Origin of the sequence: Faecalibacterium sp. I3-3-89 (genome assembly GCF_023347275.1) — a bacterium.
Taxonomy (GTDB): Bacteria; Bacillota; Clostridia; order Oscillospirales; family Ruminococcaceae; genus Faecalibacterium; species Faecalibacterium butyricigenerans.
In genome coordinates this window covers 1-115,343 of sequence record NZ_CP094468.1, presented here as the reverse complement: position 1 = coordinate 115,343, position 115,343 = coordinate 1, and the positions used below count along the sequence as shown (strand labels likewise).

The window sequence follows — 115,343 nt, the reverse complement described above, 5'->3', positions numbered from 1 at the left end:
AAAGACCGCATAACAGCAGACACCTGTAAGCCATCAACGAGCCCCCAGCCGCAAGTGCAGGGCGGAAAGCATCCGCGCCCTTGCGCCTGATAAAAATTGGAACTTTGATTTTCTCGCCCGAATTTGCCACGGTGGGACGATCAAAGGAGCGTGCGTTTGAACAAAAAGAAAAAGTCCACAAACACTTTCCCTTACCCCGATGAAGCCATCGAACGTCTGGCACGGGCGTTCTACCCGGCCATCCTTGCCTGCTGGAACAGCGAGGAAGGCCAGCGCGAGTTTGCCGCGTGGCAAGCAGAGCAGGCTCACATCTCCGGCAAAGAAAAACAGGAAGTTCCCGCTAGCAGAGTTCCCATAAAACAGTATTTGCAAAAATTCCCACAATGGGGGAAGATTTGGCGTGACTTCGGTCACGCCTTTTCTTTTGCTTCCAGTTCATCCAGAGGGATATACCCCAGCCCATCGTACTTGATATGGATGTGCTGCACCCGCTTTCCGCTGGACTTATCCGGGGCATCTACATAGATGGCCGACACCAGTTCACGGAGAGCATAAGGGGTGAGTTCTTCAATATGAACGTATTTGTGCGCTTTCTGGACGAACTTCTCAATATTCTCGATCTGCTGTTCCTGTACTTCGATTTCCTGCTGGATAGAAAGGGCTTCCTCTTCCAGATGCTTCTGTTCGGCATCGTAGCTCTGGCTCATCATGTCAAAGCGTTCATCGCTCAGCTTTCCGCTGGCGTTATCCTCGTAGATTTTCATGAACAGCCGTTTGAGGTCTGCAATCCGCTTCTCATTCCGGGCAAGCTGCTTCTTCAGGACGGTCAGCTTTTCGGTGCTTTCCACCCGAAGCTGCTCCTCCATGACCTTGCGGAAGTAGTCTTCATGACGGAGAATGTAGTCCGTCACCCGCTGAACATGACTCAGTACACGTCCTTCCAGAACCTTTACTCGGATGAAGTGTCCCTTGCACTTGCTCCCGTTCTTCTTGTGCAGAGAGCAATCAAAGAAGTCTTGACTGAAGTCCCTGTTGTTGGACGAACCATATTGCATCTTGGAACCGCAGTCAGCGCAGTAGACCATACCGGAGAAAATGCTGCTCTTGCCTGTCCGGGTCATGCGGTGACGCTGGTTACGAATCTCCTGAACCTTTTCAAACACATCATCGTCAATAATGCGCTCATGTGTATCCGGGAAGATAGCCTGATTTTCCACAGGATTCAAATGTCTCTTTTTATCCCAGATAGAGTTAGTATAGGTCTTGAAGTTGACTGTGCAGCCAGTGTACTCCCGGCGTTCCAGAATCAAACTTACTGCTCTTTTATCCCAGCGGTAAGGGTCTTCCGGGGCAGGTGCGTTTGTACTCCGGCCATGGCTCAGCTTGTAGGCGGTGGGAGTCAGAACATTGTCCACCCACAGTTGGTTTGCAATTTGGGTCGGGCCACGTCCCTCCATGCACATGGAGAAGATGCGCTTCACAATCGCAGCCGCTTCCGGGTCAACAAGCCAATGCTTCGGGTTCTCCGGGTCTTTTACATAGCCGTACGGAACATTGACCGTCAGCGGCACTCCACGCTCTCCCTTGGCCTTCTGGACAGCCCGAATCTTGCGGCTGGTATCGCGGGCGTAAAACTCGTTGAACCAGTTCTTAATACCCGCAAAATCGTTGTTTACGCTGTTCGGGTCAATGGTGTCGTAATTGTCGTTAATGGCAATGTAGCGAACGCTATACTGGGGAAAGGTAAAGTTTGTGTACAGACCCGTCAAGGCAGAGTTGCGCCCCAGTCGGGACAGGTCTTTCGTGATAACGATTCCTACACGCCCTGCTTCGATCTCGACCAGCATACTCTGAAAGCCGGGGCGGTCATAGTTCGTGCCGGAGTAGCCATCATCCACAAAGAACACTGGGTTCGGGAAGTGGTTCTTTTTGGCGTATTCCAGAAGGATAGCCTTCTGGTTCTCAATGGACAGGCTTTCGCCGAGCCGTGCGTCCTCTTGCGACAGTCGGCAGTAAAGTGCGGTGATCTTATTCGTTGCTCCAGACATTGTTGTGTCCTCCTTACTCTGTGGAGCAACTGTCAGTACAGGATTGGTTAACGGGTCAAGTATAGCAGAATTAGGCGCAGTTGTCATTCGTCTGCACCCTCATCTTCAAATTTTTGCTGGGCGTTCTTGGCAACAATGCGCTCCAGCTTCTTCAAAAAGGATTCCTTGCCCTCATAGCTGCCGGTCACGGTGTAGGTGGTGTGACCGACTTTCTCCGTGGTGGTCAGTTCTGGAATCCAGAAAGCGGACAGATTCTTGACATGGAGGTTGCCGTTCTCATCTACATAGGAGCCGTGCTTCTTCTGCTCTTCGGTCAAGGGCTGCCGCTTGAAATAGATTTCATTTTCGGAGATGCTCACGGTTTCGCTGGCCTGCTCCTTCGGGGTATCGTCATACAGCTGGGCGAAAAATGCCAGTGCATCTTCGGGTGAGTCTTCCTCCATGAGCTGCTCGAAAATCTGCTGTTCCTCTGCCGAGAGGTTATTCCATGCGGCTTCCAACTCCTGCTCGTTGGCTGCGTTGACAAAGGCTTCGATCTCTTTTTTCATGGTGCATCCTCCTTTGGCTGCGAAAAGCGTTTTTTCAAAAAGTATGGGTTTTCGTGAGAGCAAGAATCGTCCCGTGGCCACAAATTTTCAATTCTTGAAAATTTCCTGCCCCTTTGGGACAGCTTCTTGTTGGGGCGTGCCTGCCCCAAACCCTGCCAGATAAAAGCAAAGGGGCATTATCTGCCCCGATGCTTTTCCTTTCGCTTCTGCTGTTTCAGTTCAAATTGACGCTGCTTTTCTGCTTCGCGTTGTTTACGGCTAAGTGCTTTTCGCACCAGCTTGTTTTCTTCTCGCTGCATTTGCAACGCCTGCTGTGATTTTGTGCCGATTCCTGTGGCAGCTGTTTCCTTTCGGATTTGCCGTTGCAATCGCTTTGGATTCACAGACTCTTTCTTTACAACTGTCTCAACAGATGGACTGAAGCGCAGCCGACTGTAATTCTTGAGCAGATACTCCAAGACTTCATAGTCCTTTGGTTCTGCGCCAAACACGACTTTACACACTGAAAGCTTTCTTCTCTCAATACGCTCAAACACTCCAATCCAGAATGGAGCCTCAAAAAACACAGTCAGCTTTGTAGAATCAATGTCCATAACGAAACCCTCCTGAAATAAATCCTTACAGGAATGGACAACCCGGAGGGGAAGGTTACTTACCTACACCGTGCGGTGCAGACGGCTGGGCTACCTACCAGCTCTAGCATCTCTCAGGAAGAAATGCGTTGCGTTTTTATCCTGCTTTTATTATATAAAGCACATCCCTGTGCATTATATCTACCTTAATTGGTTTTCCAAGTGAAGTATACCACACTCGTGGTCAAATGACCACCCATATATACGAGAATTTGACCGTTTTACTGCGTACGTGCGTACCAACCTTCCGTACGCATGTACGCAGCGATTCGCCCGAAACGAACCCCATACCACCGTTCCCCCTCGGAGAGCCCACTACACTTTGCAGACAGCAGGGCTGAAAGTGTCATAGTGGGTTATTACACTTCCGCAGAAGTGCCTTTTCCTCGCCGCAAACAGCCGGGGTGCGCCTTTGTGAGAGCCTTTTGTGTGGCGAATCCACATCGCCCACAGGCGATGTGAGCAGGGATTCCAAGGGGGCGCAGCACCCCTTGGCACACGGACTTTGGTACAAAGTCTAGTGTGTTACACCTTGATAGAGGTGTACAGAATCCTGATATGCAAAAAGCCCCATGCCAACACCTTGATGGTGCGGACATGGGACTTGATGCTTCCTCGGCCTAGCCGGATACTCGTAACCAATCCTGACTGGCAGTTGCCGTGTCATTTCTCGAAAACTGTTTTACGGATACCCCGCACTGGGGAACTCCCTGCCTTACTTATCGTGTGTGGATTTTTGCAGGGTGCGTCCGGGTGGGCGCACCCTGTTTTTGTTTGTGCTTATTTCTTCAGAATCCGCATTGCGTTCAGAACAGCGATGATCGTGACACCCACATCACCGAACACGGCTTCCCACATACCGGCCATGCCGAGTGCGCCCAGAACAAGGAACACGCTCTTGATGCCAAGAGCAATCACGATGTTCTGCATCACAATCCGTTTCGTAGCCTTTGCAACATCAATGGCTTCTACAAGTTTCGATGGTTCATCTGTCATCAGAACAACATCCGCAGCTTCAATCGCGGCATCCGAGCCAAGACCTCCCATGGCAATGCCGACATCTGCACGGGCAAGAACAGGGGCATCGTTGATGCCATCGCCCACGAAGGCGAGTTTGCTGCCCTGCCGTTTCTGCTTATCTAGCATTTCCAGCTTTTCGACCTTCTGGTCGGGCAAGAGCTGTGCATAATACGCATCCAGACCAAGTTCGTCTGCCACCGACTTGCCGATTCGCTCATCATCGCCGGTAAGCATAACAGTTTTTTCCACGCCGATCTTTTTCAGCTCTGCGATTGCGCACTTGCTGTCCGGCTTCACTTCATCTGCGATCAGGATACAGCCTACATAGCTACCATCCGCTGCTACATAGAACTTTGTTCCGGCTGCATCGCAAGCGGCATAGGCAATCTTTTCAGATTCCATCAGCTTACTGTTGCCAGCCAGTACCTTCTTTCCCTGCACCATAACGCTGATGCCGTGTCCTGAGATTTCCTCAAAGCCAGAGAACTGCTTCTGGTCGATTGGCTTTCCATAAGTCGCAAGAATCGACTTTGCGATCGGGTGGTTGGAATAACTCTCTGCCTGTGCAGCATACTCCAATACCTGCTCTTTCTGGTATCCGGCTGCCGGAATGATATTTGCGACCTCAAAAACACCCTTTGTTAAGGTGCCGGTCTTATCAAAGACCACCACGCTCACTTTGTTCAGTGCTTCCAGATAGTTGCTGCCCTTTACCAGCACACCGCGCTTGGATGCGGCACCAATACCGCCGAAGAAGGTCAGGGGAATAGAAATGACCAATGCACACGGGCAGGAAACGATCAGGAACACAAAACCTCTGCGCAACCACTCAGACCAGCCGCCGCCAAGGACGAGCGGCGGAATGATCGCCAACACAGCCGCCATTCCAACAACGACCGGCGTATAGTATCGTGCAAAGGTCGTGATGAAGTTCTCGGTGGGAGCTTTTCTTGCAGAAGCATTCTCCACAAGGTCAGTGATCTTCGATACCGTGGATTCCCCGAAGCTCTTTGTGACTTTCAGCGTCAGCAAACCGCTCTGGTTGATGCAGCCGGACAGGGCTTCATCGCCTTTGCGGATGCTTCTCGGCACAGATTCGCCGGTCAGTGCCTTGGTGTCCAGCATGGATTCGCCATCCACAACGATGCCATCCAGCGGGATTTTTTCACCGGGTTTTACCACGATGATCTCGCCCACCGCAACGCTTTCCGGAGAAACGACCTGCAATACGCCATTCCGCTTAACGGTCGCCGAATCCGGACGGATGTCCATAAGGTCAGAGATGGACTTTCTGGAACGCTTTACCGCCAGCGACTGGAAGAACTCTCCGACCTGATAGAACAGCATAACTGCAACAGCTTCCGGGTATTCCCCGATGGCAAATGCGCCGATCGTGGAAACACTCATCAGGAAATGCTCGTCAAACACCTGTCCTCTGGTGATATTTTTCACTGCCTGCCATACGACATCCCAGCCAAGAATCACATACGCCACAATCAGAAACGCCAGTTCCGCCAGAGTCGGCAGCTTTGCGAATACGGTCAATGCCATACCGATTGCATAGACCACAGCACCCACGGCAAGCCGTATCGTGCGCTTCTTATCCTCATCGTTATAGACCGCCGCTTTTTCATCCTTTTTGACAGGTGCAGTCGCTTCCAGCTGCTTTTCCGACACTTCAACATCCGGCTCATGGCTGTGTACGATCGTGGTAACGGTATCCAGCAAGGAAGCAGCTACCGATGTTCCAGCCTGAACAGTCAGCGTCTGGTTCATCAGATTCACGGTCGAAGAAGTCACGCCATCCAGCTCACCGACTTCTCTCTCGATCTTTGCTGAGCAGTTCGGGCAGTCCAGACCTTTCAGGAGATAGACTTTCGTCACCGCAGGTTCGGTCTTTTCCGACACTTCAACATCTGGCTCGTGGCTGTGGACGATCGTGGTAACGGTGTCCAGCAGGGAGGTAGCCACCGATGTTCCTGCCTGAACAGTCAATGTCTGGTTCATCAGATTCACGGTCGAAGAAGCCACGCCACCCAGCTCACCGACTTCTTTCTCGATTTTTGCTGAGCAGTTCGGGCAATCCAGACCTTTCAGGATGAATACTCTTTTCATTTTGAACTCCACTACGTTTTCTTAATTGTTCAATCGCTCAACTTAAAAGACAAAAAGATAATCGCTTGCGCGATCATCCTCTTAAATGCTCAAATCCCTTGTCGATGATCTCCTTTACATGATCATCCGCCAGCGAATAATACACGATCTGGGCCTCTCTGCGGAATTTGACCAGTCCGGCAAGCCGGAGTGCTTTCAGCTGGTGAGAGATCGCCGATTTGGTGACGCCCAGCAGAACCGCAAGGTCGCATACACACATCTCGCTCTGTTCCAGAGCATGAAGGATCTGCACTCTTGTGCCATCTCCGAACAGCTTGAAAAGCGATGCAAGCTGGATGTAGTCGTCTTTCGGCTGCATTTTGCCTTTTACATCGTTCACGATGTCCTCATGGATCACATCGCAATTACAGGTGTATAAAGAATTTGACATCAGACGTTCTCCTTGTTTTGTAGTTGAACAACCGTTCAATCATATTATATCTGCTTTTCCTCCGTTGTCAAGAGGAAAAGTTAGCATCTGCTTCCTGCGATTTGTCGTCTAACAGACCTTGACAGCCTCCTTATTTCGCATACAATATAGTTGAGCGTTTACTCAACTGCCGTATTTTGCGCAGAAGATTTTTCATTTGAACAACCATGCAATAAATAAAAGAGGTCTGCCTGTGAAAGAAAAATTCATCACTCTGGTTCTGACATTGGGATTTCTTGCCGCGTTTGGCGTATTTATGCACTCGCCGCCCTCTATTCTGGATGGGCTGACCGGTGCGACCCCGAAAGCGAAACGTGCCGCACAGATGGCCGCACCGCTGGAGGGCAACTATCTGTTCTGCATCAACCCTGCGCTGGAACCGTTTTCCGATGCGGATTTCCGGAATGATCTGAAAGCATTTGTTTCCGGTGAGACAGAAGTCCTTTCCGATGCCGGACTGCCGCACATGACGCTTTCGGTCTGCGAAACAGACTATCCCTTGCTTTGCTATGCAACGGCTCTTTGTGAACGCCTGACTGCTGCCGGAGCAGATGTCACGTTGAAGCAGTACAGCGAAACCATGCTGCGTTCCCGTGCAATCAATGGGCGGTATCAACTGCTGCTGGTTTCGGAAAATACGCTTGATGCAACAGCATTGCCGGATGCAGACATCCTTCTGCTCTCCGCAGAAGAAATGGAGGACCCCTCATGCGAAAACTGAACACCATTCTCTCCGTTCTGCTACTTTTCATCTGTCTGCTTCATGGGCTGATGGGCAGTTTTATGTTGCTGGGCATCAGTTCCGGGGCAGGAAAGTTTCTGGCATGGATCGGCGTTGGCATTCTGGCGGCGCACACCGTCCTTGGGCTTTTGCTGACCGCACAGACATTCCGGGCTTCCCGGTCCGGCGGAAAACTCTACGGAAAGCAGAATGCTCTGTTCTGGGCAAGGCGCACCAGTGGGCTTGCTATTTTACTCATGCTCTTTTTCCATATTGGCGTGTTCGGCAGAGTGCAGGATGGCGTATACATTCTGTTTCCGTTCACAACGGTCCGGCTGCTGACGCAGCTTTTACTGGTTGCTTCGGTATTTGTGCATCTTCTGCTCAATCTCCGACCCCTTCTGGTATCGCTGGGCATCGTCCGGGATAAGGAGCAGCGCGGCGACCTCTATCTGATTCTTTCTATACTGGTGCTGTTTGCTGCCGGTTCGATCATTCTATATTATATCGGGTGGAACAATGTATGAAACACACTTTGGTGATCGTGGGTGCAGGGCTGGCAGGGCTTTCCGCTGCTTTGACTGCTGTGAAAAACGGCTGGACGGTAAAGCTGGTGTCCTCCCTTGCCTCCGAGCGGGCGCAGTCTGTTATGGCAGAGGGCGGAATCAATGCAGCCTTGAATACCAAGGGAGAGGAGGATAGCCCGGAGCAGCATTATACAGATACCCTGACCGCTGCCTGCGGACTTGCTGACCCGAATGCAGTCTGGGGGATGACGCAGGCTGCGTCCGAACTGGTGCGCAGCCTGCACCATCTGGGAGTACAATTCAACGTGACAGATGACGATGAACTCGACCTGCGGAATTTTGGCGGACAGAAGAAAAAGCGGACGGCCTTTGCACAAAGCGATACGGGAAAGCAGCTAATGACCGCTCTGATTGATGCTGTGCGCCGGGAAGAAAGCGCAGGAACGGTCGAACGCTTTCCACACCATAAGTTCCGCACCCTGCTGCTTTCCGGGAACATCTGCGGTGGCTGCACAGTGCAGGACACCTATACTGGCGAACTGCTGCGGTTTGTATGCGATGCCGTCCTGATTGCCACAGGCGGGCTGCATGGCTTATTCGGTGATACGACCGGCTCTCTTGCCAATACCGGAGAAGTCACCGCAGAACTGTTCCGTCTGGGCGTTCCGATGGCAAATCTTGAAATGATCCAGTACCACCCTACCACGGTCGAACTGGGCGAAAAACGGATGCTTCTGAGTGAGGCCGCCCGTGGTGAGGGCGGGCGGCTGTTTGCATTACGGAACGGGAAGCCGTGGTATTTCATGGAAGAAAAATATCCGGAACTCGGCAACCTGATGCCGCGTGACATCACCGCGCGGGAAGTCTGGACGGTCAGCCGTGACTATGAGGTGTTCCTTGATATGACAGAGCTTCCTAAAGAAGTCATGGAGCATGCTGACTTTTTTAGTGCTGAACGTGGCCGACACCAAGCAAAAGCTGGGCAACGATGTGTTCCAAGCGGCGGGTGTGGCGCAGAAGTACAACTGCTCCCTTGTCCGGCTGGACTACCAGCAGGAGCAGGGCCTTGTGTCCAGCCTGCCGCTGGGCATCAACCAGATAAAGATTCAGCGCAGCCTTACCACCTCCAACGTGGCGGTGTTCGTGCCCTTTGTAACGCAGGAGCTTTTCCAGAGCGGAGCCGCTATGTACTACGGCATCAACGCAAAATCCCACAACATGATCATGCTGGACCGCAAGCAGGCCCGGTGTCCCAACGGCCTAAAGCTGGGTACGCCCGGCAGCGGCAAATCCATGAGCTGCAAGTCCGAAATCGTCAGTGTGTTTTTAACGACTGCTGACGATATTTTTATTTCAGACCCAGAGGCCGAGTATTATCCGCTGGTCAAGCGGCTGCATGGGCAGGTCATTAAACTTTCGCCTACCAGCAAGGACTATGTAAATCCGCTGGACATCAACCTCAACTACTCCGAGGATGATAGCCCGCTGGCCTTGAAATCGGATTTTGTGCTGTCGTTCTGTGAACTGGTTATGGGCGGCAAAACAGGTCTGGAAGCGATTGAGCGCACCGTGATAGACCGTGCCGTGAAAGCCATCTACCGCCCCTATCTGGCGAATCCCAGCCCGGAGAATATGCCGATTTTGTCTGACCTCCACCAAGCCCTGCTCGACCAGCACTTGCCGGAAGCGGACCGGGTGGCACAGGCACTCGACCTGTATGTATCCGGCTCGCTGAATGTTTTTAACCACAAAACGAATGTGGATATCCATAATCGGCTTGTGGCCTTTGACATCAAAGAGTTAGGCAAGCAGTTAAAAAAATTGGGGATGCTCATTATCCAAGACCAGATATGGGGCCGCGTCACCCAGAACCGCAGCCAAGGCAGGGCTACATGGTATTTTGCAGACGAGTTCCATTTGCTCTTGAAAGAAGAACAGACCGCTGCTTATTCCGCAGAAATCTGGAAACGCTTCCGCAAATGGGGCGGTGTGCCCACGGGCGCCACACAGAATGTGAAGGACCTTCTTTCTTCCCCGGAGATTGAAAACATTCTGGAAAACAGCGACTTCATCACGCTGCTGAATCAGGCATCCGGCGACCGTAAAATCCTTTCGGAACGACTGAATCTCTCCGCAGACCAGCAGAAGTACATCGACAATTCCGAACCGGGCGAAGGACTGCTGATTTTTGAAAATGTGGTGCTGCCATTTTCCAATCCCATCCCCAAAAACACCCAGCTCTATAAGATCATGACCACCCGGCTCAGTGAGGTGGTGGAGCTATGAGCCTAACACATTTCAGCTTGTTTTCCGGCATCGGCGGCATCGACCTTGCCGCAGAAGCAGCGGGTTTCACCTCTGTCTGTCAATGCGAGTGGGCGGCCTTTCCCGCCGCTGTTCTGGCAAGCCACTGGCCGGAGGTGTCCCGTTTTCAGGACATCACCACCGTAACAAAGGAGGCTTTCTTTGAAAAAACAGGACTTCGCACCGTCACCCTCATTTCAGGCGGCTTCCCGTGCCAGCCGTTCTCCACCGCAGGGCGGCAGCGCGGCTTCCACGATGAACGCTACCTCTGGCCCGAAATGCTGCGCGTTATCCGGGAATTGCAGCCCCGTTGGGTGCTTGGAGAAAATGTTGCTGGCTTCCTCCGTATGGGGCTCGACAAAACGCTCATTGACTTGGAGCAGGCAGGTTACGATGTTCGGGTTTTCGTATTACCTGCTGCTGCCGTTGGCGCGTGGCACGAACGGAAACGGGTATTCATCATCGGCTCCGCTGCTTCCCACACCCCTTGCCAGCGACACCGGGGATGTGGGCAAGGGGCTGGACATCCAAATCTCTGCGAACGGCAGTTACCGCAAGATGAACAAGGATGGCAAGGCGTGGACGGCGCGGCTTTCCCATGTGGTCTACCGCATGACCCCCACCACGCTGGAAAAGCCCTACCTCAACCCGGACTGGGTAGAGTGGCTGATGGGTTTCCCGCGCAAATGGACGGACATTCCCTTTGGGCCGAAGAACCCGCCGACATCTCGCGCCTGACCGAAGATGTGCCGAACCGCAGCAAGCGGATGAAAACACTGGGCAATGCAGTTTCGCCGCCGCAGGTGTTCCCGATTCTCAAATATATTGCGGACATTGAAACGGGCCGCTGTCCGATGGGAGGTGAAGAACTTTGAAAGAATTGCAGGCAAAAGCCAAAGTCACCCAGACCATGACCCGTGATGGTCTGGTGATGGAAAATCAGGCCACTGGCACTGTGGAGAATGTTTCTACTCGTGAAGCAGAACGGGATTACTCCACGGATGCCGAGGGCAAGGCCGAAAAAATTCTGGAACGGGCCGAGGACATCAAGGACGGGCATAAAAATAAAAAGAAAGCGAAAAAGGCAGCAGAAACAGCGGCCACCGCCGAAAGCGAAGATGGCCTGCACCGTTCCGCTGCCCGTTTGGAATTGACCGAGGAAGAACGGGCAGACCCGGCGTTGCAGCCGTACATCCAAAAGGCGGAAGCGAAAGCCGACAAACTGGATGCAGCCCGCGCCTCTCTGCCGAAAAAGCGTGTTCCGGTCAAGGGAAAAGTCTACGATGCAGCCAGCGGCAAGGCAAAATTCACCCTGCGTTTTGAGCAGCAGGACAAAGGCCCACCCAGCCTGAAACCAAACCCGGCCAGCCGCCCGCTATCGGAAGCATTGCTGTTCGCTCACGGAAAAATCCATGAAGTCGAACACGAAAATGTGGGTGTGGAGGGTGGCCACAAAGGTGAAGAACTGGTGGAGCGTCAGACCGCCAAAGCCATCCGCAGCGGCATCCGGCACCACAAGATGAAGCCCTACAAGGCCGTGGAAAAGGCAGAGCGTCAGCTCATGTCTGCCAATGCAGAATACTTTTACCAGAAATCTTTGCGGGACAATCCGCAGATCGCGCAGTCCGCCAGCAATCCCATTTCCCGGATGTGGCAGAAACAGCGTATCAAGCAACAGTACGCCAAAGCTGCACGGCAGGCCGGACAAGCCGCCGCACAGGGTGCAGCCACTACCGCAGAAAATGGTTTCCGGGTAACAAAGCTGGCAGCCGAAGGCGGCGAACGGGTGGCCGAATTTGCGGCCCAGAACTGGAAAACCATTCTGATCGTGGCGGTGTTCGGTCTGCTGGCTCTGCTCTTGATAACGGGCTTGCAGTCCTGCACGGTGATGGCGGGCACCGCTGGGACCGGCGTGACGGCATCTTCTTATTTTTCCAAGGACAAGGATATGCTGGGTGCAGAGAAGGCTTATGCCAAGCTGGAACAAAAGCTGCAACGGTATCTCGACACCTACGAGGCCACCCACAACTATGACGAGTATCATTTTTATCTGGATGAAATCGAGCATGACCCCTATGTGCTGATCTCGATTTTGTCCGCGCTGCATGACGGCGTGTTCACACTGGCCGAGGTGCAGGGCGAACTTGAAATGCTCTTTGAAAAGCAGTACATCCTGACCGAGACTGTGACCATGCAGATACGTTACCGTACAAAAATGATGGTCATTATTGGCCCGTATGGTGTGCCGCAAGTTATCACCTACCAAGAACCGTATGAATACTACATCTGCACGGTCAAGCTGAAGAACAAGGATTTATCTCATCTGCCTGTGGAAGTACTGACCGAGGAACAGCTTAGTGCCTATTCGCTCTATATGCGCACGCTGGGCAACCGGCCGGATTTGTTCGGGCAGGCACAGTACCCCAATGCGTCCACCATCAAGCAGCCCACCTACTACGATGTTCCCCCGGAAGCTCTCAAAGATGATAAGTTCGCTGCCATGATGGAGGAAGCAACCAAGTACATTGGCTACCCGTATGTGTGGGGCGGCAGTTCGCCCAGCACCAGCTTTGATTGCAGCGGCTACATTTCGTGGGTGCTGAATCACTCCGGCTGGAACGTGGGCCGTCAGACCGCACAGGGCCTTTACAACTTCTGTACTCCTGTTTCGGCCGCACAGGTCAAACCGGGCGACCTTGTGTTTTTCAAGGGAACCTACGATACCCCCGGCGTGAGCCATTGCGGTATCTATGTGGGCAATTCCATCATGCTGCACTGCGGCGACCCGATCTCTTACACAAACCTCAACTCGAAATATTGGCAAGAACATTTTTACAGCTATGGGCGTTTACCGTGACGCCAGAAAGGATTTTGTATGGCAAAAAGACTTTCCCGCATTGAGCGCGACATTGAACGGCTCAAAGAAAAAATCAGCGAATACCAGCAGCAGTTGAAAGAACTGGAAGCTGCAAAGACCGAACAGGAAAATCTTCAAATCATTCAGCTGGTGCGCAGTATGAACATGACACCGGACGAGTTTGCAGCCTTCCTGCGCAGCGGTGCGCTGAATGCCACGCCCACCGTCACCCCGTACCATAAACAGGAGGATGCCGCCGATGAAACCTGATTGGAACCGCCGTTTTGCAGCTGGGCTGCTGGCTATCCTGCTCTGCCTCTGCTCGTTCTCCATGCCCGCCTTTGCAAGCGGCTCTGACCCGGCCCCGGAACCTCTGCCGGAGATTATCGAAGAAGAACCCACCACGGGCGGCATGGAGCCGGAGGGTGTACCTATCACGCCCAAAGGCAACGCAACACTGGTGGATGATTTCTACGGGGACAAACAGCTTATCACAGTGACCACCAAGGCCGGGAATTATTTTTACATTCTCATTGACCGTGCCAACGAGGACAAGGAAACGTCCGTTCACTTCCTGAACCAAGTGGACGATGCCGACTTGCTGGCCCTGCTGGATGAAGAACCGCAGACTGCCGAAGTCTGCACCTGCACGGTGAAATGTGAGGCCGGAAACGTCAACGAAAACTGCCCCTTGTGTGAAAAGAGCCTGCGCAACTGCACGGCCCCGGAAGCGGTGAAAACCGACACCGAAACGCCGCAGGAAAAGTCCAAGTCCAACATGGGCAGTCTGATAATCCTGCTGGTGCTGGCTCTGGCGGGCGGCGGCGCGGCCCTCTATTATTTCAAGTTCCGCAAACCCAAGGCCGACACCACCGGGCACGATGATCTGGACGAATACGATTTTGGCGAGGACGAAGATGCAGACGAGGAACCGGCTGAAATCGAGATTCATTCGGAGAACGGACAGGAGGACGAAACATGAGCGTTCAGCTGGTGATTGCCGAAAAGCCCAGTGTTGCCCGCAGCATTGCCACCGTGATCGGGGCCGATGAAAAGCAAAACGGCTACTGGCAGGGCGGCGGGTATCTTGTCAGCTGGTGCATCGGGCATCTGGTGTCCTTTGCCGAGGCGGACCAGTACGATGAAAAATACTGTAAGTGGCGGTATGATGATTTGCCCATCCTGCCCCAGCCGTGGCAGTTCATCGTCCCGGACGAGAAGAAACAGCAGTTTGAAATCGTCCGCGCCCTGCTCAACCGCCCGGATGTGGACAGTGTGACCGCCGCGACCGATGCAGGCCGGGAGGGAGAACTGATTTTCCGTTTCGTCTACCAAATGGCCGGTTGCACAAAACCTGTGAAGCGGCTCTGGATTTCCAGCATGGAGGATGCCGCTATCCGGGAGGGCTTCGCAAACCTGCGCCCGGATTCGGATTATGATGCTCTGTATCAATCGGCCCTCTGCCGTGCAAAGGCGGATTGGCTGGTGGGCATCAACGCAACGCGGCTGTTTTCGGTGCTGTACCACAAGACCCTGACGGTGGGCCGGGTGCAGACCCCGACACTGAAAATGCTGGTGGACCGGGATGCAAAAATTCTGCGCTTCCAAAAAGAAAAGTATTACACGGTCGGCATCCAGTCCGGCAGCTTGAAAGCGGACAGTGGGCGCATTGCCAGCATGGACGAGGCCAACACTTTGAAAGCTACTTGTGCCGGAACATCTGCCATCTGTACTTCTATCAAGCGTGAGAGAAAGGCAGAACAGCCGCCTAAGCTCTATGACCTGACCACCTTGCAGCGGGAAGCAAACCGTCTGTTCGGTTTTACCGCAAAACAGACCCTTGATTACGCCCAGCAGCTTTACGAAAAGAAACTGCTGACCTATCCCCGCACGGACAGCCAATATCTGACCGAGGATATGGGCCAGACAGCACAACATCTTGTGTCTGACCTGCTGGGGCTGCTGCCCTTTGCCCAAGGGCTTGACTTGACCCCGGAAGTGGGCCGGATTCTGAACAGCAAAAAGGTATCGGACCACCACGCCATCATCCCCACGTCCGAATTTGTAAAGCAGGGTTTCACTGGTCTTGCCGAGAGTGAATGCAAGCTGATGAACCTTGTCTGCTCCAAACTGCTCTGCACGATAGCCGCGCCCCATGAGTACGAAACTGTGACGGCTGTGTTCTCCTGTGCAGGGAACGAGTTCGCCGCCAAAGGAAAGACTGTACTTGTCCCCGGTTGGAAAGGAATCGACCAGCGGTTCCGTTCCACCCTGAAAGCCGACACCGAGGAAGAAGTTTTGAACGCCCTGCCGAAACTGGCCGAGGGGCAGAGTTTTTTCGTGACAGCGGACGTTTCGGAACACTTCACGTCCCCGCCGAAAGCCTACACCGAAGATACGCTCCTGTCAGCAATGGAGCGGGCCGGGGCCGAGGATATGCCGGAGGACAAGGTGAATTGCTCTGCAGGAGCAAGAGAGGGTGGCCTGGGCCAAGCGGAACGCAAGGGGCTGGGTACGCCCGCCACCCGTGCCGCGATTCTGGAAAAGCTGGTGCAAATGGGCTTTGTGCAGCGCAAAGGCAAACAGCTTGTCCCCACCAAGGACGGCATCAATCTGGCGGTGGTTCTGCCGGAAAGCCTGACCTCTCCCGCTCTGACTGCTGAATGGGAAAACCGCCTGACCGAGATTGCCAAAGGCAAGGCAGACCCGGACGAGTTCATGGCCGAAATCGAGGCACAGGTGTGCCAGTTGGTCAAGACTTATTCCTGCATCAGCGCGGACAAGCAGAACTTATTTCAGTCGGAACGGGTCATCATCGGCAAGTGTCCCCGGTGCGGTGAAAACGTCTATGAGGGTAAAAAGAATTTTTACTGCGGGAACCGTGGCTGTCAGTTCGTGATGTGGAAGAATGACCGCTTCTTTGAGCAGCGCAAAAAGGCGTTCACACCGAAGATCGCCGCTGCTCTGCTCAAAAACGGTAAGGCAAAGGTCAAGGGCCTCTATTCCGAAAAGACAGGCAAAACCTATGATGCAACGGTGCTTCTGGCAGATACGGGAGGCAAGTACGTCAATTACCGGGTAGAGCGCAAAGAGTAAGGCAAAAATACGAGGGCCGGTTATGGTAAAGTGAAGCATTCATTTTGCCATAACCGGCTCTCTCTATCCGTAGGATAGCAAAAAAGGAGTGTGACCAAATGAGCGAATTATTTTCCATCCAGCTGCAAAATCGGCAGCAGCAAGGCAGGGATGGCGTCTGGCTGGACCTGCCCACTACAACCGAACAGGTACAAGCGGCCCTGCGGCAAATCGGCATTTCGTCCGATAATCCGCAGGGCCTTTTCATTTCCGGCTATTTTGCCGAGGAAGAAAAGCGTTTTGCCATCCCCTACAACATGGTGCTGGCATCCAATGTGGACGAGCTGAACTTTCTTGCCGCACGGCTGGAAGCGCTTTCTGCCGGGGAACGCGCAGAGCTGAACGCCGCTTTGCAAGCCCCGCAGAGTGAGCTTTTCAGCATCGGGAGAATCACCGACTTTCCCGAAAACGTGGACTACTATGTGCATCTGCCGGATGTGCACGGGCCTGCCCAGCTAGGAGATTACTACCTGAATCGCTCCGGCATGGTGGATATGCCGGAAGAATGGAAAGGCGGCATCGACACGGCACAGTTTGGCCGGTATGTGGCTCAGCAGGAACAGGGTGCGTTCACCCAGTACGGCTACCTTGTCAAAAGCGGGGACGAGTGGCAGAAAGTCCACGAGGGCCAGCCTGTGCCGGAGGAATACCGGGTACTGTCCTTTCCTGCGCCGGAAGTTTTGCGAGATTCGGCCAACATCCCGCCACCTGTTCAGCCTGAAACGGAACCGCAGAAAGTTATTCCCATTATCCTAAACGGCAAGGACAGCGCGGAACGCATGAAAGAAATCACGGACCGGCTGGAAACAGGCATTCAAGAATTATTCGACAGTGACCGCTACAAGGCCTACCTCACCACGATGGCGAAATTCCACAATTACAGCTTCAACAACACCTTGCTGATCGCCATGCAGGGCGGGCAGCTGGTGGCGGGCTTCAACAAGTGGAAAGACACGTTCCACCGCACCGTAAAGAAAGGCGAAAAAGGCATCAAGATTCTGGCTCCTGCGCCGTACAAGGTCAAGCAGAAGATGGAAAAGCTGGACGAACAGGGCAAGCCGATTCTGGACAAGGACGGCAAGCCGCTGACCGAGGAAAAAACGGTACAGATTCCGGCGTTCAAGGTGGTGTCCGTGTTCGATGTCAGCCAGACCGAGGGCGCACCTCTGCCCTCTATCGCGGTGAATGAACTGTCCGGCAGCGTGCAGGACTACCAAGATTTTTTCAAGGCATTGGAGCAGGCATCCCCGGTACCCATCGGGTTTGAGGACATCGAGGGCGGGGCGCATGGTTACTTTCATCTTCTCGACAACCGCATTGCCATCCAAGAGGGCATGAGCCAGTTACAGACCATCAAGACGGCCATCCACGAGATTGCCCATGCCAAGCTCCACGCCATCGACCCCAACGACCCGGAACAGACCAACCGCCCGGACAGCCGCACCCGCGAGGTGCAGGCCGAAAGCGTGGCCTATACTGTCTGCCAGCACTATGGGCTGGACACGTCTGAGTATTCGTTTGGCTATGTGGCTGGGTGGAGTTCGGGCCGGGAACTGGCGGAACTGAAAGCCTCTCTGGAAGTTATCCGCAGCGCAGCCCATGAACTGATCTCTGCGCTGGACGAACATCTGGCAGAGCTGCGCCAGCAGCGGGAAGCAGACCTTTCCGCTGCACAGGAGGCCGCATTTGCATTGGATAACGGCAGTATCCTGTTCATCCAGACCTGCGATTCCGGCTATGACTACACCCTGTACGGCCCGGACAATAAAGCTCTGGACGGCGGGCAGTTGGACGCGCCCGGTCTGACCCTGCCAGATGCCGGGCAGGAAGCACTTAATCTGCTGGGGCAGACAGCCGCAGTGTCGGAAGTCCTGTTGGGCGACAAGCTGGCGGCGTTCCAAGAGGCGGCGGAAAAGGCAAACGAAATTCCCACGCCCATTAAAATTCCAGACCCCGCCGCAGAGCCTACGGTCACGGTTCTGTGGAGTGAAAGCGACAAGCTGCAGGACGGCGAAATCATGCCGCTGTCCGTGGCAAACCGAGTTTTTGAAAAACTGGACACCGCCCAGCACACGGACCGGGAAAAGGACGGCTACACGGGCGGCTGGTACGACAAGACCGCATTCCGTATTGATTTTACCCTGAACGGCCAGCCCGACAACTACGAGGGACGGCAAGATTTTGGTGACGGAGAGGGTTCTTTGGTTCAGCATATCCAGAACTACCACGAATACTACGCCAAGGACGAGAACTGGAAAAATTTTGTTCTGCACAACAAAGGCCCGGAAGCGTGGGAACAAGACAAGGCAGAGCGGGAAATGGTGCTGACCGAGTTTATCCCGTACCTCAAACAACATTGCAATCTTTCCGCTATGGAGCAGACCGCCGCCACCGCTTTGCAGGAGGGGCAGAACATTTCGCCGGAACAGGCGGCCTATTACAACGCTGTTGTGGCCTATGTGCAGGACTGCCGCCCGCTGCTCAACCAAGGCCAGTATGACTTGCCGGAACCGCCCAAGCTGGCCGACTTTGACCAGACCTTGCAGGACTATAAGGCACAGGTACAGGCCGAGATCGCGCAGGAAGCTGCCGATGCTGGAATGACCGTAGAGGAATACGCAGCGGCAGGCTTTGAAGCACCGCAGCAGGACAGCTTTTCCATCTACCAGCTGCGCAATGAAGATTCCACCCGCGATTACCGTTTTGAGCCCTACGACCGCCTGCAGGCCGCTGGTTTGTCCGTGGACAAGGCCAACTATACGGAGGTTTACGCCGCGCCGCTGGCTGCTGGCACCACGTTGGAGGACCTCTACCGCACGTTCAACGTGGACCATCCGGCAGATTTCAAGGGACACTCACTGTCTGTTTCGGATGTGGTGGTACTGCACCAGAATGGGCAGGACACCGCCCACTACTGCGACAGTGTGGGCTTCCAGCAGGTGCCGGAGTTCTTGCGGGAAAATCCGCTGCGTACCGCAGAACTTTCCACCGAACAAAACGAAAATATGATTGATGGCGTGCTGAACAATACGCCCTCTCTGGGCGAATTGGAGGCCAAAGCAAAAGCCGGAGAACAAATCTCTCTGACGGACCTTGCCGCCGCAGTCAAGGCCGAAGAAAAGGCACCAAAAGCCAAGAAGTCCCACACGGCCAAGCCGAAAAAGCCATCCATCCGGGCACAGCTGGATGCCGCAAAAAAGGAGCAGAGCAAGCAAACACCGCCACGGGAAAAGACAAAGGAATTGGAGGTATAAGCCGTGCAAAAATTTGAAAATATGGATGTGATCGCTGCGCTGGAAGCCATTATGCACCAGAACACCGCATACTATCAGAGCGATTTTGCCTATGACATCAAGATGCTGCGGGAGGCCGCCCGCAGCGACCAGCCGGAAGATAAGCTGCTGTTGTGGCTGTCCCGGCCTTCTGGAACATTCTGCTTCCGGGAACGGGACGTGCTGCTCAAAGACACGCAAGCCTACAACACATGGAAATTCTGCGGCGAACAGACCCATGACAGGATTCTTGCCTATGCGGTGGAGCTGACCGGCGCGGCCAACGGAACCGTGCAAGGCAATCTGTATGAACTGGACTATCAGCAGCACTTCCAGCACATCCGGGAAGTCGCCCTGCCCGTGGGTGCCAATCGTCTGATCTACGAAAGCGGGATGCGGGAGATTGGCCCGAAAAAGCATTTCGACAGCCGCCCGGACAAATATTTCGGGGAGTTCGTGCGGTATGAAATGCAGCCCCGTGACCCGGAACTTCTGCAAGCGGCCATCCGGCAGGAGCAGCGCAGCCGGGAACCGGCACGGCCCGGTGATTTCAAAGAACATCTTGCGGAACTGCACACCGGGCTGATTGAGGCCGAGGCCCAGCGCATTGCGGCAGACATGAAACGGCTGGCTGCTCCCAACAGCCCGGACAAGAATCATTTTATGGTGGAGGTATCGCCCTATTTTACCAAACTGGCATCCAGCCGGGACACGGACCAGCTGCTTGCCATGCTGCCGTACAAATCCATGCACCTTTCCAGCGTGAAAGACCGTTTCGGCATCTATGCGCTGGTTGACAAAAAGGAGAACCGGGACAGGGGCATCCGCAAGCCCCGTGCTTCCGTCCGCAAGCAGCTTTCCGAAACAAAACAGGCCGCCAGCCCGAAAAAGGCAGCGGCCCGCAGCAAACAACATGAAATGGAGGTCTGACCATGAATTTCAGCGTGGAAGAAGAAAATTTGATCTGTATGTACCACACCTCTGACCGCCGCCGAACGATGGCGCGGATGCTGACCGCCCTGCCGGACATGGACACGGAAATGCGGCGGCTGGCAAACGGCACCATTGCAAAGTTGGAGCACATGACCGATGCTGACTTTGACGGACAGAGGTTTGATTTTACAGGTGAATAATACCGCCAGCTTAACAATGGCACATTATTTTCAGTGAAAGTAATGTGCCATTGTCAACACAGAAATAGCCGGACACGGTGGCCTTGTGGCTGCTGTGTCCGGCTATTTTCATGTATCAGTCTTTATCTTTTTTCTCGGTGGGATTTTCTGGCAGTTCGGCGGCATCTTCTACAATGTCGGTCACAAGCTGCTGGAAGTCAAACGCATTCTTTTCTGTGATAACGGGCTTGCCGGTTTCCGCTTCAAGAGCCTGCCGCGCAATGCCGGCCACTTTGCCGCCGCGTTTAGCAACCTGCTTGTTTTCTTCAAAGGTCTGCGGCTTTGCAGTCTTGGAAATATCCGTGGTAGATGCTTCCGCCAGCATGGTCAGCACAAGTTCCAAATCGGTCATGTTGTCCCGGAGATTTTCTTTTGTCAGACCTTTCAGCCGCTTGTACTGCCCCGTGGTCATGCCGGACCATGCGCGGGAGATTTCATCGGTCAGGATGGCGTACTCCTTGCCCTTTTGTACTCCGCGCTTCTTCCATTCATCCGTCAGTTCGTTTCGGATACGGATTGCCAAAAGCCGCTGGTGAATCCATTCTTCGGAGTAGCCTTTTTTCAAATAGGTATCAAGCGCACGGTCAATGGCCTGCTCCGGGTCAATGGTTTCCTCAATGCGTTCCTTACCCACCATTGCCAGCCATGCTTTGAACGGTTCAGCTTTCGGGGACGGGATGGACTGGATGATACGCAAAAGCTGTTCGGTGTTGGCGACATCTGTCTTGTACCGTTTTCCATCAGAGGACAACATTTTCAGTTGTACGATTTTTTCGTACAACTCATTTGCCCCCTCAGCTTTCAGCTTACGCTTAAGGTCGCTCCAATATCGCCGTGGATTTGCTGTTCCAGTTAAAACAGAAATAACATCAATAATTGAAAAATACCATTCTTCCTTTTCTGCATCCCATGCAGTACGGATTTTCTGATCTTCAAAAAGCTGGATAGAGCTATTGTCTTTCACTTCTGCCATAGAGGGTTCCTCGCTTTCGTTGTCTGGTTCTATTTTACATGATTTCGGGTGGAAACGCCACCCAGTCTAAGCGTTTGTAGTTCAAAAATCCAACCAATATTTTGTGCAAATTTACCGTTCCTGCATCTGCTCCTTTCCCGGTGTTGTCCGCAGGATGCCATCCACATTCTGCTTGATGATACCATACTCCTGCATCTGGCGTTTGGCTTCGACGTACTGCCGCTGCAACTGGTCTTTCTGCTTGGCCAGCTGCTTATACTCGGCTTTCAGGGCGTAGAGATCGGGCAGCTTTTGGAGGCCCTGATTTTTCAGTGCCTTGGCCGCCGCTTCGTAGAGAATCAGAGCACCTTCGTGCTTGCGCCGGAACTGCTTTTTATCAGCGGCCCGCTGATATTCCTGCACCAGTGGGCGCAGTTCCTTACAGGTGGTGACATCCTTTATCAGTACGGCCATTTCTGCAAGCCGGCGTTCGGCTGCTTTCAGCGCAGCGGCAGCCTCGGTGTTGGCGGCGGTGATCTTGGCCACCCGGCTTTCCAAATCCGGGTAACTATCAATTTTATGCTCCGTCAGGAAGTTCAGCGTCCGGGCAGCCTGTTTCAGATTGTGGAGTTTTGCCCACTTCTCATACCTTGCGGACTGCTGGGCCTTGATGCTGTTCTCCAAATCAATCCGCAGCGAAATTTTGCGGTTTTCTTTGGGCTTCCGCTCCGCAAACCGCCCTTTGATGCGCTCGGTGATAGCTTCCTCGGCGTAGGTTTCACCCAGCGTTTTGCAGCGGGTGAACCGTTCCTGTCCGGGCGCGCGGAACGAAACATACTTGCCACGCTTGACCTCGTAGCCCTGCTCCTGCAGGAGCCGCAGAAAATCGTCAAAATCCTTGGCCTGCGGGATGGCTGCATCTATGGCGATTTTCAGCTTCGCCTTCCAGCTCGTGCCCTTGCGGTGTGCATCCCACTCGGCATAGCTTTTGCCCCGGTCTTGACCGGGCATCACCACAGACAGACCATGTTCCTTGCACAGCCGGTCGCTTGTGCGCCGGATGTAGGCATAACTCTGTCGGTTGGAAACATACTTTCGTTGGTTCACCATGTCCACGGCACAAAAGATGACGTGGTTATGGATGTGCCCCTTGTCAATATGCGTGGTCAGCACATACGGGTATTTGCCTTGCAGGACTTCATCTGCAAGCTGCCGGCCAATCTCGTGGGCCTGCTCCGGCGTGGTTTCGCCCGGCGCAAAAGACTGTATCAGGTGGTGGGCCAGATTGTTGCCTTTCTGCATGGCTTGTGATAGCAGCAGTTCAAATTCGATGTCGGCGGTTTCATAGGAGCAGGCAAAGGAGGACACCAGCATTTTTTCATCCGTCTTGGCTGGATTCTCGATGTAGTCCAGTGCCTTTTTCAGCGTTGACTTGATAGGATGTATCTTTGTAACTGCCATATCTGTGCCAGCGCTCCTTTGATGTCCGCAACATCTTGTGTGTACAGCGGCCCCATGCTGTTCAGCCGCCGTGCGATCTGATTGACGTTGACACCAATCTTCTGCAATTCGGCGGTCTGCGCCCGGATGTCGGTGGTGTCGATGTGGACAACATAACCATCTATCAGCATCTTCCGGGCGTAGGCAGAAAAATTCCGTGTGTGTAGCAGAGCCATCTTCTGCCGAATAAGTTCCTGTTCCTCCGGCGTCACGGGAACCCGCAGGACAATTTTTCGGGTTCGGTTCGTCATAGTTTCACCTCGTTTCTTGGGGGTCTGGGGTACTCCCCAGCAAGCATTTTTGCCGGGAGTGGCTACACTCCCTATGCTTGCTACGTTACCTTTCCCCACTACTATGACACCACAACACCCCCGTTTTGCCCGCAAAATGCAAAAAAATAAGAGGACGCTTTTGCATCCTCTCAATGACCGTGCATGACAATCAGACACACACGGGCTCTTTTTCCTGTTCATGGATTCGTAAGGCACCGTCAATGGCACCTTCTACGATGGGTAAGTATTCTTCCGGGCAAAGCTGCAGCTTGTGGCTGACTCGCTGACGTTCCGCACTTTCTTCCCGCATGAGTTCCGGGTTGAAGTACCGCTCCACGGGCAGACCACATATTTTTATCAGCTGAATCACCACCGGCAGGCTGGGCAGCGTGCCTTCGTTTTCGATGTTCGCAAGATACCGGCTGTCACAATGTATCATGTCAGCCAGCGCACTGCGGGAAAGTTGTTTTGCCTTTCGAGCTGCCTTGACATCCGCTCCGAACGTTTCAAAGCCGGGACAGTCCTCAATTTTCGCCATTCTGCATCACCCATATACATTTTATAGTTCATGAGCGATTGGCGAAATGTTGCTATATCCGTTCTGTCTACATTTTATAATTCATATTTTGATACTACTATCATTCACTTGATTATACATAATCCTTTGCAGTAGTTGTCAAAGCGAACACAAGAATATAAACACGAACGCTTCCTTTCCTGCCAAGATCAAAATAACATACAGCATCCAGAAGTTCATTCCAACGATATGTAGAGAGTTAAAATGCCACTTGTTTGAGTAACAGTAAAGCTTAAATTCTAGGTAAACTGCTCTATTTTTTTTTCGTCTTTATTCTAAAGGATTTATTTGATTCTCTTTTAATAAAGCAATCCATGCTTGGATTGCTTCCACCAGTACATACTGCTGACGCAAAACAGCCATACCTGTTGCGGGAATACTGGGTTCATTTTCTTTTTTCTGTATATTATATTCCAGATAGGATTTTAAGGTACTAATATTTTCCTCAATTTCTGCTATACACGATTTTTGTTTTTCAGGTGGCAAGGAATCCAAATTCACAATAACTGCGTTGAAGTCTAGAAAAATGTTAATAGGTTTTTCAGAAATCTCAAACATGAGCCGTTCAAATTCTGCTTCTCCGGCATCCGTCAGGGAATAAATCACTTTTTCTGGCATCTTCCCTTCTTTTACGATTTCGCCTCGGATTAGCCCCTTTTCTTCTAACTGAATGGCTTTTTTATAAATGGATGGAGTGCTGATTTTTACCCATTTGGATATGTTTCTATATTCTACCAACTTTTGAATATCGTAGGCACTCATTGGCTCCTTTTTCAATATTCCCAATACAATTAAATCTATGGTTGCCATGTGGAATCACGTCCTTTCGCTATGTTTTCTGAATAAAAGAACACCGTCAAATTCACTATAAAATATAGTATTGTATTTTATACTTTTTGTCAAGATAAATTGCCTCACCTCTTGACATATACTATAAATTATAGTACTATTATTTATACTGTGCGGCACTATGGCCTACACTACTGTAAATTATACCTGAAGAGACGAAAGGAGTTTTAACAATGAATGAACGCAACAACAAACTTGAGCTTTTGGGCAGTGCGCCTATCCCCAAAGCTCTGATGGCTCTCGGCATACCGATTATGATTGGGATGTTGATCAATGCACTCTATAATCTGGTGGATGCCTATTTTGTGGCTGGTTTGGGAAAAAGTCAAATGGGTGCTATTTCTATCGTATTTCCGTTGGGACAAGTTGTGGTTGGTTTAGGTCTTATGTTCGGTAACGGAGCCGCATCCTATCTGTCAAGACTATTAGGACGCGGAGATAAAGATACCGCCGATAAAGTGGCAAGCACCGCACTGTATAGCAGTATTCTGATTGGTGCTATTATCATTCTACTTTCTACGATTTTCCTTAAACCAATTTTGGTGATGGTGGGAGCGACGGAAACAATTATGCCGTATGCCTCGACATACGCAAGAATTTATGTGCTGTCCTGTATTTTCAATGTGTTTAATGTAACAATGAACAATATTGTAAGTAGCGAGGGTGCAGCAAAAACGACCATGTGTGCCTTGCTATTGGGAGCCGTATTGAACATCGGATTAGACCCTCTTTTCATTTATATTTTGGACATGGGAGTAGAAGGTGCAGCAATCGCCACAGCAATTTCGCAAATGGTATCCACGCTTGTTTATCTCACCTATGTTCTTCGCAAAAAAAGCGTATTTACGTTCAGCATAAAAGAGTTTTCTCCTACGAGGCAAATGATGGCGGAAATTTTAAAAATTGGAGTTCCCACTTTGGTGTTCCAACTGCTGACAAGTCTTTCGATTGCGCTAATTAACCGCGCGTCCAGCAATTATGGCGATTCGGTCATTGCAGGTATGGGGGCGGTTACGCGAATTACTTCTATGGGAACTCTTGTTGTTTTTGGATTTCTGAAAGGGTTCCAGCCTATTGCTGGATTCAGCTATGGGGCAAAGAAGTTTGATCGCTTGCGCGAAGCAATCAAAACCTCAATCATTTGGTCTACAAGTTTCTGCTTAGTCGTAGGTTTGGTGATGGCTGTTTTTTCTATGCAGATTATCTCTCAATTTACTAAGGGAGATACTCAAATGATTTTAGTGGGTCAAAAATCACTGTTTGCAAATGGGATCACATTCATTCTTTTTGGTTTCTACACGGTTTACTCCTCTTTGTTCCTTGCCTTGGGTAAAGGTGCGGCAGGTTTCTTTTTGGGAGCATGTAGACAAGGTGTCTGCTTTGTTCCTGTCATTTTGCTGCTGCCTATGGTATGGGGAATGAACGGAATCCTATATGCTCAACCCATCGCAGATGTGATTTCCGTAGTAATCACTGTATTTATGGCGTTACACCTTCATCGGGAATTGTCTATGGCTGAAAAACAGGTTATGTCCAATTCGGAAATGTAAAGAGGCGAAGAAAAAACGTCAGCTTGCTATACGGTAGTAAAAGAAGAAAACTAAGCACAGAGGAAGATAAGATGAAGATAGAATGGATTTTATGTCCCTTTTGTGGAAGCAAAACGCGGTTGAAAATTCGCAATGATACAATACTGGATAATTTTCCGTTATATTGTCCTAAATGCAAACATGAAACCCTGATTGCGGTAAGAAAACTAAATTTATCTATCATCCAAGAGCCAGACGCACAGACGCAGAGCCGGTAATGCACAAGGTGAATTCACTTGTGATTATCGGTTCTTTTTTTCAGTATATGATGAGAACCTGCCCCGACTAAGGGGAAATAAAAAAGCCGTTGGTTTGAGCAGGTAATTTTATGCGCTCATTTTGAACCAGCGGCTTTTGAGAAAATCAAGGCCGCCGGTTCTTTTTGCTTATCAAAGCGTTTCATCGTCCGTATGGCGGCCACTAGGAGGATGCCGCTATGCGCCTGATATTCTATCGAACGCCTAGCTTTGAACTGTCAAAAAAAGCCTTGCTCCCGCACAGGGTCAGCAGGGCTTTTACTATGTACTATACGATGTAGCTGCTGCGCGTTTCGTGCTGCCATTATGCCCGGTTGGCCGTTTTCGGTCTGCTGGGCTTTTCTATTGCCATCTGAAAATCTACCTGTTTCAAAAAATATTTTTGGAAATTTTCAAAAAAGCGGGTAGAATCGGGTGTTTCGGGTGTCATATTAGCGGAAAGGGAAAAATCCACCCGACATCCCCACGGAAAGGGGGTGAGAAGATGGAAGCTATCCCTCGCAACGATGGCGAACAGTACCGATTCGATGCGTTCTGCAAAGCGGTGCTGCGAAATGAGGCCCGGAACTATCACCGAAATAAGAAACGTCTGCTTGACCGTGAAAAGTCATTCAGCGTTCTTTCGTTGGAAGAACTGGGGCAGCTCACGAGTGTAGACCATTATCCAAGTGAAGAATTTGTATTTTCATCCTACGGCTGTGATCTGCACATCGACAATGAACTTGTTGCCAATGCGTTTGCCGCTCTGCCAAAGCAAGAGCAAAGCATTCTGATTCTGTTTTGTGTTCTGGAACTGGGCGATGGCGAGATTGGCGACCTCATGGGAATGTCCCGGAGTGCTGTTCAACGGCACCGGGCAAAAACGCTGAACGAGCTGCGAAAAAAGCTAAAGGCGCACTTGCCGGAGGGAGGTTAGGCGTAAATGAACTCCTATGAACACACGAGCAGAGATTTTTTGCCGCTCTCGGTGATTCGTTCTGCCTGCGCCGGGGACACCGATGCAGTTGAACAGGTTTTGCGACATTACAGAGGTTATATCAACAAGCTCTGTACAGGCATTCTCTATGACAAGCACGGTCAGCCTCATGTGTGCATGGACGGCAGTGCATTCCACTCTACCTGAATCGTATCTCCGCTCTTTGTGTGGTCAAGGGCATTCTTTACAAGATTGTCCACAGCTTCCTGCATCCAGTCACGGTCGCACCAAAGTGTAACCGCCTCTGAGCCAGACAGAACGAGCTTTTTCTGTTCCTGCTCTGCACGATAGTTATACTGCCGCGCGATGTCCTGCACCATTTCAGCAACATTTTCGTTTTTCTTCTCCAAGACGACCGAACCGGCATCCAGCCGGGTGATTTTGAGCAGATTCTGCACCAGCGTTTCGATGCGGTCCAACTCCTGTTCGGACAGGTCTGCAAACTCTTTGACCTCCGACGGCGAAACAACTTCGTCCTGAAGCAGACCGTTGTAGATATTCAACGCCGCCAGCGGTGTTTTGAGCTGGTGCGAAATATCTGCAATGGTATTTTTCAAAAAACGCTTCTCCCGCTGCTCGTTGTCTGCGTGTGCGCTCAGAACTGCCGCCAATGCATTAACGGAGTGAAACAGACGGTAAAGTTCTCCCTCCCGGTCGCAGTCCAGTCGTGCATCCGGGTTACCATCCAGACAGCTTTGGATTTGCTGGACTGCCTGTTCCAGAAGCGCGCTCTGCCTTTGGAAATAGCGAAAAAGCACGCCCCAGAGACAGCCGCCCAGCAGCAGAAAAACCAACAGTAACCCGAAAGAAAATACATGCGTTGTATGCCATACGATGCCCTGCGTGAGAGCCAATGCCACCGCCCAGACCGCCAGCACTGTCCGGAACAAAATCCGGATTTCCCGGTTTGCGAATACTTTCATACGGCACCTTTACCCATTCCATTTATAGCCCATGCCGCGGACAGTCAGCAGCATCTGCGGTTTGCCGGGGTCGTCCTCAATCTTCATCCGCAGCCGCCGGATGTACACTGTTAAGGCACTGCTGTCAATGTAATCCCCATCGCAGTCCCACAGTGCATCCAGAATTTGTTCCTTGGATAGCACGGCATTCGGATGCTGCATAAAGAAGCAGAGCAGCTTGTACTCTGCGCCGGTCAGTTCCAGCAATACTCCGTTTTTGTATGCCTGCCCCTGCAACAGCCGGACGGTGATGCTGCCCGATTCCAGTACGGGTTCTCCTGCGCTGGACGCATTTGCACGGCGAAGCAGTGCATTGACCCGCGACAACAGGACACCCAGCTTGAACGGCTTGGTCAGGTAATCATCCCCACCCAGTTCCAGTCCCATGATGATATTCATTTCCTCATCCGAAGCAGTCAGGAACAGAATCGGCACGTTGGATGTGCGCCGCACCTTCTGGCAGAAATCGAAGCCAGAGCCATCCGGCAGGGAAACATCCAGCACCAGCAGGTCATATTTTCTGTCTGACCACAGCACCTCGGCTTCTGCCAGCGTCCGGGCTGTATCCAGTGCAAAGCCCTGTTTCTTGAATGCAAAAGTCAGCCCACTGATCAGGCTCAGATCATCTTCCAAAAGGAACAGTTTTCTCATGATTCCCTCTCTTTTCTGCGTTTTGTGTGTCCTACAGGTTCAAAAGCATTATAAGTTTTTTCTGCGAACATTACAATGTGCGAAACGGAAATTGTTTCTTGCTGTGTGTTAAATATAAGTCCTACTATCACCGCTTTACCACAATAAATTTTGCAAAACCATCTTGACGCGCTCCGCAATTCATGATACCCTTTATCGCAAATCCCACCAATTTTGTAGAAAAGTACAGAGCGGCGAGGATTTATTCCCCATGAAGATTTTTACCGCCCCGCAACACACCCGATCTATTTTGCCGCCGTTTCACCCGACAAAATCATCGCTGCGCTGCGTGGGCGGTATTTTTCTTTTTCACAAATAAAATCTTATGTAGTTGTTCAATCTTCCAAAATTTGTTTTTGGTTGTTGACTGCACAACCACAAAGTGTTATTCTTGTGCTTGAAAGAAGCAGGTTGTAGTGTCCGCACTGCGCCCGGCTTTCTTCATACTGTACCTTGAATCTTACATAAGCCGTCTGAACGAGATACTGCGCCATGACCTCACGCTTTCTGTGGGCGAGCCGGACAACGCCGCTGCAAAACAGGGGCAGGAACTGCGTTCGGTGTGAACGGTGACCATGAGCAGGGGCTTTGCCTTTTCACACGTTTTGCTCTGCAAAATTTTCAACGTGCATTGCGGTTCGAATTCTGAAATTTTCAGTGTTGCACGGAAAGGGCGAAAGCAAGTATCGACCTGTGGCCACAAATTTTCAATGCTTGAAAATGTTCTGTCACATGGTCTGCCACTTGTTGGGGAGTGCCTTCCCCAAACCCTGCTCTAGCTTCGCACCGTTGGTGCGAAAGCGGCGTGTCGCATTACATAGCCCTCTCCATCCCGGAGCGGGCATTTATCATTTTCACAGGAGGTCGAATATGGCTGAAATGAAAAGTCCGAACGTACACGCAAAGAAGAACCGCAATGACACGCCGCGAAAACGAAAGACACACATCATCAAAGTCAGGGTGACCGCAGAAGAAAAACTGCGGATTGCATACGCCTGCAAAGAACTCCACCTCACCCAGTCCGAACTCGTCCGCCGTGTCCTGTACGGCGTAAACGTCAAGCACACCGTTGTGGTGGCGCAGGGCGGCGAGGATGCACTGGCGGCGCTTGCCGCCTTGTCTGCCCAGTGCAGCAAGGTGGGCAGCAACCTCAACCAGCTTGCACGGCACTTCAACTCCGGCGGCAAAGACACCGAGCAGCTCCGGGCGCAAATTCTGGAGGAACTGTCCGCACTCACGAACTTTCGGCTGAAAGCCGAAGAAACGGTTGGTGAACTGTATGGCAACCATCAAGCATTTAAGCTCGAAGAACTCTAACTACGCCGCCGCCGAAAGCTATCTCACCTTTCAGCACAACGAGTACACCGGTCTGCCCATTCTGGACGAGAAGGGCAGACCCAAGCTGCGGGATTCGTACCTGCTCGACACCCTTGAGTGCGGCGAATCCTCGTTCGCTATGGCCTGCCTGATTGCCAATCGCAAGTACGGCAAGAACGGCGGGCGGGAGGACGTGAAGACCCACCATTATATCATCAGCTTCGACCCGAAGGACGCAGTAGAGAACGACCTGACCATGGAGCGGGCGCAAGCCCTTGGCTTGCAGTTCTGCAAGGACAACTTCCCCGGTCATCCCGCCATCGTCTGCACCCACCCGGATGGGCACAACAGTGCCGGGAACATCCACGTCCACATCGTCATCGGCAGCTTGCGCGTCCGCACCGTGGAACGGCAGCCCTTCATGGACAAGCCGTGCGACTGGGAAGCGGGCAAGAAGCACCGCTGCACTTCAGCCATGCTCCGGCACCTCCGTGTCGCTGTCATGGAAATGTGCGAGCAAGCCGATCTGAACCAGATCAATTTGCTGGAAGCTCAAGGCGACCATGTTTCGGAGCGCGAGTATTGGGCGCAGCGGCGCGGACAACGCCGCCTCGACCATGCCAACGCCAAACTTGCCGCCGAAGGGCAGCAGCCCACCCAGACCGTCTATCAGACCGAACTGGACAAGCTGCGAAAGCAGATCTACGCTGTGCTGAACAAGACCACCACCTTCGAGGAATTTTCTGCATTGCTCATGCAGGAACACGGCATCGCCGTGAAGGAGAGCCGAGGTCGGTTGAGCTACTGCCCGCCCGGCCGGACAAAGTTCATCACCGCCAAGAAACTGAGCAAGAAGCTGGAAAAGGAGCAGGTGCTGACCGTCCTCTCCCAGAACATCCAGCTTGCCGTCACCATCCAGCCCAGCAGCGAAAAGAAGCCGGATAAGATCAGGAAACTGGTTGACATTCAGGCGAATGTTGCCGCAGGTAAGGGCATCGGCTATGAGCGTTGGGCGAAAAAGTTCAACCTCAAACGCTGGTCGCAAACCTTGTGTCTCCTGCAGGAGAAAAAGCTGCTCAGCGAAGATGCCCTGAACCAGCGCATTGCCGAACTGAAAACCCAGCACGACGATGCACTGGCGGTGGTCAAAGACCTGGATGCCCGCATGGTCTCCCTCAAGGAGCTGCGCGGGCATCTTGTGGTCTATCGGCAGTACAAGCCCCTTGCACAGAAGCTCCAGACTGTGCGGAATCCCGCCAAGTTCAAGGAGCAGCACCGTGCAGAGTTTGCTGTGTACGAGGCCGCTTGCGCCTATTTCAAGGCCAATGGGCTCAGGACGCTGCCGGACCTCAAAAAGCTGGATGCCGAATACCAGACCCTTTCCTCGGAGAAAAACGGGTTCTACACCCGCTACAAGAAAGCGCAGATCGAACTGCGTGAACTCCGCACCGCACAACAGAACGTGGAAGCCTTCTTCCGCAAGGAAGAGCGCAGCCACACCGTACCGCAGCAGGAGGTCAAATGAACAACACTCTGACGGATCGATGTGTGAATAAACCCAACCTCACCCACGCCCCTCACCGGGCTTCGTCCTTTCGCCTGTACCCCACCCATTGGGACGGAGGGTAGCACCTCTGTCTTTTCGGACGTAAAGAACGCCATCTCGACCCGGCAGGCAGCGGAGCTGTACGGCTTAGCCGTAAATCGGAACGGTATGATGTGCTGCCCCTTCCACGGGGATAAACACCCCAGCATGAAGGTGGACAGCCGTTTCCACTGTTTCGCCTGTCAGGCAGATGGAGATGTGATCGATTTTGTCGGCAGACTTTTTCAACTTTCTCCCTATAAGGCTGTGGAAAAGTTGAAGAACGATTTCGGCATGGCACTTGCCGACGGCAAGGTGCGGCTTGCTCCCCGCAGACCGCCCACCGTCCGGCAGCTGCTGCTGGACTATTACCGCTGTCTGCAGCGTTGGCGGGTCCGATACGAACCGCAGTCACCCACAGAAGAACTTCACCCCTGCTTCCTTGAAGCGATAAAGAACCTTGACATCGTTGAATATTATCTGGACTGTTCGGTGCTCCCGGACCCGCAGACCGAAAACGAGCTACGGAAGTATTGGGAGGGATTACATGAGCGACTGGAAAAAGAGGAACGACGATTGGCGTGATGAGGACGAACTGGAAGAAGAGGAAGAATGCGAATGCCCTTGGGTAGACAGTAAGGGCAAAGTGCGTGAAACCGCTTACTGCCAGTACTTTTTAGAGAAACACCCCATGATGTGCCTGAAACAGAAGCTGTTCGACCAGAACGGCGAGGTAGACGAGGACGCACTGCTCTACGAAGTCCACAGCGACCTCCGTGACTTTGTGCTCGACAACCTTGCCAAGAAGGAGAAGCAGGTTCTGGACGCACTCCGTATCGAAACCTATACCCCTGAATGGAAACCCCAGCTTGACCGCATCCATCTCCAGAACGGAACCTACTTTCTGGACGAACGGGGATTTGTGCCGGAAAAGGAACTCTGCCTGAACCGGCTCCCCGTGGAATACCAGCCCGATGCCCCCGCACCGACCAAGTGGCTGGAATTTCTGGACGGTCTGCTGATCCCGGAGGACATTCTGACCTTGCAGGAATATCTTGGCTATCTCCTGATCCCGTCTACCAAGGCGCAGAAGATGCTGGTCATGACCGGCAAGGGCGGCGAGGGGAAGTCCCGCATCGGCTTGCTGCTGAAGAAGCTGTTCGGGGAAGCCTCTCACTCCGAATCCATCCTCCGCATCGAAACGAACCGCTTTGCCAGTGCAAATCTGGAGTACAAGCTGGTCATGGTCGATGACGATTTGAACATGGTGGCTTTGCCTGAAACGCGGAACATCAAGTCCATCGTCACCGCCGAGGATCGTTTGTGCATCGAGCGGAAGAACAAGCAGGCTGTCCAAGGTCTGCTGTACGTTCGTTTCATCTGCTTCGGCAATGGCAACCTTGTGGCCGCTCATGATGACAGCGACGGCTTCTGGCGCAGACAGATCCTCATCACGGTGAAAGACCGTGACCCTGCCCGGGTGGATAATCCCTTCCTCATCGAAGAGTTGTCCGAGGAGCGTCCCGGCATCCTGCTGTGGATGCTGGAGGGGTTACACCGTCTGCTGGCGAACCGCTATCAGTTTACCATCAGCGAGCGCTCCATCCAGAACCTCGAAGCAGCCATGGCGGACAGCGACAACCTGACCCAGTTCATGCAGGCAACGGCGTATGTCCGCTTCAAGCCCGACACCGAGGAACGCTCCACCTATCTCTACCGCGCCTACACCAAGTGGTGCGAGGATAATCTGGAATCACCCGTTCCGCAAAAGAAGTTCAGCCAGTTCCTGCTGAAAAATGCAGGGAAGTATGGCCTGACCTTTTCCAAGCACATCGAGGGAAAGTATCGCGGCTTCCGGGGCGTATGCGTCCACCCCGCCTTTGCTGCGGCATAAAACACACGAAAAGTGAAAATCTCCCGCCCTACGCGCCCCAAAACATTTGTTTTTACCTGTTATCGTTGTTTTCTTCGAGCGCGCATCCGCCCCTTCGGGGCGGGAGAGAAACCAAGATGCGCCCCAAGAGGGCGCGTGCATCCCAGCCATGCGCCCTATAAAATCAACACAGGAAGGTACTTTTGTGTGGTTTGGGGCGCGTGGGGCGCGTAAATTCAAGTTCTCGCACTTTTTTGGGCTGCTGCTTCGGGTCAGGAGCGGCAGGCCCTTACATATTTACCGGCCCACAAGGGTGCAGTTCAACCGGAGCTGCGCCGGGTCTGGAGAAGTGCAAAGGAGACATGCCTATGACGAATGTCCGCAAAAATTCCGCTAAACTGACCCGTGAGGACTTGAAAATCGCGCCCGAATCCCCTACAATGAAATTGTCCGAAACCCCTGCCGTAGAACCTTCTGACCAGACCAGCAAAACCGTCCGACACGCCCCGCTCGTTTACCGGGTGGAAGAGATTGCCCAACTGTTGGCGATCTCCAACCGTGCTGCGTACAATCTGTGCAACACCACGAAAGATTTCAAGGTGATCCGCCTTGGTACCAGCATCCGGGTAAGCAAGCAGAGCTTCGATGATTGGTTTGCTGCGGTCTGAGGGAGGGAACATCTATGGCATCTATTATGAAACGTGGCAACACGTATTCCGTCCGATACAACTACAAAGATCATGCTGGCAAGCCCTGCAAGGGCTGGGAAACCTTCAAGACCAAGGCCGAAGCGCAGGAGCGCAAGATCACGGTGGAGAAGGAACTGCTGGACGGCACCTTCCTCGTGCCCGACACCATGACGGTCGAGGAGATGCTGTACAAGTGGATTCCCATTCAGTCCAGCAAACACAAGTGGTCTCCCAAGACCTACACCCAATCTGTGGCGATGGTGCAGAACCTCATCGTGCCGTATATCGGAAAGCGGAAGGTGCAAGACCTCCGCACCTATGACATTGAGCAGTTCTACGCCACCCTGAGCCAGACCCCCTGCGGCCAGTACGTTCACGGCGAGAAGCAGGAGCTGACGGAAAATCAGAAGAAACGGCTGTTATCCAGCACGTCCATTCACGAAGTCCACACGCTCCTGAAGACTGCCTTTTCGTATGCCGTTGACTGGGATCTGATCCACAAGTCGCCTACTCCCCGTGAAGCCCCCAAGATCAACACCGAAGAACGCACCATCTGGGATGAGCGCACCATGTTGGCGGCGCTGCAGACCATCGAGAACCCCGCCCTGCATCTGGCGGTGCACATGAGCATGATCCTCTCGCTCCGTGAGGGCGAGATCCTCGGCTTACAGCCGGGAGACCTCAACTTCGATGCCGCCGATGGGCGCGGAACTATCACGGTGAACAAGGCCCTGCAGCGTGCCGACAAGGTCGCCTTGTCCAAGATCGACCCCACCCAGATCTACCACACCTTCCCGGACAGACGGGAGGGGAGTAAGTCCTCGCTGATCCTCAAGCGGACCAAGACCAAAAAGTCCAACCGCATCCTGTACATGACCAAGCCCTTGAAAGAGGAGCTTCTGGCATGGTTGGAAAAGATGAAGCAGGACGAACAGAATGCCCCGGAAAAATACAGCAACTGCGGTCAGCTGTTCCGCTTACCAGACGGCTTACCCATTGCCCCGGACGTTCTGACCAAGTGGTACCGTATGTGGAGGGCAGAGCACCCGGAGTTTGAGAAGATCGTGTTCCACGGTCTGCGCCACTCCAGTGCCACCTACCAGCTGCTGCAATCTGGCGGTGACTTCAAATCGGTGCAGGGCAACACTGGCCATGCAACCGCCACCGTCCTGATGGACACCTACGCTCACACGCAGGACAAGCCCCGGTTGGAGTTGACCGAGAAGATCGAAGCCGACTTCTACACGCAGGACGTAGCAGGTGCAAAGCCGCAGGAACCCCCGGAAAACAAAACGCCGGTGGCAACAAAAATCACGGGTAAAATGATCCTTGAAGCCATCCGGCAGATGGACGCAGAGGAGCGCCGCGAGCTGACGCGGGTACTCTTCGCGTAAAAATTTGCGTTTGCGAAGCAATGAAAGCCCCAGTGGGGCTTTTAAGCAACAAAGCGGTCTTGCGTAAGCAAGATGGAGGGGCCTCGCCCCGACAAGCTTAATTTTTGTGCAGCGAAATACACGCTGTGCAAGCGATGCAAAGAGTTCATGGCTTTTTTGTAAAGTGTGCAGGAGATGTGCAAAAGTGTGCAGACTCTGCCAGAAAAACAAAAAAGCCATGAAATCTTTCGATTTCACGGCATTTTTTGGTGCGATGGAAGGGACTCGAACCCCCGGCCTACTGATTCGTAGCGCAAGTCAGGGGTAATTCCTCCATTATGCCGCCTGCCGTAAAACATAAAATTTTATCGATAATAAGTAATTTATCCGAATTCATGTTTCACGTCCACTGGTAAATTTTGCACCTGTTGTCAACCATTGTACAGGGTGAAACCGTGCAGATTCCGTGCAGAAACCGTGCAGGACAATTTTAGAAACTCGGAAGCAATTCACACACAAATGACTTGACGGCATTGTTTTGGGTGGCCATCCTCTTATTTTAGTACTTGCTGCATCACAAGCCGATTGGAAAGCATCTGATCTTATTCTCAGGAAAACCCATCGTTTTATGTTAGAAAAAAGCAACACGACACGATATGGTCTGTACTGCCTTGTAGTGGTATCCTTTTGCCAACACCAAAACAACATAAAACGAAAGGAAAATAAATTATGAAACGTCTTTTTACTCTGATTACTTCTATTGTTCTGGCCACCAGTCTGCTGGCTGTCCCCTGCTTTGCCGCTGAACCTGAAGACTTGCCCACGCCTCAGACTGGCGTGACCGAAACAGAACAGCCCGAAGACCCGGACGAATCGGGTATGCAGTTATATGACGCGTTTCCGGGGGGCGGTGAAGCTCTTTAAGTTTCAAATTCCATGCCCAGATATTCTTTTGCTTCCTTTTTGGTAATTTCCAATCCTTCCTGGTATTCGATGACCTGGCACAGATAATAGCATTTACGATAGAGATCCGCGCTTTTTTTGTCATCTCCCATGAAATGAGCGCATTCAGCTTGGATTTCAAGACAATGTGGTAAATATTGATAGTGCCCATATTTGAGGCAAGCCTTCCTGCCTTCTTCTGCACATTCTGCGCTATCCTCGTAGCGACCGCACAAATCCAGAACACGGGCATAATTAAAATAAACCATCGGTAAGATACCAACCGAAGTGATTGTTTCTTCAAAATGCTTTCGGACATATTTCAGCAGCTGGTAATAGATATCAGCTGCTTTTTTATTTTGTCCATCATCGGAGTATGCAATTCCAATTTGATTGATGATCTTGATTTCGTCTGTCGAATAAAAAAACCTCTCAATCTCATCCAAATTAAAGCGGGGAACCGTCAGCCGAATTGCTTGCATCAACAGGTCAATCTGTTCTTGTGGTGTATATCGTTGATCCAAACGCCCCAACAACACCTTAGAGCGTAAGATAAACTGCTGCGCGATTTGATCGTCATGGTCTGCAATCTGCTCAAATTTTTTTAAGGTTTCAAAGCCTTCCTCCACGCGATGATTAGCATTGCATGCAACAATCTCCTTTTGAAGGGCTTCCATTTCCAGCTCATTTTTACTCAACAGTGCAAAATAGCGGTCATCCGGCAGGCCCAGCCGCTGCAAAAGGGCATTGATCCGATTGCGGCTGGGAGTCTGTTTGCCATTTTCCAGTCGGGAAAGGGTCATCGGTTCACAGATTCCATCGCAAAGCTGCTCCTGGGTCAGGCCCAGATCCAGCCGCCGCTGTTTGATATATTCTCCAAGAAAAACATTTTTCATTGAAACCACCCCAGATTGAATAAAGAGTTCTTATAATTATAAAGGATATCAAGCTAATTTTCCAGTCGTTGATAGCTGGAAATCAAAAAGGAATAAGTTCATTGGAATCCAACTTATCGTTTTGTGTTATTTGAAAGTAACTTGGTACGATATGTTCAGAAGTGCGTCGTGCTGCTACAATATAGTCACAGCGATGAACCAAACATCCAGAGCTGAAAAAAGAAAGGAGAAACAGAAAATGTATACCGTAACTTTTTCCAATGAAGAGCTGGAAGAGATGAAGGCAAACGACGCGGTTGTTATCGTTAGCTGCGATGATGACAACGGGCACCGCCTCTACTGATCAGTGACGGTTTCCCAAGGAGCAAATGTTTGCTTCTTGGGATTTTTCTGTATAATGGAACCATGTTTTATGAATTGAAAAACGGAACGCTTGTGGAAACCAAAGACGCACAGGGGAATTTTGATCTGACACAGGTCCTTGGAAATAAATATTTAGAAGATGTTGATTCCGAAAAATGTGTTATTGTTGATACGTACAGCAATAGATGTTTCCTCATCTCAAAAGATCTCCTCCACCATGGTGTGAGCGAAGAAGTATACCACAAAATGCTGGATAGCGATGAAACCGACTCAAACAAGTCAAGCGAAGAAGTCACTTTCATCTTAACAATTACGTATAAATGCAACATGCACTGTACTTACTGCTATCAGCAAAACGATAAAACCTTGGAAAAGAAACTTATCAGTGATGAAACTCTGGATAAAATTTTAAGTATCATTGCACAGTATATGGAAGCAAATCCGAACAAGACCGTTCGACTGGGTTTATTTGGTGGCGAACCCTTGCTGATCGAGAATGAGAAAGTAATTGATAAAATTCTCCAATTTTGCAAAGAGCACAAAACCACTGTTCATATCACCACAAACGGAAGTTTCCTTTCGTATTATTTGAAGAAATTTATCATCAATCGTCGCTTCATCAGCGGTATTTATCCCACAATCGACAGTATGGCGTTAAATTATATGACGCGATACGATCTTGATCCGAGCCGGAACAATACAAATGAAACTTTCAAACTCCTGTGCTGTATTAAGACACTTCTGCATTACGGCATCCATGTGGACTTAGGAACCAATATCGATAGGCACAATCATAAAGAAATCTGGAATACACTGGATGACTTGAAGAAGTTACAGCTTTTGCAGGATAAAAACTTTGCGTGGACTATTGGTCGAGTAGATGATCGTTTGTATGAAACAAATTTCCCTGACATCATGATGGAAAGTGAGATTCTCGCTGAGCTTCAAAGCAAGCCTCTCCCGGACAATGTTCACGCGGCATTTTTAAAGACCTGCTATAACTTTGCCGACAAAATGGGCCTAAAGTTGAATTTGCGGGAGCATAAACAAACACATAGTTATTGTTGGAGCACTTCGTCATCCAGTAATGTTTTTTATGTTGATATGAATCTGAAAACATATCGTTGTACTTGCACAGTTGGTAGATCTAGGTACAGCCTTTTTGATTTTTCCTATGAAAATTTAACAAATTATCGGCCCGTCGCTGTAACCTGCAATTCTTATGCGGAGTGTAAGGATTGTAAAATCGGTGGCTTCTGCGGTGGCGGATGTCAGCTGTCCCACCAAATCGATTTCAAAAAGTGCTGTACATATGAAGAAGAAGTTTTTTCTCACTTCATGAAAACACTGTTTATTCCTTATATTAAATCCAAATATAACGAGGTGAATCAAAATGAACGCAAAGCTGAAAACAGATGCACTTGACCTTACCTCTCTGCTCAATGGGCTGGTGTTTTTCTCCCCAGTCTCTCTACTGGTACGAACCACTGCAGGAATCTCTCTCAGCCAATTCTTCATTTTGCAAGCAATTATGGCTACTATGGTCCTCCTCACAGAGATTCCTCTCGGAAAGCTGACCGATCGCATTGGCTATAAATCCACGTTGGTACTATACCAGATCGCGCTGCTCATTTCGAGAACCTGCCTCTTGCTGGCTCATGTAAGCTGCAATTATAGTCTGTTTATTTTACAGGCTATCCTCGAAGGCACAGCGGCTTCCTTTTCTTCTGGGACGCAGAGCGGCTATATTTATATTATGTTTTCAAAGGAACATTACGCTGAAAAATCTGCACATGTCGCCAATTATGGAACTGTCGGATTTTTTGCCAGTACCCTAGCTTATGCGGTCCTGTACACGCTGATTGGCATCAAGGGTCTGCTTCTGGCAACGATTGCCGCAAACCTTGTTGCTGTCTTTACCTCTTTAAAAATCCCCAAGGAAACAGTGCAGCCCAGAAGTGAAACGCGCCAAAAGAAAAACATTCCCTATCCGCAGTTGTTTCAGCAGAAAAAGATATGGATGCTTCTAATGATTTTGGCAGCTTTGAACATTGGCCGCATTCTGATCAATTTCTTCTATGCGGAGAAGCTGCAGTTGTGCGGGATCAATGAAACCTGGCTCGCCGCAATTATTATGGGTTATTCTGCAATTCAGTTGCTGTCCGAACGGATTCTCGCCCGTACCAAGCCTGAACACTATAATCAAATGATGGCACTGTTTTTCATTCTGAGTGGAATAGCCCTTGGTGTGTTGGGCTTGGTCAATGTGCCGGTTTGGACTATCCTATTTATGCTGATCCTTCCGCTTTTTTTGGATATTCCATCCTATCTGCTGGGAGAAGTCCAAAACAGCATTGTAGATGCTGCCGGCAGGGAAGACAATCGCGCCGAGCTGCTTTCCGTCTTCAACATGGGCGTCAATGTTACTGAAATTTTTTATCTGTTTGGCTCATCACTACTGGTGAGCGCCGGGTCAACGGCTTGTTTTGTCATCCTCGGTGCTTTTATGACCGTAGTTGGAATTGGCATCTGTCTTTCTGTGAAGAGCGCATGGTTGCTTTCACTTCAAGAAAAAAAGAACGGCAACTAATTTTAGTCTACAATATCAAGAGGGCTTATATATGATGTCTGGATACATCTCCGATTGCCTAGGAGAAAATTTCAGTTGTATTCAACCCAAGCCAATATTACCTCAAAAATTCAATTGGGATGTCTTCATGGCCACACTGATTCCTACTGAAGGGTGTAATTTTCAGTGTTCATACTGCCACAAAAACCACCCGGCAGCCAGTATGACCCGTGACACACTGGATCAGATCGAAGAGTATATCACTGCGCAGGCCCCACGGCATAAGCAGGTTGTGCTTGCATGGCTTGGAGGCGAACCGATCCTTTGCAAAGACACTGTATTGGAAGTCTCTGAAATGATTCAGAACTTGCAGAAACAGCATGGCTTTCAGTATACTGCCAAGATGACCACCAATGGTTATCTGCTGGACGAAAAGCTGTTCCGTCAGTTTTGTCAGGCAGGAATTACCAGCTACCAAATTACACTTGATGGTTGGAACCATGACAAGACTCGGCCCCATGTATCTGGCAAAGGAACCCTGCGGACCATCATTGACAATCTGGTCGCTCTTTCCAAGTTGCCCCCGGAAGAGTACTCCTTCCATATCACGCTACGCCGTAATCTTCTGGCCGGCGATGAGGACTACAGTTGGTACGATTACCTTTACCGTTTGTTTGGACAGGATAAACGCTTCGATGTACTTGTTTGTGCAGTTGGTGACTGGGGCGGCAAAGGCTCCCACGATCTGTCACCCCTTCACCAGGATACTCAAGAGGTGTTGGTTGCGAAGCATATTGCATATCTGGATAAAATCGGGATGCTGCGTTATAATCAAATGTACTGTGTCTCCCGTCCAAATCGTCTTGTATTCTGGCCCGACGGGAAAATTGGAAAATGTACTGCGGCTCTTAACCGTCCTCAACCCCAGTTAGAATGAAGCCGTTCAAAAAAGACGGTATGATCGATCCAGAAGTTCAGCATCTTTAGATGTCTTCTGCCCTGAAACCTGATTGCTGTGGCAACCAGAATGTTTTGGTGATAAGCGCAAAGCTCAGTTCGATCATGTGTACGAGTTGACGCCCGCATCTGCTATTGCCTGAAGCCGGGAGGCAACGCGATAGCCGGAAGAATCCAAAGAAACCGCGCCGGGGTTTCGTGGCACACGACTTTGGTTACAAAGTCTAGTGTGTTATACCTTTGTGCAGCAGACGGCAGCTGGGGGGAGCTATCCCGCCTCGCTCCTCTGTACGAAAGGTGCCCCTGCGGGGCAGCAACAGCGACAAAGAAAGGCTGGCAGTTTGTGCCCAAAAGCATAGGCTGCCAGCCTTTTGCTGTCTGCGGAACAAAGGTATATAAAGCCCCGCCGCAGCGGATTCATTCGTTTTCTGCCCGGTCACCTTTGGCTTTTTCCCGGCTCTTGTGGACGTTGTACTGGTTCTTGCACTGGGGACTGCAAAAGGTGGTGTTGACATGACTGCCCAGAAATGCTTTCTGGCAGTTCTTACACAGTCGCAGTGGATGTTCCTCGTCCACCAGCATGAAGCTGAACATCATCTGGATACCCAGCAGCAGGGAGTGAAAATCCCAGTAAATGGTGGGCTTGTCCAGCAGCTCGATATGGTAGCTGGGGGCAATCCCACCGAACGCAGCCATGGCTTTTTGGTACAATTCCCGGGTGTCTTGATCTATTAGACGGTAGTCCTGGTAGTACAAGATAGAGGTGGTCAGCGTGAAAGCCCAGTCCTTGAACTGCTGGGCGACCCAGTCATAAGGCTCCGCATACTGCCGCTGGAAGCTCATAGTTTTTGCCATGGGTTCATCCATAAAGGTCATGGTCAGGGCAACCATCGTCCGGTCCCCGGAAACCTTCCAGGCGGATTCAATTCCCCGTTTCACCAAGTCCAGCTGGTCAAAGGGATAAAACAGAGCCAGATACCGGTCGGTGTCCATGGATTCCTCTTTCAGGAAATGATTCTTCGGCAGGTAAACCGCCTCATAGTCCATAAAGGCCGGCGTGGTGGGCAGAGCGGTCATCAGACCCAATAAACCATACCGGGTGACAAACTTCAACACTGCCCGCTCCACTTCCACCGCCGGGCTGCGGCTCATCATCAACATTCCAACATTCAGGGCGTCCAGCACGATGCCTGGAACCTCTTTAAGCGGGTTGTAAACCTCCGGCTTTGTGTCTTTGCCGGGGGTGATGTACCGTTTGCCGTCTTTTGCCGTTTTCAGCTCGTAGTGATCGTACCGCACCCAATGAGAACGGGATTGCTCAAACAAGTTCTTCATTCTGCATTTATTCCCCCTCAGCCGTCCCTGTCGCCAGGGGCGGTTTTCCTTTTCTGCGGTTCGTCTTATTTTCCCGCCGAATCACAACATCTTTGCCTTGTTCCTCTGCGAGGGCTGAATATTCCTCTATAAATTGGCGTTCCCGCAGGGTCAGACTTCTACCTCGCTCCCGTTTACTATGCAGGTAGTCAAACATCTGTCGCTGTAAATTTCTATGAATGGTTTTCCTTAGTTTTCGGATATTGCGGTCGGACTGCTCACGAGCTAAGGCAAGCTGGGTAGCACTCCATAGCCGCAGGGAGAGAAAGTACAGAACTTCCTTGTGATCCTCGCTCAGCTCCTCAATCATACGCGAGATAAATGGATCAGCGGTCAGCTGGTGCATCTGATAAGGGCAGTTAAATAGGATATCCAGAAAGTTTCCGGCCATCATCTGCCGGTACGCCGTGTCATTCATCCACCTGGGAATCAGTTTGGGTTCTGAAACAGCCTGATAATCCAGTGGCAAGTCTCCCCGAAGGTGTTCGTAATTCCGTTCCCGGCGCTCCCGGTTCTGGTCCAGCTTGTCCCACTCCTTTATCACCACAGAAAAGTCCGCCTCAGTCCGGGCGGCTTCCTCCAGACGCCGAACGGCTTCCGCCCGGATTTCCCGTTTCAGCCGCTTTTCACTGGTTAGCGAGGCTTCTTCCTCCTCGGTTTCTAGCTCTTCTTCGTCATGGAGGGGGTGCTCGTCATGCTCCAGGGCGATTTCCAACTCAATCTTACGTTCTGCCGCAGCGGCTCGTTCCAGCGCCTCATTCGTCAAACTGATGCTGGATTCATCATCCCATCTGTCATCCTGAAATCCTCTCGCATACCGATTTACCACGCCTCCACCTCACTCCAAAAAATTTTTTGAAAATTTTAAAAAATGGTTCCGTTTTGCACCCCGGATTTCTCCTATTAGTGAAAGGGTAGTTCCGAATCCGGTTACAACCCATAACCGGGTTACAGTTTATGGAACTTTTTTGATTATACATTGAAGGCCCTCTCAGGCTCAAGAAGAAAAAAGTCGAAAGGAGAAGTCAGGCTTTATTTTTTCGCGGAAGGAGGTATGGAACGAAACGTTACGCACCCAATTCACTCGTCATGGACTCAGATGTACCCCGAAACGAGGTACACCTCTATCCACGGCAAAGTACTGTATCCCTGCCCATAAGATGCCAGATTAGCGAGGTATAAATGAATCTTTTTAAAATCGTAAAGGAATCCGTCACTGTCAAGCAGACCGCAGCCTTGTACGGCCTGCCTGTCACTACTACTTGGATGACTCGCTGCCCTTTCCACGAGGATCATACCCCCAGCATGAAGCTGAATGACACCTATTATTACTGCTTCGGCTGCGGTGCCACCGGCGATGTCATTGACCTTACCGCCCAGTTGTTTGGTCTCAGCAGCTTCCAGGCAGCCCGGAAGCTGACCCAGGACTTCGGACTCAGCCCGGACAAGCCTCCATCGGGTGCAGTCGCTCTGCCCAAGCCAGCCGCTGCCTCTTCAGACACCCAGCAAGAGGAAATCTTCTACTGTCTCCGGGTCCTCCACGACTACCGCGACCTGCTGACCCGGTGGCAAACAGAGTTTGCTCCCCTCTCCCCGGAGGAACCGCTGGACGAGCATTTTGTAGAGGCTCTGCACATGATGGCCGTTGTGGACGACCTTATTGATTGCCTGGCCTTCGGGCCCACCTCCAAGAAGGCAGCCGCTGCCAAGCGCCTGCTGGACGGTCAGCTTCTGCCGATGGTCGAATCCCGCCTCAATACCCTGGACAGAGAGGAGGCTGCATGAAAAACAAGAAATATTGGCCCAGCTCCAATGACCCGGTCTGGCTGGAAGAAGGCTACCGGATCAACGAATCTGTTTTCTGTGAGACCTTCATTTCGACCCACAAAATTGTTTTCTGCAATGGTTTCTTTTTCACCGAAGATGGCCGGGTAACAGATGAGATGCCTCTGCGGAGTACCATCTATGCGGAACTGAAGGACTACGCCAGCAACAACGTGGCCCGCAAGGTAGGCAGCATTCTGGACCTGCTGAAACTCTCCGCCCAGGTGGATGATTTCCCGCCAGTCACCAACTGTATCCACCTGGCCAATGGTACCTTGAACTTGAACGGCAGCTTTCGGGAAGGCAAGCCGGAAGTGATCCGCAACCGGCTGCCGGTCCGATACAACCCCAAAGCGGCCCAGCCTACCCACTGGCTGCGGTTCCTGTTTGATCTGCTCCACCCGGAAGATATTCCGACTGTCCAGGAGTTTATAGGTTACTGCCTCATTCCCAGCAACAAGGGCCAGCGGATGATGGTTATCAAGGGCCGGGGCGGCGAGGGCAAAAGTCAGATCGGCGTGGTGTTGTCCAAGCTGTTCGGCACTAATATGAAGGACGGCAGCATCGGCAAAATCTCTGAGAACCGTTTTGCCCGGGCCGACCTGGAACACATCCTGCTCTGCGTGGACGACGATATGCGGATGGAAGCCCTGCGGCAGACCAACTACGTCAAATCCATTGTCACGGCCCAGGGGCAGATGGACCTGGAGCGTAAAGGCAAGCAGAGCTACCAGGGCTGGATGTATGCCCGGCTGCTGGCTTTCAGCAATGGAGACTTACAAGCCCTGTACGACCGAAGCGACGGCTTCTATCGGCGGCAACTGGTCCTGACCACCAGGGACAAGCCCGCCGACCGGGTAGATGACCCTGACATCGCCGAGAAGATGGCCGCCGAGGCCGAGGGAATTTTCCTGTGGGCTTTCGAGGGGTTGCAGCGTCTGGTCAGGAACGGCTTCAAGTTTACTGAGAGTGACCGCGCCCGGCAGAACCGGGAGCTGGTCAAGCGGGACAACAACAACTTCTTCGATTTCATGGAGGCCGAGGACTATATTCGGCTCAAGGCGGATGCCTGCATTAGCTCCAAAGACCTCTATACCATTTATAAGATGTGGTGTGAGGAGAACAACCTGGTAGCTCTGAAAGCCCGGAGCTTCAGCGATGCCGTGATTGCCAACCTGAAAAAGTACAACCTGGAGCACACCAACAACATCGCCAACTCAGCAGGCCGCCGCGTATGGGGCTATCTGGGAATTGAGGCACTTGTACGGCCTGAGATGCCCACTTCCCTCTGGGGATAAAACTGTATATGGGAGAACTTGGCCTTTTCGCTATGTACGTATGTACGAGACCCGTACAGACGCATCCGGCGAAAGGCTTCAGAGGGCGTAACCGTTTGTTACTCCCTTGAAGTGGCTGTGACCAAATTGGTCACAACCAAGTTAAAACGCTCCAAGTCAGATGGATGTCGTGCTTCACAACGCCCTTACCCTGCCAGCAAGGGGTCGGCGAGTCACCGACCCATATTTTTATGATTGAAGTGGCTGTTCCCATTTTGGGAACGGCCAAAAACCTGTATAAGAGGAAACTTGGCCTTTTTACTATGTACGTATGTACAAGTTCTGTACGCACGTACATAGCGAAAACCCTAAAACGCACCATATACACGAATCCTTTACGACACTAAAGTGGTTGTGGACATTTTGTCCACAACCACACAGGTTTGTCCGAGTTGTCACGGCGACAACTCGGTTTTGATGGCACTGGACAAAATGTCCAGTGCCACCGCTTCTCGCAAGGAATCTTTAACGGTCTGAAGTAGGTGTGGACAAAATGTCCACATTCTTTTTATTGTATAACCTTTTTGGAAGTGCATCTGCTTTGGTCCAATCCCTGTAATCAAGTGGTCATTTTGACCACTTGATCTTGCACAACAGAACTTCGCGGTAGATGTGAGAAAATCAACGGACAGATTTTGTCCGTTGATTTTCTGGAATACCGAGGTGTTCACCTTCCACTGCTATGTACGCATCACCCCCGTACGCACGTACATAGCGAAAAGCCCAAAACGCGCTATATACGCAATCCTTTATGGCGCTGAAGTGGTCTGGGTCATTTTGACCCAGACCAACCGGTTCCGATCAAGTTCCCATTTTGAGAACTTGATTTCAGTTATCTCCTTTTTCCTCTATAAAAAGGTCAGTATCTTGTAACCAATAAATATCAGTTGGTCATTTTGACCAACTGAAAAGCAGATCGTTTTATCTCAAAAGCAAAATCAGTAAGTTAAAGTTTGGACGTTAAATCTACCATGCTGTGCCCGTTGGATCAAGTTATCATTTTGATAACTTAATTTGGGGAGCACAGTTGTCTCGGTTATTAGACTTATAATCAAGTGTTCAAAATGAACACTTGATTTTTTGGCGGTGTTCAAATGGAACACCACCACCTCGATCATCAAAGCCTATCCATCCACATGAATGAAAGGAGCTTTACAATGTCCGTCATCAATACGATTGAATTGCCAAAAAGGAGGGCCGCCATTGAGCCAACCACAATACGCCATCATGCGCTTTGCCAAGTACAAGGGGCCAGAGATCACCAACATCGAAGCCCATAACGAACGCAGAAAAGAAAGATACGCCAGTAATCCCGATATTGACCTCTCCCGCAGCAAGCATAACTTCCACCTGATCGAACCACCCCAACGTTACCGGGCTGAGGCTGAGCGCCAGATCAGCGCCGCTGGATGCCGCACCCGAAAGGACAGTGTCCGGGTGGTAGAGGTGCTGTTCACCGCTACACCGGAGTTCTTCAAGGGCAAGAAGCTGCCCGAAATCCGGCAGTATTTTGAGGAAACACTCCGCTTCTTTGTGCAATACCAATCCAGAGAAACTATCATCTCCGCCGTGGTGCATATGGATGAGAAAACAGCCCATATGCACCTTTCTTTTGTCCCCTTGACGCCAGATGGCAGACTCAGCGCCAAAGAGATCGTTGGTAACAAAAAGAAGTTGACCTGGTGGCAGGACAAGTTCTGGGAGCACATGGTTGCTAAATACCCCGACCTGGAGCGCGGCGAGAGTGCAAGCCAGACGGGCCGCGACCATATCCCGCCTCGTATCTTCAAGGAGATGACCCATCTCACCCAGCAGCGCCAAAAGCTGGACCAACTGCTCACCGGCATCGGCCCCTTGAACGGCAAGAAGCGGGCCGCTGAGATTTCCGAACTGCTGGACGGTTATATCCCAGCCGTGGAGAAAATGCGGACCCAGCTGAAAAAGTACAGTACAGCCTTCAGCAGTACCAAGGCTGAGAATGAGAAACTCAAGCGGAAAAACAAAAAGCTCTCGGAGTCCCTGGAGGAGGCGACCCACGAGAGCGTTCTGAAAAAGTTGGAGGATGCCAAGCTCCAGCGGGAGTATGAGGAGGCCCTCGCCGTATTGGAGCGAATTCCGCCGGAAGTTTTAGAAGAATACGCGAAGCCCAAAGCCTCCCACCGCACCGCAGAACTTTGAATCAAAAAGGAGAAATGCCATGAAGAATGTTTGTAAGAACGATCATTTTAACACTGAAACCTTGCAAAGCGCCGCAAATCCCGGTACAATGGAATTGGTCACCCAAAACAATGCCGTCAAGTCTCCAATCTCTGACCTGAAACAGCCCGAGTCGAAAGCTTGCGTGTACACGGTGGAGGAAGTGGCGCAGATGCTGGCCATCAGCCTGCGCTCCGCTTATAACTTCTGCAACACCACCGGTGAGTTTCGTGTCCTCCGGGTAGGCGGAAGCATCCGCATTCCCAAGGACAGTTTCGACGCTTGGCTGTTCCGGGCCGCTTGATCAAGGAGGCACAGCATGGCATATATCACCAAACGCGGCAGCTCCTACAGCGTCCGCTACACCTATTTCGATGAGCACGGCAAAAGCTGCGACAAATGGGAGAGCTTTCCCACCAAAGAGGAGGCGATGAACCGCAAAAAGCAGGTGGAACACGAGCTTGCAAGCGGAACTTTCCTGATTCCGTCCACTATAACGGTCGGTGAATTCCTGATGAACTGGCTGCCCAAACAATGCACCAAGCATAAGTGGGCTCCCAAAACCTACCAGTCCAACCTGTCCACCATCCAGAATCTCATCCTCCCCTATATCGGCAACTTTGAGATGCAGAAGCTGAAGCCCTATCACCTGGAGAACCTGTACAGTACCCTGAGCAAAACGCCCTGTGGGCAGTATGTTGAGGGCAAAAAGCAGAAGCTCACCCCCAAGCAGAAACAGCGTCTGCTGTCCGGCACCACCATCCATGAGGTTCATCGTCTGCTTCACACCGCGTTCCTCTATGCGGTGGAATGGGGAATCCTTCTGAAAAGCCCCGTCCCTCTGGAAGGCCCCAAAAAGACCACCCAGGAACGAAGCATCTGGACAGTGGAAGAAATGCGGGCGGCCCTGGCCAGCATGGAGGACCCCATCCTCCACCTAGCTGTCCACCTGACCTTGGTGGGCGCGCTGCGAGAAGGGGAGGTTGCTGGACTGACCCCGGAGGACATCGATTTTGACGCCGCCGGTGGGGTCGGCACTTTCTCGGTCAACAAGTCCATGCAGCGCATTCAGAAAAACGCCCTGCTTCAGGTGGATGGCAACTGTATCATCAAGGAGTTTCCCGATAAACTGGAAGGCAGCAAAACTTCTCTCATACTGAAAAGCACCAAAACCGAGTCCTCCTGCCGGAATATCTTTCTGACCGCCGCTCTCCGGGAGGAACTGAAACACTGGCTGGAACGGCTGAAAGAAGACGAGGCCCGCTCCCCAGACCGCTACCACGACAGCGGAATGCTTCTCCGCCTGCCCAATGGTCAGGCCGTGGAGCCCGTTCTGATCCGCAAAAAGTTCCTCAAATGGCAGGACGCTCACCCGGAGTTCCCCCGCATCGTCTTCCACGGGCTGCGACATTCCAGCGCCACCTACCAGCTGATGATCTCGGGCGGCGATATCAAATCTGTGCAGGGAACAACCGGCCACGCCAGTGCGGATCTTCTGGTTAACACTTACGCCCATATCCAGCAGTCTTCCCGCATGGAGCTGGGCAAAAAGTTTGAAAATTCTTTCTACGCCAAACCAGAAGCCAGCGCCCAAACTCCGCCTGTCCAGGGGAACACAGCGCTCTCCATGGCCGCGCTTTTGGAGCTCCTGAAAGATGCAGACCCTGAAACGAAGGCACAGCTTCGCCTTGCACTGTTGACCTGAATGCAAAAAAGGGCACGGATTGCAATGCAATCCCGCGCCCTACATAATTCAACACAGAAAACACGAACCGTGCACCGACCGTGCAAAAACCGTGCAGCTGTGTTGCAAAAAACAAAAAAGCCATGAAATCTTTCGATCTCACGGCATTTTTTGGTGCGATGGAAGGGACTCGAACCCCCGGCCTACTGATTCGTAGAAACCAAACGGCATCTTTCATCCATATCCACAATTCACGAAGAATCGTCATTTTCATCGATGCACCGTGATTTTAGAGTTGTGAATCTATTGTATTCCTTTGCATTGTTTGCACTCCTTTGCACCTGTTATCCATCCTTGCAATGTGCAGAAAATGTGCAAAAGTGTGCAGAGCCAAAATCAGCCCTGCAAGACGACCTCAAACTCAACGGCTTTCCTGCTGGATTTTTGGGGCATCGGCAGAGCAAAAATTCCCAATTTCATCCAGACAACAATCTTACATCATACACCGGTTTTATGGCAGGGTTTAGGACATCCGAACAGACACCGTTTGATATAGAAAGTGAGGTTCACCATGAATAAACTGCTTTCCTGCCGCTTCAATATGGACACCAACCGGGTGGAAGCCCGGTTCGAAGATGGCACCATCGTTGCCATCGACTGCATCGCCGTGGAGGACGAGTACGGCAACGCCCCAGCGCAGCGGGCTGAACTGGACTGGCTGCTGTACAACAAGCCCTTGGAGTATGTGCAGATGGTGCTGGAAGGGGAGATGGAGCGCTATCTCTCCCTCAGCTGCAACCACGGTAGGCTGGAAGATTAAGCCCCTATAAAGAACACGATGCCCACCGACCTATGGTTTTCGCCATAAGCTGGTGGGCGTCGTTCGTTATTCGGGATTCTTTGGCAGGCGGTCGTACAGCACCACCGTGTCAGCGATTTCAATCTGTACCCTCTCTTTCTTGAGCAGGGTAACCGTCCAACGGATATGCCGATGGTTGTTTCATTTTTCTGTAACGGCATCTTGTGTGCCAATAAAGGGTGAAACCCTCCCTTTGCAGGGCTTCGCTTAAATAGTTGAGCCTTATCTGAAATCTTTTGTCGAATTCAGTATTTTATCAGTTATAACTTTTGGTTTTGCAATTTCTCCATTGAGTTTCAATCGTAAGTGTGATATACTGTGGTCGGCCACGGAAGGAGAGTGAAGTTTTATGATCAAACGCGAACTGTATATGAGCCGCATCCGTCCGTTTATCGGGACGGAGCTAGTCAAGGTCATGACCGGTATCCGCCGCTGCGGAAAGTCGGTCATGTTGGAGCTGATCCAGCAGGAACTCACGGAGTCCGGCGTCAGCCCAACACAGTTTATCGCCATCAACTTTGAGGATATGAGCTACTCCCATCTGCAAACCGCGCAGGCGCTGCATGATGAGATCACCAAACGCGCCAAGGAGATCGACGGCAAGGTCTATCTGTTTTTTGATGAGATTCAGGAGGTCAAGGACTGGGAAAAGTGCATCAATTCTTTCCGCGTTTCGCTGGATTGCGACATCTATATCACCGGCTCCAATGCAAAGCTGCTGTCTGGTGAGCTTGCAACCTATTTGGGCGGACGGTATGTGGAGTTTGTGATCTATCCGTTCTCATTCGGAGAGTTCATGGAGCTGTACCGCTCGATCAGTCCTGATGCGTCCATTCAGCAGTGTTTCCAAAAGTACCTGCTTGCCGGAGGGATGCCCTATCTCGCAAACCTCCGCTATGCGGATGCGCCGTCCAAGCAATATCTTCACGATCTGTTCAACTCTGTCCAGCTCAAGGACATCGTGAAGCGAAATAAAATCCGTGACGTTGACCTGCTGGAACGGATCATTGCCTATGTGATCGCCAATGTGGGAACGACCTTCTCGGCGACCTCTCTTGCAAAGTTCCTGAAAAACGAGCAGCGCACCGTTGCCCCGGAAACAATTCTGAACTATATCAAATACTGCTGCGAGGCGTACCTGTTCTATCAGGTGAAGCGGGAGGACTTGCAGGGCAAACAGATCCTTGCCTCCAACGAGAAGTATTATATTGCCGATCACGGAATCCGCGAGGCGGTCTTCGGCGGCAATATGCGGGACATCAACCTCATTTTGGAAAACATCGTCTATCTGGAGCTGCTGCGCCGGGGCTATGAGGTGACTGTCGGCAGGACGGGCGATAAGGAAATTGATTTTGTATGTGACAAGCGCGGCGAAAAGCTGTATGTTCAGGTCACTTATCTTCTGGCATCGGAAGAAACAGTCAACCGCGAGTTCGGCGCGTATGATAGCATCCGCGACAACTTCCCGAAGTACGTTGTTTCCCTCGATGAGTTCGACATGAGCCGAAACGGGATCAAACACCGGAATATCCGCGATTTCCTCTTGGCGGAGGAATGGAACTGAACAGGAAGCCCGGCATCACGTCAAATGGCGCGATGCCGGGCTTCTTAAAACTCAAAATGGAAAATCTAAATGATAGGCATCTTTGACTTTTTGTAATTCCTCCATAATCTTATGGGGACAATTAAAAAGGAGCTCCTGTAGAGAAGGGAATAAAGTATACTCTCGCGGATTTCCATAGCTTGTCCAACTGCTTGCATATACAAGCTCATTTTGAACAAAAAATTCAAGGCAGCTTCCATAGTTATTTGAAAGTGTGGAATCAAGTGTGTTTTTGCTCTCCCACTGCCTTATATTTTCGATTTCTCCTTCTGCCATCCAACGGTCACCAAACGTGCGCATTCTCTCTTCCACGATATAAGCAACAAACAGCCGTATATTAATATCAAGCGTGTCATCTGACCAGATTTTTTTGAATATGTTGACGGCTAATTCAATATGCTGATCCACGCATTTTTTAAGTGGTGGAAGCACCCGTGCTACGTTTGCAGAGTATTTGCGGAAAGTGTCGATGCCAAACTCCAGAGTATCGTTATTCAAAGCCCCGTTATCAAAAGATGACAGCAGATCAAACGCGTTATCGACATTTACGCCACGGATTTCGCATTTGTTTAACCAACTTGAAATAGTAGATTTAGAGACTTTTCGAACATTTTCATGAAGTATGTAGTATAGCACGATTCGTTCATCGTCCGTGGTTATTTCTGCAATAGTATCTGCGATAGAAATATCAGAACCACCCGGGGGCAATTCTCTCACTTTCAAATATTCTGCATACCTTGTTCTAAGTTTATTATTCTCGTATGTGATAAGACTGGCTTTTGTGTGCGGAGCCGATACCGCTTCGCTCACAGTATCATAAATGTACGAAATATCTGTATCGGAATCCAACCGCCTTAACTTATATTCGTTATTTAGGAATCCGTACATGTTGCCCGAATTAATTTCCGGCAAGGCAACTGGAATTACAGGAACGTCCTCATACCAAAGCACTCCCGCTTCATTCAGGCAATAGGCACTCTGATAATAATCATGCGAAAGAATCGCAATGTTAACTGCGCTGCTTTTCAGCGCAGATCTGACTTCATCAGAAATGCGTTCATTTATGTCGTTGCCCGGCAGAGAAGAGCAGAAAACTGCTTCCTTAGAAATTCCGGTTCCTGCAAAAAAGTCAACAAGCATATCCGCAATACCTTTATCAGTTGATCGGTGGCTTATGAAAATTGTATTTTTCTCCTTTTTCCCTTGTGTTGCATTGGTGGGGTTATGCGTGTTATACTCAGCCAATCGTTCACTATATGTTCTTGCAGAATTATTTAGAATGACAAAGTATGGCTCATTATCAGCCCATTTAACATCAATATAGCCGAGTTCTTTTAGTTCTCTTATGATACCGTCAAGTTCTTGCTCTTGTTGCGTAGAAAGCCCGTTGTATTGTTTCCGCAATACCTGCGTAGGGTTTTCTGAACAGACCAGCTTTAACAGTAACCCTTCAGAATTAGATGGAAGTTTTCTAAAATCCATAGATTCTCCTTATAATTGCGGCTTGTCTAACACATACATCAGCTGGCTTGCCAGCATTATTTGCTCCATAGCCTCACGTTTTTCATATTGAAGATTAGCATGAGCCGCAGGATTGCGATAGGCTGCCATGATTCCTTCAAACAGAGATTGGATTCCACGTCGGTAGTCCCTGCCACTGGTAGTAGTTGTGTCACAGAATTTGAAAGCGCCGTTCTCGCTCATAAGTGCGCCAATCACATCGCCGATCTTTGAGGGAACTGCTGCGCCAGGTTTTAACTCTGAAAACTTTTCGCGCAGACGTGATTCCACTTCTTTAATTGCCTTTTCTGCCGCAGCTGAACAATGACCATCTACAAATAACTCACGGGAAACATTCACAATCCGCGGGTGTATCTCTGACCAGAACTGGACAACAACGGGTTCTGCTTTGATATGGCGAACAATTACCACCAACTCGCCAAATGCCGCAGGATTCAGGAAAATAGCACCCACTTCGTTTTGCTGAAAAAGTATATTTGCAACACAGGGGAGCGTAGTCGCATAAAAAGGATAGTCTGCTTGGATTCCTCTCGTAATTGCATTGATCCATTGGTAAACGCGCTGAATTTCCTGAGGCGTGTGGAGAAACTGCATATGCAAGTTTGCATTTGTAAAGTCTATCCACTTTCGCAGCTCATACAGTTCGTTCTCATACGGCAGTTTCAAAGCACGCACCTCCCTTACAGCGCCTTTACCGTGTCGATAAACTGGCTCATGCTCATTGCACCCGGCAAGAGGTTTTCCTCATTCTCAAATACCATGTAATAGCGGAAATCCTTGCCTGCTGCTGTACGCCACGCCTGACCGAGTGCGATTTTCTCCCGGCTGTCATCGTTTTTCAGGTGGTCGCCCTTGGTTTCCGCGCAGATGAGCTTGCCGCTTTGGGTCATAATCAGAATATCCGGGTAATGCTTGATAAAGCCGTTGATTGAAAAGCCCTGTCTGGCAATATTCCGATGCCACCAACGGACATTTGGCAGGGCGGTCAGCTCTACGACCAGCTTTTGTTCCAGTTTGTTCATGTCGCCGTCCTCCGCCGTGTACAGCGAACGGGCGTATATGTCAGTATGGGTGGTGGGATGGATTGCGAGGGGCAGGCGGAACGAGGGCTTGCAGACAATGCGCTCCGTTTCCAGCCACTTTTCAAAAATTTCCCGATAGTGGGCTTCCAGCAGCGTTTCAATCTTGTCACGGATCTTCGCCGCATAGCCCAACGGCGCTTTCTCCATGGCGGCGAGCTGCGCCTTGTCCATATCGTCCACAATGCGGTCTATGTAGGCTTTCAGCTCGGCAGCGTCCACCATGTTCAGTTTGTTAAGCTGCTTGAACATCATGTCCTTGCATTGGCGCACCCGGCTTTCCTGCGGCAGATTGTTGAACCACTCCTTGAAATACCGCTGCTCGGCGCTCTCCATCTTGAACACCTTCGGCAAACCGCCGTCCTGCTCCCGCACGTCGATTTCGCGGATTTCATCGTCTGCGGCGGCAAAATCAATGTCGTATGCTTTGCCCTTGAGGGTAAAGCCCTCTGCCAGCATTTCCTTGTCCAGCAGTTCAAAAGAGCCGTCCGTAAACAGAGATTGCTCGATTTTCAGGAAAAACTGCGGGATTTGCAGCGTTTCAATATCCTCCCGGAACTGCGGGTTTACCCCAAATGATTTCACTTTATCCCGCACCTCCCACGGAAGATTGTCCATCACCGGGTCATTGCCGGTCTGCTGAATTGCATCTGTATATGCCTTTTCGACCTCTGCGGCAGCGTCCAGCATGGTGTCGGCCTTCGGGGCAGTTTCAGGCGTTTGCGCCTGTTCTCTGCGCCGCTCCAACTCTGCCCCGATCAATTTCCCATCCAGCCCCGAAAAATCGTCCTCTGCGGTTTCCAGTTCGGAAACTCCTTGCGGGTCAGGCAGCGTAATTTGTTCTGCTGGCTGTTCGGGAATCTGCGGTTTTGCGGACTCCCCGATCCGATAGTCCTTATCGCTGAAACCTGCGCTGTTCAAGCCCTTGACGATATGCGCCACGGTGTTGTTGAAGTCGTTGGAGGAAGTCAGCACATAGGACATATTGAGTGCGCTTTGCGTATGCTGGCTCGTATGGGGCAGACGGAGAATCCGTCCCAAAATCTGCTCCACGTCAACCTGACTTGTCTTATTGGCAAGGGACGCAAGAATATAGGCAAAGGGGCAGTCCCAGCCCTCTTTCAGCGCATTGACCGTGATAATATATCGGATCGGGCAGTTTGGGGACATCAACTCCACATTTTTCAGCTCGTTCACATCGGCGGTACGAATGGCAATTTGATCGGCAGGAATCCCGGCGTCCACCAGCTTGTCCCGCAGTTTTTCAAAGGTGGTCGCGTCCTCCTTGCCCTTCGGCTGTGCCTGAAACAGCGCGATAGGACGGATATATTTACCCGTCTTGGCGTACTCCGCGTTTGCGATTTCTTCCAGCTTGTTCCGCAGGTCGATTGCATCAGTCAGTACCTCGGCTTGGCTGTCCCGGTTATAGACGATCACCGGCAGCTTGACCATGTGTTCGTTTTTCAGCTGCACCGCGTCCACATAGGAGATGATATTGCTCTCCTTTTTCGGTGTGGCGGTCAAATCCAGCACAAAGCAGGGATTGAAGTTTTCCAGCATTTCAAGGCTCAATTCCGACCGGGCATGGTGGCTCTCGTCCACGATGACAAGCGGGTTAAGCTGGTTGATGATCTGGAACAGAGCGGTTTCGTCCGCTTTTTCAATGGGGCTGTCGGGCTTGCCCAGCACCTTTGCAAACGCGGCAAGATTGCTGTTTTCCTGATAGGCTTTCAAGCCCTCCTTACCGCGACCGCGGAAGGAATCATAGGACAGCACCATAACCGACAACTGCTCCGTTACGGCCGTGGGGTTGAAGTTCTGACCGTTCAAAAGCTCCTGCTTGGTGTAGACCTCCACACGCCCGCCGAAATCCACGTCGATTTTTTGGCGGTAGGGATGGGAGGTGTCTTTCAGGGCTTTCGCCGTCTGTGTCAGAATCGCGTCCGATGGAACAAGCCACACGACCGCCTTTGTCTTGGTAGCGGGGAGCGCGTCAAAGATAGGGCGAACGGCGTTGCAGGCAATGAAGGTTTTGCCGCCGCCTGTCGGTACCTTGAAGCAGAGATTTGGAACACCGGGTATCACGTTTTGGTATCGCCCTAAAGCCGGTGCGCTCTTTTCCCGCCAGAACTGCTCAAACGCTGTCATATAGTTCTGCGTTTCGTTCAACAGTTCCAGATAGCGGGTCAGGTCCGCTATCACTTTTTTCTGATAAGATTTCAGTTCCATACAGCGAACACCCCTTACAGTCTGCTAATATCTCTCGGTATTTTCTTGAATGTAACGCCCATTTTTGCCAGCTTGTCCTCACTGATGGAGCAGCGGTCGGCGTAGATCACCGTTCCGTCGGCTTTTTCCGTAATGGTGGAGAGGAACGCATAGTCCAGCACCGTCACGCGCTGCGGCTCGTAGTAGAAGTAATAGCCTGTGCTGTTGTGCTTGCCGAGGTAATAGGGATTTCCGCCGCTGGGCGGGGCGTAGGGCTGCTTTGTTTCCATGAACCAGATGTATTCGCGGATTTTCTCCGGGGCAACCGCTTCGTTCAGGCAATCGCCCATAAGCAGCGGTTCGCCAAGATCATAGAAGCTGAAATTGCCGCCTGTGCCCTCCACGGCGTTTTTACCCTCACCGTAGCCCTTGATAACGCGCTTCACGCGCTCGGCGGTGATGCTGTCGGCGTAGTCCATCATCTCGACAAGAATAAACTTGCGGTGTCCGCCGTCCGCTTTGTTCATGTTCAGCACCGCATGGGCGGTGGTGCCGGAACCGGCGAAGGAATCAAGGATAATATCGGCATCTTTTGTGATTGCTTGAACCACGCTTTCAATCAGTGCAACCGATTTCGGATAGTCGAACGTTTTGGGCGATTCAGGAAAAATGTTTTTAAGCGTTTGCGTTCCGTTAACAGTGAAAAATGCTTTTTCAGCCCATATCGTAGGAACCTGTCCGCCTACGGTCTGATTTTCTCCAAATAACAACGTCGGAACACCATCTTCATGCCCTAAAACTTCCAACTCGCCGTCTTTGATTTTCTTGATAACTCCGCTTGGCAAATACTGGACACTGTATTGGTTCTGATTGCTCCCGCTTTTGTTTTTTGAGATTTTTATATAGCCTTTTTCCCAATCCGCTTGTAATCGTCCTGAAATCTGCCGCCAGACACACTGCTTGCCTTTTGCTGTTACGGGCCAAACGGCAACTTTCCCTTGTGGAGCGATAGAGTAGTCATATGGAAAATCAGCTTTCTCTCCGGTGTATGAGCCGTCATCAATTTGCTCTTGTAATGATTTTCCTACACCAGCAAATACACCATTTTCGTCTATAAAAATTGGATATGTCTGATTTGGACGTTGTGTCTTGTCGAACGTACTCAGTGTAAGCCCCTCGAATGGCGTTCTGTTATTCCCGCCACAAAAATCAAGTGCGTTTGCGTGAAAGTCCGCAGGCACAACAAAAACCAGATACTCTTGCACATAGTTAAAACCGCCTGATGGTTTCCCACCAGAAGTTTGTACTGTGACAGTCACAATCTGCTTTGTCCCAAAAATCTCTCGCAAGAGATTTACAAGATTATGTAGTTCATGGTAGCTGATGCTTATAATTAAGCATCCATCATCCGCCAGCAGCTTTTGCAGCAGCTTCAAGCGCGGATACATCATGCACAGCCACTTGTCGTGGCGGGTCAAGTCCTCGCCCTCTTTGCCGACGACCTCGCCCAGCCATTTCTTGATCTTGGGGTCGTTGACGTTATCGTTATAGACCCAGCCCTCGTTGCCGGTGTTGTAGGGCGGGTCGATGTAAATGCACTTGACGCGCCCCTCATACCGGGGCAGCAGCGCTTTCAGGGCTTCCAGATTATCGCCCCGGATGATCATGTTTTCGCTGCCGTTATCTTCGCTGTGCTGTCCGTTTTCATCAAAGCTGTACTTGCGCTCCAACACCCGAAACGGCACTTTCTGATGGTGATTGATCACCTTGCTTTTTCCAATCCATTCAAGTGTTGGCATGGCTGATTTCCTCCTGAAAATAAAGCATATTTCGTAATTCACAATGCAGAATTTTCGACAGATTACAATTATGCATTACGCATTATGAATTATGAATTTTCTTCTTGATATACTTGCCGTTCTTGATTCTTGCGTCCGCCGGTTTCTCTGCGTCCTCTGGAATCCCCCAGACCGAGCCAATGCGGATCGCACCGGGGACACGCCCCTCGCCGCACAAAATCTGAATACGGCGGGTGGAGATACCCCAGCGTTCAGCGGTTTGCGCGATTGATAAATACTTCATGGGCAGCACTCCTGTTGCAGTTCCGTTCTGCGTCTGCTTATAAAATCACAGTATAATTATAATCGTCAAAGCGAATAAAAGCAAGGACTTTCCGGAAAAGCTCAGGAAGTATCTTCAACCTAAAAAACAAGGGTTTGGGGCTTTCCCAAAAATCAAAATGGGCGTATCGGCTGCAAGGCTGAAACGCTCATTTTCCCGGTGTGTACGGACACCGGATGTGCTTGCTATTCTCTCAAATCTCATATCCGCAGATACAACGCGCTCCCGCTTTCGCAAAAGCAGGGGCGCATATTTTTTGAAAATTTCTCATTTTGATCCCTGCGTTTTGACTTAAAAATGTCCGTTGTAAAGTGAAAGGAGTTCTTTGATATGCCAGACCGCACGCGACCCATCCGCAAGGAAATCTGCCTGAACGAGCAGGGGTTGAATCTCATCCAGCACAAGATGCGGCAGTTGGGAACGCACAACTTCGGTGCGTATGCCCATAAGATGCTGATCGACGGCTACGGTACTTTACACTTCACTTTTCATAAGTCCTACTATCACCGCTTTATCACAATAAATTTTACAAAACCATCTTGACGCACCTTGCAAACCGTGATACCCTTTATCGCAAATCCCGCCGAGCTTGTCGGGGCAATGCCCCTCCATCTTGCTGCGCAAGACCGCTCTGCCGCTTAAAAGCCCCACTGGGGCTTTCATTGCTACGCAAACGCGGTCTCGTCGAAAAGTACAGAGTGGCGAGGATTTGTTCCCTATGAAGATTTTTACCGCCCCGCAACACACCCGATCTATTTTGCCGCCGTTTCACCCGACAAAATCATCGCTGCGCTGCGTGGGCGGTATTTTTCTTTTTTACAAATAAAATCTTATGTAGTTGTTCAATCTTCCAAAATTTGTTTTTAGTTGTTGACTACACAACCTCAAAGTGTTATTCTGATGCTTGAAAGAAGCAGGCTGTAGTGTCTGCACTGCGCCCAGCTTTCTTCATACTGTACCTTGAATCTTACATAAGCCGTCTGAACGAGATACTGCGCCATGACCTCACACTTTCTGTGGGCGAGCCGGACAACGCCGCTGCAAAACAGGGGCAGGAACTGCGTTCAGTGTGAACGGTGACCATGAGCAGGGGCTTTGCCTTTTCACACGTTTTGCTCTGCAAAATTTTCAACGTGCATTGCGGTTCGAATTCTGAAATTTTCAGTGTTGCACGGAAAGGGCGAAAGCAAGTATCGACCTGTGGCCACAAATTTTCAATGCTTGAAAAATTGCTGTCCACTCAGTCATCCTTGTTGGGGAGTGCCTTCCCCAAACCCTGCTCTAGCTTCGCACCGTTGGTGCGAAAGCGGCGTGTCGCATTATATAGCCTTCTCCATCCCGGAGTGGGCATTTATCATTTTCACAGGAGGTCGAATATGGCTGAAATGAAAAGTCCGAACGTACACGCAAAGAAGAACCGCAATGACATGCCGCGAAAACGAAAGACACACATCATCAAAGTCCGAGTGACCGCAGAAGAAAAGCTGCGGATCGCATACGCCTGCAAAGAACTCCACCTCACCCAGTCCGAACTCGTCCGCCGTGTCCTGTACGGCGTGAACGTCAAGCACACCGTCGTGGTGGCGCAGGGCGGCGAGGACGCACTGGCGGCGCTTGCCGCCTTGTCTGCCCAGTGCAGCAAGGTGGGAAGCAACCTCAACCAGCTTGCACGGCACTTCAACTCCGGCGGCAAAGACACCGAGCAGCTCCGGGCGCAGATTCTGGAGGAACTGTCCGCACTCACGAACTTTCGGCTGAAAGCCGAAGAAACGGTTGGTGAACTGTATGGCAACCATCAAGCATTTAAGCTCGAAGAACTCTAACTATGCCGCCACCGAAAGCTATCTCACCTTTCAGCACAACGAATACACCGGTCTGCCCATTCTGGACGAGAAGGGCAGACCCAAGCTGCGGGATTCGTACCTGCTCGACACCCTTGAGTGCGGCGAATCTTCGTTCGCTATGGCCTGCCTGATTGCCAACCGCAAGTACGGCAAGAACGGCGGGCGGGAGGACGTGAAGACCCATCACTACATTGTGAGCTTCGACCCGAAGGACGCAGTAGAGAACGGTCTGACCATGGAGCGGGCGCAAGCCCTTGGCTTGCAGTTCTGCAAGGACAACTTCCCCGGTCATCCCGCCATCGTCTGCACCCACCCGGACGGTCACAACAGTGCCGGGAACATCCACGTCCACATCGTCATCGGCAGCTTGCGTGTCCGCACCGTGGAACGGCAGCCCTTCATGGACAAGCCGTGCGACTGGGAAGTGGGCAAGAAGCACCGCTGCACCTCTGCCATGCTCCGGCACCTCCGTGTCGCTGTCATGGAAATGTGCGAACAAGCCGACCTGAACCAGATCAATCTGCTGGAAGCCCAAGGCGACCATGTTTCGGAGCGCGAGTATTGGGCACAGCGGCGCGGACAACGCCGCCTCGACCATGCCAACGCCAAACTTGCCGCCGAAGGGCAGCAGCCCACCCAGACCGTCTATCAGACCGAACTGGACAAGCTGCGAAAGCAGATCTACGCTGTGCTGAACAAGACCACCACCTTCGAGGAATTTTCTGCATTGCTCATGCAGGAACACGGCATCGCCGTGAAGGAGAGCCGAGGCCGGTTGAGCTACTGCCCACCCGGCCGGACAAAGTTCATCACCGCCAAGAAACTGAGCAAGAAGCTGGAAAAAGAGCAGGTGCTGACCGCCCTCTCCCAGAACATCCAGCTTGCCGCCATCATCCAGCCCGCCAGCGAACAGAAGCCGGATAAGATCAGGAAACTGGTTGACATTCAGGCGAACGTTGCTGCGGGCAAGGGCATCGGCTATGAGCGTTGGGCGAAAAAGTTCAACCTCAAACGCTGGTCGCAGACCCTGTGTCTCCTGCAGGAGAAGAAGCTGCTCAGCGAAGATGCCTTGCACCAGCGCATTGCCGAACTGCAAACCCAGCACGACGATGCACTGGCGGTGGTCAAAGACCTGGATGCCCGCATGGTCTCCCTCAAGGAGCTGCGCGGGCATCTTGTGGTCTATCGGCAGTACAAGCCCCTTGCACAGAAGCTCCAGACTGTGCGGAATCCCGCCAAGTTCAAGGAGCAGCACCGTGCAGAGTTTGCTGTGTACGAGGCCGCTTGCGCCTATTTCAAGGCCAATGGGCTCAGGACGCTGCCGGACCTCAAAAAGCTGGATGCCGAATACCAGACCCTTTCCTCGGAGAAAAACGGGTTCTACACCCGCTACAAGAAAGCGCAGATCGAACTGCGTGAACTCCGCACCGCACAACAGAACGTGGAAGCCTTCTTCCGCAAGGAGGAGCGCAGCCACGCCGTACCGCAGCAGGAGGTCAAATGAACAACACTCTGACGGATCGATGTGTGAATAAACCCAACCTCACCCACGCCCCTCACCGGGCTTCGTCCTTTCGCCTGTACCCCACCCATTGGGACGGAGGGTAGCACCTCTGTCTTTTCGGACGTAAAGAACGCCATCTCGACCCGGCAGGCAGCGGAGCTATACGGCTTCGCCGTAAACCGGAACGGTATGATGTGCTGTCCCTTCCACGGGGATAAACACCCCAGCATGAAGGTGGACAGCCGTTTCCACTGTTTCGCCTGTCAGGCAGATGGCGATGTGATCGATTTTGTCGGCAGACTTTTTCAACTTTCTCCCTATAAGGCTGTGGAAAAGTTGAAGGAGGACTTCGGCATGGCACTTGCCGACGGCAAGGTGCGGCTTGCTCCCCGCAGACCGCCCACCGTCCGGCAGCTGCTGCTGGACTATTACCGCTGTCTGCAGCGTTGGCGGGTCCGATACGCACCGCAGTCACCCACAGAAGAACTTCACCCCTGCTTCCTTGAAGCGATAAAGAACCTTGACATCGTTGAATATTATCTGGACTGTTCGGTGCTCCCGGACCCGCAGACCGAAAACGAACTACGGAAGTATTGGGAGGAATTGCATGAGCGACTGGAAAAAGAGGAACGAAGATTGGCGTGATGAGGACGAACTGGAAGAAGAGGAAGAATGCGAATGCCCTTGGGTAGACAGCAAGGGCAAAGTGCGTGAAACCGCTTACTGCCAGTACCTTTTAGAGAAGCACCCCATGATGTGCCTGAAACAGAAGCTGTTTGACCAGAACGGCGAGGTAGACGAGGACGCATTGCTCTACGAAGTCCACAGCGACCTCCGTGACTTTGTGCTCGACAACCTTGCCAAGAAGGAGAAGCAGGTTCTGGACGCACTCCGTATCGAAACCTATACCCCTGAATGGAAACCCCAGCTTGACCGCATCCATCTCCAGAACGGAACCTACTTTCTGGACGAGCGGGGATTTGTGCCGGAAAAGGAACTCTGCCTGAACCGGCTCCCCGTGGAATACCAGCCCGATGCCCCCGCACCGACCAAGTGGCTGGAATTTCTGGACGGTCTGCTCATCCCGGAGGACATTCTGACCTTGCAGGAATATCTCGGCTATCTTCTGATCCCGTCTACCAAGGCGCAGAAGATGCTGATCATGACCGGCAAGGGCGGCGAGGGAAAATCCCGCATCGGCTTGCTGCTGAAGAAGCTGTTCGGGGAAGCCTCTCACTCCGAATCCATCCTCCGCATCGAAACGAACCGCTTTGCCAGTGCAAATCTGGAGTACAAGCTGGTCATGGTCGATGACGACCTGAACATGGTGGCTTTGCCCGAAACCCGGAACATCAAGTCCATTGTCACCGCCGAAGACCGTTTGTGCATCGAGCGGAAAAACAAGCAGGCTGTCCAAGGCTTGCTGTACGTTCGTTTCATCTGCTTCGGCAATGGCAACCTTGTGGCTGCTCACGATGACAGCGACGGCTTCTGGCGCAGGCAGATCCTCATCACGGTGAAAGACCGTGACCCTGCCCGGGTGGATAACCCCTTCCTCATCGAAGAGTTGTCCGAGGAGCGTCCCGGCATCCTGCTGTGGATGCTGGAGGGGCTGCACCGTCTGCTGGCGAACCGCTATCAGTTTACCATCAGCGAGCGCTCCATCCAGAACCTCGAAGCAGCCATGGCGGACAGCGACAACCTGACCCAGTTCATGCAGGCAACGGCGTATGTCCGTTTCAAGCCCGACACCGAGGAACGCTCCACCTATCTCTACCGCGCCTACACCAAGTGGTGCGAGGATAATCTGGAATCGCCTGTTCCGCAAAAGAAGTTCAGCCAGTTCCTGCTGAAAAATGCGGGGAAGTATGGCCTGACCTTTTCCAAGCACATCGAGGGGAAGTACCGCGGCTTCCGGGGCGTATGCGTCCACCCCGCCTTTGCTGCGGCATAAAACACACGAAAAGTGAAAATCTCCCGCCCCACGCGCCCCGAATCAGCGGTTTTTACCTGTTATCGCTGTTTTCTCCGGGTTTGTATCCGCCCTTTCCGGGCGGATGCAGGGCGGCAAAATGCCCTTTGGGGCGGGAGAGAAACCCGGACGCGCCCTCTTGGGGCGCATCCATCCAGCCATGCGCCCTGTAAAATCAACACAGAAAGGTACTTTTGTGTGGTTTGGGGCGCATGGGGCGCGTAAATTCAAGTTCTCGCACGTTTTGGGCTGCTGCTTCGGGTCAGGAGCGGCAGGCCCTTACATATTTACCGGCCCACAGGGTGCAGCTCAACCGGAACTGCGCCGGGTCTGGAGAAGTGCAAAGGAGACATGCCTATGACGAATGTCCGCAAAAATTCCGCTAAACTGACCCGTGAGGACTTGAAAATCGCGCCCGAATCCCCTACAATGAAATTGTCCGAAACCCCTGCCGTAGAACCTTCTGACCAGACCAGCAAAACTGTCCGACACGCCCCGCTCGTTTACCGGGTGGAGGAGATCGCCCAACTGTTGGCGATCTCCAACCGTGCTGCGTACAATCTGTGCAACACCACGAAAGATTTCAAGGTGATTCGCCTCGGTACCAGCATCCGGGTAAGCAAGCAGAGCTTTGACGATTGGTTTGCTGCGGTCTGAGGGAGGGAATATCTATGGCATCTATTATGAAACGTGGCAACACGTATTCTGTCCGATACAACTACAAAGACCACAATGGCAAGCCCTGCAAGGGCTGGGAGACCTTCAAGACCAAGGCCGAAGCGCAGGAGCGCAAGATCACGGTCGAAAAGGAACTGCTGGATGGTACATTCCTCGTGCCGGATGCAATGACGGTGGAGGAGATGCTCTACAAGTGGATTCCCATTCAGTCCAGCAAACACAAGTGGTCTCCCAAGACCTACACCCAATCTGTGGCGATGGTGCAGAACCTCATCGTGCCGTATATCGGAAAGCGGAAGGTGCAAGACCTCCGCACCTACGACATTGAGCAGTTCTACGCCACCCTGAGCCAGACCCCCTGCGGCCAGTACGTTCACGGCGAGAAGCAGGAGCTGACGGAAAATCAGAAGAAGCGGCTGTTATCCAGCACGTCCATTCACGAAGTCCACACGCTCTTGAAAACCGCCTTTTCGTATGCCGTTGACTGGGATCTGATTCACAAATCGCCTACTCCCCGTGAAGCCCCCAAGATCAATACCGAAGAACGCACCATCTGGGATGAGCGCACCATGCTGGCGGCGTTGCAGACCATTGAGAACCCCGCCCTCCATCTGGCGGTGCATCTGAGCATGATTCTCTCCCTGCGAGAGGGTGAGATCCTCGGCTTACAGCCGGGAGACCTCGCCTTCGATGCCGCCGATGGTCGTGGAGCTATCACGGTGAACAAGGCAATGCAGCGTGCCAACAAAGAAGCCTTGTCCAAGATCGACCCCAGCCAGATCTACCACACCTTCCCGGACAGACGGGAGGGGAGCAAGTCCTCGCTGATTCTGAAAAAGACCAAAACCAAGAAGTCCAACCGTGTCCTGTATATGACGAAACCGCTGAAAGAGGAACTTCTGGCATGGCTCGACAAGATGAAGCAGGACGAACAGAACGCCCCGGAGAAGTACAGCAACTGCGGTCAGCTGTTCCGCTTACCAGACGGCTTACCCATTGCCCCGGACGTTCTGACCAAGTGGTATCGGCAGTGGCGAGCAGAGCACCCGGAGTTTGAGAAGATCGTGTTTCATGGTCTGCGACACTCCAGTGCCACCTATCAGCTGTTGCAGTCTGGCGGTGACTTCAAATCGGTGCAGGGCAACACAGGTCATGCAACTGCTACCGTCCTGATGGACACCTACGCTCACACGCAGGACAGGCCCCGGTTGGAGCTGGCAAAGAAGATCGAAGCCGACTTCTACCGGCAGGACACAGCAGGAGCAGGGCCGCAGGCGTCCCCGGAAAGCAAAATGCCGGCGGCAACAAAAATCACAGGCAAAATGATCCTTGAAGCCATCCGGCAGATGGACGCAGAAGAACGCCGCGAGCTGACGCGGGTGCTCTTCGCATAAAAATTTCTTTTTTGTGCAGCGAAATGCACGCTGTGCGAGCAATGCAAAGATAACATGGCTTTTTTGTAAAGTGTGCAGAAAGTGTGCAAGTGTGTGCGACCTCTGCCAGAAAAACAAAAAAGCCATGAAATCTTTCGATTTCACGGCATTTTCTGGTGCGATGGAAGGGACTCGAACCCCCGGCCTACTGATTCGTAGTCAGTCACTCTATCCAGCTGAGCTACCAACGCATACGTTCCGTTCGGAACATGATGTATTTTATCACCGAACCGGGGTTTTGTCAACACTTTTTCGGAAATATTTTTGGATTTCTCGAAAAAGAGCGTCTTTTCATCTACTTTTCTTTTATCTTTCCTGCATCAGCCCTGCTCTGCGAGGGTCTGGGCGATTCGGACACCGGTAGGCGTGGCGGCAAGACCGCCCTGACCCGTCTCCCGGAGGTCGGGGGAGAGCAGGCTGCCCACGCGGCCCATCGCGTCGATGACCTCGTCGCAGGGGATGGCGTAGTCCACCCCGGCGAGAGCCATATTGGCACAAGAAACCGCATTCACTGCACCGACCACATTCCGCTTGATGCAGGGCACTTCCACGAGGCCGGCCACGGGGTCGCAGACGAGGCCCAGCAGGTTGCCCAGTGCCATTGCGGCAGCGGCGGCGCACTGCTCGGGCGCACCGCCTTTGAGGTGGCAGAGCGCGGCAGCGGCCATCGCGCTGGCAGCGCCCACCTCGGCCTGACAGCCGCCCTCCGCGCCCGCCAGCGTGGCGCGGGCCGCGATGACCTGCCCAAAGCCGGCGGCTACATAGAGGGCGTCGCAGATGGCTTCCTCGTCCGCCTCGCCGCTGCGGGCCAGCGGCAGCAGGACGGCGGGCAGAACGCCGCAGCTGCCCGCCGTGGGGGCCGCGACGATCCGCTTCATGCAGGCGTTGCACTCGGCGGTCTTGAGGGCCTCCGCCGTCACAGCGGCGAGGTAATCGCCGCCGAAGCTCCTGCCCTCTTGGTGCGCCTGCTCCACCTTGGCCGCGTCGCCGCCCGAAAGGCCGCTGCGGCTGCGCTGGGCGGGGTCGTAGTCCCGGCTGGTGGCCTGCATCACCTGCCACAGATGATGCATCATCTCCCGGCTGTGGGCCTCGGTGAGGCGGCTTTCGGCCAGGTCGCTGCGCAGGATGGCCTCCGACAGGGAGATCTTCTGGCTGCTGGCTGCAGCCAGCATCTCTTCACAGGATAAAAACGACACGTCTCAGCCCTCCTCAGATTCTTCCGGCTCGTCGATGTTCAGGCAGGTGACCTTGCGGATGCCCGGCATCACGGCCATCTGCTGTTCCAGCACATGGGGGATATGGGAGTCACACTCCAGCACCATGACGGCGTAGCCGCCCGTCGCGGCGCGGAACACCTGCATGGACGCGATGTTGATGCGCCGCTGGGCCAGCGACATGGTGACTTCGGCGATGCATCCGGGGGTGTCCTCGTTGTGGATGATGAGGGTGTTGCTGTCACCGCCGAAGTCGGCGGGCACGCCGTCGATCTCGGTGACGCGGATACGCCCGCCGCCCACGGAGGCCGCTTTCAGGGTGAGGGTGCGGCCCGTCCTGCTCTTTAAGGTAAGGACAGCTGTATTGGGGTGGGCGGCGCGCAGCTCCACCGGATGGATGGTGAACTTCATCCCGGCCTCCTCGGCCAGTGCAAAGCTGTCCGGCAGGCGGGGGTCGTCCGGGCGGAGGCCCAACAGGCCCGCCACCAGTGCGCGGTCGGTGCCGTGGCCCCGGCCCGTGGTGGCAAAACTGCCATAAAGTCCGATGTCCGCCTCTGCGGGGATGTCGCCCAGCAGCTTCTGGGCCGTGTAGCCGATGCGGGCCGCGCCCGCCGTATGGCTGGAGGAGGGGCCGATCATCACCGGCCCGAGAACGTCGAAAAGACGCATGAGATTGTACACTTCCTTCCGTTTTGCAGCGTTCCGGGCCTTGTTTTCTGCCCCGCAGACCCGCCCCGGGCTGCCTCAGCTGACAAAAGAACAGATTTTCTTTCTTTTTATTATACCGCTTTTGAGCTTGTTGTGCTATAATAACTTCATAATGCTTTGAATTTGCCCTTTCAGGGGGCAGCACGGAGGGTAGAACCTATGAAACTGGTAAGCGTGGAAACTCCCGAAAAGAGTGTCTGCAAAATGACTTTCAGCGCTTCGGCTGAGGAGCTGGAAGCTGCGTCCAACGCCGTGTACGAGCGCACCCGCGCAACGTACACCATCAAAGGCTTTGCCAAGGGTGAGGCTGACCGCGCCCAGATCGAGGCCGACCGCGGCGAGCACACCTTCTGGTATGACGCCATCAACGACCTGATGGACAAGGACGTCCCGGCGCTGTACGACGCAGCGATGGCAGAACACGGCTTCCACGCAGTGGACGAGCCGGTGTACGATCTGGTCAGCGTGAAGAAGGATGAGGGCTTCGTGGCCACCGCTACCACCGCCCTGCAGCCCGAGCTGAAGCTGACCCAGACCACCGGCTTCAAGGCCGAGTGCGTCACTCCGGAAGTCACCGACAAGGAGATCGACGCCGTGCTGGAGCGCCGCCGTGCCGTCTCTGCCGAGCTGGTGCCCCACAAGGGTCCTGCCGTCAAGGGCAACATCGTCCACATCGACTACGAGGGCCTGCTGGAGGGCAAGCCGTTCAACGGCGGCACCGCCCAGAACCAGACTCTGCAGCTGGGCAGCGGCCGGATGATCCCCGGCTTCGAGGAGGGCATCCTCGGCCACAAGGGCGGCGAGGAGTTCGACATCTTCGTCACCTTCCCGGCACGCTACCACGTCAGCGACCTCGCCGGCAAGCCCGTGGTCTTTAAGATCAAGCTGCACGACGTCTGCGTCCGTCAGCTGCCCGCCCTGAACAGCGATTTTGCCAAGAAGGCCGGCAATGTGGACACGATGGACGAGTTCCGCGCCCAGATCCGTCAGCAGCTCCACGACGGCAAGCACGCCAGCGCCCTCAACCGCGCCAAGGACGCCATCCTCACCCAGCTGGCCTCCGCCGCTGAGGGCGAGCTGCCCAGCGTCCTCGTGGAGACGGCCTACCAGCAGGAGATGGAGCGGTTCCAGCAGCAGCTGCAGATGCAGCGCCTGAGCCTCGACCGCTATCTCAGTCAGGTCCACCAGACCCGCGAGAGCTTTACCGCCGCCGTCCGCGCCGTTGCCGAGAAGAACACCCGCGCCCGGATGGCCCTGCTGCAGGTGGCCCAGAGCGAGGGCCTCCTGCCCACCGAGGAGGAGATCGACAAGACCCTCTCCGAGCGTGCCGAGCGCACCAAAAAGACCCTCGAGGAGATCAAGGCCGCTACCAACGTGGAGGCCATGCGCCGCAACGAGGGCATCCGCCGCGCTGCCGATTACGTCATCGAGCACTCCACCATTGAGGAAAAATAATTTTTCTGTCCTTTGCGCCTGCACCGCCGTGCAGGCGTTTTTTGTTGTTCATTTTTTGACTCTTGACTTTTTCCCAAAGCTGCGGTATTTTTAAGGTGAAAAAGTTTGTCCGGGCACAGCCGGGTCCCGGGCGGATAATATAAAAATTTTGCGGGGCGATCCCCCTCATCCGGTCTTCTCTTTGCGACAGGAGGTTTTCCTTATGAAAAAGTTTCTTCTCGCTCTTTTGACAGCCGCCACAGCGGCGGCGCTGCTCTGCGGCGCTGCAGCTGTGTCCACCTACAGCGTCGGCTATGACGCACCGGCCGGCATCAGCACCATCGTGGTGCAGGACAGCAGCGCCGCCGTCGTGCTGCAGGCCGCAGACACCGACCACATCCACGCCGACTACACCTACACCTCGAGCTATGCGTTCGAAAGCTCCAAGCTCTACGACTTCTCGGTGGCGGGCAGCACCCTCACCGTGACCAAGACCCGGGAGCCGAACGCCTCCCTTACCATCAAGAGCACCGACACCCGCGCCTGCACCCTGACGCTTCAGGTGCCCCGCCAGACGCTGGCCAGCCTCACCGTCAGCACGACGAACGACAACATCACGCTGGACGGCGTTTCGGCCCAGACGGCCGCTCTGACCACCGATAATGGCCGCATCGAGGTGACGAACTTCAACGGCATCTCCCTGAGCGGCACCACCCGCAACGGCAAGATCACCCTGAGCGGCGTCACCTCCCAGAACGTGGCCGCTACCATCCAGAACAGCGGCACCCTCAAGCTGGAGAACATCTCCGCCAATGTCTGCAATGCCAAGGTCCAGAACGGCAGCATCACCGGCTCAGTGGTGGGCGACAGCAGCGCTTACGGCTTTGACCTCACCGCCGGAGGCGGCAGGATCCGGGTCTCCGACTCCAACGACCGCAATTTCCTTCTCAGCGGCAAGGACGCTCTGCAGCAGAATGCCGGCGCGCCCCAGAAGCTGAGCCTCGCCACCCAGAACGGCGACGTGGATGTGGAGTTTGTCCGCTAAATCAATCAAAAAATGCCTGTGCAGCAGATGCCGCACAGGCATTTCTTTTTTACCCGGCAAGGGCGTTGAAGCCCATGACCACCACGCCGAGGATAAAACACTCATGTATCTCTCTCCAAAATTGCATCCAGATTTTTGTTCATAATGTCCATCGTCTCGCAGAAGGCTTTCCGCTGGGCCTCGGTGGTATTCTCGAGCAGCTTCTGGCCGAACTCCTCCTGCAAAGCGCGGCCCCGCACAATGATGGGCTGTGCCTTTTCGGTGCAGCGCAGCAGGGTGCGGCGGCGGTCAGCAGGGTCGGCCTCGCGGACAAGATAGCCCTCCTGCACCAGACGGTCTACGTTCACTGAGACGAGGTTAGCCTTCAGCTTCCGCATCTCCACCACGTCGCTGGCGGTCTGGTAGCCGGGGTTATTGGCGAGGAACATCAGAATGTCAAAGGCCGTCTGGGTCAGGTGCAGCTTCTGGCACAGGGGTTTGCAGAGGGCAGCGTAGGCCGCTGCGGTCTTTCGCCCGAATTCGATGCCCGGGGTGTTCATGGGGTGCCTCCTTGTGATTCAAAATTGTATCATTCAAATTTGAAGTAATGATAGCACAGCACCGCCGGAATGTCAAGAAAAAAGGAGCGGCCCGCGCAAGGCCGCTCCCTGTTTCCGTTTTCTTTACAGCATCATGATGAGCCGCGTGCCGAAGGCCGCCAGCCATGCTACGATGCACTGATTTGCCACCATGATAAACGCCCACTTGCCGCCCAGCTCCCGCTTGACCGAGGCCACCGCCGCGATGCAGGGCGTATAGAGCAGGCAGAACACCAGCAGGGGCGCAGCCGCCGCCGGGGACAGCGCGGCGGCAAAGGCCGCAGAGGAGCCATAGAGGATGGTGAGGGTCGAAACGACGCTCTCCTTGGCCATGAAGCCGGTGATAAGAGCCGTGGATACCCGCCAGTCGGCAAAGCCCAGCGGCGCAAACAGCGGTGCGATGCCGCTGGCCAGCCACGCAAGGATGCTCTGCTGCGGGTCAGTGGTGAGGCTGAGCCGCAGGTCGAAGCTCTGCAGGAACCAGATGATGATGGTCGCCGCAAAGATGACCGTAAAGGCGCGCTGGAGGAAATCACGGGCCTTTTCCCAGAGCAGCTGGACCACATTCTTGAGGCCGGGCAGGCGGTAGTTGGGCAGCTCCATCACAAAGGGGACGGCCTCGCCCTTAAAGACGGTGCCCTTCAGTAGGATGGCCATCAGGATGCCCACCGCAATGCCGAGGAAATAGAGGCTTACCATCACCAGAGCCGCGTGCTCCGGGAAGAAGGCCGCCGCGAACAGGCTGTAGATGGGCAGCTTAGCCGAGCAGCTCATAAAGGGGGTGAGCAGGATGGTCATTTTGCGGTCGCGCTCCGAGGGCAGGGTGCGACTGGCCATGACGCCGGGGACGGTGCAGCCGAAGCCGATGAGCATCGGCACGATGCTGCGCCCCGAGAGGCCGATGCGCCGGAGAAGCTTATCCATCACGAATGCCACGCGGGCCATGTATCCGGTATCCTCCAGCAGAGAGAGGAAGAAGAACAGGGTCACGATGATGGGCAGGAAGCTCAACACACTGCCCACACCGGTGAAGATGCCGTCGATGACCAGCGAGTGGACGGCTGCGTTGACGTTCCACGCCGTGAGGGTGGAGTCCATCGCGGCGGTCAAGGCATCAATGCCCGCTTCCAGCAGGTTCTGGAGCGCCAGACCAATGACGCCGAAGGTGAGGTAGAACACCAGCGCCATGATGCCCACAAAGGCCGGGATAGCGGTATAGCGGCCCGTGAGGAACTGGTCGATCCGGGCCGAGCGGAGCTGCTCCTTGCTCTGGCGGGGCTTCACGACGGTCTGCTCCACCAGCTGGTGGATGAAGTGGAACCGCATATCCGCGATGGCGGCGGCGCGGTCCAGACCCCGCTCCTGCTCCATCTGGACGATGATGTGCTCGATCATCTCTTTTTCGTTCTGGTCGAGCTTCAGGGCCGCTTCGATGCGCTGGTCGCCCTCCACGAGCTTTGTGGCCGCAAAGCGCACCGGGATGCCTGCGGCCTTGGCGTGATCCTCGATCAGGTGGATGATGCCGTGGATGCAGCGGTGGACTGCGCCGCCGTGATCCTCCTCGCCGCAGAAATCCATCCGGCCCGGCCGCTCCTGATACTTTGCGACGTGGAGCGCGTGATCCACCAGCTCGTCCACGCCCTCGTTCTTTGCCGCAGAGATGGGCACGACCGGGATGCCCAGCATGGCCTCCATCTTATTGATGCGGACGGTGCCACCGTTGCCGCGCATCTCGTCCATCATGTTCAGCGCCAGCACCATCGGCGTATCCAGCTCCATGAGCTGCATGGTGAGATACAGATTCCGCTCGATATTGGTGGCGTCCACGATATTGATGATGCCCGTGGGCTTCTCACCGATGATGAACTGCCGGGTCACGATCTCCTCGCTGGTATAGGGCGACATGGAGTAGATGCCGGGCAGGTCTGTGACCTCCGTATTCGGGTTGTTCCGGATCGCACCGCTCTTGCGGTCCACCGTCACGCCCGGGAAATTGCCAACGTGCTGGTTGGAGCCGGTGAGCTGGTTGAAGAGGGTCGTCTTGCCGCAGTTCTGGTTGCCCGCCAGTGCAAAGGTAAGGGTCGTGCCGTCGGGCAGAGGGTTCTCGCCCTTTTTGGTGTGGTAGCGTCCGCCTTCGCCGAGGCCCGGGTGCTCCACCGGCTTTTCACTTTCTGCCTCCGCCTTTTTCGCCGCCGGGGCTTTGGCCAGAGTGACCCCGATGCGGGCGGCATCGTCCAGCCGGAGGGTCAGCTCATAGCCGTGGATGCTCAGCTCCATCGGGTCGCCCATCGGGGCAAATTTGACCAGCGTGACTTTCTCACCGGGGATCAGCCCCATATCCAGAAAATGCTGCCGCAGAGCGCCTTCGCCGCCCACGGTCCCGACCACGGCGGTCTCGCCGATGTTCAAATCTTTCAACGTCATATGGAATGCTCCTCTCGAGCGCGTTTGTTTGTTAGTTTGCATTAACAATAGTAATATAGGCTAACTTTCCGGCATTGTCAAGAGAAACGGGGCTGTTCTGAACTGCTCTCTGAAAAAATAATGTCTCCTTCCTCGAATATCAGAAAAAGTGCAAAAAATAAGAGCCTGTACCCGGGAAGCTCCCGCCGTACAGGCTCTTATCGTTTTTTATTCAGTTTGCGGTGTGGTAGCCGTCAGGGTTCTTCTTCTGCCAGTTCCAGCTGTCGGCGCACATCTCCTCGATGCCGTACTCGGCCACCCAGCCCAGCTCGTTCTTGGCCTTGGTGGGGTCGGCGTAGCACTCTGCGATGTCGCCGGGGCGGCGGGCCTCGATGACGTAGGGGATGGTCTTGCCGCAGGCCTTCTCGAATGCGTGGATGACGTCCAGCACGCTGTAGCCCTTGCCAGTGCCGAGGTTGCAGATGAAGAGGCCGCAGTTCGTCTCCAGCTTCTTGATGGCGCAGACATGGCCGCGGGCGAGGTCAACGACATGGATGTAGTCGCGGACGCCGGTGCCGTCGGGGGTGGGGTAGTCGTTGCCGAAGACATGGACCTTCTCCAGCTTGCCGACGGCCACCTTGGCGATGTAGGGCATGAGGTTGTTGGGGATGCCGTTGGGGTCCTCGCCGATGAGGCCGGACTTGTGGGCACCGATGGGGTTGAAGTAGCGCAGCAGAGCCACGTTCAGGGTGGGGTCGGCCTTGCAGACATCGGTGAGGATGCGCTCCGTCATCGCCTTGGTGGTGCCGTAGGGGTTGGTGGTGGCGCCGACCGGGAAGTCCTCGGTGATGGGCACGCTGGCGGGGTCGCCGTAGACGGTGGCAGAAGAGCTGAACACGAAATTGTGGCAGTTGTGCCGACGCATCACGTCCAGAATGACCAGCGTGCAGTTGAGGTTGTTGTAGTAGTATTCGATGGGCTTGGAGACGCTCTCGCCCACAGCCTTATAGGCTGCGAACTGGATGACGGCCGTGATGTCGGGGCACTCGGCGAAGATTTTCTCCACATCCTCGTGCTTGGTCATGTCGGCCTGATAGAAGCGGAAATCCTTGCCGGTGATCTGCTTGACCCGGTCGAGGACCACGGGGGATGCGTTATAGTAATTGTCCGCCACAACGACATCGTAGCCTGCATTCAGAAGCTCGATGCAGGTGTGGCTGCCGATGTAGCCTGCGCCGCCGGAAACCAAAATAGCCATGTCCTATACCTCTTTTATCACAAATGTTGCTCTGCGCGGGGCCTCTGCGTCCCGTCTGCTTAAAGGATACCGCTTTTTGCGCAGAGAATCAAGTACCGGCTCTTTTATGAAGATGTATTCTTGTTGCATCTTTTTCTCCCGTCTGATGAACTGCAACGATTTTTGTCCCGGGACGCATGGAGAGGAGACGCAAAAAAGCAGCAAAAGGCAGTTCCATAAAAGGAGCTGCCCTTTGCTGCGGCTGATATTTGCTTAGAGACGGCCGCACTGACGGCCGGTGAAGAAGCGGAGGGTGGTGTTGACGCGGAAGACCTTGCCCGCCCGCAGCACCGTGGAGGGGAACTCCGGGTGGGAGGGGCTGCAGGGGAAGTGCTGGGTCTCGAGGGCGAAGCCGCCGTATTTTTCCATCGGGACGCCGCCCTTGCCGGGGGAGGGGCAGTTCTGCAGGAAGTTGCCGGTGTAGAGCTGGATGCCCGGCTGGGTGGTGTACATCTTCATGCTGATGCCGGTCTTGTCGCTGGACGCCCACGCGCAGAGGCTCTGGCTCGCGCCCCGGGGCCGGTCAAGGACATAGCAGTGGTCGAAGCCGCCGCCCGCCATGGTGGTCTGATAGAACCCGGTGTCGAGGTCGCGGCCCAGCGGCTTGCCTGCGCGGAAATCCATCGGCGTACCGGCCACAGGCAGGATGCGGCCCGTGGGGCAGGTCTCGTTGTTGCCCTCGAGGTAGTTGGAGGCATAGATGCGGAGCTTCTGGCCCAGCACATTGCCGCCGCCGTCGAGGTTGAAATAGGTGTGGTTCGTCAGGTTGATGATGGTATCCGCATCGCTGGAGACACGGTAGTCCATCCGCAGAGTGTTGTCCGGGGTGAGGATGTACCGCACGCTGACCTTCAGATTCCCCGGGAAACCATCCTCACCCGCCGGGCTTTCGGTCTCCATCAGGAGCGTATCGCCGAACATCTTCACATCGTAGATCTTCCGGGGGAAGGTGCCGTGCAGGTGATTTCTGCCGTTGTTGGCTTCCAGCTTGTAGGTCTTGCCGCCGAGGGCAAATTCCGCGTTCTCGATGCGGTTGGCGTACCGGCCCACGAACGCACCGCAGCAGGTGCTGCCGGACGAGTTGAAATCTGCCTCATAGTCGGCGAGGGTGTCGTGCCCGACGACCACATCCACAAGGCCCGTCTTGGTGGGGACGAAAAGATTTTTGATCACACAGCCGTAGTTCAGCACACTGATCTCAAGTCCGCCGGGATTGGAGATGATGTACTCATCCACCTTATCGCCGTTTTTGGTCACACCGAAAGGCTTGGAGCGAAACTGTGCCATAAGGCTCGCCTCCTTGTTGTTATTTTCTGGCCCGGGGCAGCTCCGCCCCAGCCTTGTCCATAATTATGATTATAGCACAGTTTTCGAACCTTGTGTGCGATTGCTTTTAGATTCAACTTCCAAATTTTCGAGAGATTTTTTGGGCATATTGTACGAGGACGACAGACAGTTTCCGCCCAAAAAGGCTCTCCCAAAGGGAGAGCTGGCGCGTCAGCGCCTGAGAGGGCAAGGCCGCTATCCGGGGACACCAGCCCCTGCGCTCATTTTTCTCTGACAAAGGGCCAGCTTATCGCAGCATAACGGCTCTGTCGTGCCGGGCTTGCCCTCTCTGTCTCCTTCGGAGACACCTCTCCCAAAGGGAGAGGCTTTCGCCCCACCACAAAAAAGAGACCGCCGCATCACGGCAGTCTCTTTCGCACAACGATATGAAGTCATGCCTCCGTCTGTGCCTTGCCAGCATTCGCCTGCGCGATATACTCGGCGGCATCGTCGGGGATGTCGTCCATCCCGTCGTCACCCACATCGACCACCAGCGGCGGCTTCTTGAAGAGGATGTCGTAGAGGAGGGGCACGATGTACAGGGTCATCAGGGTGGCATAGCTCAGGCCGCAGATGATGACGATGGCCATGCCGCTCATGAGCTGGCTCGCCATGTCGTTGCTGAACACCATCTGCAGCATGGCCAGAACCGTCGTCAGCGTCGTCATCAGGATGGGGCGCATACGGGTCTTGCCGGTGGCGACGAGGGCCGCACGGCGCTCCATGCCGCCCAGACGCAGCTGGTTGGCGTAGTCCACGAAGACGATGCCGTTGTTGACGACGGTGCCCATCAGGACGATGAAGCCCATCAGGGAGATCATGGTCAGCTGCTGGCCGGTGAGCAGCATACCCAGCAGGCCGCCGGTGAAGGCCAGCGGCACCGTGAACAGGACGATGAAGGGGGACAGCAGGCTCTGGAACTGCGCCACCATGACCAGATAGACGAAGGGGAGGGCCAGCGCCATCCACTGCACCATCTCCTCGACCATCAGGTTGACGGTGGAGGACTCGCCGCCCAGCGAGAAGGAGCAGCCCTCGGGCATCTCGTCGGAGAGGGCGAAGGCGTCCAGTTTCTTCTGGAGCACGCGGGACTGGACGGTGGTGTTGTAGCCGTCCAGCGTGTCGGCAGACACCGTGATGTAGCGGGTCTGGTTCTCGCTGGTGATGGAGTCGGGGGCGGTGCCGGTGGACCAGCTGGCGATGTCGCCCAGCGTGCAGGTGCCGGTGGTGATGGTGCCGGTGGCGTCCATCACGCTGGTGGTAAAGGTGATGTCCATCATGTTTTCCTTGGTCACAGGGTCAAGGTTGTCACTGATCTGGACCTTCATGGTGGAGCCGTCCACGGTGACGGGGGTCTCCGCCGTGGTGGTGGTGGTGAGCTTGGCGGCGATCTGCTGATAGACCTGCGCGACGGTCAGGCCGTAGGCGCGGACCTTGTCACGGTCGATGTCCAGATTGATGGTCGCATCGCCCTGACCGAGGCCGGTGCCCGCGTTGGCAAAGCCCTCGGTGTCGTTGACCATCTGGACGACCTTGTCGCTCAGTGCGGTGATGGTCTCGGCGTCGGGGCCGTAGATCTTGACGGAGAGGCCGCTGCTGAGCTGGCTGGTGAGATCCTGCATTCCGCTGATCTCGACGGTGCCGGTGCACTTTTCGACGCTGGCCACCGCATCGTTCAGGGCCTGCTCCGCAGCGGCGATCTGGGTGGAGGAGAGAGACTCGTCCAGCATGACGTTGAACTGATAGCTGCCGTAGCTGTTGGCGGCGCTCAGCAGGTCGGTGATGGCGCTGGGCAGGCCCAGCTGGCCGATGTCGATGCCGGCCACAGTGGTGTCAGTGGTGACGCCCACCTCTTCCACGCCGTCCACGGCCATGACGGCCTCCACGACCTGTCCGGCCACGCCGTAGGACTCTTCCTTGGTCAGATCGTCGTCGGTGGAGAGGGCGATGGTGGCCTCATTGCTGGAAATCTCCGGCAGGAGGACGACGCCCATGGAGAAGACCTTCCAGCCGCAGAAGGCCAGCAGCACGACCGCCGCCACCAGCGGCAGGGCGCGGTGCTGTAAGCACCACTCGAGGCTGTGGGCGTATTTATCCTGGATCTTCTCGAACCAGACCAGCCGCTTCGGCTCGGCCTTTTTCAGAACTGTAGAGGCAGCAGCAGGCACGACCGTGACGGCCACGATGAGGGAGGCCATCAGGCAGTAGCCGATGCACAAGGACATGGGTTCCAGCAGGCTGCGCACCGTGCCGGAGGAGAACACCACAGGCAGGAAGACGCAGACCGAGGTGAGGGTGGAAGCCACCACCGACATACTCACCTGACGGGCGCCCTGTACGGCGGCGCGGGCCGCCGGCACGCCCCGGCTACGCAGACGGTAGATGTTCTCGATGACGACCACCGAGTTGTCCACCAGCATACCGACGCCCAGCGACAGGCCCGCCAGCGTCATGATGTTCATGTCGAGGCCGGTGAAGTACATCAGCACGACGGCGAACAGGACGGACAGCGGGATGCTGACGCCGACCACGAGGGTGGGCTTGATGTCCTTGAGGAAGATGGCCAGCACGATAATGGCCAGCGCAGCGCCCACCAGCATACTGCTGATGATGCTGTTGACGATGATGGTGATGTAGTTGCCCTGATTGGACAGGACGACGACGTGCAGGTCGGGATACTGGGCCTGCATCTCCTTGAAGGCGTTCAGGCAGCCGTCCGAGACGCTGCTGGCGCTGGAGGTGGCGTTGCGGAAAATTTTCAGCACCACGGCCCGCTCGCCGTTCAGGCGGGTGTAGCTGGCCTCAGAGTTGTCGATGACGGCCACATCGGCCACGTCGGAGAGGCGGACATCGCCGAAGCCCTCGACGTGGAGCAGAAGAGCGCCCTCGATGTCCGAGACGCTGTCGTACTCCTCACCGACCTTCAGCAGCCACGACTGGCCGTCCTTGTCGGCGACGTAACCGGCAGGCATCGAGAAGTTCTGGGCGTAGATGAGCTGGGCGAGGGTCTTGATGTCCAGCTGCTTTGCCACATCGGCGCTGGCCAAGGCCTTTTCCTTGGTGTCCTCGTAGAGCCGCTTTGCATCTTCCAGCTGGTTCTCATAGTCCTTCAGCTTCTCCCGGGCCTCGGTGAACTGCATATAGGCGCTGAGCTGCTGGCTGGAATAGGTACCCAGAGCGACCGAGAACTGGTTCATCAGGCCGGGTACATTGTCCATGGCCTTGATGACCTGATCCAGCGTATTGTAGATGGTGCTCAGGCTGCTGGACACCTCCAGCTCGTCGGCAAGGTCGGAGACGCTGCCGTCGCTGGTGCCCAGACGGCCCTGCAGCTCCTGCAGGGCTGCGGTGAGCTTATCGGTGATGTCGCGCAGCTCGCCCACGATCTCGATAAGGGAGTCGATGTCCCGCATACCGGTCTGGTTGAACTGGTCCACGACCCGCTGCAGGCCGTCACGGACATCGATGAGGGCCTGCTGGATCTCCGGCTCATTGACCACGCCGATGAGCTGGTTGACGCTGTTGAGCAGGGCCTGCGCCTGATCGCGCACGACAGTGACGGCGTCGGCCACCTCGGTGCCCATCTGGGCCATGACGGTGTCGGAGACCGTGTTGCCGAAGTTTTTCAGCTGCCGTTCGTACTCGGCACGGCCCGCGGCGATCTGGGCCTCGGCGTCATCGAGCTGGGCGCGGGCGTCGGCCAGCTGGGTGTCGATGAGTTCCAGCAGGCGGGTGTTGATCGCGTCGATCTTGTCCTGATTCAGCTGCACCTGCACCATCTTTTCGATGAGGCCGTTGGCCGAAACGCTGGACACGCCGCTGGTACGGCCCACATAGGGCGAGAGGGTGTTATTCACAAAGTCCGACAGGTCGTAGACGTCGCTGCCCTCCCGGCTGACTGCCACCGTCATAAAAGCGTTCATGTTCAGGCTGTACTCGATGATGGATGGGGTCAGGCAGGTGCTGGGCAGGCTGGACGCGGTCTGATCCACCTTATTCGAGGTCTTGACCATCGCGCTGTTCATGTCGGTGCCCTCGGCAAACTTCATGAGCAGGAGGCTGTAGTTCTCCGCCGAGGTCGCGGTGATGTTCTCGACGCCGGACACAGTGCCCAGCGCGTTTTCCATCACGTCGGAGACTTCCGACTCCACGCGCTCGGGGCTGGCGCCCGGGTAGACTGTGACCACCATGAGGTAGGGCGTGCTGATGTCGGGCAGAAGGTTCGTCTGCAAGCTCGTGATGGACACGAAGCCCAGCAGCAGGACCATAATGACCGCGACAAGGATGGTGAATGGCTTTTTGACGCTGAATTTTTCCATGATTTCCTATCCATTTCTCTTTTCTATGCCGCAGCCTCGCGGCAAGGGACTGGCCGCAGACACGGCAGCCCCCTGAGTTCTTCTTATCATTCCTATTATACACGAGGCCGCCCCTCTTGCAATAGTGGCAAAGCCAATCTTTAACAAAACTTTCCTTAATCTATCTTTATCCCGGAGGCTGCTGGGAAGATTCCGGCTGTTTTCTTGCTCTATTTCGTGGAAATGCGGGCCGGATTATGTTATACTAGAATGCAGAATGGAATTTTATCGCAATTTCAGCCACAGTCCCGCCCAAAGCGGGCTGTGGAGCGAAAATACAGACTGCTGGCAGCCCATTTTTCCGGGCTTATCCGTGTCAGATACGACCCCAAAGAGGAATGCTATGAAAAAAGTTATATCCGTCCGTTTCAAGGACAACGGCAAGACCTATTATTTTGACCCCGCAGACACCCCCATCCAGACCGGCGATTACGTCATCGTCGAGACGGCCCGGGGCGTGGAGTGCGGCGAGGTGGTGCAGGGCGTGAAGGAGATCGCCGACTCCGCCGTGCCCAAGGCCCTCAAGCCCATCACCCGGATGGCCGACAGCGTGGATGTCCGCCGGATGCGCCAGAACCGGGAGGACGAGAAGCGCGCCTACCGCACCTGTCAGGAGTGCATCGCCCGCCACGGGCTGGAAATGAAGCTGGTGGAGGCCGAATACACCCTCGACCGCTCCAAGATCATGTTCTATTTCACCGCCGACGGCCGTGTGGACTTCCGCGAGCTGGTCAAGGATCTGGCCGGCATCTTCCACACCCGCATCGAGCTGCGCCAGATCGGCGTGCGCGACGAGAGCAAGATGATCGGCGGCCTCGGCATCTGCGGCCAGCCCTTCTGCTGCAGCCGCTTTTTGAAGGATTTCCAGCCCGTCTCCATCAAGATGGCGAAGGAGCAGGGCCTCTCCCTCAACCCCACCAAGATCAGCGGCGCCTGCGGCCGTCTGATGTGCTGTCTGGCCTACGAGGAGAACGCCTACGAGTACCTGAACAGCATCATGCCCATGGTGGGCAGCACTGTCCGCACCCCGGACGGCCTCGGCACCGTGCTGGAGGTCAACCCCATCTCCGGCTACCTGCGGGTGCGCTGCGGCACCGAGGCTTTCGCGCCCCGGTACTACAAGGTGAGCGTCTGTGAGTATGTCTCCGGCGGCAAGCGCGCCCCCCGCCGCCCCGACCCGGATGACGATTATTCCGGCGTGCGCGACCCCGCCCCCGTGGTGGCTGCGGCCAGCGCCGACGGCGCGCCGTCCTGCCCCGGCTGCGGCCGAAAAGAAAAGAAATAAGAGGGCAGTGCTGGCAGAGTCTTTGAGAGGTTAGTCTGTTAAAACTAACTATACTTCGTGATTTTCGCCAAATATCCTCTTCAAATTTCTCCAAAAGTTAGCCCATGCTTTTGTGCAACCCAACAAAAAACAAAGATTTGCTTTTGGGCGGGTGCGGTTAGTCTTGCCTTTTTGAAACGGCTTTGCTAGAATGCAGTCAAGGATATGATTTCCGAGGGGTCTGCCAGAGCCGTGCAGAGGCAGGTTTCTTCATAAATACTGAGCACGGGGAGATAAAGGAGAGTTCTATTATGGCACACAAGGTTTCTGACGCATGTGTTGGCTGCGGCGCTTGCGAGGGCGCTTGCCCCGTTGGTGCAGTTGCTGTTGAGAATGGCGTTGCAGTCGTGAACGCAGACGCTTGCATCGATTGCGGTGCTTGCGAGGGCGCTTGCCCCACCGGCGCTATCACTGCTGAATAATTTTTAGCAGACAGCCGCGCGAATAACGCATCAAAAGCAGCAGACCTGTTGTACGGGTCTGCTGCTTTTCTTTGTTGCATAAATTTTTCATCTTTTGGGACAGAATATTTTGTCGGAGGATTTCAGCCGGGCATATGGAACATTCCACCGAGATTTTGTATAATAAAACAGAAGTATACTGCTCTGCCGTCCACCGGTTCGGCTCAGATGCGCTTTTGCTGGCCCGCTTCTGTGAGCCAAAGCGCAGCCAGACGGCGGCAGACCTGTGTTCGGGCTGCGGCATCGTCAGCCTCGAGTGGCACGACCGGGGGCATCGCGGCCCCTGCGCCGCCGTCGAGCTGCAGCCCGAGGCCAGTGCGCTCTTGCAGCAGGCCGTCGCAGAGCAGGGCATCGGCCACATCACGCCGCACCTCGCCGACCTGCGCTCTTTCCGGGAGGGAGAGGGGCAGTTCGACGTCTGCGCCTGCAACCCGCCCTATTTTGCCGCCGGGCCCCAGAGCGCCAAGGCAGGCCGGGCTACGGCCCGCCACGAGACGGACTGCACCCTCGAGGACGTCTGCGCCTGCGGCTTCCGTCTGCTGAAGGACGGCGGCAGGCTTGCGCTCTGCCACCGGCCCGAGCGGCTGGCCGAGGTGCTGGCGGTGCTGCGGGCACACCGTCTCGAGCCGAAGCGGCTGGCTTTCGTAAAAAACCGGCCCGACGCCGCACCGTGGCTCTTCCTCGTGGAGGCCCAGAAGAACCGCCGCACCGGTCTGCGCATTGAGCCGGATGTGCTCATCACCGCTGGCGCGGCGATGTATGGTTCCGCTGCGCCAGCGGTGAAACGGTAAAGCTGAGTTTTCTGTCAGGTGAGTTCGCGCGCTGGTGGCGCGGGTTTAGAGCGCTTTTTCATTAAGGCTAATGTTCTCTTTTGCGTGCCAAAAGAGAACCAGAAATGGTTCTCGCGCTGGTAGCGCGGATTAAGTTTTTTCTTTCGGTCAAGTGGCTTGCGCTCCGCGCGGGCCAGAGGTAGGGAGGGGTGTTTCGACTCCCCCCTCCCTACCTCTGGACTCCACTCTCCCCGCAACGAGTTAAGGGCTGCTCGCCCTTAACAAACCTAAAGAAGAAGTCGAAGCCCAAAAATGCTAGCCGCTGCGCTAAACGCATTTTTTGTGCTTCTCCTATTTACGGCTCCGCCGATGATTTCACGTCGTCGCTGAACTTCACGCCCTGCAAAAACGTAACACCAGCTGCGAAGCAGCAAGTCGGAGAAACGAGAAAAAAGCGTTTAGCGCAGCGGCTAGCTTTTTTCCGTTTCGACAACTCCTTTGGGGTCTGAAAGGGGCGAGCAGCCCCTTTCTCGTGCCTCCCGCGCCTCGAAAGTAGCGGGTGCTTTTCTGGTTCTCTTTTGGCACGCAAAAGAGAACTTAGCCTCGCGTAATCGCGCTCTACCCCCGCGCCACAAGCGCGACAACCAACCAAACATCGTCTTATCGTAAAAATGGAGGTCCATCATGGCCGGTACTCTTTATATCGTCGCAACCCCCATCGGCAACCTTGATGATATGCCGCCCCGCGTCGCTGCCACTTTTGGCGCGGCGGACTTCGTGGCCGCCGAGGACACCCGCGTGACCATGCGGCTGCTGAACTATCTGGGCCTGAAAAAGCCGATGGTAAGCTACTACGAACACGCATTGCAGAAGGGCGAAGGCATCCTGCGCCGCATCGAGGCGGGCGAGAGCTGCGCCCTCTGCTCCGACGCCGGTATGCCCTGCGTCTCCGACCCGGGCGAGGTCATCGTGCGGGACGCGCTGGCCCGGGGCATCAAGGTCGTGCCTGTTCCAGCGGCATCTGCCTGTGTGACGGCGCTGGCCGTCTCGGGACAGGACACCTCCCGCTGGGTGTTCGAGGGCTTCCTGCCCGTGAACCGGAAGCAGAAAAAGGAGCGTCTGGCCGAGCTGTTGGGCGAAAAGCGCACCGTCATCTTCTACGAAGCCCCCCACAAACTGCGCACGACGCTGGATGACCTCGCAAACGCCTTCGGCCCGGAGCGGAGCATCACCCTCTGCCGCGAGCTGACCAAGCTCCACGAAGAGATCTGGAAGACCACCCTCGGCGAGGCACAGACCCACTATGCCGCCAGCGAGCCGCGGGGCGAATATGTGCTGGTCATGGCCGGCGCGCCGGTCTCTGCAGAGCCGGAAGCCGAACTGACCCTTGAGCAGGCCGCCCAGCGGGCGCTTGAGCTGACCGGGCAGGGCTTCGGCCCCACTGCCGCCGCCAAGGCCGCAGCGCAGGGCACCCCCTACTCCAAGAGTGAAGTATATAAAGTACTGCTGACCTTGCAGCAGCGCGACCCCGAATAAAATTTGAGGAGGAACCTTTTCCCGTGACGAAACTTCTGATCCTGAGCGACAGCCACAGCAACCGTCTGGCCCTCGAGCACATCCTGAAGGCCGAGGCCGACCACATCGACGCCCTGATCTTTCTGGGCGACGGCCTGCGCGACCTCGAGCAGACGCTGACCCTTTACCCCCGGCTCCGGGCCTACGCCGTGGCCGGAAACTGCGATTTTGGTGCACTGGAACCGCTGGACGGGCTTGCGGCCTTTGATGGGGTGGTCGTCTTCTACACCCACGGCCATATGTACGGAGTGAAATACGACCTCGACACGCTATCCGACGCCGCAGCGGCCCGGGGCGCGAACGTCGCCCTCTTCGGCCACACCCACGTCCCGGTGGCCGAGCAGCGGGGCGATGTGTTCCTGTTCAATCCCGGCTCCTGCGGCCGGTGCTACACCGGCCCCAACACCTACGGCATCCTGACCCTTGCCGACGGCAAGGTGGTGGGCCACGAGCACAAAGAGGTACCCAAGGCATGAGCATCAATGAGGTGCGCTGGCTGTCCGAGTGCGGCAGCACCAACGCCTACGCAAAAGAGCATTTCGAGGAGTTCGGCCCGGTGGGCGCGGTGTACACCACCAACCAGACCGCAGGCCGGGGCCGTCTGGGCCGCAGCTGGGTAAACGCAGAGGGCCGCGCCCTCTATTACACCGCAGTCATCCGGGAGCCGCTGGCCCAGCCTGCCACCCTGCCGCTGCTGGCCAGCCTCGCTGTCCGTGAGCAGCTGGCCCGGCGCTACGGCGTGGACTGCCAGATCAAATGGCCCAACGACCTGCTGCTGAACGGCAAGAAGATCGTGGGCATCCTCTGCGAGAGCGTGAGCTACGGCTACCAGATGCAGGGGCGGGGCATCGTCTGCGGCATCGGCATCAATCTGGCCCAGCCCCAGAACTATTTCGACGCCGCCGACCTGCCCAACGGCACCTCGCTGGAGCTGCAGGGTGCAGCGGTAGACCTCGACGCCGACCCCCAGTGGCTGGCCGAGGCACTGACCGATTTCGGCTTCGACCGCCCCCTCTACACCTTCGCACGGGAGGGCTTCGCGCCGTTCCGGGAGGAGTATAAGGCCGCCTGCATCAATCTGGGCCGTCACGTCACCTTCGACCTGCCGGGCGGGGAGCTGGGCAGCGGCACGGCCATCGACGTGGACGCCGACGGCCAGCTCATCGTCCGCACCGACAGCGGCGAGGAGAGGGTCTTTACCGGCGAAGTCTCCGTCCACGGCATCTATGGAGCTGTATAAATTTTTCTGCACCCCCTGCGCCTCTGCGGGCCGTCCGGCCCCGGGGGCGCATTTTGTTTTCCCCGCGAAGGATGCGGAGGCCTCGGGTCTCCCCACAGTTTTCCACAGAGCCGTTTTGCCGGGGCATGCTTGTGGAAAACTCCGGGGCCAAAAATTCCAGAGGGGAGAGCCGTTTTCCTCCCGGGTGCGAAATGCCTCCGAAAATAAATTTTTGACCTCGACTTTCTTTTGGAAAAAAGGTGCTTCGCCCCCTTTTCTCCCCAGTTTTTCCCTCATTTCCCGCTCTTGAATACATCGTGTATAACCCGATGCTCGATTTTCTGTGGAAAACTCAGTGGAAAAAGTGGAAAACACTGTGGGAAAACCGGCTTCTTTTTCACAAAATCAGTGGAAAACCCGGTGGAAAAAGTTAAAAGATGATTCCAGACGGGATACTTCTCCCATCTGCGGATGAAAATGGAACACCGCTGTTCCCACGGATTTTCTTGAATGGACCGGGCAAACATGATACAATGAAAGGCAGGATATGGCCCCGGACATGGGCCGCAAAATTTATTTTCACGGAGGCGTCTGTCTATGAACTGGATCTCCCGCCTTGAGCGGAAATATGGCCGCTTTTGCATCCCGAATCTCATCTCCCTCATCGTAGGCGGACAGATCCTGGTCTACGCCATCGAGCTGTTCGTAAATCAATTTGTCTCATCCTACCTCGGCCTGAGCCGGGGCCTGCTGCTGATGGGGCAGGTGTGGCGTCTCATCACCTTTGTCTTCATCCCGTTCTCGGGGGGCGGGCCGCTGAGCGTCATTCTGGGCATCTACTTCACATGGTTCATCGGCTCTGCGCTGGAAAAGGAGTGGGGCGATTTCCGCTTCAACCTCTACTTCCTGCTGGGGATGGCGGGCACGGCGCTGGGCTGTCTCGTCACCGGCATCCCCGCCGATACCTACTGTCTGTCGCTGTCCCTGCTGCTGGCTTTCGCCATGCTCTACCCCGAGGTGCAGGTGCTTTTGTTCTTCGTCTTCCCGGTGAAGGTGAAGTACTTCGGCCTCTTTGCTGCCGCCATGTGGCTGTTCAGCTTCCTTACCGCCGGGTGGCTGTATAAGGTGAGCTATCTGCTGAGTATGCTGGGCTTCGCACTCTTCTTCGGGCCGCAGGCCCTGCGCAGCGTCCGGGCGTGGATCCGCCGGGAGCAGTGGAAGCGAAAGAACCGGAGGTGAGCCGCTCATGATGATCGACCGCCTTGCGGGCAACGCCGCCCTCAAAGACAGCGTCCGCCTGATGCTGGAGAGCCGCCGCCTGACCCACAGTGTGCTCTTGGTGGGTGAGACGGGCTTAGGCGCGGGCTACGCGGCCCGCTGCGTGGCAGCAGACTATCTTTACCCTGCGGGCGGCGCGCCCGCTGAGGCCCTTCTGCGGGGCGAATGCTGTCGTGCCGTAGGCAAGGCCGGCGACCGCAGCAGCGGTAGGGTGGAAACGGGCATCGTGCGGGAGGCCATCTCCGTCACTGGCATGGGCACAGGCGGGCGGTATCTCGTCAGTCAGGTCAAGGCCATGCGCACTGAGATCTTCAACACCAGCCTCTCTGCCGAAGGCCGCGCCGTCCTGCTCTATCATGTGGAGCGGATGAACGAGGAGTCTGCCAACGCCCTTCTGAAGGTGATGGAAGAGCCGCCTGAGGGAGTGCTGTTCCTCTTGACCGCGGACTCGCTGGCTGGTGTCCTGCCCACCATCCGTAGCCGCTGCGTCAGCTTTGCTGTGGCCCCGGTCAGCCCCGAGGAGTGCGCCAAGTGGTGCATCGGGCAGGGTGTGGACAAAAAGCAGGCCCAGCTTTACAGCCAGCTGTTCGACGGCCACATCGGCACCGTACTCGCGGCGGCACAGGACGACGCCCGCCGGGAACAGGTGGAAAAGGCCCTGACGCTGGCGAAGGCTGCGGCGGCGCAGGACAGCTACGCGGCCGCCGTTCTGCTGGCAGGGTACGAGAAGGACAAGGCCGCAGCCGCCGCGCTGCTGGGCGATTTCCGGGCTGTGGCTGCCGCCGGACTGCGGGGCTGCGTCGGTGCGCCCTTGACGGGCGATGCCGCCCGCCGCGCCCTCTCGCTGGCCGATGCCGCCATCCAGCGGCTGGGGGCGCAGGTGAATCCGAAGATCGTGCTTTCTGTGCTGGCGGCGAAGCTGGGATAATGAATCAGGGGGAGCATCTGCAAAAGGGCAGGTGCTTCTCTTTTATTTTTGAGCGGGTGTGCGCGCTGGTGCGCGGGGCAGAGCGCTCTTGCAGTAGGGCTAGGGTTTCTTTAAGTGGGCGTGCGCGCTGGTAGCGCGGATTAAGTTTTTTCTTTCGGTCAAATGGCTTGCGCTCCGCGCGGGCCAGAGGCAGGGAGGGGTGTTTCGACTCCCCCCCCCCCCCCCCCCCCCCCAAAAAAAAACATTGCCAAGCCATACAAGATAGTGTAAAATAATATTGTGGGTACGTTTTACTCTTGGCAATATTTTTGGATTTAGGGCGGAAAGCAGATCGGAAGGTACGCGCGACCCTCTGCTTTTTGCACCCGGTGCCCGCGCATTGACACCTGATCAACAGGACGGTGTGGGGGAAAAACCCCTGCTGCTGTTGCAGAAGAACTTGTTTTTTCAAACTCTATGCTGACAAGCTGGAAAAACGGCGCTTTACCCAGAATGTCCAGCCGCAAAAAAATTGCGGACTACTTTGGCATTACCGTTGAAGAGCTTATGGGCACAAAAAAAGAACCCGCCGGGATGGGCGAGCTCGACAAACAGATGCAGGAAATTGTGGCGTTGCTTAACAGCGCAACGCCAGAGCAGCGCAACGCGGTGGAAACGCTGCTGCGCTCCCGGGCAAAGCCGGAGTGAATCAGCCGACAAACGGCAGATCTGTTTTGGCAGGGGCTTCGGTCAGGATGGCCAGAACCTCGGGGACCAGATCAGGGTACTGCCGCAGGATAGCAAGGATCTCTTCATTTGTCATCATGCCAAAACGCTCCTTTTTGTTGTATCTATAATTTTATGCTACAACAGCTATAAGCCGAAGTCAGGAGAAAAGAGGAAAATCAAATGAAAATTTTGGAAAAATGCAAAGTTATTGCGGCAGGCACAATTGTGGCAGCACTGATGGCAGGCACTGCGTTACCCGCGCTGGCCGCCAGCCCCGCCGGGGACGTTCCTTTTGCGGTGCTCGCGCAGCAGAATAGTGCTGTGACCCCGGAGCAGGTAGAAGCACTGATCAGCCAGATCGGCACTGTCGCGCGCAGCAGACGCGCGGCAATCGTGGCCGCTTTGGATGCCTATAACCAGTTGGATGATGCAGGAAAAGCTGCTGTCACCAATTTTGGTGTGCTGGCAGAAGCACAGCAGATTCTTGGTATTCAGGATGCACTTGCAAAGTGCAATGTCAACTACGATGCAGTAGAAGACTGCTGGGCGATTACAACCCCGCATTATGACAGCATCGATAAGCGCAAGACGTGTGGCATTGGCCCCAACCTTTATATCTGGGACAAGGGGAACACTATTGTTTTCTGGGAAGATTTTACTTACATAGGCTCTTCCGAGCTGGATATCGATGACATCATTCTGCGCGGTGGAGATTATAAGTACATTTACACTTGCGATTATGATAACTCCGATTATGGATACGACAAAGAGCTTGGTAAATGGTTTGCAGTGGCCATCTTTGAAATGGAAGACAGTGAAGTCGAATGGTTGCGAAACCTTTTGAGTGCCGATACCGTTATCATGCGTTTCGAGGGAACGGATTATAGCAAGTTTGATTACACATGGACGGGGCAGGACCGGCAGGCAATCACCGATATTATTGACCTCTATAATCTTCTGAAAGCAGTTACACCGGAAGTGCGTGAAAAAGCACTGCGTAACTAATACGTTCGGCCTAGGGAATAGAAGCTTGGAAGATTTTTATGCGATTAAAGAAAAAGCATATTGCGGCAATTGCATTGAGCGTGGCTATTTGCGTAGGTGCTACCGGTTGTAAATCGGAAGAAGTCAAGAACACGGACCCTGGATGCTCTTCCGAACGCGATACAATGTGCTTTTCAGACAGTTTCGCCTTCTGACTGCTCAGGCTGGTTCCATTCCTGCGGCTATTCGCCTTATTTTTGAAAATTGCTATAAACGCATTTTTTTGTGCTTCTCCCATTTACGGCTCCGCCGAAGATTTCACGTCGTCGCTGAACTTCACGCCCTGCAAGGGCGTAACGCCAGCTGCGAAGCAGCAAGTCGGAGAAACGAGAAAAAAGCTTTTAGCGCAGCGGCCAGCTTTTTTCCGTTTCGACTACTCCTCCGGGATTATCAAGGGCGAGTAGCCCTTGATTCGTGCCTCCCGCGCCTCGAAAGTAGCGGGTGCTTTTCTGGTTCTCTTTTGGCACGCAAAAGAGAACTTAACCTCGCGTAACCGCGCTCTACTCCCGCGCCACCAGCGCGTGCAGCCGTTCATAAAAAATCAACTCCACACAGCAAAAAAGCTCCCCAACGGGGAGCTTTTTGCTCTATCATCTTCTGCGGGAGCGATTCCTCCGCCGCAGGTTCAGCGAGCCGCCGCCGGCCACCATCGTGAGGAAGCCCAGCACGATGAGGATGCCTACCAGCACAGCCATGAGCAGAAGGGTCGTTTTGGCGTCGGTGCGAAAGTCGGACACATACTCCCTGTGGGTGACAAGATCCACCGTCCCCATCTCATAACCGTCAAGATAGACAGTGGCCGTGCCCAGCACAGCGCCCTCCTTGATGGTGGCGGCAGCGCTCTCCGGCAGGGAGAAGTCGAACGTCACCTCGTCGTCGGCGTGGCCGTAGCCGCTGAGGTCATTGGCGGCATACAGCTCCACAGTCTCTTCGGCACGGCACTTGGTCAGCGGGAGGGTGGTCAGCACCGTCTTCGTGTCCACCAAGGGCCGGTCGGCGAAGCTGGAAAAGGCCCAGTCCAGAAGTTCAGAGCACTCCCGATAGATGTTGTTCAGGTCGCTGCCCAGCACCACGAGGCCATAGGTATGGCCATCCTGCTGGGCGAAGGTGACGAAGCACCGCCCCGCGAGGGTGGTGAAACCGGTCTTCATGCCCCGGATATAGTCGCGGTAGTAGGCGTACTCCGGGTCCAGCATGAGGTTGGTGGACTTGATGGTGCGCTCGTTCTGGTGGAGGTTCGTTGCGGGCAGGGTATAGGTGAGGGTGTTGGCGGCCTGCATATAGGTCTCGTCGGCGTAGCAGGCGGCGGCAATTTTGGCGAGGTCTTCGGCTGTGGAGACGTTGCCGTAGTCGTACAGGCCGTGGACGCAGGTGAAGGTGGTGTCCTCACAGCCCAGCTCCTTGGCGCGGGCATTCATCCGGGCCACAAAGGCCGTCAGGTCGCCGCCCGAGACATCGCTGGCGATGACGCTGGCCGCGTCGTTGGCGCTGGCCACCAGCAGGCCGTACAGCAGGTCGATGCGGCGCACCGTCTCGCCGATGCGGAGGTTCATAGTAGAGCCGTTGGCGTTCTGGATGTCCTTGAACTCCTGCGTCAGGGAAGCGGGAATGGTGATCTCAGCATTCATATCCTTGCCGCTCTCAAGGAAGAGCAGGGCCGTCATCATCTTGGTCAGGCTGGCGATGTACCGCTGCTGGTCGGAGTTCTGGCGAAGGATGGGCTTGCCGGTGTCCAGATTGAAGAGGTATACCGACTCGGTATCGCTGACCGTCTGGATGGGCATCTGGTAGACGGCGAAGCCGGGCAGGGCGGTGCAGGCCATCAGCACCAGCGTGAGCAGCAGCGCCGCGGCCCGGGGCAGGAAATTCGATCGATTCATAGGCTTTGTCCTCCTTGACATTCAAACGTCAGCCAAATAGTTTGTGCCAGAATCCGCCCCGCTCCTGTTTCTCCGGCTCGGCCTCCACCGGGGCAGGGTGCAGCTCGGGGCTGGTAAAGGCCCAGTCAAACAGCTCTGCCGCCTCCCGGAAGATGTTCTGGGAATTCGAGCCGAGGATGACCAGCCCGTAGGTGTGGCCGTCCTGCTGGGCGAAGGTAACGAAGCACCGCCCGGCCTGCGTGGTAAAACCGGTCTTCATGCCGTGGGCATAGCTGCGGTAGTAGCCGCTGGCGGGCTGCAGGAGCTTGTTGGTCGTCGTGATCGTCCGGGCCGGATGCAGCTCCGTGGCGGGCAGCCGATAGGACGCCGTATCCGCGATCCGGCGGTAGGTGGAGTTTGCGTAGCAGGCCAGCGCGATCTTGGCCATGTCCCGGGCTGTGGAGTAGTTCCCGCCGTCGTAGAGGCCGTGCGGGCAGGTGAAGTAGGTCGCCGTGCAGCCCAGCTGGCTTGCCCGGACGTTCATCTGCGCTGCAAACGCAGAGAGACTGCCGGAAGTATCATTGGCCAGCACGCTGGCCGCATCGTTGGCGCTGGGCAGGAGCATGGCGTACATCATGTCGATGCGGCGCACCGTCTCGCCCGCCTGCAGGCCGATGGTGTGGCCCCGGTTGGCCCGGATGGACTGTAACTCCGGCGTGAGACTGTCCGGGATGGTGATGCTGGCGTTGAGGTCGGTGCCGCTTTCCAGCACCAGCAGAGCCGTCATCATCTTGGTCAGGCTGGCGACGCAGCGGGGAAGGTCGGGATTCTGCTCCACGAGGGTCTCCCCAGTGTCGGCGTCGAAGAGGTAGATGGATTCCTGCGGATAGGCGGCTTGGATGGGCATGGCGTAGACCGCGAAGCCCGACAGCGCCGCCGTGGTGAGGAACACGGCAGTCAGGGCCAGCGCCGCCAGCTGCCGCATCGGGGACATAAACTTCATAAAGCGAAACTCCTTCGGAAGCCCCGGGCTTCCATAATCCGATATAAAATGCTATTATAAAGAATACCATAAATGAAGCAAAAGAGAAAGGTGGTTTTTCAACAATGATCCTATCCTTTGGTGGAAAAACGCCCCGGGATGAGGGCGCAGTCTTCGTGGCCGCGAATGCGACGGTGCTGGGCGATGTGACGCTGGGCAAGGGCACGAACATCTGGTACGGGGCTGTGCTGCGGGGCGACGAGGGCACGCTGGTGCTGGGCGAAAACTGCAACGTGCAGGACAACGCCGTCCTCCACTGCGACCCGGGCGGACAAGTCCTTCTGGGCAAGAACGTCACGGTGGGCCACTGCGCCCTTGCCCACGGCTGCACAGTGGGGGAAAACAGCCTCATCGGGATGCACGCCACCCTGCTCAACCACTCTGTCGTGGGCAAAAACTGCATCATCGGGGCCGGGGCGCTGGTGCCGGAGGGGATGGTCATCCCCGACAACTCGGTGGCCGTAGGCGTGCCCGCCCGGGTCATCAAGACCATCCGGGACGACCAGCTGGCCCACAACATCGAAAACGCCGAGGCCTATGTGGAGATGGGGCGGCAGCACGCGGCCCTTGTCTCCGATGCTGAAAATTGAGCACCCGTCTCCCAAAAATTTCACAGGCCGATTAACAAATCTTTCACAAGAAAGACATGATTTTGGCCCACAGTTCGGGTATACTATAGCTCACAAGGGTGTGGGGCCGCAACCGCACCCTTGCACATGATTCCTCCTCACACCAAAGCAATACCCCAAACGACAAGACCTCTTTCCGCGTCGCCGCAAGCGCGGGAAGGGGTCTTGTTGCGTCTTGGGGGCCGGAACGCAGAACGCCCCCGCTCAGAGCTTGAGCGGGGGCGTTCTGTATCGTTACATCATATTGCGGAAGACGACCTGTGCGATCTGGAAATAGAGGATCAGGCTGCAGGCGTCCACGATGGTGGTGATGAAGGGGGTCGCCATGATGGCCGGGTCGGCGCCCAGCTTCTTGGCGGCCAGCGGCAGCATGCCACCCACCAGCTTTGCGAGGATGACGCTGAAGAACAGCGACACGCTGACCACCACCGCATAGCCGATGACGTTCTGATACTGCCCGGCGTAGAGGTAGGTGTACATCAGGTAGATGCGCAGGCCGTTGACAAGGCCCAGCACCGCGCCGACGATGGCGGAGACCCGCAGCTCCTTGCCCAGAACGCGGAGGAAGTCGCTGGGCTCCACCTCGCCCAGCGCGAGGCCGCGCACCATGAGGGTGCTGATCTGGTTGCCGCAGTTGCCGGCGGTGTCCATCAGCATGGGCATGAAGGAGACCAGCAGGGGCAGGCTGACGAAAGCCTCCTCGTAGTGGGTCGTGACCATGCCGGTGAAGGTGGCCGAGAGCATCAGGATGAGCAGCCATGGGATACGCTGCTTGGCGTGGGTCCAGACGCTGGTGCCGAAGTAGGTGGTGGCATCGTCGTCGGGCAGGATCGCCGCCATCTTCTGCATATCCTCGGTGCTCTCGTCGGTCAGGACGTCGATGGCATCGTCGATGGTGATGATACCGACGAACATCCCCTCGTTGTCCAGAACAGGCATGGCGGTGAAGTCGTAGCGCTGCATCTCACGGGCCACGAACTCCTGATCGTCCGTGACCTTCACGGCGACGACATTGTCGTCCATGATGTCCGTGATGGGGGTGGACGGGTCCGCCAGCAGCAGGCTGCGGGCCGACACGACGCCCTTCAGGCGGTTGCGCTCCACCACATAGCAGGTGTAGACGGTCTCGGCGTTCTCACCCTGTCTGCGGATGGCTGCAAAGGCATCGCTGACGGTCATCCCCTCCCGCAGACGGACATATTCGGGGGTCATCAGGCTGCCAGCAGAGCTTTCGGGATAGTTCAGCAGCTTGTTCAGGCTCTCACGGGTCTGGCGGGACGACTTTTCCAAGACCCGCTTGACCACACCGGCGGGCATATCCTCCAGCAGGTCGGCGGCGTCGTCAAGGCTCATCTCCTCGATGGCGCTCACCAGCTCGACATCCGAAAACGCATTCACGAGGTCGTCGCGGGCCTCGTCGGACATATAGGCGAACGCCTCGGTCGCAACATCCTTTTTCAGCAGACGGAACACCACGAGGCGGTTGTTCTCGTCCAGCTCTTCCAGCAGCTCGGCCAAGTCGGCGGGCTGCTCTTCCTCGGTCACTTCGCGCAGCTTGACGTACTGCTTCTTGATGAGCAGCTTGAGCAGACGGCTTTTGGTGAGCATCTCAGGGTTGGCCTTGACCTCTTCGTCGTTGGCCTCCTCTTTTTCGGCCTCACGGACGTCCTGCCTGAGGTCTTCGGTGGCCTGCTCGTTCAGGTCTTCGGCCAATTTCTGGCGCACCTCGGCGGGAATATCGGCAGGCAGCTCCTGCACCGGAAGGGCTTCGTCCACTTCGCGCTCGGGGTTGTTCTTTTTTTCTTCCATTCGTGTTCCTCCTCTTTCCTGTCTCAGGAGGACACAGCCGCATCAACGCAAAAGCGCCGCTCCTGCACCGCAGCCTCAGGGCCGCACACGCCCCGTCTGCACGCGCAGAGCTGCGCCCCTTTTGTACGGCAGCCGGACAGCAGACACCCCGCTGTTCAGCGTACAAAAAAGGCGAACGCAGCACCTTTCGCGGTCGTTCCGGCCGCATCATTCCATCGTCTTCGACTATGATCCGGGTCCATTGTCCTGCGTTCACCTCCACAAGTTCAAAATACTAAGTTTCTTAGCCTTACAGGCTTATTATATCTCCTTAAAAATGCCCGGTCAACCCTGTAAGCGTTCCATTTCCGGAATATTGCCGTACAAAAACACACAGCGCCCTCCCCGGTGCTTGCGGCTTCACCGGAAAGGGCGCTGTGTTCGGATATTGCTTTGGTGTGAGGAGGAATCATGTACAAGGAATCGGTTGCGGCCCCGAATCCTCATGGCTGTAGTATAACAGCTTTTCGGCTGGATTTCATGAAAAACCTATGAAGAAAGTGTAAAAATCGAAAGGCATAAAAAATACGCCCCGGACACTGTTTCCAGTGAGCGGGGCGCTAAAAACGGATCTCGTTTTTGGCTGCGGCAAGATCCCTGCAAAGCAGGTCTTATGCAGCAGGCGGAGCAAGGTATCTGCGAGCAGACCTTATGCTCCTGACACACGCGAAGTATGCTTTCAAGGACCCTCGCGGGCGCTTTGGTATTTCAGACTCTGCCCGCCCCGACGCGTCCGGGAGCAGGCAGAGAGTCGAAATCAGTTTGGGGCACAAAGCTTTGGTCTTTGTGTAGGCGTAAGCCGCGTCTTTGCTCTGGCCGGGGCCACAGTTTCGTACTGCTGCGTTGCGCAGTAATCGCCAGCACGGAGCAGCCGCCCTTTCGGGACTAAGGTGCCGCTGCGGCAGGTTCCGGCCAGAGGGAAAAGAACTTTGGTTTACTTGTACAGCTCGACCAGACGGCTCAGATGCTCGTAACGGTCGTTTGCGACCTGCTCGTTGCGAGCGAAGAGCTGCTTTGCACGCTCCGGGAAGGCGCGGGTCAGGCGGCTGTAACGGGTCTCGTTTGCCAGCAGGGCCTGATACTTCTCGCCATCCACAGCCTTGGAGGTCAGGGTGAAGGGGTTCTTGCCCTGAGCCTTGTTGGCCGGATTGAAGGTGAACAGGTTCCAATAACCAGCCTCAACTGCCTTCTTCATCTCGTTCTGGCAGTTGGTCATGCCGCCCTTAACACCGTGCAGCTCGCAGGGAGCGTAGCCGATGATCAGAGAGGGGCCGGGGTAAGCCTCAGCCTCAGCGATCGCCTTGACAGCCTGGTTCATGTTGGCGCCCAGAGCGATCTGAGCGACATAGATGTAGCCGTAGGTCATAGCGATCTCGGACAGGCTCTTCTTGCTGATCTCCTTACCAGCAGCAGCGAACTGGCAGACCTCACCAATGTTGGAAGCCTTGGAAGCCTGTCCGCCGGTGTTGGAGTACATCTCAGTATCGAAGACCATGACATTGACATCCTCGCCGGAGGCCAGAACGTGATCCAGACCGCCGAAGCCGATGTCGTATGCCCAGCCGTCACCACCGAAGATCCAGACGGACTTCTTGGCGATGAACTCCTTGCTCTTCAGGATCTCAGCGGACTCGGTGCAGCCAGCGGCAGCAGCCTTCTCCAGCTCAGCGATCAGAGCCTTAGCGGGGGCATCGTTTGCCTTGGTGTTGTTCTTGGTTGCCATGAACTCGTCAAAAGCAGCCTTCAGCTCAGCAGAAGCCTTGTCAGAACCAGCGACCTCAGCGATGCGCTTGATCAGGTTCTCACGGACGGTCTTCTGGCCCAGATACAGGCCCAGACCGTGCTCTGCGTTATCCTCGAACAGGGAGTTGCACCATGCAGGACCGTGGCCGCTGTCCTTGTTGACAGTGTACGGAGAGATGGAAGCAGTACCGCCCCAGATAGAGGAGCAGCCGGTGGCGTTGGAGATGTACATCTTCTCGCCGAACAGCTGGGTGATCAGACGTGCGTAAGAGGTCTCAGCACAGCCTGCGCAGGAGCCAGAGAACTCCAGCAGCGGCTGGTTGAACTGAGAGCCGATGACGGTGTCGTCTGCGAACTTAGAGGGCTTCTTGGAGATGTTGGCGACGCAGTAGTCGAAGACTGCCTGCTGGTCGGCCTGAGACTCCTGAGGAACCATCTGGATAGCCTTGGTGGGGCAGACGGTGACACACTCGCCGCAGCCCATGCAGTCCAGAGGAGACACAGCCATGACAAACTTGTACTCGTTTGCGGGCTTGTTGTCGCGGCTCTTGGTCTGTGCGGGAGCTGCTGCCAGCTCGTCAGCGGTCAGCTGGAAGGGACGGATGGTTGCGTGAGAGCACACGAATGCGCACTGGTTGCAGCCAACACACTTGGAAGCATCCCACTCGGGGACGTTCACAGCGGTGCCGCGCTTCTCGTAAGCGGAAGCACCCTGCTCCCACTCGCCGTTTGCGTTAGCAACGAAGGCAGAGACGGGCAGGCTGTCGCCGTCCATACGAGCGATGGGCTCCATGACGTCGCGGATCTGCTTGACCAGCTCCGGACGGCCAGCCAGCTCCTTCGGAGCGGGATCGGCCTCGGGGTTGGACCAAGAAGCGGGAACGTCAACCTTGTGGATGGCGTCAACACCGGCATCGATGGCCTTCCAGTTCATCTCAACGACGTCCTGACCCTTCTTGCCGTAGCTCTTCTGAGCTGCCTGCTTCATGAAGTTGATGGCGTCATCGATGGGCATAACGTCAGCCAGCTTGAAGAAAGCGGACTGCAGGATGGTATTGGTGCGCTTTCCCATACCGATCTCGATTGCCTTATCGATTGCGTTGATGGTGTACAGCTGGATGTTGTTGTCAGCGATGTACTTCTTGGCCTCAGCGTTCAGGTGATGGCCCAGCTCCTCATCGTTCCACTGGCAGTTGATCATGAACACGCCGCCGGGCTTGACATCCTGGACCATCTTCATGCCCATGTGGATGTAAGCGGGGTTGTGGCAGGCCACGAAGTCAGCCTGATTGATGTAGTAGGGGCTGCGGATGGGCTTGTCGCCGAAACGCAGATGGCTGATGGTCACGCCGCCGGTCTTCTTGGAGTCATACTGGAAGTATGCCTGAACATACTTGTCGGTATGGTCGCCGATGATCTTGACGGAGTTCTTGTTTGCACCGACGGTACCGTCGCCGCCCAGACCCCAGAACTTGCACTCCTTGGTGCCAGCAGCTGCGGTGATGGGAGCGGGCTTGACCTCAGGCAGAGACAGGCCGGTGACATCATCGGTGATGCCGAGGGTGAAGCGCTCCTTCGGCTGATCCTTCTCCAGCTCCTTGAACAGAGCGAAGATGGAGGACGGGGGAGTGTCCTTGCTGCCCAGACCGTAGCGGCCGCCGGTCAGGATGACATCGTTCATGCCAGCCTCACGCAGGGTAGCTGCGACATCCAGATACAGGGGCTCGCCCAGAGAGCCGGGCTCCTTGGTGCGGTCCAGCACAGCCACCTTCTTGGCGGTCTTGGGCAGGACCTTCAGCAGAGCGGAGGACACCCAAGGACGATACAGGCGGACCTTGACGATACCGACCTTCTCGCCCTTAGCGTTCAGGTAATCGATGACCTCGTCAGCGACGTCGCAGACAGAGCCCATAGCGATCATGACGCGATCGGCATCGGGTGCGCCGTAGTAGTTGAACAGGTCGTAGTTGGTGCCCAGCTTCTCGTTGATCTTGGCCATGTACTTCTCGACGACTGCGGGCAGTGCGTCGTAGACAGAGTTGCAGGCCTCACGATGCTGGAAGAACACGTCGCCGTTCTCGTGGGAGCCGCGCATCTTGGGGTGCTCGGGGTTCAGAGCCTTGGCACGGAACTCCTCGACAGCCTCCATGTTGCACATTTCCTTCAGGTCGGCGTAATCCCACTTCTCGATCTTCTGGTACTCGTGAGAAGTACGGAAGCCGTCGAAGAAGTTCAGGAAGGGGACCTTGCCCTCGATGGCTGCCAGATGGGCAACAGGGGACAGATCCATGACTTCCTGCACGCTGCTCTCGACCAGCATTGCGAAGCCGGTCTGGCGGCATGCCATAACGTCGCTGTGATCACCGAAGATGTTCAGGGACTGGGTAGCAACGGTACGTGCAGAAACATCGAACACGCAGGGCAGCTGCTCAGCAGCGATCTTGTACATATTGGGGATCATCAGCAGCAGGCCCTGAGAAGCGGTGAAGGTGGTGGTAACAGCACCTGCACCCAGAGAGCCGTGCACAGCGCCTGCAGCGCCTGCCTCAGACTCCATCTCGACGACCTTGACCTGGTTGCCGAAGATGTTCTTCTGGCCAGCAGCGGACCACTGGTCCACAGAGTCAGCCATCGGAGAAGAGGGGGTAATGGGGTAGATAGCAGCCACGTCCGTGTAGGCATATGCTACATGAGCGGCAGCGGTATTGCCATCCATGGTTTGCTTTGCTCTAGGCATTTTTCTTCCTCCATTCAGAATTTTGGTACCTTCTGCGCGGGGCAAACGTCTTTGGCCGGAGCCGGAGAACTCCTTGAAAACGCATTGCTCAACTGACGGATGCTGCGCGCTGCCGGAGCCGGAGAACTCCGCAAAGGCACAGACCCATCGAGGGCAATAGCCCTGCCCGGGGCCGGAGAACCCCATGAAGGCACTATTGCTCATCTAATATAATAGCAAATTCCGCTGGCAAAGGCAACGCAAACCCACTGGCAAAACACAACAAAAATTCACGAAATTTTTTAGCGCTTTTTTACAGATGTGTCTCTGCCTGCATCCAAGAGGCTTTTATTGCCTAAAATCCAGTGATGATGAGGTTTTTCTTACAAAATCCTAAATTTATAATTGACATTTGTACAGCTTCTGCCGTAAACTTTATCCATAGGAAAATGCGCCTTGGAGCGCAGGGAAGGACAGGCACAAAAAACGATGGATGCTGCACATTTCGAAAAGACGCTCACGAGCGAAGTGCTCTTTGAGGGCCGGGTGGTCACGCTGACCAAGGACACTGCCCTGCTGGAAAACGGCGAGACTGCCCAGCGGGAGGTCGTCCACCACCACGGCGGGGCCTGCATCGTGCCCTATTTTGAGGACGGCACCCTCTGCATGGTGCGCCAGTTCCGCTATGCCATGCAGCAGGAGCTGTGGGAGCTGCCCGCCGGCAAGCTGGAAAAGGGCGAAGACCCCTTCGAGGCCGCCAAGCGGGAGCTGGGCGAGGAGTGCGGCCTGACCGCCGACCACTACACCCCGCTGGGCGAGTTCTACCCCACCGTGGGCTATGACACCGAGGTCATTTATATGTGGGCGGCCACCGGGCTGCACAAGACCCAGATGCATCTGGACGACGACGAGTTCCTGACGCCCGACCGCATCCCGCTGGCAAAGGCCTACGAGATGGTCATGCGCAACGAGATCAAGGACGGCAAGACCATCGCGGGGGTGCTCAAGCTCAAGGCGCTGGTGGACGAGGGCAAGCTGTGATCCTTTACGAAGATGCAGCCCTCGTGGTGCTGGACAAGCCCGCCGGTCTTTCCAGCGAGGAGGGCGTCCCCGCTGCCCTGCGGAAGCACTGGGGCAGGCCCGACGCCTATGTGGGCGTCATCCACCGGCTGGACACCGGCGTGTCCGGGCTGATGGTCTATGCCAAGACCCCGCAGGCCGCTGCCGCCCTCAGCCGGCAGGTGGCCCAGAGCCAGCAGTACTATGCCGTGCAGGATGGCCGGGCCGAGCCCGCCGCCGATGCGCCGGACGCACCGCCCTTCCGGAAGGAGTACCGCGCCCTCATCGCGGGCGGGCCGGACGAAACGCTCCCCTCAGAAGGCGTCCTGCACGACTACTTATTCAAGGACAGCCGGAGGGGCCGGGTCTTCCCGGTCAGCCGCCCCCGCAAGGGCGTGAAGGAGGCCGTGCTGGAATACCGCCTTGCGGCGTCTGCCCCGGACGGCAGCGCCAGCCTCGCGGACATCACCCTCCACACCGGCCGCACCCATCAGATCCGGGTGCAGTTCGCCTCCCGCCGCCACCCGCTCTGGGGCGACGGCAAATACGGGAGCCGCGTCAAGGGAGACATCGCGCTCCAGAGCGCCCGCCTCCGCTTCATCCACCCCGGCACCGGCAAGGCGATGGACTTCCGCCTCCCCGTGCCCGGGACATGGCCCGCTTGGGGCATCAGACAGGAAAACGACAATGGAACAGCAGTTTAAAACGGATTCGGAAATATACGCCGTCCTCGAGCGGGAGATCATCGACCTGACCCTGCGGCCCGGCTGCTCTCTGAGCGAAAACCCGCTCTGCACCCGCTTCGGCGCGCCCCGCTCCCTCATCCGGGTGGTGCTGCAGCGCCTGCAGGAAAACGGCCTTGTGAAGATCGTGCCCTACAAGGGCACCACTGTCACCCGGCTGAACCGGGACATCGTGGATGAGCTGATCTACGAGCGCATCGCGGTGGAGGCCCGGGTGCTGCGGGACTTTGCGCCCCACTGCACCCCCGAGCACCGTGCCCTCATCCGTCAGCGCGCCGCCGCCTACGACGAGCTGGCCAAGGCCGAGACGCTGGACTTCAACCGCCTCTACGAGGCCGACACCCGCCTCCACGAGACGTGGTTCTCCGCCATGGGGAAGATGTACCTCTGGCGCACCTTGCAGAACGCCCACGCCGACTACAGCCGCTTCCGGATGCTGGATACCCTGACCACCGGCGGTCTGGCCGAGGTGGTGGCCGACCACCATAACCTCATCGACGCCATTGAGCGGTGCGACCTTGCGGCCTTCGAACCGCTGGTGGAGCGCCATCTCTACGGCGGCATCCGCCGTCTGGGCAGTAAGCTCACAGAGGAATACGGCGATTATTTTGAATGATGTTCCACGGGGAACAAAAAAGCGGCCCTGCATCGCGCAGGCGCCGCTTTTGCTTTATACTCAGCCCAGAATGCCCGAAATGAAAATTTCCAGACCGATGCCGATGAGGATGACGCCGCCGAGGACGGAGGCCTTGCCGGAGAGCTTGGTGCCGAACTTCTTGCCGATGGAAAGACCGGCTGCACAGATAAAGAAGGTGACGACCGCAATGATGAAGGAGCAGACCAGCGCCATGAACCAGCCGTACTCCGAGATGGTGAATCCCACCGACAGGGCATCGATGCTGGTGGCCACCCCCTGCATGAAGAGCGCGCCTGCGCTCAGCTCGGCAGCCTCCTCGGTCTCCTCGCCCTTGATGCCCTCGAGGAGCATCTTGCCGCCGATGTAGCCCAGCAGGATGAGGGCGATCCACGGGATGAGCGTCTCGAAGGAGGAGAACAGCTCCACGATGGTGTGGACGCAGACCCAGCCCAGCATGGGCATGGCGGCCTGAAAGACGGCGAAGGTGCCTGCGACTTGGACGCCTCGGCGGCGGGACATCTTGGGGTCATGCAGACCGTTCGCCATCGAGACGGAGAACGCATCCATCGCAAGCCCCACGCCCAGCAGGGCGCTGTTGAAGAAAAACAAAAGACTCCATTCCATGATTATGCCTCCTGATCTGACCGGAATTGGTGGGCAGAGAAAAGACCCGGAATCGGCGCGCTTCGCCAATTCCGGGTCTCATTTTCTGACAAACTGACTCCATGTGGAATGGGCGTGGTACTCGCACCAAAACACATGAGTCTCGCAAATGAAAGCAAGCCAGACAGCCGCCCGGGCCGTCATTGTGTTGACTTGCTGCACCGCCTGCAAAACGGTGCCTGCTACTCCCCCATGAGGATCTTTTCTATTGTTCCGATAGCTTATCACATCAGGGGCCGATTTGTCCAGTATAACCGCAGCTTATTTTTTTACGATCTTGAAGCGGCCCTCCATCAGAGCGCCCTCCATGACGGCGATGGTGGAGGCGGTCAGGTCGCCCGTGAGGGCGCTGCCGGTGGTCAGGGTCACACGGCCGCTGGACTCCACATTGCCCACGATGCGGCCAGAGCAGATCATATCCTTGGTCTTGATGTTGCCGCCGATGACCGACTGGGGGCCGATCTTGAGCAGCTCCTTGGCGCTGACATCGCCCTGTACGCTGCTGGTCACAAGCTCCACATTGCCGCCCTGCACGTTGCCCTCGATGTTGGCAAAGAGCTTGACATTGCCCTCGGAGAAGATGTCGCCCTTGAAGACTCCTGCAATCTCCACATCGCCCTTGGTATGCAGGGTGCCTTCGAAGACGCTGCCCTCCGCCAGAAGGGTGGTCTTGGGCTTCTCAGGGACCTTTTCCAGAGGCTTCACCTCTGCTACGGTCGGCGCGACGGTCAGACTCATCTCGTCCTCTTCCACATTCATGGCTGCGGACTCCGCAGGCTTCTCCGCCGTCTTGTCGGCCTCCCGCTTGCTGCCGCCCCTGCCGATGCCGAACATCTCATAGGCTGCCTGCGAAAAATTGTCTTTCTTGCTCATCTTCAACACGTTCCTCTCATGATTGATTTGACGCCGATCTATAGTGGAAGCTGACCTGACGCACCGTGCGGTCCAGCGGGGCAAAATCAAAGCCCTGCTCCCGCAGCGTATCGATGAGTGCAGGCAATGCTTCAACTGTCGTCTTGCAGTGGGCGGAGTCATGCATCAGCACGACTCCATGCTTCTTCTGGGCCGAATAGGAGGTGATGCCCTCCACGATGGTGCTGGCCGAGGGCGACTTTTTGGCCGCATCCTCTGCCGAAAGGTTCCAGTCGTAGTAGCGGAAGCCGCGGCGAAGCATCTCCGCGATGATCTCCTTGTAGACGCCCTGATTGTAGTTGTTGAGGCTGCCGCCCGGGAAACGGAACACCGTGGGGGTCACGCCTGCCTCATCCCGGAGGATGACGAACAGCTTATAGAAGTCATCGAGGAAATCCTCCACCGAGGTATAGATCTTTTCGTAGTCGTGGCTGTAGCTGTGCATCCCGATGGTGTGGCCTGCCGCAGCGGCCTTCTTGATGCGCTGGATGGAGGTCTCATCCTCCCGGCCAATGACGAAGAAGGTGGCCTTGACCCCCTTCTCGTCCAAGATCTTCAGCACCTCGTCGGTGCGGTCGGAGGGGCCGTCATCGAAGGTGAGGTAGATGGTCTTGCCGGCGTCCTCGATGTCCGGCAGAGGGGTGGGCGCATAGAAATCCGGGTAGAGCAGCTGGTAGCTGAGCGGCTCCTGCTCGTCGGGGCTGTCGGCCTCCGGCTCGGTCTCTGCCGAAGCCGCCTCGGCCTCGCTGGCAGCTTCATCCTCTTCGCCCGTCAGCACGACGGCGTTCTGGGCCAGCAGGCTCTCTGCCGTCTTTGCCCGGCTCCGCCAGCGGAGCGCCAGCCCGGTCGGGATGAGCACGCCGAGGATGCAGCACAAAAAAATGATGTTTTTGAAAAACCGGACGCTTCCGATATACGGCTCATTGCTCTGCATTTTACTCCACTCTCACGCCACGAAAAAAATATTTTTTCGTGGTCCTGCCCTATGATGATAATTGTTCTCTTTAATGATACCCCAATTCCCGCCAACATCAAGGTCGTTTCATGACCCATTCAGGTCATTTCATGTCAAACCATGTCATCGAATGGAATTTTAAAATTTCGCCTGTCATTTCCGTCAAAGTTTGTCCCGTTTTTTCGTGCAAAAAAGCAAAAAGGCCCTGTGGGGTCATCCTCTTGCAAAAGAGAAATTTCCTCACAGGGTCTTCTTATGTTTTTGTCCCGGGATTTATTCCTCGTCGCCGACGTCGGCCTCGGGAGCTTCGGCGGCCGATGCCTCATCGGCTGCTTCCATCTCCGCCAGCTGCTCGGCGGTGGGTTCGTCCTCGGCATCAGACTCGATGCTCTCAGTCTGTGCCTCATCGTCGTGGTCCGTGCGGGCAAGGACCATGACCTTGTCGTTCTCGCCCAGACGCATGACCCGGACGCCGGAGCCATAGCGGCTCTGGACGGGGATCTCGTTGGCGTGCAGGCGGATGATGATGCCCTCCTGACTGCTCAGCAGCACATCGTCGATGTCATCCACGATCTTGACCGCTGCCACCTTGTCCTTGGAGGCGTCGTAGTTCCGGATGCCCTTGCCGCCGCGTGCGGTGATGCGGTAGGTGTCGATGTCGGAGCGGCGGCCCTTGCCGTTCTCGGTGACGGTGAGCACCGTGCCGCCCTCGCGGCAGATGCAGACGCCGACGACCTCGTCGCCCTCGGCCAGCTTGATGGCCCGGACGCCGTGGCCGCTGCGGCCCATCGGGCGGGCGTCGGCCTCGTTGAAGCGGATGGCTTGACCGTTGCGGGTAGCCACGATGAGCATATCATTGCCGGTGGTCAGGCGGGTCCATGCCAGCGCGTCACCCTCGTTGAGGGCGATGCCGATGAGGCCCGTCTTGCGGATGTTGGCGTACTGCTCCAGCGGGGTGCGCTTGATGAGGCCCTGCTTTGTCACCATGGTGACGAAGCCGCCCTTGTTGTCCTCATCCTTGGGGTAGCAGAGCATATTCGTGACCTTCTCGCCCTCGGCCAGCTGCAGCAGGTTGACGATGTTGCTGCCCTTGCTGGTGCGGCTGCCCTCGGAGATGGTGTAGCCCTTGACCCGGAAAAGGCGGCCCCTGTCGGTGACGAACAGGACGTAGTCGTGGGTGGAGCCGACGAACATCTCCTGCACGATGTCCTCTTCCTTCCGGGTCATGCCGGAGATGCCGCGGCCGCCGCGCTTCTGGGCCTGATAGGTGGCCTTGAGCTGACGCTTGATATAACCGGCCTCGGTGAGGGTATAGACACACTGTTCCTCGGCGATGAGGTCCTCGATGTCCACCTCGCCGGTGACGGACTGGATCTCGGTGCGGCGCTCGTCGCCGAAGCGCTTCTTCATGTCCAGCAGCTCGTTCTTGACGATCTCGAGCACCCGGGCATCGTGGGCGAGGATGTCTTCCCAGTCCTCGATCTTGGCCTGCAGGCCGGACAGCTCTTCCTCGATCTTCAAAATCTCGAGGCCGGCCAGACGGCCCAGCTGCAATTTCACGATGGCGTCGGCCTGCGGGTCGTCGAAGCCGAACTGCTCCATGATGGCGGCCTTGGCTTCCGACATACCGCCCTTGCAGGCGCGGATGGTGGCGATCAGCTCGTCCACGATGTCAGTGGCCTTTTTCAAGCCCTCGAGGATGTGGGCGCGCTCCTTGGCCTTCTTCAGGTCGTACTGGGTGCGGCGGCGGACGACTTCATCCTGAAACTCGACGTACTTCTGGATCATCTGTTTCAGGGTCATGACCTTGGGCACCTTGTGGTCGATGGCCAGCATGATGACGCCCACGGTGTCCTGCAGCTGGGTGTACTGATACAGCTGGTTCAGGATGACCTGCGCGTTGGCGTCCTTGCGGATGTCCACCACGATGCGCATTCCCTTGCGGTTGGTCTCATCGTTCAGTCCGGTGATACCCTCGATGCGCTTGTCCTTGACCAGATCGGCCATATTCTCGATGAGCCGGGCCTTGTTGACCATATACGGGATCTCCGTGATGATGATCTGGGTGCGGCCATTCTTGGTCTCTTCGATGGTAGCGCGGCCCCGCAGGGTGATCTTGCCGCGGCCGGTGGCGTAGGCGGCGCGGATGCCGCTGCGCCCCATGATGATGCCGGCAGTGGGGAAGTCCGGGCCTTTGATGTGCTCCATCAGGCCGGGCAGGTCGATGTCGGGGTCGTCGATATAGGCCACGCAGCCGTCGATGACCTCGCTGAGGTTGTGGGGCGGGATATTGGTGGCCATGCCGACGGCGATGCCCTGACTGCCGTTGACCAGCAGGTTCGGGAAGCGGCAGGGCAGGACGCTCGGCTCCTTCTTCGTCTCGTCGAAGTTGGGGTCCCAGTTGATGGTGTCCTTGTCGATGTCGGTCAGCATCTCGACAGCCATCCGGCTCATGCGGGCTTCGGTGTAACGGTAAGCTGCCGGGGGGTCACCGTCCACAGAGCCGAAGTTGCCCTGGCCGTCCACCAGCGGGTAGCGCAGGGAGAAATCCTGTGCCAGACGGACCATCGCGTCGTAGACGGAGGCGTCGCCGTGGGGATGGTAAGAACCCAGCACCGCACCGACGGTGTCCGCCGACTTGCGGTAGGGATGGCTGGGGTCGTTGCCGCGCTCGTGCATGGTGTAGAGGATGCGGCGGTGGACGGGCTTCAGACCGTCACGCACATCCGGCAGGGCGCGGGCCACGATGACCGACATGGAGTAATCCAGAAACGCCGTCTCGATCTCTTTCTTGACGTCCCGGATGATCATCTTGGTACCGCTGCCCGGTATCATCACGTAATCTTCTTCCATTGTTTCCTCCCATTACACGTCGAGCTTTGCGTACTGCGCGTTGGTCTCGATAAAGCGGCGGCGCGGCTCCACCTGATCGCCCATCAGGATGGTGAAGGCCTCGTCTGCCTTCTCGGCATCCTCGATGGTGATGCGGACGATGACGCGGTTCTCCGGGTTCATGGTGGTCTCCCAGAGCTGCTCCGGGTTCATCTCACCAAGGCCCTTATAGCGGTTGATCTTCGCGCCGGGCATCTCCTGCGACAGAAGGGCCATTTCGGCGTCGTTGTAGGCGTATTTGATGGTATTTCCCTTCTGCACCTTGAACAGCGGGGGCTGTGCCACATAGACATGGCCCTGCTCGATGAGGGGGCGCATATAGCGGAAGAAGAAGGTGAGCATCAGGGTGCAGATGTGAGAGCCATCGACATCGGCATCGGCCATGATGAAGACCTTGTCATACCGCAGTTTGGAAATATCGAACTCGTCGCCGATGCCGCAGCCCAGCGCCAGAACGACCGGCATCAGCTTGTCGTTGCCGTAGATGCGGTCGGCGCGGGCCTTTTCGACGTTGAGCATCTTGCCCCACAGGGGGAGGATGGCCTGAATGGCCGAGTCACGGCCCATCTTGGCCGAGCCGCCTGCAGAATCGCCCTCGACGATGAAGATCTCAGTGCGGCTGGGGTCTTTCTCGCGGCAGTCGGCCAGCTTGCCGGGCATCCGGCTGGTCTCCAGCGCGCTCTTGCGGCGCACCAGCTCACGGGCCTTCTTGGCGGCGGCGCGGGCACGGGCGGCCTGCGTGGCCTTCTCGAAGATGGCCTTGGCGACGCCCGGGTTCTCCTCGAAGAACTCCATCAGCTTGGAGTAGACCATGTTGGACACGAGGGTGCGGATCTCGGTGTTGCCCAGCTTTGCCTTGGTCTGGCCCTCGAACTCAGCTTCCTGCAGCTTGACGGAGATGACACAGATGAGGCCCTCCCGGACGTCTGCGCCGGACAGGTTCTCGTCCTTCTCCTTCAGCAGGCCATGGCTGCGGCCATAGTCGTTGAAGACGCGGGTGAGGCTGCTGCGGAAGCCCTCTTCGTGGGTGCCGCCGTCGGGAGTGTTGACATTGTTGGCAAAGCTCAGCAGCAGCTCGTTGTAGCTGGAATTATACTGCAGAGCGATCTCGGCCATGCCCCGGTCGGTCTGGCCCTTGAGGTAGATGACATTGGGGTGGAGCACCTCGAGGTCCCGCTTCTCGCCCAGATAGGTGACGAAGCTCTTGATGCCGCCCTCGTAGCACATGACCTCGGTGCGGTAGGTCGGCTCGCCCTCCTTGCCGTCCTCGAGGACGGGGGTGTAAAGCTCCCGCTCATCGGTCAGGGTGATCTTCACACCGGCATTCAGGAAGCTCTCCTCCCGCAGCCGCTTTTCCAGCGTCTCAAAGTTGTAGACGGTGGTATCCTTGAACATCTCAGGGTCGGGCTTGAAGGTGACGCGGGTGCCGGTGACGCTGGGGTCCACCGTGCCGATGCACTTCAGCGGCCCATCCGGGTCGCCGCGGCGGAAGGTCTGCTCGTACTCGTGCCCATCGCGGCGGACGTTGACGGTCAGCCACTCCGAGCAGGCGTTGACGACAGACGCACCGACGCCGTGCAGGCCGCCGGCCACCTTGTAGCCGGAGTTCTCGCCGCCGAACTTGCCGCCGGCGTGGAGGATGGTGTAGACGACGGTGACGGCAGGCAGGCCGGTGTCTGCCTGAATATCCACGGGGATGCCGCGGCCATTGTCCGTGACCTGAATGATGTCGCCCTTTAAGATCTTGACCTCGATATGGTCACAGTAACCGGCCAGAGCCTCATCGATGGCGTTGTCCACGATCTCGTACACCAGATGGTGCAGACCCCGCTCGCCGGTAGAGCCGATATACATACCGGGGCGCTTGCGCACAGCCTCCAGACCTTTCAGGACCTGGATCTCGCTGGCGTTGTATTCATGGTCCGTCGCAGTATCTGCGTTGGTGCTGGTAATGATTTCCTCTGCCATTTCCTTTCTCCCTTTTGTTTCGTTATTTCGTTACGATTTGTAAAAAGCAAATTTGCTTGGATGGCAATTAAACCTCTCAGTCAAAGCCTGTCGGCTTTGCCAGCTCCCCTATCGAGGGGAGCCACTGGCGTTCCGGGCTAGTCTAAGCTGGACGAGCAAAGCCCAATATTTCGAAAGCTGTAGTGCCCTGCTGTCTAGGTCAGCAGCCGTTTGCCTGCCGACGCGAGGGCGGTTTGTCCGCAAATGTCCGGGAGGTGGGGCCCCGGCGCAAAGCGTTGGGGCGGGACAGGTGTCCCGGGTTATTTGCGGGGAAACTGCCGGAGAAGGCGGCACACTCTATTCCAGCTTCATCTCCGTGCGCCGTTTGAGGGCAGCGGGGGACAGCTCGGAAAGATACACCGTATCCACCGGGGCGTCTGCCAGTACATAGCTCTGGGGCAGCTCATCGGACAGGCTGACCACAGCCCCGTTTTTCTGGGCGTAGTTCAGAAACTCCCGCCCCCGGGGAGAGATGGTGGTCGTCTCCAAGTTGAAGATGCCGATGATGTCCCGGTCGTTCAGGACGTAATCGCGGCCCAGATGCACATACATTCTGCTCACACTTTCGTCAGTACGCCGCCGTTCATCCGGTAGACCTCGCCGTCTGTTCGGAGGAAGGCGGTGTCGTCACAGCTGGTCACGAAGGTCTGCTTCTCCCGCATCCGGGTCAGCAGATACTGCTTGCGGCCGTCGTCCAGCTCGCTGAGCACATCGTCCAGCAGAAGCACCGGGTGTTCGCCCGTGATGGAGGCAGCCGCTGCGGCTTCCGCCATCTTCAGGCTCAGCACGACGCTCCGCTGCTGTCCTTGGCTTGCATACACTTTTGCAGGCTGGCCGTCCAGCAGAAGCTCCAGATCTTCCCGGTGGGGGCCGCAGAGGCTCTGCCCGGCCCGCAGCTCCTCAGGCATTTTCTGCCGCAGGAGCTGGGCCAGCCCTCCCGGCTCAAACTGGGCCGCATACCGCAGGCGCAGCGTCTCGGCCCCGTGAGACAGCTCTTCATAGTTCGAGCAGGCCAGCGGCGCGAGCGTCTCAAGATACGCCCTGCGGCGCTGCTGGATGGCCTCGCCCTGCTGGGCCAGCTCCACGTTCAGCACCTCCAGCAAAGCTCTTTTTTCGGCATAGGGACGCGCAGCACCGTTTACAGAGCGGCGAAGCAGCGCATTTTTTTGCTGCAAAGCTCGGATATAGCGGCGGTAGATGGTCAGATAGCCGGGGTAGAGCTGGCAGAGGGCTGCATCCAGAAATTTCCGCCGCCCCTCGGGTGCGCCCTTCACGAGGCTCAGGTGTCCGGGGTCGAACACCACCGCCGGAAAACTGCCTGCAAGGCTGGCGGCCCGCTTGACGGCGCCCCCGTTCACCGAGGCCGTCCGGCCCGGGCGGGGGGAGTCCGGTGTGCCCACGGTCAGGCGAACGCGGTTCGGCTCTTCTTTTTCCTGCTCCTCCTGCTGTGCGCGGAGGGTGGACGCTTTGAGCAGAGCGAAGGGTTCGCCCCGGCGCACCAGTTCGGCGTCCTTGCCGCCCCGGAAGCTCTTGCCTCCGGTGAGCAGCCAGATCGCTTCCAAGAGGTTCGTTTTGCCCTGACCGTTGTTGCCGCAGATGACTGTCAGCTCCCGGCCCGGCGTCAGGCTGGCCGAGGCGATGTTCCGGTAATTTTCGACCTCGAGAGAGAGCAGCCGCATCAGCCGCCCATCCCGATCTCGATGGTCTGGCCGTCCAGCTCGACGGTGTCGCCCGGACGGCACTTCTTGCCGCGCATGGTGCAGACCTCGCCGTTGACCTTCACGGCCCCGCCCTGCACCAGCTCCTTGGCTTCGCCGCCGGTCTCACACAGGCCTGCATACTTCAGCAGGGCATCCAGCTTGATAAATTCGGTATGGATGAGGATCTTTTGCATTTTATTACGCCTCTCAGTCATTTTTAAAGCGAACGGGCAGCACGAGGTAGAGGAAGTCGCTGCCCTCCACAGGCAGGACCTTCACCGGGCTGAGCGGGCCGCTGATCTCCATCCGCACCTTCTCGGTGCGGGCATTGCGCAGAGCATCCAGCAGATAGCGGTTGTTGAAGCCGATCTCCACCTCGTCGCCCTCGCACTCGGCGTTGAACTCATCGACAACGCGGCCCAGATTCGTCTGGCAGCGGACGACGACTTTACCCTCTGTAAAAGTGATGCGGAGGGGATTTTTTAAACGCTCTGTAATAATCAGGGAGGCACGCTCGATGGTCTCGATGAACTCCTTGGTGTCGATGGTCACCCGGGTGCGGCTGCCTGCGGGGATGACGTTGCGGTAGTTGAGGAATTCTCCCTCGATCAGGCGGCTCATGATGGTGTAGCCGGCAGTCATGAAGACGACATAGCGGCGGTTGGCACAGATGTGCACCAGCTCTTCGTCGTCGTTGGGCAGCAGGTGGGATACTTCGGTCATGGTCTTGCTGGGGACGATGATGCGGATGTCCTTGACGGCCGTAAGGGGCCGCTCGACGATGGCCAGACGGTAGCCGTCCAGTGCGACGATGGTCATTTTATCCGGTTCGATCTCAAAAAGTTCACCGGTATGCGCCGGTTTTTTCTCGTCCTGACTGACGGCGTACAGGGTGCGGTCGATCATGTCCCGCAGCACACCGGTCTTGATGGTCAGTGTTTCCTCAGCGCCGGTATTGGGCAGCTCGGGGAAATCGGAGGCGGACATGGACTGGATCTCGAACTGTGCCACGCCGCTCTGGATGGTGGTCTTGCCATTATCGGCCGACTGGATGGTGATCTGGCCCGATGGCATCCGGCTGATCATGCTGCTGAGGAGTTTTGCGTTCAGAACGATCTCGCCGGGTTCCTTGACATTGGCTTCGATGGTGGTCACGATGCCCATTTCGAGGTCGTAGCCGGTAAGGGTCAGCTGGAAACCTTCCGCTTTCAGTAAAATGCCCTCCAGCACTGGGATGGTAGAGCGCAGGGTGACTGCTTTGGATACGCCGTCGATGGCTGCACTCAGAAGAGTTTTATCGCAGATGATGTTCAAAGCTTTATCTCTCCTTTTTTGCGTCAGTTTTGCTGTCGTTTCCCATGGGATCCGATGCAAAAACCTGTTTTTCTATATTGAACTTGTTGTAGTAACCGTAGTAGGGGCTGGGGAAGATGTGGAAAACTCCGCAGACTCTTGCTGGGATGCGGGGTTTTGGTTTTCCACGGGTCTGTTGAGGGACTGTGGATGGAATGTTGAATCGGGGAAACATCTGTCGCTTTCCACAACGGCTGTGGAGAATCGGAGTTGAATGTTGAAAACTCAGTGGAAAGAGTGGAAAGTTTCGGCCTTTTACCACAATATCTGGGCCTGTTTTCCCCGTTTTGTCCCTTTTTCTCCCCATATTTTGGGGTTTGCGCCAGAATGAGTATGACTTTTACCCGTCAGGCTTTCACGTTCTTGATGATGTCGCTGACCGTTTCCCTCAGGTGCTGGTCGTTCTTCATGTCCCGCTCCATGGTCTTGAGGGAGTAGACGATGGTGGAGTGGTCGCGGCCCGAGAACTCCCGGCCGATCTCCTCCATGCTCATGCCGGTGACTTCGCGCAGGATATAGATGGCCACACGGCGGGCGGATGCGACATTGGCGTTCCGCTTGGTGCCCCGGATGTCGGCAGGGGAGACGTTGAAGGTGCGGGACACCTCGCCCACGATCTTCTCGATGGTGACGGGCACGGGCTGAGTCTCATTGAGGATGTCCTTGATGGCGTTCTGTGCCACACTGATGACCGGCTGGATGCCCTCGAGCATATAGTAGGCGTTCAGCTTCTTGACGGCACCTTCCAGCTGGCGGATGTTGTTTTTGAGGTGGTTGGCGATGAACTCGGCCACATCCTCCGGCAGGTCGAGATGGAGAAGCTCTGCCTTCCGCTTGACGATGGCCACGCGGGTCTCAAAATCTGGCGGCTGGACGTCGGCGGTCAGGCCCCACTCGAAACGGGTGCGCAGACGCTCTTCCAGACTCTTGATCTCCTTGGCCGGGCGGTCGGAGGCGATGACGATCTGCTTGTGGGCGTCGTGGAGGGAGTTGAAGGTGTGGAAGAACTCTTCCTGCGTGGACTCCTTGCCCGCGATGAACTGGATGTCGTCCACCAGCAGCAGGTCGGCCACGCGGTACTTCATCCGGAAGTCTTCGGTGCTGCCGGCGCGGATGGCGGCGATCAGCTCGTTGGTGAACTGCTCACAGGTGACGTACATGATGACGAAGTCGGGGTGGGTGCGCTTGATCTCGGTCTGGATGGCCGTCAGCAGATGGGTCTTGCCGAGGCCCGAGCCGCCGTAGATGAACAGCGGGTTGTAGGCGCCGGAGGGGTTGGCGGCAACAGCCTGCGCCGCAGCAAACGCAAACTGGTTGGAGGGGCCTTTGATGAAGTTCTCGAAGGTGAACTCGTAGTTGCCCTGCGGCGAGGCGGGGTTTGCCTCGTACTGCTGGGCCAGCACCACCTCGTGGGGCGGCGTGCTGGGCACCACGAGGGTGATGTCCACATCAAAGCCCAGCACCGTCTTGAACGCCTCCTTGAGCAGGCCGAGATAGCGGTCCGTCACGATCTTGCAGATGAAGTCGTTGCGCACCGAGAGGGTGATATGGCTGGAGTCCTCAAAGCTGATCGGCTCCAGTCCGTCGATATAGAGATTATATGTCGGCTCCGCCATCTGCGCTTTGCAGTAGCTCTGGGCAGCCTCTAAAACGTCCTTGAAAGAATCCAT

At 55.2% G+C, this 115,343-nt stretch carries 99 protein-coding genes, 1 tRNA gene and 2 pseudogenes (1 of these 102 running past the window's edge); 57 read left to right on the top strand and 45 right to left on the bottom strand.

Features of this window, described 5'->3' with window-relative positions; genetic code table 11:
- A protein-coding gene (locus tag MTP38_RS00510) for a hypothetical protein (protein WP_227620567.1) crosses the window boundary here: on the top strand, positions 1 to 13 show its end. It extends 953 nt beyond the left edge of the window; 13 of the gene's 966 nt are visible here — the last part of the coding sequence; its start codon lies beyond the left edge, outside the window; the stop codon is at positions 11 to 13.
- 20 nt (positions 14 to 33) lie between these two features.
- Here the strand turns inward: MTP38_RS00510 and MTP38_RS00505 are convergent, their stop codons facing one another.
- The 6 genes from MTP38_RS00505 to MTP38_RS00480 form a co-directional block, all read right to left on the bottom strand.
- On the bottom strand, positions 34 to 414 hold the full coding sequence (locus MTP38_RS00505; RefSeq protein ID WP_249233905.1) for a hypothetical protein: 381 nt from the start codon (positions 412 to 414) through the stop codon (positions 34 to 36).
- Positions 411 to 2,135: a recombinase family protein gene (locus MTP38_RS00500; protein ID WP_442900532.1), complete on the bottom strand. Its 1,725-nt coding sequence runs from the start codon at positions 2,133 to 2,135 to the stop codon at positions 411 to 413. The genes MTP38_RS00505 and MTP38_RS00500 overlap by 4 nt, the downstream gene beginning before the upstream one ends.
- Positions 2,132 to 2,596 carry a hypothetical protein gene (locus tag MTP38_RS00495; RefSeq protein ID WP_215698199.1) on the bottom strand — a complete coding sequence of 155 codons (465 nt, stop codon included), beginning with the start codon at positions 2,594 to 2,596 and terminating at the stop codon, positions 2,132 to 2,134. The genes MTP38_RS00500 and MTP38_RS00495 overlap by 4 nt, the downstream gene beginning before the upstream one ends.
- 176 nt (positions 2,597 to 2,772) lie before the next feature.
- On the bottom strand, positions 2,773 to 3,189 hold the full coding sequence (locus MTP38_RS00490) for a YjdF family protein (protein ID WP_215666215.1): 417 nt from the start codon (positions 3,187 to 3,189) through the stop codon (positions 2,773 to 2,775).
- 819 nt (positions 3,190 to 4,008) lie between these two features.
- Complete coding sequence (locus MTP38_RS00485) at positions 4,009 to 6,363, bottom strand: heavy metal translocating P-type ATPase (RefSeq protein ID WP_249233904.1); 2,355 nt, start codon at positions 6,361 to 6,363, stop codon at positions 4,009 to 4,011.
- Positions 6,364 to 6,436: 73 nt separating this feature from the next.
- On the bottom strand, positions 6,437 to 6,793 hold the full coding sequence (locus MTP38_RS00480; protein ID WP_015536701.1) for an ArsR/SmtB family transcription factor: 357 nt from the start codon (positions 6,791 to 6,793) through the stop codon (positions 6,437 to 6,439).
- A gap of 232 nt (positions 6,794 to 7,025) precedes the next feature.
- Here MTP38_RS00480 and MTP38_RS00475 point away from each other — a divergent pair, with 232 nt between their 5' ends.
- From MTP38_RS00475 to MTP38_RS00420, 12 genes and pseudogenes are all read left to right on the top strand, one after another.
- The gene (locus MTP38_RS00475; RefSeq protein ID WP_249233903.1) at positions 7,026 to 7,553 is read left to right on the top strand and encodes a DUF6921 family protein; all 528 of its coding nucleotides are present in this window, start codon (positions 7,026 to 7,028) and stop codon (positions 7,551 to 7,553) included.
- Complete coding sequence (locus tag MTP38_RS00470; protein ID WP_005935830.1) at positions 7,541 to 8,080, top strand: hypothetical protein; 540 nt, start codon at positions 7,541 to 7,543, stop codon at positions 8,078 to 8,080. The genes MTP38_RS00475 and MTP38_RS00470 overlap by 13 nt, the downstream gene beginning before the upstream one ends.
- Positions 8,077 to 8,952: pseudogene (locus tag MTP38_RS00465) on the top strand (FAD-binding protein); the annotation flags it as partial. The gene MTP38_RS00470 and the pseudogene MTP38_RS00465, both read left to right, overlap by 4 nt.
- Before the next feature lie 61 nt (positions 8,953 to 9,013).
- Positions 9,014 to 10,366: pseudogene (locus MTP38_RS00460) on the top strand (VirB4-like conjugal transfer ATPase, CD1110 family); the annotation flags it as partial.
- Positions 10,363 to 11,259, top strand: a complete 897-nt coding sequence (locus MTP38_RS00455; protein WP_249233902.1) for a DNA cytosine methyltransferase — start codon at positions 10,363 to 10,365, stop codon at positions 11,257 to 11,259. The pseudogene MTP38_RS00460 and the gene MTP38_RS00455, both read left to right, overlap by 4 nt.
- Entirely contained in the window at positions 11,256 to 13,241 is a 1,986-nt protein-coding gene (locus MTP38_RS00450) for a C40 family peptidase (RefSeq protein ID WP_249233901.1), read from the top strand. The genes MTP38_RS00455 and MTP38_RS00450 overlap by 4 nt, the downstream gene beginning before the upstream one ends.
- An 18-nt stretch (positions 13,242 to 13,259) precedes the next feature.
- Positions 13,260 to 13,511, top strand: coding sequence for a DUF4315 family protein (locus MTP38_RS00445; RefSeq protein WP_249233900.1), 252 nt, complete (start codon positions 13,260 to 13,262; stop codon positions 13,509 to 13,511).
- Positions 13,501 to 14,223, top strand: coding sequence for a DUF4366 domain-containing protein (locus MTP38_RS00440; protein WP_249233899.1), 723 nt, complete (start codon positions 13,501 to 13,503; stop codon positions 14,221 to 14,223). Before MTP38_RS00445 ends, MTP38_RS00440 begins: the two co-directional genes overlap by 11 nt.
- Positions 14,220 to 16,337, top strand: coding sequence for a DNA topoisomerase 3 (locus MTP38_RS00435; protein WP_249233898.1), 2,118 nt, complete (start codon positions 14,220 to 14,222; stop codon positions 16,335 to 16,337). The genes MTP38_RS00440 and MTP38_RS00435 overlap by 4 nt, the downstream gene beginning before the upstream one ends.
- Positions 16,338 to 16,435: 98 nt before the next feature.
- On the top strand, positions 16,436 to 19,630 hold the full coding sequence (locus MTP38_RS00430) for a YodL domain-containing protein (protein ID WP_249233897.1): 3,195 nt from the start codon (positions 16,436 to 16,438) through the stop codon (positions 19,628 to 19,630).
- A gap of 3 nt (positions 19,631 to 19,633) precedes the next feature.
- On the top strand, positions 19,634 to 20,578 hold the full coding sequence (locus MTP38_RS00425) for a hypothetical protein (RefSeq protein WP_442900537.1): 945 nt from the start codon (positions 19,634 to 19,636) through the stop codon (positions 20,576 to 20,578).
- A gap of 2 nt (positions 20,579 to 20,580) precedes the next feature.
- The gene (locus MTP38_RS00420) at positions 20,581 to 20,781 is read left to right on the top strand and encodes a transposon-transfer assisting family protein (RefSeq protein WP_005922868.1); all 201 of its coding nucleotides are present in this window, start codon (positions 20,581 to 20,583) and stop codon (positions 20,779 to 20,781) included.
- A 115-nt stretch (positions 20,782 to 20,896) separates the two neighbouring features.
- On the opposite strand, the gene MTP38_RS00415 is transcribed toward MTP38_RS00420, so the two are convergent.
- The 5 genes from MTP38_RS00415 to MTP38_RS00395 form a co-directional block, all read right to left on the bottom strand.
- Complete coding sequence (locus MTP38_RS00415) at positions 20,897 to 21,793, bottom strand: BRO-N domain-containing protein (RefSeq protein ID WP_117477616.1); 897 nt, start codon at positions 21,791 to 21,793, stop codon at positions 20,897 to 20,899.
- A 111-nt stretch (positions 21,794 to 21,904) separates the two neighbouring features.
- Positions 21,905 to 23,233: a relaxase/mobilization nuclease domain-containing protein gene (locus MTP38_RS00410; RefSeq protein WP_156059996.1), complete on the bottom strand. Its 1,329-nt coding sequence runs from the start codon at positions 23,231 to 23,233 to the stop codon at positions 21,905 to 21,907.
- The gene (locus tag MTP38_RS00405; protein ID WP_015536573.1) at positions 23,194 to 23,523 is read right to left on the bottom strand and encodes a plasmid mobilization protein; all 330 of its coding nucleotides are present in this window, start codon (positions 23,521 to 23,523) and stop codon (positions 23,194 to 23,196) included. The genes MTP38_RS00410 and MTP38_RS00405 overlap by 40 nt, the downstream gene beginning before the upstream one ends.
- A gap of 190 nt (positions 23,524 to 23,713) precedes the next feature.
- Positions 23,714 to 24,082 (bottom strand): helix-turn-helix transcriptional regulator, encoded by a 369-nt coding sequence (locus tag MTP38_RS00400; protein WP_005927725.1) that lies wholly within the window; start codon positions 24,080 to 24,082, stop codon positions 23,714 to 23,716.
- Between the two features lie 309 nt (positions 24,083 to 24,391).
- The gene (locus MTP38_RS00395) at positions 24,392 to 24,931 is read right to left on the bottom strand and encodes a PadR family transcriptional regulator (RefSeq protein ID WP_097793623.1); all 540 of its coding nucleotides are present in this window, start codon (positions 24,929 to 24,931) and stop codon (positions 24,392 to 24,394) included.
- Positions 24,932 to 25,143: 212 nt separating this feature from the next.
- Between MTP38_RS00395 and MTP38_RS00390 the strand changes: the two genes are divergently transcribed.
- From MTP38_RS00390 to MTP38_RS00375, 4 genes are all read left to right on the top strand, one after another.
- Entirely contained in the window at positions 25,144 to 26,520 is a 1,377-nt protein-coding gene (locus MTP38_RS00390) for an MATE family efflux transporter (RefSeq protein WP_097793624.1), read from the top strand.
- Positions 26,521 to 26,591: 71 nt separating this feature from the next.
- Positions 26,592 to 26,777 carry a cysteine-rich KTR domain-containing protein gene (locus MTP38_RS00385; RefSeq protein ID WP_097793625.1) on the top strand — a complete coding sequence of 62 codons (186 nt, stop codon included), beginning with the start codon at positions 26,592 to 26,594 and terminating at the stop codon, positions 26,775 to 26,777.
- A gap of 523 nt (positions 26,778 to 27,300) precedes the next feature.
- Positions 27,301 to 27,732, top strand: a complete 432-nt coding sequence (locus tag MTP38_RS00380) for a sigma-70 family RNA polymerase sigma factor (protein WP_015536578.1) — start codon at positions 27,301 to 27,303, stop codon at positions 27,730 to 27,732.
- Between the two features lie 6 nt (positions 27,733 to 27,738).
- Positions 27,739 to 27,939 carry a helix-turn-helix domain-containing protein gene (locus MTP38_RS00375; protein ID WP_249233896.1) on the top strand — a complete coding sequence of 67 codons (201 nt, stop codon included), beginning with the start codon at positions 27,739 to 27,741 and terminating at the stop codon, positions 27,937 to 27,939.
- On the opposite strand, the gene MTP38_RS00370 is transcribed toward MTP38_RS00375, so the two are convergent.
- Positions 27,900 to 28,715, bottom strand: a complete 816-nt coding sequence (locus MTP38_RS00370; RefSeq protein WP_249233895.1) for a sensor histidine kinase — start codon at positions 28,713 to 28,715, stop codon at positions 27,900 to 27,902. The two genes, MTP38_RS00375 and MTP38_RS00370, sit on opposite strands and share 40 nt — an antisense overlap.
- Before the next feature lie 9 nt (positions 28,716 to 28,724).
- Positions 28,725 to 29,405, bottom strand: coding sequence for a response regulator transcription factor (locus MTP38_RS00365; protein WP_112146629.1), 681 nt, complete (start codon positions 29,403 to 29,405; stop codon positions 28,725 to 28,727).
- A 909-nt stretch (positions 29,406 to 30,314) separates the two neighbouring features.
- Here MTP38_RS00365 and MTP38_RS00360 point away from each other — a divergent pair.
- The 7 genes from MTP38_RS00360 (at position 30,315) to MTP38_RS00330 (ending at position 37,205) form a co-directional block, all read left to right on the top strand.
- Complete coding sequence (locus MTP38_RS00360) at positions 30,315 to 30,761, top strand: plasmid mobilization protein (RefSeq protein ID WP_117528361.1); 447 nt, start codon at positions 30,315 to 30,317, stop codon at positions 30,759 to 30,761.
- Positions 30,724 to 32,286, top strand: a complete 1,563-nt coding sequence (locus MTP38_RS00355; protein ID WP_207684486.1) for a relaxase/mobilization nuclease domain-containing protein — start codon at positions 30,724 to 30,726, stop codon at positions 32,284 to 32,286. Before MTP38_RS00360 ends, MTP38_RS00355 begins: the two co-directional genes overlap by 38 nt.
- Before the next feature lie 189 nt (positions 32,287 to 32,475).
- Positions 32,476 to 32,931, top strand: coding sequence for a CHC2 zinc finger domain-containing protein (locus tag MTP38_RS00350; protein WP_249233894.1), 456 nt, complete (start codon positions 32,476 to 32,478; stop codon positions 32,929 to 32,931).
- The gene (locus tag MTP38_RS00345; RefSeq protein ID WP_249233893.1) at positions 32,894 to 34,240 is read left to right on the top strand and encodes a DNA primase family protein; all 1,347 of its coding nucleotides are present in this window, start codon (positions 32,894 to 32,896) and stop codon (positions 34,238 to 34,240) included. The genes MTP38_RS00350 and MTP38_RS00345 overlap by 38 nt, the downstream gene beginning before the upstream one ends.
- A gap of 341 nt (positions 34,241 to 34,581) precedes the next feature.
- Positions 34,582 to 34,887, top strand: a complete 306-nt coding sequence (locus MTP38_RS00340) for a helix-turn-helix domain-containing protein (RefSeq protein ID WP_006735272.1) — start codon at positions 34,582 to 34,584, stop codon at positions 34,885 to 34,887.
- Between the two features lie 14 nt (positions 34,888 to 34,901).
- On the top strand, positions 34,902 to 36,302 hold the full coding sequence (locus MTP38_RS00335; RefSeq protein WP_249233892.1) for a site-specific integrase: 1,401 nt from the start codon (positions 34,902 to 34,904) through the stop codon (positions 36,300 to 36,302).
- Between the two features lie 708 nt (positions 36,303 to 37,010).
- Entirely contained in the window at positions 37,011 to 37,205 is a 195-nt protein-coding gene (locus MTP38_RS00330) for a hypothetical protein (RefSeq protein WP_097793638.1), read from the top strand.
- Here the strand turns inward: MTP38_RS00330 and MTP38_RS00325 are convergent.
- Entirely contained in the window at positions 37,202 to 38,119 is a 918-nt protein-coding gene (locus MTP38_RS00325; RefSeq protein ID WP_097793639.1) for a helix-turn-helix domain-containing protein, read from the bottom strand. The two genes, MTP38_RS00330 and MTP38_RS00325, sit on opposite strands and share 4 nt — an antisense overlap.
- 372 nt (positions 38,120 to 38,491) lie before the next feature.
- Between MTP38_RS00325 and MTP38_RS00320 the strand changes: the two genes are divergently transcribed.
- Genes MTP38_RS00320 through MTP38_RS00310 form a run of 3 tightly spaced genes read left to right on the top strand, consistent with a single transcriptional unit; the run spans position 38,492 to position 41,988 of the window.
- On the top strand, positions 38,492 to 39,907 hold the full coding sequence (locus MTP38_RS00320; RefSeq protein WP_097793640.1) for a radical SAM protein: 1,416 nt from the start codon (positions 38,492 to 38,494) through the stop codon (positions 39,905 to 39,907).
- Positions 39,876 to 41,072 (top strand): MFS transporter, encoded by a 1,197-nt coding sequence (locus MTP38_RS00315; protein ID WP_097778984.1) that lies wholly within the window; start codon positions 39,876 to 39,878, stop codon positions 41,070 to 41,072. The genes MTP38_RS00320 and MTP38_RS00315 overlap by 32 nt, the downstream gene beginning before the upstream one ends.
- Positions 41,073 to 41,103: 31 nt before the next feature.
- The gene (locus MTP38_RS00310) at positions 41,104 to 41,988 is read left to right on the top strand and encodes a radical SAM protein (RefSeq protein WP_097778983.1); all 885 of its coding nucleotides are present in this window, start codon (positions 41,104 to 41,106) and stop codon (positions 41,986 to 41,988) included.
- Between the two features lie 437 nt (positions 41,989 to 42,425).
- Here the strand turns inward: MTP38_RS00310 and MTP38_RS00305 are convergent, their stop codons facing one another.
- Together MTP38_RS00305 and MTP38_RS00300 are read right to left on the bottom strand one after the other, a co-directional pair.
- Complete coding sequence (locus MTP38_RS00305; RefSeq protein WP_097839531.1) at positions 42,426 to 43,343, bottom strand: hypothetical protein; 918 nt, start codon at positions 43,341 to 43,343, stop codon at positions 42,426 to 42,428.
- Positions 43,344 to 43,350: 7 nt separating this feature from the next.
- Positions 43,351 to 44,211, bottom strand: coding sequence for a sigma-70 family RNA polymerase sigma factor (locus MTP38_RS00300; RefSeq protein ID WP_342587753.1), 861 nt, complete (start codon positions 44,209 to 44,211; stop codon positions 43,351 to 43,353).
- A gap of 353 nt (positions 44,212 to 44,564) precedes the next feature.
- On the opposite strand from MTP38_RS00300, the gene MTP38_RS00295 reads away from it, so the two are divergent.
- The 7 genes from MTP38_RS00295 (at position 44,565) to MTP38_RS00265 (ending at position 52,846) form a co-directional block, all read left to right on the top strand.
- Positions 44,565 to 45,167 carry a CHC2 zinc finger domain-containing protein gene (locus MTP38_RS00295; protein WP_097839532.1) on the top strand — a complete coding sequence of 201 codons (603 nt, stop codon included), beginning with the start codon at positions 44,565 to 44,567 and terminating at the stop codon, positions 45,165 to 45,167.
- A complete protein-coding gene (locus MTP38_RS00290; RefSeq protein ID WP_097839533.1) occupies positions 45,164 to 46,504 on the top strand; it encodes a DNA primase family protein in 1,341 nt (446 codons plus the stop codon). Before MTP38_RS00295 ends, MTP38_RS00290 begins: the two co-directional genes overlap by 4 nt.
- Before the next feature lie 1,266 nt (positions 46,505 to 47,770).
- Complete coding sequence (gene mobV / locus MTP38_RS00285) at positions 47,771 to 48,721, top strand: MobV family relaxase (RefSeq protein ID WP_342587754.1); 951 nt, start codon at positions 47,771 to 47,773, stop codon at positions 48,719 to 48,721.
- 19 nt (positions 48,722 to 48,740) lie between these two features.
- Positions 48,741 to 49,043, top strand: a complete 303-nt coding sequence (locus MTP38_RS00280) for a helix-turn-helix domain-containing protein (RefSeq protein WP_097839535.1) — start codon at positions 48,741 to 48,743, stop codon at positions 49,041 to 49,043.
- Between the two features lie 15 nt (positions 49,044 to 49,058).
- Positions 49,059 to 50,444 (top strand): site-specific integrase, encoded by a 1,386-nt coding sequence (locus tag MTP38_RS00275; RefSeq protein WP_097839536.1) that lies wholly within the window; start codon positions 49,059 to 49,061, stop codon positions 50,442 to 50,444.
- 550 nt (positions 50,445 to 50,994) lie between these two features.
- A complete protein-coding gene (locus MTP38_RS00270) occupies positions 50,995 to 51,243 on the top strand; it encodes a DUF6061 family protein (protein WP_005928936.1) in 249 nt (82 codons plus the stop codon).
- A gap of 388 nt (positions 51,244 to 51,631) precedes the next feature.
- A complete protein-coding gene (locus tag MTP38_RS00265) occupies positions 51,632 to 52,846 on the top strand; it encodes an ATP-binding protein (RefSeq protein ID WP_005928939.1) in 1,215 nt (404 codons plus the stop codon).
- Between the two features lie 51 nt (positions 52,847 to 52,897).
- On the opposite strand, the gene MTP38_RS00260 is transcribed toward MTP38_RS00265, so the two are convergent.
- The 5 genes from MTP38_RS00260 to MTP38_RS00240 form a co-directional block, all read right to left on the bottom strand.
- The gene (locus MTP38_RS00260; protein ID WP_005928941.1) at positions 52,898 to 54,367 is read right to left on the bottom strand and encodes a toll/interleukin-1 receptor domain-containing protein; all 1,470 of its coding nucleotides are present in this window, start codon (positions 54,365 to 54,367) and stop codon (positions 52,898 to 52,900) included.
- Between the two features lie 9 nt (positions 54,368 to 54,376).
- Positions 54,377 to 55,081 (bottom strand): TIGR02391 family protein, encoded by a 705-nt coding sequence (locus tag MTP38_RS00255; RefSeq protein ID WP_005928943.1) that lies wholly within the window; start codon positions 55,079 to 55,081, stop codon positions 54,377 to 54,379.
- Positions 55,082 to 55,086: 5 nt separating this feature from the next.
- Positions 55,087 to 57,714: a DEAD/DEAH box helicase gene (locus MTP38_RS00250; RefSeq protein WP_006735291.1), complete on the bottom strand. Its 2,628-nt coding sequence runs from the start codon at positions 57,712 to 57,714 to the stop codon at positions 55,087 to 55,089.
- A 14-nt stretch (positions 57,715 to 57,728) separates the two neighbouring features.
- Positions 57,729 to 59,492 (bottom strand): site-specific DNA-methyltransferase, encoded by a 1,764-nt coding sequence (locus tag MTP38_RS00245; protein ID WP_097785174.1) that lies wholly within the window; start codon positions 59,490 to 59,492, stop codon positions 57,729 to 57,731.
- An 82-nt stretch (positions 59,493 to 59,574) separates the two neighbouring features.
- The gene (locus tag MTP38_RS00240) at positions 59,575 to 59,775 is read right to left on the bottom strand and encodes a hypothetical protein (protein ID WP_005928951.1); all 201 of its coding nucleotides are present in this window, start codon (positions 59,773 to 59,775) and stop codon (positions 59,575 to 59,577) included.
- 369 nt (positions 59,776 to 60,144) lie between these two features.
- Between MTP38_RS00240 and MTP38_RS00235 the strand changes: the two genes are divergently transcribed.
- The 7 genes from MTP38_RS00235 to MTP38_RS00205 all read left to right on the top strand — a co-directional run bounded on the left by MTP38_RS00235 (position 60,145) and on the right by MTP38_RS00205 (position 67,206).
- The gene (locus tag MTP38_RS00235) at positions 60,145 to 60,357 is read left to right on the top strand and encodes a hypothetical protein (protein ID WP_005928958.1); all 213 of its coding nucleotides are present in this window, start codon (positions 60,145 to 60,147) and stop codon (positions 60,355 to 60,357) included.
- Between the two features lie 833 nt (positions 60,358 to 61,190).
- The gene (locus MTP38_RS00230; protein WP_249233891.1) at positions 61,191 to 61,637 is read left to right on the top strand and encodes a plasmid mobilization protein; all 447 of its coding nucleotides are present in this window, start codon (positions 61,191 to 61,193) and stop codon (positions 61,635 to 61,637) included.
- Entirely contained in the window at positions 61,600 to 63,162 is a 1,563-nt protein-coding gene (locus MTP38_RS00225; protein ID WP_249233890.1) for a relaxase/mobilization nuclease domain-containing protein, read from the top strand. Before MTP38_RS00230 ends, MTP38_RS00225 begins: the two co-directional genes overlap by 38 nt.
- Positions 63,163 to 63,351: 189 nt before the next feature.
- A complete protein-coding gene (locus MTP38_RS00220) occupies positions 63,352 to 63,807 on the top strand; it encodes a CHC2 zinc finger domain-containing protein (RefSeq protein WP_256466382.1) in 456 nt (151 codons plus the stop codon).
- Positions 63,770 to 65,116: a DNA primase family protein gene (locus MTP38_RS00215; RefSeq protein WP_249233888.1), complete on the top strand. Its 1,347-nt coding sequence runs from the start codon at positions 63,770 to 63,772 to the stop codon at positions 65,114 to 65,116. Before MTP38_RS00220 ends, MTP38_RS00215 begins: the two co-directional genes overlap by 38 nt.
- Positions 65,117 to 65,485: 369 nt before the next feature.
- Positions 65,486 to 65,791 carry a helix-turn-helix domain-containing protein gene (locus MTP38_RS00210; protein ID WP_006735272.1) on the top strand — a complete coding sequence of 102 codons (306 nt, stop codon included), beginning with the start codon at positions 65,486 to 65,488 and terminating at the stop codon, positions 65,789 to 65,791.
- A 14-nt stretch (positions 65,792 to 65,805) separates the two neighbouring features.
- Positions 65,806 to 67,206, top strand: coding sequence for a site-specific integrase (locus tag MTP38_RS00205; RefSeq protein WP_097773062.1), 1,401 nt, complete (start codon positions 65,806 to 65,808; stop codon positions 67,204 to 67,206).
- Positions 67,207 to 67,359: 153 nt separating this feature from the next.
- Here MTP38_RS00205 and MTP38_RS00200 read toward each other — a convergent pair.
- From MTP38_RS00200 to sdaAB, 3 genes are all read right to left on the bottom strand, one after another.
- Positions 67,360 to 67,436 (bottom strand) — tRNA-Arg (locus MTP38_RS00200).
- Positions 67,437 to 67,565: 129 nt separating this feature from the next.
- On the bottom strand, positions 67,566 to 68,441 hold the full coding sequence (gene sdaAA / locus MTP38_RS00195; RefSeq protein WP_249233887.1) for an L-serine ammonia-lyase, iron-sulfur-dependent, subunit alpha: 876 nt from the start codon (positions 68,439 to 68,441) through the stop codon (positions 67,566 to 67,568).
- A 3-nt stretch (positions 68,442 to 68,444) separates the two neighbouring features.
- Positions 68,445 to 69,128 (bottom strand): L-serine ammonia-lyase, iron-sulfur-dependent subunit beta, encoded by a 684-nt coding sequence (gene sdaAB / locus MTP38_RS00190; RefSeq protein ID WP_227621637.1) that lies wholly within the window; start codon positions 69,126 to 69,128, stop codon positions 68,445 to 68,447.
- A 198-nt stretch (positions 69,129 to 69,326) separates the two neighbouring features.
- Here sdaAB and tig point away from each other — a divergent pair, with 198 nt between their 5' ends.
- The gene (gene tig / locus MTP38_RS00185; protein WP_227621638.1) at positions 69,327 to 70,622 is read left to right on the top strand and encodes a trigger factor; all 1,296 of its coding nucleotides are present in this window, start codon (positions 69,327 to 69,329) and stop codon (positions 70,620 to 70,622) included.
- Here tig and MTP38_RS00180 read toward each other — a convergent pair.
- Positions 70,591 to 70,791: a hypothetical protein gene (locus MTP38_RS00180; protein ID WP_249233886.1), complete on the bottom strand. Its 201-nt coding sequence runs from the start codon at positions 70,789 to 70,791 to the stop codon at positions 70,591 to 70,593. The two genes, tig and MTP38_RS00180, sit on opposite strands and share 32 nt — an antisense overlap.
- Before the next feature lie 33 nt (positions 70,792 to 70,824).
- Between MTP38_RS00180 and MTP38_RS00175 the strand changes: the two genes are divergently transcribed.
- Positions 70,825 to 71,646 carry a DUF4097 family beta strand repeat-containing protein gene (locus tag MTP38_RS00175; RefSeq protein WP_249233885.1) on the top strand — a complete coding sequence of 274 codons (822 nt, stop codon included), beginning with the start codon at positions 70,825 to 70,827 and terminating at the stop codon, positions 71,644 to 71,646.
- Between the two features lie 101 nt (positions 71,647 to 71,747).
- Here the strand turns inward: MTP38_RS00175 and MTP38_RS00170 are convergent, their stop codons facing one another.
- From MTP38_RS00170 to MTP38_RS00150, 5 genes are all read right to left on the bottom strand, one after another.
- On the bottom strand, positions 71,748 to 72,185 hold the full coding sequence (locus MTP38_RS00170; protein ID WP_227621640.1) for a MarR family winged helix-turn-helix transcriptional regulator: 438 nt from the start codon (positions 72,183 to 72,185) through the stop codon (positions 71,748 to 71,750).
- Positions 72,186 to 72,308: 123 nt separating this feature from the next.
- Positions 72,309 to 74,648 carry a ferrous iron transport protein B gene (gene feoB, locus MTP38_RS00165; protein ID WP_249233884.1) on the bottom strand — a complete coding sequence of 780 codons (2,340 nt, stop codon included), beginning with the start codon at positions 74,646 to 74,648 and terminating at the stop codon, positions 72,309 to 72,311.
- Between the two features lie 211 nt (positions 74,649 to 74,859).
- Positions 74,860 to 75,885, bottom strand: a complete 1,026-nt coding sequence (gene galE / locus MTP38_RS00160; protein WP_227621642.1) for a UDP-glucose 4-epimerase GalE — start codon at positions 75,883 to 75,885, stop codon at positions 74,860 to 74,862.
- Positions 75,886 to 76,137: 252 nt separating this feature from the next.
- Positions 76,138 to 77,211 carry an aldose epimerase family protein gene (locus MTP38_RS00155; RefSeq protein WP_227621643.1) on the bottom strand — a complete coding sequence of 358 codons (1,074 nt, stop codon included), beginning with the start codon at positions 77,209 to 77,211 and terminating at the stop codon, positions 76,138 to 76,140.
- Positions 77,212 to 77,642: 431 nt separating this feature from the next.
- Entirely contained in the window at positions 77,643 to 81,569 is a 3,927-nt protein-coding gene (locus MTP38_RS00150) for an efflux RND transporter permease subunit (protein WP_249233883.1), read from the bottom strand.
- Positions 81,570 to 81,951: 382 nt separating this feature from the next.
- On the opposite strand from MTP38_RS00150, the gene MTP38_RS00145 reads away from it, so the two are divergent.
- The 10 genes from MTP38_RS00145 (at position 81,952) to MTP38_RS00100 (ending at position 90,876) form a co-directional block, all read left to right on the top strand.
- Positions 81,952 to 82,893, top strand: coding sequence for a PSP1 domain-containing protein (locus MTP38_RS00145; RefSeq protein ID WP_227621645.1), 942 nt, complete (start codon positions 81,952 to 81,954; stop codon positions 82,891 to 82,893).
- A 290-nt stretch (positions 82,894 to 83,183) separates the two neighbouring features.
- Complete coding sequence (locus MTP38_RS00140) at positions 83,184 to 83,354, top strand: DUF362 domain-containing protein (protein ID WP_158389067.1); 171 nt, start codon at positions 83,184 to 83,186, stop codon at positions 83,352 to 83,354.
- 134 nt (positions 83,355 to 83,488) lie between these two features.
- Positions 83,489 to 84,184 carry a tRNA1(Val) (adenine(37)-N6)-methyltransferase gene (locus MTP38_RS00135; protein WP_249233882.1) on the top strand — a complete coding sequence of 232 codons (696 nt, stop codon included), beginning with the start codon at positions 83,489 to 83,491 and terminating at the stop codon, positions 84,182 to 84,184.
- A gap of 663 nt (positions 84,185 to 84,847) precedes the next feature.
- Complete coding sequence (rsmI, locus tag MTP38_RS00130; RefSeq protein WP_249233881.1) at positions 84,848 to 85,699, top strand: 16S rRNA (cytidine(1402)-2'-O)-methyltransferase; 852 nt, start codon at positions 84,848 to 84,850, stop codon at positions 85,697 to 85,699.
- A 23-nt stretch (positions 85,700 to 85,722) separates the two neighbouring features.
- The gene (locus MTP38_RS00125; RefSeq protein ID WP_227621334.1) at positions 85,723 to 86,214 is read left to right on the top strand and encodes a YfcE family phosphodiesterase; all 492 of its coding nucleotides are present in this window, start codon (positions 85,723 to 85,725) and stop codon (positions 86,212 to 86,214) included.
- Positions 86,211 to 86,978 (top strand): biotin--[acetyl-CoA-carboxylase] ligase, encoded by a 768-nt coding sequence (locus MTP38_RS00120; RefSeq protein WP_249233880.1) that lies wholly within the window; start codon positions 86,211 to 86,213, stop codon positions 86,976 to 86,978. The genes MTP38_RS00125 and MTP38_RS00120 overlap by 4 nt, the downstream gene beginning before the upstream one ends.
- 576 nt (positions 86,979 to 87,554) lie before the next feature.
- Positions 87,555 to 88,196 carry a rhomboid family intramembrane serine protease gene (locus MTP38_RS00115; protein ID WP_249233879.1) on the top strand — a complete coding sequence of 214 codons (642 nt, stop codon included), beginning with the start codon at positions 87,555 to 87,557 and terminating at the stop codon, positions 88,194 to 88,196.
- 7 nt (positions 88,197 to 88,203) lie between these two features.
- The gene (locus tag MTP38_RS00110; RefSeq protein ID WP_249233878.1) at positions 88,204 to 89,163 is read left to right on the top strand and encodes a hypothetical protein; all 960 of its coding nucleotides are present in this window, start codon (positions 88,204 to 88,206) and stop codon (positions 89,161 to 89,163) included.
- A 492-nt stretch (positions 89,164 to 89,655) separates the two neighbouring features.
- The gene (locus MTP38_RS00105) at positions 89,656 to 89,850 is read left to right on the top strand and encodes a hypothetical protein (protein ID WP_249233877.1); all 195 of its coding nucleotides are present in this window, start codon (positions 89,656 to 89,658) and stop codon (positions 89,848 to 89,850) included.
- 201 nt (positions 89,851 to 90,051) lie between these two features.
- Entirely contained in the window at positions 90,052 to 90,876 is an 825-nt protein-coding gene (locus MTP38_RS00100) for a hypothetical protein (protein WP_249233876.1), read from the top strand.
- Positions 90,877 to 90,886: 10 nt separating this feature from the next.
- Here the strand turns inward: MTP38_RS00100 and MTP38_RS00095 are convergent, their stop codons facing one another.
- From MTP38_RS00095 to MTP38_RS00085, 3 genes are all read right to left on the bottom strand, one after another.
- Positions 90,887 to 91,153 (bottom strand): hypothetical protein, encoded by a 267-nt coding sequence (locus MTP38_RS00095; protein ID WP_249233875.1) that lies wholly within the window; start codon positions 91,151 to 91,153, stop codon positions 90,887 to 90,889.
- 352 nt (positions 91,154 to 91,505) lie between these two features.
- Positions 91,506 to 92,795, bottom strand: a complete 1,290-nt coding sequence (locus tag MTP38_RS00090) for a D-alanyl-D-alanine carboxypeptidase family protein (RefSeq protein ID WP_249233874.1) — start codon at positions 92,793 to 92,795, stop codon at positions 91,506 to 91,508.
- Between the two features lie 28 nt (positions 92,796 to 92,823).
- A complete protein-coding gene (locus MTP38_RS00085) occupies positions 92,824 to 93,777 on the bottom strand; it encodes a D-alanyl-D-alanine carboxypeptidase family protein (protein ID WP_249233873.1) in 954 nt (317 codons plus the stop codon).
- A gap of 104 nt (positions 93,778 to 93,881) precedes the next feature.
- Here MTP38_RS00085 and MTP38_RS00080 point away from each other — a divergent pair, with 104 nt between their 5' ends.
- Positions 93,882 to 94,406 carry a gamma carbonic anhydrase family protein gene (locus MTP38_RS00080; RefSeq protein ID WP_249233872.1) on the top strand — a complete coding sequence of 175 codons (525 nt, stop codon included), beginning with the start codon at positions 93,882 to 93,884 and terminating at the stop codon, positions 94,404 to 94,406.
- Between the two features lie 273 nt (positions 94,407 to 94,679).
- Here the strand turns inward: MTP38_RS00080 and mgtE are convergent, their stop codons facing one another.
- Positions 94,680 to 96,254 carry a magnesium transporter gene (gene mgtE / locus MTP38_RS00075; protein ID WP_249233871.1) on the bottom strand — a complete coding sequence of 525 codons (1,575 nt, stop codon included), beginning with the start codon at positions 96,252 to 96,254 and terminating at the stop codon, positions 94,680 to 94,682.
- Between the two features lie 973 nt (positions 96,255 to 97,227).
- Positions 97,228 to 100,773, bottom strand: coding sequence for a pyruvate:ferredoxin (flavodoxin) oxidoreductase (gene nifJ / locus MTP38_RS00070; protein WP_227621346.1), 3,546 nt, complete (start codon positions 100,771 to 100,773; stop codon positions 97,228 to 97,230).
- 468 nt (positions 100,774 to 101,241) lie between these two features.
- Here nifJ and MTP38_RS00065 point away from each other — a divergent pair, with 468 nt between their 5' ends.
- The 3 genes from MTP38_RS00065 to MTP38_RS00055 are packed head-to-tail and all read left to right on the top strand — an operon-like array spanning position 101,242 to position 103,170.
- Complete coding sequence (locus MTP38_RS00065) at positions 101,242 to 101,793, top strand: NUDIX domain-containing protein (protein ID WP_227621347.1); 552 nt, start codon at positions 101,242 to 101,244, stop codon at positions 101,791 to 101,793.
- On the top strand, positions 101,790 to 102,515 hold the full coding sequence (locus tag MTP38_RS00060; RefSeq protein ID WP_249233870.1) for an RluA family pseudouridine synthase: 726 nt from the start codon (positions 101,790 to 101,792) through the stop codon (positions 102,513 to 102,515). The genes MTP38_RS00065 and MTP38_RS00060 overlap by 4 nt, the downstream gene beginning before the upstream one ends.
- Positions 102,499 to 103,170, top strand: a complete 672-nt coding sequence (locus MTP38_RS00055) for a GntR family transcriptional regulator (protein WP_249233869.1) — start codon at positions 102,499 to 102,501, stop codon at positions 103,168 to 103,170. Before MTP38_RS00060 ends, MTP38_RS00055 begins: the two co-directional genes overlap by 17 nt.
- 60 nt (positions 103,171 to 103,230) lie before the next feature.
- Here MTP38_RS00055 and MTP38_RS00050 read toward each other — a convergent pair whose 3' ends face one another.
- From MTP38_RS00050 to dnaA, 10 genes are all read right to left on the bottom strand, one after another.
- A complete protein-coding gene (locus tag MTP38_RS00050) occupies positions 103,231 to 103,815 on the bottom strand; it encodes a manganese efflux pump MntP (RefSeq protein ID WP_249233868.1) in 585 nt (194 codons plus the stop codon).
- 300 nt (positions 103,816 to 104,115) lie between these two features.
- On the bottom strand, positions 104,116 to 104,727 hold the full coding sequence (locus MTP38_RS00045) for a bactofilin family protein (RefSeq protein ID WP_249233867.1): 612 nt from the start codon (positions 104,725 to 104,727) through the stop codon (positions 104,116 to 104,118).
- A 16-nt stretch (positions 104,728 to 104,743) separates the two neighbouring features.
- Positions 104,744 to 105,700 (bottom strand): polysaccharide deacetylase family protein, encoded by a 957-nt coding sequence (locus tag MTP38_RS00040; RefSeq protein WP_249233866.1) that lies wholly within the window; start codon positions 105,698 to 105,700, stop codon positions 104,744 to 104,746.
- A 294-nt stretch (positions 105,701 to 105,994) separates the two neighbouring features.
- A complete protein-coding gene (gene gyrA, locus MTP38_RS00035) occupies positions 105,995 to 108,574 on the bottom strand; it encodes a DNA gyrase subunit A (RefSeq protein ID WP_249233865.1) in 2,580 nt (859 codons plus the stop codon).
- A 12-nt stretch (positions 108,575 to 108,586) separates the two neighbouring features.
- Complete coding sequence (gene gyrB / locus MTP38_RS00030; RefSeq protein ID WP_249233864.1) at positions 108,587 to 110,581, bottom strand: DNA topoisomerase (ATP-hydrolyzing) subunit B; 1,995 nt, start codon at positions 110,579 to 110,581, stop codon at positions 108,587 to 108,589.
- Positions 110,582 to 110,917: 336 nt separating this feature from the next.
- Positions 110,918 to 111,172 carry an extracellular matrix regulator RemB gene (remB, locus tag MTP38_RS00025; RefSeq protein ID WP_227621364.1) on the bottom strand — a complete coding sequence of 85 codons (255 nt, stop codon included), beginning with the start codon at positions 111,170 to 111,172 and terminating at the stop codon, positions 110,918 to 110,920.
- 5 nt (positions 111,173 to 111,177) lie between these two features.
- On the bottom strand, positions 111,178 to 112,299 hold the full coding sequence (gene recF / locus MTP38_RS00020) for a DNA replication/repair protein RecF (RefSeq protein ID WP_249233863.1): 1,122 nt from the start codon (positions 112,297 to 112,299) through the stop codon (positions 111,178 to 111,180).
- Positions 112,299 to 112,514, bottom strand: a complete 216-nt coding sequence (locus MTP38_RS00015; RefSeq protein WP_015565050.1) for an RNA-binding S4 domain-containing protein — start codon at positions 112,512 to 112,514, stop codon at positions 112,299 to 112,301. Before MTP38_RS00015 ends, recF begins: the two co-directional genes overlap by 1 nt.
- A gap of 13 nt (positions 112,515 to 112,527) precedes the next feature.
- Positions 112,528 to 113,634 carry a DNA polymerase III subunit beta gene (gene dnaN, locus MTP38_RS00010; RefSeq protein ID WP_227621357.1) on the bottom strand — a complete coding sequence of 369 codons (1,107 nt, stop codon included), beginning with the start codon at positions 113,632 to 113,634 and terminating at the stop codon, positions 112,528 to 112,530.
- A 386-nt stretch (positions 113,635 to 114,020) separates the two neighbouring features.
- Positions 114,021 to 115,343, bottom strand: a complete 1,323-nt coding sequence (gene dnaA / locus MTP38_RS00005) for a chromosomal replication initiator protein DnaA (RefSeq protein ID WP_015565051.1) — start codon at positions 115,341 to 115,343, stop codon at positions 114,021 to 114,023.

Coding starts and splice junctions, on each gene's coding strand:
- MTP38_RS00500 (WP_442900532.1), bottom strand. CDS start 2,135: ATGACAACTGCGCCTAATTCTGCTATACTTGACCCGTTAACCAATCCT.
- MTP38_RS00495 (WP_215698199.1), bottom strand. CDS start 2,596: ATGAAAAAAGAGATCGAAGCCTTTGTCAACGCAGCCAACGAGCAGGAG.
- MTP38_RS00490 (WP_215666215.1), bottom strand. CDS start 3,189: ATGGACATTGATTCTACAAAGCTGACTGTGTTTTTTGAGGCTCCATTC.
- MTP38_RS00485 (WP_249233904.1), bottom strand. CDS start 6,363: ATGAAAAGAGTATTCATCCTGAAAGGTCTGGATTGCCCGAACTGCTCA.
- MTP38_RS00480 (WP_015536701.1), bottom strand. CDS start 6,793: ATGTCAAATTCTTTATACACCTGTAATTGCGATGTGATCCATGAGGAC.
- MTP38_RS00470 (WP_005935830.1), top strand. CDS start 7,541: ATGCGAAAACTGAACACCATTCTCTCCGTTCTGCTACTTTTCATCTGT.
- MTP38_RS00455 (WP_249233902.1), top strand. CDS start 10,363: ATGAGCCTAACACATTTCAGCTTGTTTTCCGGCATCGGCGGCATCGAC.
- MTP38_RS00445 (WP_249233900.1), top strand. CDS start 13,260: ATGGCAAAAAGACTTTCCCGCATTGAGCGCGACATTGAACGGCTCAAA.
- MTP38_RS00440 (WP_249233899.1), top strand. CDS start 13,501: ATGAAACCTGATTGGAACCGCCGTTTTGCAGCTGGGCTGCTGGCTATC.
- MTP38_RS00435 (WP_249233898.1), top strand. CDS start 14,220: ATGAGCGTTCAGCTGGTGATTGCCGAAAAGCCCAGTGTTGCCCGCAGC.
- MTP38_RS00430 (WP_249233897.1), top strand. CDS start 16,436: ATGAGCGAATTATTTTCCATCCAGCTGCAAAATCGGCAGCAGCAAGGC.
- MTP38_RS00420 (WP_005922868.1), top strand. CDS start 20,581: ATGAATTTCAGCGTGGAAGAAGAAAATTTGATCTGTATGTACCACACC.
- MTP38_RS00415 (WP_117477616.1), bottom strand. CDS start 21,793: ATGGCAGAAGTGAAAGACAATAGCTCTATCCAGCTTTTTGAAGATCAG.
- MTP38_RS00410 (WP_156059996.1), bottom strand. CDS start 23,233: ATGGCAGTTACAAAGATACATCCTATCAAGTCAACGCTGAAAAAGGCA.
- MTP38_RS00405 (WP_015536573.1), bottom strand. CDS start 23,523: ATGACGAACCGAACCCGAAAAATTGTCCTGCGGGTTCCCGTGACGCCG.
- MTP38_RS00400 (WP_005927725.1), bottom strand. CDS start 24,082: ATGGCGAAAATTGAGGACTGTCCCGGCTTTGAAACGTTCGGAGCGGAT.
- MTP38_RS00395 (WP_097793623.1), bottom strand. CDS start 24,931: ATGGCAACCATAGATTTAATTGTATTGGGAATATTGAAAAAGGAGCCA.
- MTP38_RS00390 (WP_097793624.1), top strand. CDS start 25,144: ATGAATGAACGCAACAACAAACTTGAGCTTTTGGGCAGTGCGCCTATC.
- MTP38_RS00385 (WP_097793625.1), top strand. CDS start 26,592: ATGAAGATAGAATGGATTTTATGTCCCTTTTGTGGAAGCAAAACGCGG.
- MTP38_RS00380 (WP_015536578.1), top strand. CDS start 27,301: ATGGAAGCTATCCCTCGCAACGATGGCGAACAGTACCGATTCGATGCG.
- MTP38_RS00375 (WP_249233896.1), top strand. CDS start 27,739: ATGAACTCCTATGAACACACGAGCAGAGATTTTTTGCCGCTCTCGGTG.
- MTP38_RS00370 (WP_249233895.1), bottom strand. CDS start 28,715: ATGAAAGTATTCGCAAACCGGGAAATCCGGATTTTGTTCCGGACAGTG.
- MTP38_RS00365 (WP_112146629.1), bottom strand. CDS start 29,405: ATGAGAAAACTGTTCCTTTTGGAAGATGATCTGAGCCTGATCAGTGGG.
- MTP38_RS00360 (WP_117528361.1), top strand. CDS start 30,315: ATGGCTGAAATGAAAAGTCCGAACGTACACGCAAAGAAGAACCGCAAT.
- MTP38_RS00355 (WP_207684486.1), top strand. CDS start 30,724: ATGGCAACCATCAAGCATTTAAGCTCGAAGAACTCTAACTACGCCGCC.
- MTP38_RS00350 (WP_249233894.1), top strand. CDS start 32,476: ATGATGTGCTGCCCCTTCCACGGGGATAAACACCCCAGCATGAAGGTG.
- MTP38_RS00345 (WP_249233893.1), top strand. CDS start 32,894: ATGAGCGACTGGAAAAAGAGGAACGACGATTGGCGTGATGAGGACGAA.
- MTP38_RS00340 (WP_006735272.1), top strand. CDS start 34,582: ATGCCTATGACGAATGTCCGCAAAAATTCCGCTAAACTGACCCGTGAG.
- MTP38_RS00335 (WP_249233892.1), top strand. CDS start 34,902: ATGGCATCTATTATGAAACGTGGCAACACGTATTCCGTCCGATACAAC.
- MTP38_RS00330 (WP_097793638.1), top strand. CDS start 37,011: ATGAAACGTCTTTTTACTCTGATTACTTCTATTGTTCTGGCCACCAGT.
- MTP38_RS00325 (WP_097793639.1), bottom strand. CDS start 38,119: ATGAAAAATGTTTTTCTTGGAGAATATATCAAACAGCGGCGGCTGGAT.
- MTP38_RS00315 (WP_097778984.1), top strand. CDS start 39,876: ATGAACGCAAAGCTGAAAACAGATGCACTTGACCTTACCTCTCTGCTC.
- MTP38_RS00310 (WP_097778983.1), top strand. CDS start 41,104: ATGATGTCTGGATACATCTCCGATTGCCTAGGAGAAAATTTCAGTTGT.
- MTP38_RS00305 (WP_097839531.1), bottom strand. CDS start 43,343: ATGAAGAACTTGTTTGAGCAATCCCGTTCTCATTGGGTGCGGTACGAT.
- MTP38_RS00295 (WP_097839532.1), top strand. CDS start 44,565: ATGAATCTTTTTAAAATCGTAAAGGAATCCGTCACTGTCAAGCAGACC.
- MTP38_RS00290 (WP_097839533.1), top strand. CDS start 45,164: ATGAAAAACAAGAAATATTGGCCCAGCTCCAATGACCCGGTCTGGCTG.
- mobV (WP_342587754.1), top strand. CDS start 47,771: ATGCGCTTTGCCAAGTACAAGGGGCCAGAGATCACCAACATCGAAGCC.
- MTP38_RS00280 (WP_097839535.1), top strand. CDS start 48,741: ATGAAGAATGTTTGTAAGAACGATCATTTTAACACTGAAACCTTGCAA.
- MTP38_RS00275 (WP_097839536.1), top strand. CDS start 49,059: ATGGCATATATCACCAAACGCGGCAGCTCCTACAGCGTCCGCTACACC.
- MTP38_RS00270 (WP_005928936.1), top strand. CDS start 50,995: ATGAATAAACTGCTTTCCTGCCGCTTCAATATGGACACCAACCGGGTG.
- MTP38_RS00265 (WP_005928939.1), top strand. CDS start 51,632: ATGATCAAACGCGAACTGTATATGAGCCGCATCCGTCCGTTTATCGGG.
- MTP38_RS00260 (WP_005928941.1), bottom strand. CDS start 54,367: ATGGATTTTAGAAAACTTCCATCTAATTCTGAAGGGTTACTGTTAAAG.
- MTP38_RS00250 (WP_006735291.1), bottom strand. CDS start 57,714: ATGGAACTGAAATCTTATCAGAAAAAAGTGATAGCGGACCTGACCCGC.
- MTP38_RS00245 (WP_097785174.1), bottom strand. CDS start 59,492: ATGCCAACACTTGAATGGATTGGAAAAAGCAAGGTGATCAATCACCAT.
- MTP38_RS00240 (WP_005928951.1), bottom strand. CDS start 59,775: ATGAAGTATTTATCAATCGCGCAAACCGCTGAACGCTGGGGTATCTCC.
- MTP38_RS00235 (WP_005928958.1), top strand. CDS start 60,145: ATGCCAGACCGCACGCGACCCATCCGCAAGGAAATCTGCCTGAACGAG.
- MTP38_RS00230 (WP_249233891.1), top strand. CDS start 61,191: ATGGCTGAAATGAAAAGTCCGAACGTACACGCAAAGAAGAACCGCAAT.
- MTP38_RS00225 (WP_249233890.1), top strand. CDS start 61,600: ATGGCAACCATCAAGCATTTAAGCTCGAAGAACTCTAACTATGCCGCC.
- MTP38_RS00220 (WP_256466382.1), top strand. CDS start 63,352: ATGATGTGCTGTCCCTTCCACGGGGATAAACACCCCAGCATGAAGGTG.
- MTP38_RS00215 (WP_249233888.1), top strand. CDS start 63,770: ATGAGCGACTGGAAAAAGAGGAACGAAGATTGGCGTGATGAGGACGAA.
- MTP38_RS00210 (WP_006735272.1), top strand. CDS start 65,486: ATGCCTATGACGAATGTCCGCAAAAATTCCGCTAAACTGACCCGTGAG.
- MTP38_RS00205 (WP_097773062.1), top strand. CDS start 65,806: ATGGCATCTATTATGAAACGTGGCAACACGTATTCTGTCCGATACAAC.
- sdaAB (WP_227621637.1), bottom strand. CDS start 69,128: ATGCGTCTTTTCGACGTTCTCGGGCCGGTGATGATCGGCCCCTCCTCC.
- tig (WP_227621638.1), top strand. CDS start 69,327: ATGAAACTGGTAAGCGTGGAAACTCCCGAAAAGAGTGTCTGCAAAATG.
- MTP38_RS00180 (WP_249233886.1), bottom strand. CDS start 70,791: ATGAGGGGGATCGCCCCGCAAAATTTTTATATTATCCGCCCGGGACCC.
- MTP38_RS00175 (WP_249233885.1), top strand. CDS start 70,825: ATGAAAAAGTTTCTTCTCGCTCTTTTGACAGCCGCCACAGCGGCGGCG.
- MTP38_RS00170 (WP_227621640.1), bottom strand. CDS start 72,185: ATGAACACCCCGGGCATCGAATTCGGGCGAAAGACCGCAGCGGCCTAC.
- feoB (WP_249233884.1), bottom strand. CDS start 74,648: ATGACGTTGAAAGATTTGAACATCGGCGAGACCGCCGTGGTCGGGACC.
- galE (WP_227621642.1), bottom strand. CDS start 75,885: ATGGCTATTTTGGTTTCCGGCGGCGCAGGCTACATCGGCAGCCACACC.
- MTP38_RS00155 (WP_227621643.1), bottom strand. CDS start 77,211: ATGGCACAGTTTCGCTCCAAGCCTTTCGGTGTGACCAAAAACGGCGAT.
- MTP38_RS00150 (WP_249233883.1), bottom strand. CDS start 81,569: ATGGAAAAATTCAGCGTCAAAAAGCCATTCACCATCCTTGTCGCGGTC.
- MTP38_RS00145 (WP_227621645.1), top strand. CDS start 81,952: ATGAAAAAAGTTATATCCGTCCGTTTCAAGGACAACGGCAAGACCTAT.
- MTP38_RS00140 (WP_158389067.1), top strand. CDS start 83,184: ATGGCACACAAGGTTTCTGACGCATGTGTTGGCTGCGGCGCTTGCGAG.
- MTP38_RS00135 (WP_249233882.1), top strand. CDS start 83,489: ATGGAACATTCCACCGAGATTTTGTATAATAAAACAGAAGTATACTGC.
- rsmI (WP_249233881.1), top strand. CDS start 84,848: ATGGCCGGTACTCTTTATATCGTCGCAACCCCCATCGGCAACCTTGAT.
- MTP38_RS00120 (WP_249233880.1), top strand. CDS start 86,211: ATGAGCATCAATGAGGTGCGCTGGCTGTCCGAGTGCGGCAGCACCAAC.
- MTP38_RS00115 (WP_249233879.1), top strand. CDS start 87,555: ATGAACTGGATCTCCCGCCTTGAGCGGAAATATGGCCGCTTTTGCATC.
- MTP38_RS00110 (WP_249233878.1), top strand. CDS start 88,204: ATGATGATCGACCGCCTTGCGGGCAACGCCGCCCTCAAAGACAGCGTC.
- MTP38_RS00105 (WP_249233877.1), top strand. CDS start 89,656: ATGTCCAGCCGCAAAAAAATTGCGGACTACTTTGGCATTACCGTTGAA.
- MTP38_RS00100 (WP_249233876.1), top strand. CDS start 90,052: ATGAAAATTTTGGAAAAATGCAAAGTTATTGCGGCAGGCACAATTGTG.
- MTP38_RS00095 (WP_249233875.1), bottom strand. CDS start 91,153: ATGGGAGAAGCACAAAAAAATGCGTTTATAGCAATTTTCAAAAATAAG.
- MTP38_RS00090 (WP_249233874.1), bottom strand. CDS start 92,795: ATGAATCGATCGAATTTCCTGCCCCGGGCCGCGGCGCTGCTGCTCACG.
- MTP38_RS00085 (WP_249233873.1), bottom strand. CDS start 93,777: ATGAAGTTTATGTCCCCGATGCGGCAGCTGGCGGCGCTGGCCCTGACT.
- MTP38_RS00080 (WP_249233872.1), top strand. CDS start 93,882: ATGATCCTATCCTTTGGTGGAAAAACGCCCCGGGATGAGGGCGCAGTC.
- mgtE (WP_249233871.1), bottom strand. CDS start 96,254: ATGGAAGAAAAAAAGAACAACCCCGAGCGCGAAGTGGACGAAGCCCTT.
- nifJ (WP_227621346.1), bottom strand. CDS start 100,773: ATGCCTAGAGCAAAGCAAACCATGGATGGCAATACCGCTGCCGCTCAT.
- MTP38_RS00065 (WP_227621347.1), top strand. CDS start 101,242: ATGGATGCTGCACATTTCGAAAAGACGCTCACGAGCGAAGTGCTCTTT.
- MTP38_RS00055 (WP_249233869.1), top strand. CDS start 102,499: ATGGAACAGCAGTTTAAAACGGATTCGGAAATATACGCCGTCCTCGAG.
- MTP38_RS00050 (WP_249233868.1), bottom strand. CDS start 103,815: ATGGAATGGAGTCTTTTGTTTTTCTTCAACAGCGCCCTGCTGGGCGTG.
- MTP38_RS00045 (WP_249233867.1), bottom strand. CDS start 104,727: ATGAGCAAGAAAGACAATTTTTCGCAGGCAGCCTATGAGATGTTCGGC.
- MTP38_RS00040 (WP_249233866.1), bottom strand. CDS start 105,700: ATGCAGAGCAATGAGCCGTATATCGGAAGCGTCCGGTTTTTCAAAAAC.
- gyrA (WP_249233865.1), bottom strand. CDS start 108,574: ATGGAAGAAGATTACGTGATGATACCGGGCAGCGGTACCAAGATGATC.
- gyrB (WP_249233864.1), bottom strand. CDS start 110,581: ATGGCAGAGGAAATCATTACCAGCACCAACGCAGATACTGCGACGGAC.
- remB (WP_227621364.1), bottom strand. CDS start 111,172: ATGTATGTGCATCTGGGCCGCGATTACGTCCTGAACGACCGGGACATC.
- recF (WP_249233863.1), bottom strand. CDS start 112,299: ATGCGGCTGCTCTCTCTCGAGGTCGAAAATTACCGGAACATCGCCTCG.
- MTP38_RS00015 (WP_015565050.1), bottom strand. CDS start 112,514: ATGCAAAAGATCCTCATCCATACCGAATTTATCAAGCTGGATGCCCTG.
- dnaA (WP_015565051.1), bottom strand. CDS start 115,343: ATGGATTCTTTCAAGGACGTTTTAGAGGCTGCCCAGAGCTACTGCAAA.